The sequence below is a fragment of the Pseudoalteromonas sp. CO342X genome, from assembly GCF_004208915.1.
Classification (GTDB): Bacteria; Pseudomonadota; Gammaproteobacteria; order Enterobacterales; family Alteromonadaceae; genus Pseudoalteromonas; species Pseudoalteromonas maricaloris.
Map to the genome: position 1 here is coordinate 173015 of NZ_SGPH01000016.1, position 115343 is coordinate 288357.

General features: G+C 43.1%; 93 protein-coding genes (2 of these 93 running past the window's edge). 66 read left to right on the forward strand and 27 right to left on the reverse strand.

Features of this window, described 5'->3' with window-relative positions:
* The 9 genes from sdhC to EXT47_RS07860 form a co-directional block, all read left to right on the forward strand.
* On the forward strand, positions 1–351 hold the 3' portion of the coding sequence (gene sdhC / locus EXT47_RS07815) for a succinate dehydrogenase, cytochrome b556 subunit (protein WP_125252744.1). 27 nt of this gene lie to the left of the window's left edge; the window shows 351 of its 378 coding nt (coding positions 28–378); the start codon falls outside the window, past its left edge; the stop codon is at positions 349–351.
* The gene (gene sdhD, locus EXT47_RS07820) at positions 342–689 is read left to right on the forward strand and encodes a succinate dehydrogenase, hydrophobic membrane anchor protein (protein WP_010371467.1); all 348 of its coding nucleotides are present in this window, start codon (positions 342–344) and stop codon (positions 687–689) included. The genes sdhC and sdhD overlap by 10 nt, the downstream gene beginning before the upstream one ends.
* Positions 690–2462, forward strand: coding sequence for a succinate dehydrogenase flavoprotein subunit (sdhA, locus tag EXT47_RS07825; RefSeq protein ID WP_010371464.1), 1773 nt, complete (start codon positions 690–692; stop codon positions 2460–2462).
* A gap of 10 nt (positions 2463–2472) precedes the next feature.
* A complete protein-coding gene (locus EXT47_RS07830; protein WP_010371461.1) occupies positions 2473–3192 on the forward strand; it encodes a succinate dehydrogenase iron-sulfur subunit in 720 nt (239 codons plus the stop codon).
* 84 nt (positions 3193–3276) lie between these two features.
* On the forward strand, positions 3277–6090 hold the full coding sequence (gene sucA / locus EXT47_RS07835; RefSeq protein ID WP_010371459.1) for a 2-oxoglutarate dehydrogenase E1 component: 2814 nt from the start codon (positions 3277–3279) through the stop codon (positions 6088–6090).
* Between the two features lie 10 nt (positions 6091–6100).
* A complete protein-coding gene (gene odhB / locus EXT47_RS07840) occupies positions 6101–7594 on the forward strand; it encodes a 2-oxoglutarate dehydrogenase complex dihydrolipoyllysine-residue succinyltransferase (protein WP_045989062.1) in 1494 nt (497 codons plus the stop codon).
* 173 nt (positions 7595–7767) lie between these two features.
* Positions 7768–8934, forward strand: a complete 1167-nt coding sequence (sucC, locus tag EXT47_RS07845) for an ADP-forming succinate--CoA ligase subunit beta (RefSeq protein ID WP_010371452.1) — start codon at positions 7768–7770, stop codon at positions 8932–8934.
* Positions 8934–9806 (forward strand): succinate--CoA ligase subunit alpha, encoded by an 873-nt coding sequence (sucD, locus tag EXT47_RS07850; protein WP_010371451.1) that lies wholly within the window; start codon positions 8934–8936, stop codon positions 9804–9806. Before sucC ends, sucD begins: the two co-directional genes overlap by 1 nt.
* 522 nt (positions 9807–10328) lie before the next feature.
* Entirely contained in the window at positions 10329–10895 is a 567-nt protein-coding gene (locus tag EXT47_RS07860; protein ID WP_010604652.1) for a Crp/Fnr family transcriptional regulator, read from the forward strand.
* Positions 10896–10960: 65 nt separating this feature from the next.
* On the opposite strand, the gene EXT47_RS07865 is transcribed toward EXT47_RS07860, so the two are convergent.
* From EXT47_RS07865 to EXT47_RS07880, 4 genes are all read right to left on the reverse strand, one after another.
* Positions 10961–11272: a hypothetical protein gene (locus EXT47_RS07865; protein ID WP_039495749.1), complete on the reverse strand. Its 312-nt coding sequence runs from the start codon at positions 11270–11272 to the stop codon at positions 10961–10963.
* A gap of 223 nt (positions 11273–11495) precedes the next feature.
* Positions 11496–11807: an antibiotic biosynthesis monooxygenase gene (locus tag EXT47_RS07870; protein WP_010604654.1), complete on the reverse strand. Its 312-nt coding sequence runs from the start codon at positions 11805–11807 to the stop codon at positions 11496–11498.
* 119 nt (positions 11808–11926) lie between these two features.
* Entirely contained in the window at positions 11927–13138 is a 1212-nt protein-coding gene (locus EXT47_RS07875) for a Xaa-Pro peptidase family protein (protein ID WP_039495750.1), read from the reverse strand.
* A gap of 15 nt (positions 13139–13153) precedes the next feature.
* Complete coding sequence (locus EXT47_RS07880; RefSeq protein WP_039495752.1) at positions 13154–14389, reverse strand: FAD-binding oxidoreductase; 1236 nt, start codon at positions 14387–14389, stop codon at positions 13154–13156.
* A gap of 228 nt (positions 14390–14617) precedes the next feature.
* On the opposite strand from EXT47_RS07880, the gene EXT47_RS07885 reads away from it, so the two are divergent.
* The 12 genes from EXT47_RS07885 to EXT47_RS07940 all read left to right on the forward strand — a co-directional run bounded on the left by EXT47_RS07885 (position 14618) and on the right by EXT47_RS07940 (position 29597).
* Positions 14618–15532 carry a dihydrodipicolinate synthase family protein gene (locus tag EXT47_RS07885; protein ID WP_039495753.1) on the forward strand — a complete coding sequence of 305 codons (915 nt, stop codon included), beginning with the start codon at positions 14618–14620 and terminating at the stop codon, positions 15530–15532.
* Between the two features lie 4 nt (positions 15533–15536).
* Positions 15537–16538: a 4-hydroxyproline epimerase gene (locus EXT47_RS07890; RefSeq protein WP_130126239.1), complete on the forward strand. Its 1002-nt coding sequence runs from the start codon at positions 15537–15539 to the stop codon at positions 16536–16538.
* A gap of 32 nt (positions 16539–16570) precedes the next feature.
* Positions 16571–18067: an aldehyde dehydrogenase (NADP(+)) gene (locus EXT47_RS07895; RefSeq protein ID WP_130126240.1), complete on the forward strand. Its 1497-nt coding sequence runs from the start codon at positions 16571–16573 to the stop codon at positions 18065–18067.
* A 139-nt stretch (positions 18068–18206) separates the two neighbouring features.
* Positions 18207–18872: a GntR family transcriptional regulator gene (locus tag EXT47_RS07900; RefSeq protein ID WP_039495756.1), complete on the forward strand. Its 666-nt coding sequence runs from the start codon at positions 18207–18209 to the stop codon at positions 18870–18872.
* A 274-nt stretch (positions 18873–19146) separates the two neighbouring features.
* Positions 19147–21042, forward strand: a complete 1896-nt coding sequence (locus EXT47_RS07905; RefSeq protein WP_039495758.1) for a propionyl-CoA synthetase — start codon at positions 19147–19149, stop codon at positions 21040–21042.
* Positions 21043–21348: 306 nt separating this feature from the next.
* Entirely contained in the window at positions 21349–22617 is a 1269-nt protein-coding gene (locus EXT47_RS07910) for an efflux RND transporter periplasmic adaptor subunit (RefSeq protein WP_130126241.1), read from the forward strand.
* A 41-nt stretch (positions 22618–22658) separates the two neighbouring features.
* Positions 22659–23354, forward strand: coding sequence for an ABC transporter ATP-binding protein (locus tag EXT47_RS07915; RefSeq protein ID WP_010604884.1), 696 nt, complete (start codon positions 22659–22661; stop codon positions 23352–23354).
* A gap of 9 nt (positions 23355–23363) precedes the next feature.
* A complete protein-coding gene (locus EXT47_RS07920) occupies positions 23364–24725 on the forward strand; it encodes an ABC transporter permease (RefSeq protein ID WP_130126242.1) in 1362 nt (453 codons plus the stop codon).
* A 2-nt stretch (positions 24726–24727) separates the two neighbouring features.
* Positions 24728–25948, forward strand: coding sequence for an ABC transporter permease (locus tag EXT47_RS07925; RefSeq protein WP_130126243.1), 1221 nt, complete (start codon positions 24728–24730; stop codon positions 25946–25948).
* A gap of 60 nt (positions 25949–26008) precedes the next feature.
* The gene (locus tag EXT47_RS07930) at positions 26009–27328 is read left to right on the forward strand and encodes a sigma-54 dependent transcriptional regulator (RefSeq protein ID WP_130126244.1); all 1320 of its coding nucleotides are present in this window, start codon (positions 26009–26011) and stop codon (positions 27326–27328) included.
* Positions 27325–28662 carry a PAS domain-containing sensor histidine kinase gene (locus tag EXT47_RS07935; RefSeq protein ID WP_130126245.1) on the forward strand — a complete coding sequence of 446 codons (1338 nt, stop codon included), beginning with the start codon at positions 27325–27327 and terminating at the stop codon, positions 28660–28662. Before EXT47_RS07930 ends, EXT47_RS07935 begins: the two co-directional genes overlap by 4 nt.
* A gap of 488 nt (positions 28663–29150) precedes the next feature.
* Positions 29151–29597 (forward strand): hypothetical protein, encoded by a 447-nt coding sequence (locus EXT47_RS07940; RefSeq protein ID WP_039495765.1) that lies wholly within the window; start codon positions 29151–29153, stop codon positions 29595–29597.
* 58 nt (positions 29598–29655) lie between these two features.
* Here the strand turns inward: EXT47_RS07940 and EXT47_RS07945 are convergent, their stop codons facing one another.
* The 5 genes from EXT47_RS07945 to EXT47_RS07965 all read right to left on the reverse strand — a co-directional run bounded on the left by EXT47_RS07945 (position 29656) and on the right by EXT47_RS07965 (position 39761).
* Positions 29656–31098 (reverse strand): catalase, encoded by a 1443-nt coding sequence (locus tag EXT47_RS07945; protein ID WP_130126246.1) that lies wholly within the window; start codon positions 31096–31098, stop codon positions 29656–29658.
* Between the two features lie 219 nt (positions 31099–31317).
* Positions 31318–33249, reverse strand: a complete 1932-nt coding sequence (locus EXT47_RS07950; RefSeq protein ID WP_130126247.1) for a S41 family peptidase — start codon at positions 33247–33249, stop codon at positions 31318–31320.
* Between the two features lie 235 nt (positions 33250–33484).
* Positions 33485–35194, reverse strand: a complete 1710-nt coding sequence (locus EXT47_RS07955) for an AMP-binding protein (RefSeq protein ID WP_130126248.1) — start codon at positions 35192–35194, stop codon at positions 33485–33487.
* A 216-nt stretch (positions 35195–35410) separates the two neighbouring features.
* Positions 35411–38584 carry an efflux RND transporter permease subunit gene (locus EXT47_RS07960; protein ID WP_010604876.1) on the reverse strand — a complete coding sequence of 1058 codons (3174 nt, stop codon included), beginning with the start codon at positions 38582–38584 and terminating at the stop codon, positions 35411–35413.
* Positions 38585–38588: 4 nt separating this feature from the next.
* Positions 38589–39761 carry an efflux RND transporter periplasmic adaptor subunit gene (locus EXT47_RS07965; protein WP_039495769.1) on the reverse strand — a complete coding sequence of 391 codons (1173 nt, stop codon included), beginning with the start codon at positions 39759–39761 and terminating at the stop codon, positions 38589–38591.
* Positions 39762–40179: 418 nt separating this feature from the next.
* Between EXT47_RS07965 and EXT47_RS07970 the strand changes: the two genes are divergently transcribed.
* Complete coding sequence (locus EXT47_RS07970; protein WP_039495771.1) at positions 40180–40782, forward strand: TetR/AcrR family transcriptional regulator; 603 nt, start codon at positions 40180–40182, stop codon at positions 40780–40782.
* Here the strand turns inward: EXT47_RS07970 and EXT47_RS07975 are convergent.
* The 4 genes from EXT47_RS07975 to EXT47_RS07990 form a co-directional block, all read right to left on the reverse strand.
* Complete coding sequence (locus tag EXT47_RS07975) at positions 40766–42610, reverse strand: ABC transporter ATP-binding protein (RefSeq protein ID WP_039495772.1); 1845 nt, start codon at positions 42608–42610, stop codon at positions 40766–40768. The genes EXT47_RS07970 and EXT47_RS07975 overlap by 17 nt on opposite strands.
* An 89-nt stretch (positions 42611–42699) precedes the next feature.
* The gene (locus EXT47_RS07980) at positions 42700–43887 is read right to left on the reverse strand and encodes a hypothetical protein (protein WP_130126249.1); all 1188 of its coding nucleotides are present in this window, start codon (positions 43885–43887) and stop codon (positions 42700–42702) included.
* A gap of 178 nt (positions 43888–44065) precedes the next feature.
* Complete coding sequence (locus EXT47_RS07985; RefSeq protein WP_010604871.1) at positions 44066–44512, reverse strand: DUF3010 family protein; 447 nt, start codon at positions 44510–44512, stop codon at positions 44066–44068.
* Between the two features lie 34 nt (positions 44513–44546).
* Positions 44547–45539 (reverse strand): endonuclease/exonuclease/phosphatase family protein, encoded by a 993-nt coding sequence (locus tag EXT47_RS07990; protein WP_130126250.1) that lies wholly within the window; start codon positions 45537–45539, stop codon positions 44547–44549.
* Between the two features lie 229 nt (positions 45540–45768).
* Between EXT47_RS07990 and thrS the strand changes: the two genes are divergently transcribed.
* The 4 genes from thrS (at position 45769) to rplT (ending at position 49056) form a co-directional block, all read left to right on the forward strand.
* Positions 45769–47679 (forward strand): threonine--tRNA ligase, encoded by a 1911-nt coding sequence (gene thrS / locus EXT47_RS07995; RefSeq protein WP_017217299.1) that lies wholly within the window; start codon positions 45769–45771, stop codon positions 47677–47679.
* 56 nt (positions 47680–47735) lie between these two features.
* Positions 47736–48299: a translation initiation factor IF-3 gene (infC, locus tag EXT47_RS08000; RefSeq protein ID WP_017217300.1), complete on the forward strand. Its 564-nt coding sequence runs from the start codon at positions 47736–47738 to the stop codon at positions 48297–48299.
* Between the two features lie 181 nt (positions 48300–48480).
* The gene (rpmI, locus tag EXT47_RS08005; RefSeq protein ID WP_010604868.1) at positions 48481–48681 is read left to right on the forward strand and encodes a 50S ribosomal protein L35; all 201 of its coding nucleotides are present in this window, start codon (positions 48481–48483) and stop codon (positions 48679–48681) included.
* Positions 48682–48696: 15 nt separating this feature from the next.
* Positions 48697–49056: a 50S ribosomal protein L20 gene (rplT, locus tag EXT47_RS08010; RefSeq protein WP_010376973.1), complete on the forward strand. Its 360-nt coding sequence runs from the start codon at positions 48697–48699 to the stop codon at positions 49054–49056.
* Between the two features lie 95 nt (positions 49057–49151).
* Here the strand turns inward: rplT and EXT47_RS08015 are convergent, their stop codons facing one another.
* The gene (locus tag EXT47_RS08015) at positions 49152–49985 is read right to left on the reverse strand and encodes an SDR family oxidoreductase (protein ID WP_039495774.1); all 834 of its coding nucleotides are present in this window, start codon (positions 49983–49985) and stop codon (positions 49152–49154) included.
* 126 nt (positions 49986–50111) lie between these two features.
* Between EXT47_RS08015 and EXT47_RS08020 the strand changes: the two genes are divergently transcribed.
* The 6 genes from EXT47_RS08020 (at position 50112) to EXT47_RS08045 (ending at position 56942) form a co-directional block, all read left to right on the forward strand.
* The gene (locus tag EXT47_RS08020; RefSeq protein ID WP_205991258.1) at positions 50112–51899 is read left to right on the forward strand and encodes a M14 family metallopeptidase; all 1788 of its coding nucleotides are present in this window, start codon (positions 50112–50114) and stop codon (positions 51897–51899) included.
* 2 nt (positions 51900–51901) lie between these two features.
* Positions 51902–52543: an MBL fold metallo-hydrolase gene (locus EXT47_RS08025; RefSeq protein ID WP_130126252.1), complete on the forward strand. Its 642-nt coding sequence runs from the start codon at positions 51902–51904 to the stop codon at positions 52541–52543.
* A 111-nt stretch (positions 52544–52654) separates the two neighbouring features.
* On the forward strand, positions 52655–53113 hold the full coding sequence (locus tag EXT47_RS08030) for an Lrp/AsnC family transcriptional regulator (protein WP_010376979.1): 459 nt from the start codon (positions 52655–52657) through the stop codon (positions 53111–53113).
* A 204-nt stretch (positions 53114–53317) separates the two neighbouring features.
* Positions 53318–54874: a SulP family inorganic anion transporter gene (locus EXT47_RS08035; RefSeq protein ID WP_069019113.1), complete on the forward strand. Its 1557-nt coding sequence runs from the start codon at positions 53318–53320 to the stop codon at positions 54872–54874.
* A 173-nt stretch (positions 54875–55047) separates the two neighbouring features.
* Positions 55048–56118, forward strand: a complete 1071-nt coding sequence (locus EXT47_RS08040) for a sensor histidine kinase (RefSeq protein WP_017217305.1) — start codon at positions 55048–55050, stop codon at positions 56116–56118.
* On the forward strand, positions 56118–56942 hold the full coding sequence (locus EXT47_RS08045) for a LytTR family DNA-binding domain-containing protein (protein ID WP_010376983.1): 825 nt from the start codon (positions 56118–56120) through the stop codon (positions 56940–56942). Before EXT47_RS08040 ends, EXT47_RS08045 begins: the two co-directional genes overlap by 1 nt.
* Positions 56943–57073: 131 nt before the next feature.
* On the opposite strand, the gene pyk is transcribed toward EXT47_RS08045, so the two are convergent.
* On the reverse strand, positions 57074–58507 hold the full coding sequence (pyk, locus tag EXT47_RS08050; RefSeq protein ID WP_039495777.1) for a pyruvate kinase: 1434 nt from the start codon (positions 58505–58507) through the stop codon (positions 57074–57076).
* Between the two features lie 442 nt (positions 58508–58949).
* On the opposite strand from pyk, the gene gndA reads away from it, so the two are divergent.
* A complete protein-coding gene (gene gndA, locus EXT47_RS08055) occupies positions 58950–60323 on the forward strand; it encodes an NADP-dependent phosphogluconate dehydrogenase (protein ID WP_039495778.1) in 1374 nt (457 codons plus the stop codon).
* Between the two features lie 94 nt (positions 60324–60417).
* Here gndA and ansA read toward each other — a convergent pair whose 3' ends face one another.
* Positions 60418–61428 (reverse strand): asparaginase, encoded by a 1011-nt coding sequence (gene ansA / locus EXT47_RS08060; RefSeq protein WP_010376991.1) that lies wholly within the window; start codon positions 61426–61428, stop codon positions 60418–60420.
* A gap of 71 nt (positions 61429–61499) precedes the next feature.
* The gene (sppA, locus tag EXT47_RS08065; RefSeq protein ID WP_084204298.1) at positions 61500–63380 is read right to left on the reverse strand and encodes a signal peptide peptidase SppA; all 1881 of its coding nucleotides are present in this window, start codon (positions 63378–63380) and stop codon (positions 61500–61502) included.
* Positions 63381–63592: 212 nt separating this feature from the next.
* Here sppA and EXT47_RS08070 point away from each other — a divergent pair, with 212 nt between their 5' ends.
* The 5 genes from EXT47_RS08070 (at position 63593) to EXT47_RS08100 (ending at position 69573) form a co-directional block, all read left to right on the forward strand.
* Positions 63593–65554, forward strand: coding sequence for an FAD-dependent oxidoreductase (locus EXT47_RS08070; RefSeq protein WP_039495779.1), 1962 nt, complete (start codon positions 63593–63595; stop codon positions 65552–65554).
* Between the two features lie 378 nt (positions 65555–65932).
* Positions 65933–66640, forward strand: coding sequence for a DoxX family protein (locus EXT47_RS08085; RefSeq protein ID WP_130126253.1), 708 nt, complete (start codon positions 65933–65935; stop codon positions 66638–66640).
* A gap of 185 nt (positions 66641–66825) precedes the next feature.
* Positions 66826–67374, forward strand: coding sequence for an NAD(P)H nitroreductase (locus tag EXT47_RS08090; protein WP_039495781.1), 549 nt, complete (start codon positions 66826–66828; stop codon positions 67372–67374).
* A gap of 12 nt (positions 67375–67386) precedes the next feature.
* Positions 67387–68019 (forward strand): uracil phosphoribosyltransferase, encoded by a 633-nt coding sequence (upp, locus tag EXT47_RS08095; protein ID WP_039495782.1) that lies wholly within the window; start codon positions 67387–67389, stop codon positions 68017–68019.
* 126 nt (positions 68020–68145) lie between these two features.
* Positions 68146–69573: a M1 family aminopeptidase gene (locus EXT47_RS08100; RefSeq protein WP_130126254.1), complete on the forward strand. Its 1428-nt coding sequence runs from the start codon at positions 68146–68148 to the stop codon at positions 69571–69573.
* A 68-nt stretch (positions 69574–69641) separates the two neighbouring features.
* Here the strand turns inward: EXT47_RS08100 and EXT47_RS08105 are convergent, their stop codons facing one another.
* The gene (locus EXT47_RS08105; RefSeq protein WP_130126255.1) at positions 69642–72089 is read right to left on the reverse strand and encodes a TonB-dependent receptor; all 2448 of its coding nucleotides are present in this window, start codon (positions 72087–72089) and stop codon (positions 69642–69644) included.
* Positions 72090–72263: 174 nt separating this feature from the next.
* Here EXT47_RS08105 and EXT47_RS08110 point away from each other — a divergent pair, with 174 nt between their 5' ends.
* Positions 72264–72788 (forward strand): YaeQ family protein, encoded by a 525-nt coding sequence (locus EXT47_RS08110; RefSeq protein WP_039495785.1) that lies wholly within the window; start codon positions 72264–72266, stop codon positions 72786–72788.
* A gap of 58 nt (positions 72789–72846) precedes the next feature.
* Here EXT47_RS08110 and yfaE read toward each other — a convergent pair whose 3' ends face one another.
* From yfaE to ubiG, 5 genes are all read right to left on the reverse strand, one after another.
* Positions 72847–73119, reverse strand: a complete 273-nt coding sequence (gene yfaE, locus EXT47_RS08115) for a class I ribonucleotide reductase maintenance protein YfaE (protein ID WP_010604851.1) — start codon at positions 73117–73119, stop codon at positions 72847–72849.
* The gene (nrdB, locus tag EXT47_RS08120; RefSeq protein WP_039495786.1) at positions 73119–74249 is read right to left on the reverse strand and encodes a class Ia ribonucleoside-diphosphate reductase subunit beta; all 1131 of its coding nucleotides are present in this window, start codon (positions 74247–74249) and stop codon (positions 73119–73121) included. Before nrdB ends, yfaE begins: the two co-directional genes overlap by 1 nt.
* A gap of 53 nt (positions 74250–74302) precedes the next feature.
* A complete protein-coding gene (gene nrdA / locus EXT47_RS08125) occupies positions 74303–76588 on the reverse strand; it encodes a class 1a ribonucleoside-diphosphate reductase subunit alpha (RefSeq protein WP_039495787.1) in 2286 nt (761 codons plus the stop codon).
* 355 nt (positions 76589–76943) lie between these two features.
* On the reverse strand, positions 76944–77591 hold the full coding sequence (locus tag EXT47_RS08130) for an HAD family hydrolase (RefSeq protein WP_039495788.1): 648 nt from the start codon (positions 77589–77591) through the stop codon (positions 76944–76946).
* Entirely contained in the window at positions 77588–78298 is a 711-nt protein-coding gene (gene ubiG, locus EXT47_RS08135; RefSeq protein ID WP_039495790.1) for a bifunctional 2-polyprenyl-6-hydroxyphenol methylase/3-demethylubiquinol 3-O-methyltransferase UbiG, read from the reverse strand. The genes EXT47_RS08130 and ubiG overlap by 4 nt, the downstream gene beginning before the upstream one ends.
* A 265-nt stretch (positions 78299–78563) precedes the next feature.
* Between ubiG and gyrA the strand changes: the two genes are divergently transcribed.
* From gyrA to pyrF, 9 genes are all read left to right on the forward strand, one after another.
* Complete coding sequence (gene gyrA, locus EXT47_RS08140; RefSeq protein WP_045990771.1) at positions 78564–81236, forward strand: DNA gyrase subunit A; 2673 nt, start codon at positions 78564–78566, stop codon at positions 81234–81236.
* A gap of 211 nt (positions 81237–81447) precedes the next feature.
* A complete protein-coding gene (gene serC, locus EXT47_RS08145; RefSeq protein WP_130126256.1) occupies positions 81448–82530 on the forward strand; it encodes a 3-phosphoserine/phosphohydroxythreonine transaminase in 1083 nt (360 codons plus the stop codon).
* On the forward strand, positions 82530–83810 hold the full coding sequence (aroA, locus tag EXT47_RS08150; protein ID WP_130126257.1) for a 3-phosphoshikimate 1-carboxyvinyltransferase: 1281 nt from the start codon (positions 82530–82532) through the stop codon (positions 83808–83810). Before serC ends, aroA begins: the two co-directional genes overlap by 1 nt.
* Positions 83811–84063: 253 nt before the next feature.
* The gene (cmk, locus tag EXT47_RS08155; protein WP_017217320.1) at positions 84064–84780 is read left to right on the forward strand and encodes a (d)CMP kinase; all 717 of its coding nucleotides are present in this window, start codon (positions 84064–84066) and stop codon (positions 84778–84780) included.
* Positions 84781–84877: 97 nt separating this feature from the next.
* Positions 84878–86545: a 30S ribosomal protein S1 gene (gene rpsA / locus EXT47_RS08160; protein ID WP_017217321.1), complete on the forward strand. Its 1668-nt coding sequence runs from the start codon at positions 84878–84880 to the stop codon at positions 86543–86545.
* A gap of 61 nt (positions 86546–86606) precedes the next feature.
* On the forward strand, positions 86607–86897 hold the full coding sequence (ihfB, locus tag EXT47_RS08165; RefSeq protein ID WP_010377033.1) for an integration host factor subunit beta: 291 nt from the start codon (positions 86607–86609) through the stop codon (positions 86895–86897).
* 17 nt (positions 86898–86914) lie between these two features.
* Complete coding sequence (locus EXT47_RS08170) at positions 86915–87178, forward strand: lipopolysaccharide assembly protein LapA domain-containing protein (RefSeq protein ID WP_130126258.1); 264 nt, start codon at positions 86915–86917, stop codon at positions 87176–87178.
* 2 nt (positions 87179–87180) lie between these two features.
* Positions 87181–88317: a lipopolysaccharide assembly protein LapB gene (locus tag EXT47_RS08175; protein WP_130126259.1), complete on the forward strand. Its 1137-nt coding sequence runs from the start codon at positions 87181–87183 to the stop codon at positions 88315–88317.
* Positions 88318–88345: 28 nt separating this feature from the next.
* Positions 88346–89056 (forward strand): orotidine-5'-phosphate decarboxylase, encoded by a 711-nt coding sequence (gene pyrF / locus EXT47_RS08180; RefSeq protein WP_039495795.1) that lies wholly within the window; start codon positions 88346–88348, stop codon positions 89054–89056.
* A gap of 37 nt (positions 89057–89093) precedes the next feature.
* Here the strand turns inward: pyrF and EXT47_RS08185 are convergent, their stop codons facing one another.
* From EXT47_RS08185 to EXT47_RS08200, 4 genes are all read right to left on the reverse strand, one after another.
* Positions 89094–89792 carry a hypothetical protein gene (locus EXT47_RS08185; protein WP_130126260.1) on the reverse strand — a complete coding sequence of 233 codons (699 nt, stop codon included), beginning with the start codon at positions 89790–89792 and terminating at the stop codon, positions 89094–89096.
* Entirely contained in the window at positions 89789–91660 is a 1872-nt protein-coding gene (locus tag EXT47_RS08190) for a motility associated factor glycosyltransferase family protein (protein ID WP_039495797.1), read from the reverse strand. Before EXT47_RS08190 ends, EXT47_RS08185 begins: the two co-directional genes overlap by 4 nt.
* Before the next feature lie 217 nt (positions 91661–91877).
* Positions 91878–92198 (reverse strand): hypothetical protein, encoded by a 321-nt coding sequence (locus tag EXT47_RS08195; RefSeq protein ID WP_039495798.1) that lies wholly within the window; start codon positions 92196–92198, stop codon positions 91878–91880.
* A gap of 42 nt (positions 92199–92240) precedes the next feature.
* Complete coding sequence (locus EXT47_RS08200) at positions 92241–92528, reverse strand: hypothetical protein (RefSeq protein WP_039495799.1); 288 nt, start codon at positions 92526–92528, stop codon at positions 92241–92243.
* Between the two features lie 1243 nt (positions 92529–93771).
* Between EXT47_RS08200 and tssJ the strand changes: the two genes are divergently transcribed.
* From tssJ to EXT47_RS08295, 18 genes are all read left to right on the forward strand, one after another.
* The gene (tssJ, locus tag EXT47_RS08210; RefSeq protein WP_010377046.1) at positions 93772–94203 is read left to right on the forward strand and encodes a type VI secretion system lipoprotein TssJ; all 432 of its coding nucleotides are present in this window, start codon (positions 93772–93774) and stop codon (positions 94201–94203) included.
* The gene (gene tssK, locus EXT47_RS08215; RefSeq protein WP_130126261.1) at positions 94203–95543 is read left to right on the forward strand and encodes a type VI secretion system baseplate subunit TssK; all 1341 of its coding nucleotides are present in this window, start codon (positions 94203–94205) and stop codon (positions 95541–95543) included. Before tssJ ends, tssK begins: the two co-directional genes overlap by 1 nt.
* Positions 95544–95559: 16 nt before the next feature.
* Positions 95560–96282: a type IVB secretion system protein IcmH/DotU gene (gene icmH, locus EXT47_RS08220; protein ID WP_010377048.1), complete on the forward strand. Its 723-nt coding sequence runs from the start codon at positions 95560–95562 to the stop codon at positions 96280–96282.
* 4 nt (positions 96283–96286) lie between these two features.
* Positions 96287–99997, forward strand: coding sequence for a type VI secretion system membrane subunit TssM (gene tssM, locus EXT47_RS08225; protein ID WP_130126262.1), 3711 nt, complete (start codon positions 96287–96289; stop codon positions 99995–99997).
* A gap of 7 nt (positions 99998–100004) precedes the next feature.
* On the forward strand, positions 100005–100997 hold the full coding sequence (tagF, locus tag EXT47_RS08230) for a type VI secretion system-associated protein TagF (RefSeq protein WP_039495802.1): 993 nt from the start codon (positions 100005–100007) through the stop codon (positions 100995–100997).
* A complete protein-coding gene (locus tag EXT47_RS08235) occupies positions 100994–102577 on the forward strand; it encodes a TssA family type VI secretion system protein (protein WP_130126263.1) in 1584 nt (527 codons plus the stop codon). The genes tagF and EXT47_RS08235 overlap by 4 nt, the downstream gene beginning before the upstream one ends.
* A 58-nt stretch (positions 102578–102635) precedes the next feature.
* Positions 102636–103154 carry a type VI secretion system contractile sheath small subunit gene (gene tssB / locus EXT47_RS08240; RefSeq protein ID WP_039495804.1) on the forward strand — a complete coding sequence of 173 codons (519 nt, stop codon included), beginning with the start codon at positions 102636–102638 and terminating at the stop codon, positions 103152–103154.
* A gap of 12 nt (positions 103155–103166) precedes the next feature.
* Entirely contained in the window at positions 103167–104693 is a 1527-nt protein-coding gene (gene tssC / locus EXT47_RS08245; RefSeq protein WP_010377056.1) for a type VI secretion system contractile sheath large subunit, read from the forward strand.
* A 252-nt stretch (positions 104694–104945) separates the two neighbouring features.
* Complete coding sequence (locus EXT47_RS08250) at positions 104946–105341, forward strand: hypothetical protein (protein WP_130126264.1); 396 nt, start codon at positions 104946–104948, stop codon at positions 105339–105341.
* A 185-nt stretch (positions 105342–105526) separates the two neighbouring features.
* Entirely contained in the window at positions 105527–106033 is a 507-nt protein-coding gene (locus EXT47_RS08255; protein WP_226899082.1) for a hypothetical protein, read from the forward strand.
* Positions 106034–106198: 165 nt separating this feature from the next.
* The gene (locus tag EXT47_RS08260) at positions 106199–106684 is read left to right on the forward strand and encodes an Hcp family type VI secretion system effector (protein ID WP_010377064.1); all 486 of its coding nucleotides are present in this window, start codon (positions 106199–106201) and stop codon (positions 106682–106684) included.
* A 78-nt stretch (positions 106685–106762) separates the two neighbouring features.
* Positions 106763–107164, forward strand: coding sequence for a type VI secretion system baseplate subunit TssE (gene tssE, locus EXT47_RS08265; RefSeq protein ID WP_039495807.1), 402 nt, complete (start codon positions 106763–106765; stop codon positions 107162–107164).
* Complete coding sequence (tssF, locus tag EXT47_RS08270) at positions 107164–108888, forward strand: type VI secretion system baseplate subunit TssF (RefSeq protein WP_039495808.1); 1725 nt, start codon at positions 107164–107166, stop codon at positions 108886–108888. The genes tssE and tssF overlap by 1 nt, the downstream gene beginning before the upstream one ends.
* The gene (locus EXT47_RS08275; RefSeq protein ID WP_223193589.1) at positions 108889–109854 is read left to right on the forward strand and encodes a type VI secretion system baseplate subunit TssG; all 966 of its coding nucleotides are present in this window, start codon (positions 108889–108891) and stop codon (positions 109852–109854) included.
* 28 nt (positions 109855–109882) lie between these two features.
* Complete coding sequence (tssH, locus tag EXT47_RS08280) at positions 109883–112570, forward strand: type VI secretion system ATPase TssH (protein WP_039495810.1); 2688 nt, start codon at positions 109883–109885, stop codon at positions 112568–112570.
* A 26-nt stretch (positions 112571–112596) separates the two neighbouring features.
* Entirely contained in the window at positions 112597–114636 is a 2040-nt protein-coding gene (locus tag EXT47_RS08285; protein ID WP_130126265.1) for a type VI secretion system Vgr family protein, read from the forward strand.
* A 16-nt stretch (positions 114637–114652) separates the two neighbouring features.
* A complete protein-coding gene (locus EXT47_RS08290; RefSeq protein ID WP_130126266.1) occupies positions 114653–115075 on the forward strand; it encodes a hypothetical protein in 423 nt (140 codons plus the stop codon).
* 17 nt (positions 115076–115092) lie between these two features.
* Positions 115093–115343 carry the 5' end (the start) of a hypothetical protein gene (locus EXT47_RS08295; RefSeq protein WP_130126267.1) on the forward strand. Its footprint extends 901 nt past the window's final position, so the window shows 251 of its 1152 coding nt (coding positions 1–251); it begins with the start codon at positions 115093–115095; its stop codon lies beyond the right edge, outside the window.

The window sequence follows — 115343 nt, forward strand, 5'->3', positions numbered from 1 at the left end:
GATCTTACGACTATATCTATGCCGCCAACGGCTAAAGCGTCGATTCTTCACCGTGTCACCGGTGTCGCTTTCTTCTTCGCTTTGACCTTTGTGATTTGGGCTTGGTCTGAATCCCTTTCTTCTCCTGAAGGCTTCGAGTTTGTAAAAGAACTGATGTCTGGCTTTATCGCGAAATTCATCGCGTGGGGCACCCTAACTGTATTGTCTTACCACATCATCGGTGGTATCCGTCACATGATCCAGGATATGGGACATTGGGAAGAATTAGAATCAGGCAACAATAGCGCGAAGATTGCACTAGCACTTTGGGTTATCGTAGCAATTTTGGCTGGAGTATGGATATGGTCTTAAATCAAGCGACTCTAAAGCGTGATGGCGTACAAGACTACGTGTCACTACGTACAACTGCGTTAATTATCCTAGCTTACGCGGTATTTATCGTAGGCTATCTTCTAATTACTCCTGAACTGACTTATGAAGCTTGGTCAGGGTTGTTCTCAAACTTAGCTGTGAAAGCAGCAACGATGATCACACTAGTATGCATCATGGTACATACACGCATCGGTTTGTGGCAGGTTCTAACTGACTACGTTAAGAACTCAACAACTCGCACTATTCTTGGCTTTGTATTAAACCTTATGGCTTTAGCTTACGTAGCTATTGGTCTGTTTGTTCTGTGGGGTGTTTAAGTGAAATATAACGTACGTGAATTTGACGCAGTTGTAGTCGGTGCAGGCGGTGCGGGTATGCGCGCGGCACTTGCTATCTCGGAATCAGGCAAAACTTGTGCTCTTATTTCAAAAGTTTTCCCAACTCGTTCTCATACAGTATCAGCACAAGGCGGTATCACCGTTGCGCTAGGTAACTCTCACGAGGACAACTGGGAATGGCACATGTACGATACGGTTAAAGGTTCTGATTACATCGGTGACCAAGATGCTATCGAGTACATGTGTAAAACAGGTCCAGAAGCTATCACTGAACTTGAGAACATGGGTCTACCTTTCTCTCGTTTTGAGAACGGCCGCGTATATCAGCGTCCTTTCGGTGGTCAGTCGAAAAACTTTGGTGGCGAGCAAGCTGCACGTACAGCAGCCGCAGCGGACCGTACTGGCCACGCGTTGCTACACTGCCTATATCAGCAAAACGTTAAAAACAAAACAAACGTTTTCTCTGAGTGGTATGCACTAGACCTAGTAAAAAATGACAATGGCGATGTAGTGGGTGTCACCGCAATCGACATCGAGTCAGGTGAAATCACTTATTTCAAATCAAAAGCAGTTGTTCTTGCAACTGGTGGTGCGGGTCGTATTTTCGCATCAACAACGAACGCACACATCAACACGGGCGACGGCGTTGGTATGGCGGTTCGTGCTGGCATTTCAATGCAAGACATGGAAATGTGGCAGTTCCACCCGACAGGTATCGCCGGTGCGGGTGTACTAGTAACAGAAGGTTGTCGTGGTGAAGGTGGTTACCTTCTAAATAAAGATGGCGAGCGCTTCATGGAGCGTTATGCGCCAAACGCGAAAGACCTAGCGTCACGTGACGTTGTTGCACGTTCAATGATGACTGAGATCCGTGAAGGTCGTGGTTGTGATGGTCCTTGGGGTCCGCACATCAAGCTGAAGCTTGACCACTTAGGTGCTGAGACACTTAACTTACGTCTTCCAGGCGTTTGTGATCTAGCGAAGACATTCGCACACGTAGACCCAGCAGAAGAGCCAATTCCAGTAATCCCAACTTGTCACTACATGATGGGTGGTGTACCAACTAACGTTAACGGTCAAGTGCTAAACGTAGACGGTCAAGGTAATGAAAAGATCGTTGAAGGTCTATTCGCAGTAGGTGAGATTGCGTGTGTATCTGTACACGGTGCAAACCGTCTAGGTGGTAACTCACTGCTTGACCTTGTTGTATTTGGTCGTGCGGCGGGCAACTTCCTTGGTACTTACTTGAAAGATGCTGAAATCGCTAAAGAAGCAAGCAACGATAACGTAGACGCAGCACTTGCGCGTACTAACCGTTGGGAAACTTCTGCGAAAGGTCAGGGTGAAGATCCTGTACAAATCAAGAAAGATCTACAACGTTGTATGCAGCTTAACTTCTCGGTATTCCGTGAAGGTGACGCAATGGCTGAAGGTCTTAAAGAACTTAAAGAAATTCGTGAGCGTCTACAGTACGCACGTCTTGACGATAAGTCTGCTGAATTCAACACGCAACGTATTGAGTGTCTAGAGTTAGATAACTTGATGGAAACAGCGTACTCGACAGCGGTTGCTGCGAACTTCCGTACGGAAAGTCGTGGTGCACACTCTCGCTTCGATTACCCAGAGCGTGATGATGAAAACTGGTTGTGTCACTCGATTTACAACCCAGAGTCTGAGTCTATGAGTAAGCGTGAAGTTAACTACGCGCCTAAGACTCGTGAAGCATTCCCACCGAAAGCACGTACATACTAGGAGCTAAGCGATGGCAACTTTAGAATTATCTGTTTATCGTTATAATCCTGATGAAGATGCGGCACCACGCATGCAAGACTATTCTCTAGAAGTAGAGGAAGGTCGTGACATGATGGTGTTAGATGCTCTTATGCAGTTAAAAGAGCAAGATCCATCTTTATCTTTCCGTCGTTCATGCCGTGAAGGGGTATGTGGTTCTGACGGTATTAATATGAATGGTAAAAATGGTCTTGCATGTATTACTCCAATTTCTGCTTTGCAGAACGGTGGTAAAGGCAAGATCGTCATTCGTCCATTACCAGGTCTTCCGGTGATCCGTGACTTAGTAATCGACATGAGCCAGTTCTATACGCAATACGAGAAGGTTAAGCCATTCTTGATCAACGACAAGCCAACTGGTGGTGAAGAACGTCTTCAGTCAATTGAAGAACGTGAAAAGCTAGATGGCCTGTACGAATGTATTCTTTGTGCATGTTGTTCAACGTCTTGTCCTTCTTTCTGGTGGAACCCAGACAAGTTCATCGGTCCTGCGGGTCTTCTACATGCTTATCGTTTCTTGGCTGATAGCCGCGATACAGCGACAGAAGAACGTCTTGCTGGTCTTGATGATGCGTTCAGCGTATTCCGCTGTCACAGTATTATGAACTGTGTTAGCGTATGTCCAAAAGGCCTTAATCCAACTAAGGCAATTGGACAAATTAAATCAATGTTGTTAAACCGTTCGGTATAACACATACTACTAGCTAAGATGGCAAGCAAAAGCTTGCCATCTTGTTTTCGTTTGAGTTTCTGCGCTAGATAAAAGGGCTAATAGATGCACGAAGGTGTGATGAAGGCATGGCTAGAATCTTCGCATTTGTACGGCGGTAACGTTGCGTACGTAGAAGATCTATATGAGGCGTATCTAGATGATGCAGCTTCAGTGCCAGAAGAGTGGCGAGAGGTGTTTGATCAACTACCTAAAGTTGATGGAGTGGATGTTGACACTAAACATTCAGAAGTAAGAGCGCAATTTGCGGAGCTTGCTAAAAACAAACACAGAGAAGTCGTGGTTTCCGCAGAGGGTTCTGCTGATGCCAAGCAAGTTAAAGTTCTGCAGTTAATTAATGCATTCCGTTTCAGAGGTCATCAGAACGCAAACCTAGATCCTTTAGGGATTTGGGATAGAGAACGTGTTCGCGATCTTGACCCTGCTTTTCATGATTTAACCGATGCAGACTTAGATAAAGAATTTAACGTTGGCTCTTTTGCTTGTGGCAAAGAGACAATGAAACTCAAAGACTTGTACGCTGCGCTTAAAGCGACATACTGTGGCTCTATCGGTGCTGAGTACATGCACATCACGTCTACCGAAGAAAAACGTTGGTTACAACAGCGTTTGGAATCGTCCTTCTCGAAGCCACAATTCGACAAAGAAACCAAACTAAGAATCTACAAAGGTCTAACTGCTGCAGACGGCTTAGAAAAGTACTTGGGCGCAAAATTCCCAGGCGCTAAGCGTTTCTCTCTAGAAGGCGGTGACTCACTTGTGCCTATGCTGAAAGAGCTTATTCACCGTGCTGGTGAAAGCGGTCAGCAAGAAGCCGTAATTGGTATGGCCCACCGTGGTCGTCTAAATGTACTAGTGAATGTATTGGGTAAAAACCCACAAGAACTCTTTGACGAGTTTGCTGGTAAATACGGCGAGCACGCAGGTTCTGGTGACGTTAAATACCACATGGGTTTCTCTTCAGATTTCGGTACGAAGGGCGGCAATGTTCATATGGCATTGGCATTTAACCCATCTCACCTTGAAATCGTAAACCCGGTAGTAATGGGTTCGGTACGTGCTCGTCTTGACCGTTTGAATTGCCAAAGTGGTTCTAAAGCATTACCAATCACAATTCACGGTGACTCTGCAATCGCAGGTCAAGGTGTCGTTCAAGAAACGTTTAACTTATCGCAAACACGTGCATACGGCGTTGGCGGTTCGATCCGCATCGTAGTTAATAACCAAGTTGGTTTCACTACGTCAAAACGCGAAGATACTCGTTCGACTGAATACTGTACTGATATCGCTAAAATGGTTCAGGCACCTATCTTCCACGTGAATGCAGATGATCCTGAAGCCGTTGCTTTCGTTACACAAGTTGCACTTGATTTCCGTAACAAGTTTAAACGTGATGTGGTGATTGACTTAGTATGTTACCGTCGTCACGGCCACAACGAAGCGGATGAGCCAAATGCAACGCAACCGCTTATGTATCAGAAAATCAAAAAGCACCCAGTACCTCGCCAATTGTATGCTGATCAACTTGTGCGCGAAGGTGTGATTTCTGAAGACGATGCGAAACAAATTGCTGACGATTACCGAAATGGTCTTGATAAAGGCGTTTGTGTCGTAGAAGAAATTCAAAAAGAAACCAAACACTCATCAGATTGGTCTAAGTATGTTGGTCACGATTGGGACACGCCGTATGAGCCAAAGGTTGCGCTAGATAAACTCAAAGCGCTTGGCGAAAAGATTGCGAGCTACCCAGAGGCTCATAAAGCACAATCACGCGTTAAAAAGATTTACGATGATCGTAAACTTATGGCGCAAGGCGAGAAAATGCTTGATTGGGGTATGGCTGAGACATTGGCTTACGCGACCTTGGTTGATGAAGGCACTGATATTCGTCTTACCGGTCAGGATTCTGGTCGTGGTACATTCTTCCACCGTCATGCCGTAGTTCATAACCAAAAAGACGCGTCTACTTATCTTCCACTGCAAAACATTCGTGAAGGCCAAGGCCTGTTCGAAGTGTACGATTCAGTACTTTCGGAAGAAGCGGTACTTGCATTCGAATATGGTTACGCGACAGCAGAGCCAACGTCATTGGTACTGTGGGAAGCGCAATTTGGTGACTTCGCCAACGGTGCTCAAGTCGTATTCGACCAATTCCTAAGTTCAGGTGAGCAGAAGTGGGGTCGTTTATGTGGTCTAACACTACTTCTTCCTCATGGCTATGAAGGTCAAGGTCCAGAGCACAGTTCTTCGCGTTTAGAGCGTTATTTACAGCTTTGTGCTGACCACAATATGCAAGTATGTGTGCCGTCAACACCAGCGCAAGTATATGCAATGCTACGTCGTCAATCGGTTCGTCCACTACGTCGTCCTCTGATTGTAATGACACCTAAGTCGCTATTACGTCATCCATTAGCTGTTTCTAGCCTAGAAGAGCTATCCGAAGGCGTATTCAATAACATGATCGATGAGATTGATGATATCAATCCTGAAAACGTTGAGCGTGTTGTGTTCTGTAGCGGTAAGGTTTATTACGAACTACTGCAAGAACGTCGTAAGCAAGAGCTTAACAACGTGGCTATCGTTCGTGTTGAACAGCTATATCCATTCCCTCACAAAGAGATGGATGAGATCATGGCTCGCTACCAGCACGTAAAAGATTTTGTTTGGTGTCAAGAAGAGCCACAAAACCAAGGTGCTTGGTACTGTTCACAGCATCATTTCTGGGAAGCTATCCCAGCTGGCGCAAATCTGACTTATGCAGGCCGTAAGGCTTCAGCTGCACCAGCATGTGGATACATGTCTACACATACTAAAGAACAAAACGCGTTAATTGCTGACGCTTTAACAATTAAGAAATAAGGAATAAGAGATGACAACCGAAATTAAGGTTCCTGTTCTTCCTGAGTCTGTTGCCGATGCAACGGTTGCTACATGGCATGTAAGCGTTGGCGATAAAGTGACTCGTGATCAAAACTTAGTTGACATCGAAACGGATAAGGTCGTTTTAGAAGTTGTAGCGCCAGAAGATGGTGTTATCGTTGCAATTTCTGAAGAGGAAGGCGCAACCGTTCTTGGCGAACAAGTTATTGCACAACTAGGTGCTGCTGATGAAGCAGCGGCGCCTGCTCAATCAAATGAAAAACCAGCAGCGTCAGAATCGGCGCCAGCAGCAGAAGGTAAAGAAGTGGACATTAAAGTACCTGTACTTCCTGAGTCAGTAGCAGACGCTACTATCGCAACTTGGCACGTTCAACCAGGTGAAGCGGTTAGCCGCGACCAGAACCTAGTTGATATTGAAACAGATAAAGTGGTTCTTGAAGTTGTTGCACCTGAAGACGGTGTGATGGGTGAGCACATCCACGCTGAAGGTGAGACAGTACTAGGTGATCAAGTTATCGGTAAAATCGTTGCCGGTGGCGCACCAGCTGCATCATCAAGTGCGAAGAAAGAAGAAGCACCAGCTGCTGCTTCTGACGAAAACTCAGATGTACTAACACCATCTGTTCGTCGTCTTATCGCAGAGAAAGGCCTTGATGCTGCCAAGATCAAAGGTTCTGGTAAAGGCGGCCGCATTACTAAAGAAGACGTGGATGCTTTCCTTAAAGCACCAGCAAAATCAGAGTCTAAGCCTGCGGCTTCTGCACCAGCTGCCCCGGTAGGTGAGCGTACTCAAAAACGTGTACCTATGACTCGTCTACGTAAGACAATCGCTAACCGCTTATTAGAAGCGAAGAACTCAACAGCAATGCTGACGACGTTCAACGAAGTAAACATGAAGCCAATCATGGATCTTCGTAAGCAGTACCAAGAGGTATTTGAGAAGCGCCACGGTATTCGTTTAGGTTTCATGTCTTTCTACGTGAAAGCGGTAACTGAAGCACTTAAGCGTTTCCCTGAAGTTAACGCGTCAATCGACGGTGACGATATCGTTTACCACAACTACTTTGACATCAGCATCGCGGTATCAACACCTCGTGGTCTAGTGACTCCAGTACTACGTGATTGTGATAAGCTTTCTGTTGCTGAAATCGAGAAGAATATTCGTGAATTGGCTATTAAAGGTCGTGATGGCAAACTAACTGTTGACGATATGACTGGCGGTAACTTCACTATTACCAATGGTGGTGTATTCGGTTCACTGCTATCTACGCCTATCATCAACTTGCCACAGTCTTCAATCTTGGGCATGCACAAAATCCAAGAACGTCCTATGGCAGTAAACGGTAAAGTTGAAATTTTACCTATGATGTACCTAGCACTATCTTATGACCACCGTCAAATCGATGGTAAAGAGTCAGTTGGTTTCCTAGTAACAATTAAAGAGTTGCTTGAAGATCCAACACGTCTACTACTAGACGTATAATATTTGTTTAAAGAATAAGCTGTATGCTCGCATACAGCTTTTTTTTTGCGCCTTTGGTCTAAGTGGGGTTTTCATCAGAAGCCTTGGGATCTATACTATGTGCGCAATTTGGGATAGCTGACTATTTGCATAAATATTCAGCTTTTTTAGTATAAAAAATTGGATAAAGCATCATGAATTTGCATGAGTATCAGGCAAAACAACTTTTTGCCGAATATGGTTTACCTGTATCAGAAGGCTTTGCTTGTGATACACCTCAAGAAGCAGTTGAAGCTGCTGGTAAAATCGGTGGAGACAAGTGGGTTGTTAAGTGTCAAGTACACGCTGGCGGCCGTGGTAAAGCTGGCGGTGTTAAACTTGCAGACAGCAAAGACGAAATCCGCGCATTCGCTGAAAACTGGTTAGGTAAAAACCTAGTTACTTACCAAACAGACGAGAAAGGTCAGCCTGTTGCTAAAATCTTAGTAGAAAGCTGCACTGATATTGCAAATGAACTATACCTAGGTGCTGTTGTTGACCGTGGTTCACGTAAAATCGTGTTCATGGCATCAACTGAAGGTGGTGTAGAAATTGAACAAGTTGCAGAAGAAACGCCTGAGCTAATTCATAAAGCTGAGATCGACCCACTAGTAGGTCCTCAAGCTTACCAAGGTCGTGAGCTAGCGTTCAAACTAGGTTTGAACCCAACTCAAGTTAAGCAATTCACTAAGATCTTCATGGGTCTAGCGCAAATGTTTATCAACCACGACTTTGCTCTACTAGAAATCAACCCTCTAGTGATCACAGACGCTGGTAACCTACACTGCCTAGACGGCAAAATCGGTGTAGACGGCAACGCATTGTTCCGCCAGCCTAAGATCCGTGAATTCCACGACCCTTCACAAGAAGACGCTCGTGAAGCACACGCAGCAAGCTTTGAGCTTAACTACGTAGCACTAGACGGTAACGTTGGTTGTATGGTTAACGGTGCAGGCCTTGCGATGGGTACTATGGACATCGTAAACCTACACGGCGGCAAGCCAGCTAACTTCCTAGACGTTGGTGGCGGCGCGACTAAAGAGCGTGTATCTGAAGCATTCAAGATCATCCTTTCTGACGACAATGTTAAAGCAGTATTAGTTAACATCTTCGGTGGTATCGTACGTTGTGACATGATCGCTGAAGGTATTATCGGTGCGGTTAAAGAAGTTGGCGTAAACGTACCAGTAGTTGTACGTCTTGAAGGTACTAACGCTGAAGCTGGTCGTGAAGTACTAGCGAACTCTGGCCTTGACATCATTGCAGCTGAGTCACTAACTGACGCTGCTGAGAAAGTAGTTGCTGCTGCGGAGGGCAAATAATGTCTGTACTAATTAACAAAGATACTAAAGTAATCTGTCAAGGTTTCACTGGTGGTCAGGGTACTTTCCACTCTGAGCAAGCTATCCAGTACGGTACGCAAATGGTTGGTGGTGTTTCTCCTGGTAAAGGCGGCACAACTCACCTAGGTCTACCTGTATTTAACACAGTACGTGAAGCGGTAGAGTCAACTGGTGCAACTGCATCTGTTATCTACGTACCAGCGGCGTTCTGTAAAGACGCTATCCTTGAAGCGATCAGTGCAGGTATCGAACTAATCGTATGTATCACTGAAGGCATCCCTACACTAGATATGGTTGATGTTAAAGTGAAGCTAGAAGAAACTGGCGTTCGCATGATTGGTCCTAACTGCCCAGGTGTTATCACCCCAGGTGAAACTAAGATCGGTATCATGCCAGGTCACATCCACTTACCTGGTAAAGTAGGTATCGTGTCACGTTCTGGTACTTTGACTTATGAAGCAGTTAAGCAAACAACTGACGCTGGCTTCGGTCAATCTACTTGTGTTGGTATCGGTGGTGACCCAATCCCAGGCACTAACTTCATCGACGTACTAGAGATGTTCCAAAACGATCCGCAAACTGAAGCTATCGTAATGATCGGTGAGATCGGCGGTACAGCTGAAGAAGAAGCGGCTGAGTACATCAAGCACAACGTAACTAAGCCTGTTGTTTCTTACATCGCAGGTGTTACAGCTCCTCCAGGTAAGCGTATGGGTCACGCTGGTGCAATTATCGCAGGCGGTAAAGGTACAGCTGACGAAAAATTCGCAGCACTTGAAGCAGCGGGTGTTAAAACAGTTCGCTCTCTTGCAGAAATCGGTTCTGCACTAAAAGAGAAAGCGGGTTGGTAAGTTAATACCACACGTTAAAAAGGCTCCTTATGGAGCCTTTTTTGATCTACTTAACCTGAACTCGGGATAAGAAGTTAGTTAATCCACTAAAATATCCAAGTTCAAAAGTGTAATATCACTCTAGCCACAATTTATTTCTTAATACAAGGCAAATTTGTGCGTCAATAGCTGGCCTATTGCAAGCAAATTTAACGCAGTAGTAAGGGATAACAGCTGCTAGCGAACAAGTTGTTATCCTGAAGCTCTGGTTACTTAAGTAACCTGAGCTGCGGATAATTAATGCCTTTCTAGCAGCCAGTTTTAGCGCTAACTGCGTTGAATTCACTTCCAATAGCCAGCTATTGGTGCGTAAATTCGCCTTGTTTTCCCTAAAACTCTCTGGCTAGACAAGGAAAAAACTAAGTTATTCTTTAGAAACAATGAGTTGGAACATTCCTTATCCAAACCTCAGGTTAAGTAGATCAAAAAATTGGTATTATCACAGCGAGTGTAATTAAATTGACTTCAGTGAGAGGACTGTGTATGCCTTACCAAACTTTAGGTCAGCTCTGTGAAACAATGAAAGCTGAACTCTTAGCGTTCACTGATGAACATCCTGAATTTATTAGAACAAAACATGCTCGAGGCGAAATAGTGCTGTCACAAGGTGCTAAACAGGATATTGGCTATTTTATCGAAAAGGGGAAGCTAGTTTCCTCAGCTATCAGCGAGGGTGGAGAGATAAGGCATAAGGAGTTTTATTTTCCAGGTGAGCTATGTATTTTGTATGCCGAATGGATAAGGGACTTACCCAGCCACTTTCAACTAGCTGTAATTGAAGATGCGATATTAGTGCACGTTCCTTTGAGTCTGTTCAAGCAGCAGACAACAACAGAGCTTAAATTAAAGTTGTTTCAACAACAGTTACTCTTTAAAGAGGCAAAGGAAGCTTTTTTACTTTTAAACACGGTTGAAGAACGCTACCGATTTTTACTTGAGTATAGAACTGATTGGGTAATGAAGATTACTAATCAAGATTTGGCAAACTATCTAGGATGCACGGCACAAGGGTTATCAAGAATTAAAAATAGAATAAAGAAAATAAATTAATTAATTTTAATAATAAACCACTATTAGAAAAATAGGAATTATAGTGGTTTATTATAATTTAGGGGTTACTCGTTAACGGTTTTAGTATTTAATTTACTGCTTTGCAGTGGGGTATATACATCTCTATACATTACTGAAGAACCAAAAAAGCTCCTGTAAGTGCCAATTATCACCTTACCACCTTCACATGTGGCTTCTTCTTCAGTCAAATACCAAGGCGTATTTGAACGCTCCGAAGCTGAATAACTATAGAGTACGCCATTAACGCTTGTTATCCCATTAGCTGCATAATAGCACTCACTTGAATAATAAGTAACTTCTTGGGCAGATACTACCGATGCTCCTAATACCATAGATAACGCAATGAGTGATTTCATTCTATTTTCCTTTAAAATGTTAACTTATGTTGATTTGAGAATTTATCATAGAAGAGTTTTTAAAATATGCCACCAGTAATTTATGAAGTTTTTTATTTAAAAGTTGCAATTTTTATATTAGTTGCTATTTGAAGGACTTTTGTCGTAATTTGAAGTTGTCTTGCTAGAGATAAAAACAGCTAGAGCAAGACAATTTAGTCGGTGGTGGTAATCGTTAGTAGCCTTATAAGCTATATTCACGTTCTACCTTAGCAATACGAGTTGTATAGCTTTGATACCATTTTTTATTGCCGTTCTTTTGCGCCTCAATATGCTCAGCATTGGCTTTCCATGCTTTGATTGATTCTAGGTCGCGCCAATAGGAAACGGTGATCCCAACCTCTTCACGCGCTGATTCTAATCCTAAAAACCCGGGTTGAAGCTGTGCAAGCTCGACCATTCTCGACGCGGTTTGGGCGTAGCCCTCATCGTCTTCATTTTTAATATTGGTAAAAATTACGGCGTAATAGGGTGGTGGTGGAGTAGTTGCTATCATAAGTTGAAGCGCAGTAAATTGCAGGTATTAAGTTTATACCAATTAACCTGTGCTTAAATCAATCACGATAAATGATGAGTTGCTTATCAGAGCATCTCATCATGTAGGTATCGCTAAGGTTATTCAACCCCAAAAGGATTGTCTATGCTATGTGCAGGTTCAGTAAACCAACGTGGACCATCGTCGGTCATATAGAAATGATCTTCCAAGCGAATGCCAAATTCATCAGGAATAACCAGCATAGGTTCATTTGAAAAACACATTCCAGCTGCAAGCGGTTCAGGGTTGTCTTTGACTAAATAAGGCCATTCGTGGATATCTAAGCCGATACCGTGTCCAGTGCGATGTGGGCAACCAGGTAGTTGATAATCAGGACCGAGACCATTGCTAGCAATATACTCTCTCGCGGCCTTATCAACAGCGCCACAGGGCGCCCCAATTTTGGCTGCATTAAATGCTGCAATTTGCGCTTGCTTCTCGATTTGCCAAACGGACTTTTGCTTTTCACTGGGGTCGCCAAAAACATAAGTACGGGTGATATCACTAAGATAGCCGTGTAACTTACAACCTGTGTCGACGAGAACCACATCGCCTTTTTTCAGCGTTTGTGGATTTTTTACACCATGTGGGAATGACGACGCCACACCAAATAGCACAATACAAAAATAATTGCCCGGTGCCCCCACTTTTTTGTGCGCTTCATTAATAAAAGCTTCAACTTCGGTTGTGGTGATCCCTTCATACAGCATAGATGCCGTTGCTTTATGTACGGCAAGTGTCATGTCCATTGCACGTTGAATAAGGGCAATTTCATTGGCCGATTTATGCATTCTACAATGCGCGGTTAATGCCTTTGCATTGATAAGCGAAAGCTCAGGTGCCGCGAGTCTGATCCCATCAGCAACAAAAAACGCAGTGCTTTCGTCAATGGCGAGTGTGCCTGTGCTATCAATATTGAGAGTGTTAAGTACGTTTGCGACGAGCTGGTAAGGAGATTCTTCTTCTTGCCAAGCATGAATAGGGCCTTCAATCAGCCAATAATCCTTAATAGAGCCAATTTCAAAAAACGGGACGATAAACTGAACTTGTCCATTGGCGGGTAAAATAGCACCGACCAAACGCTCACTGGCGTACCATTGTAAACCAGTAAAGTATTTTAAATTTGTACCAGCATTTAAATAGAGTGCATCAATGTTGTTCTGCTGCATATATTGTTGAGCTTTCTCTATTCTTGCTAAATACTCGCTTTCGCCAATTGGCGCTATGCCTTTGGTCATATCTTCTAAGTTATCTAGCGCCTGTTGCGCGCTCTGGTATGCAATACCTTTCATTTTTGTGATCCTTAGCTAATTAAATCGAGCAATACTAAAGGGAGTAAGATCGATGTCGTTGGGCTTGTTGTCAATAAGATCTGCGATACATTCACTTGAAATTGCGGCTTGGGTCAGTCCTAAGTGCTGATGACCCAGTGCAAAATAAAGGTTGTGATGATTTGGCGCTTGTCCGATGACAGGTAAATAATCTGGGAGTGAGGGACGGCAGCCAACCCACAAGTTATCATTTTGCTGTGGCAGCGATGAGTTTAACAATATACTTGCATGATGCAATAATGCGCGAGCACGGCGGTAGTTGGGTTTACTCTCCAATGTGGCAAATTCTACCGTGCCGGCCAGTCGCAAACCTTGTGACATGGGCGTCATAATAAACCCTCGCTCACTTGATGCGACAGGTCGTGTAAGCGTATTATTCACTGCCAACATGTTGTGATAACCGCGCTCGGCAATCATGGGCAGTGAGTAACCTAAAGACGCACAGAGCGTTTTACTTGCAGCACCCGTTGCCACAACGACTTTGTTAAAGGCCATCTTGTGGTTATTCGAGTTGAGTGTGTAGCCATGCTCTGTGTGGGTAATATTGTCGATCGAGCCTTGTTGGAATGCTCCCCCTAGCTCCATAAACTGCTCATATAACGTCAAACAGAGAGCGTAGGGATCTGTGCTATGCGCGACTTTATCAAAATACAGTGCCGAGGTAATGGTACTTGATAGGCTCGGCTCCATTTCTCGGGCTTGATCACCTGTAAGTAAGCTCACTGAGATGTCTTGTTCGGCGTATTTTTTATAGCTTTGACGTGCAGAGCTTTCGTCACCTTCAAATACCAGTAAACTGCCGTTGCTAGATATAAGTGTATGATACTTATCACCAAGTAAACGCTGGTATGCGGGTAGTGCGCGTTCATTTAAACTTCTAAGTGCGATTGTACCTTTGTGGAAATAGCTACTTTTCATTTGCTTTAAGAAGCGGACAAACCACGGAATATTTTTGAGCAAAGAGGTGGTCTCAATTCGCAAAGGCCCCACCGGATTGACTAACATGCCAGGTACTTTTGTGAGTAAAGCTGCGTCTGCCATGGGGAATACCTGCTCTGTGGCAAAATGCCCCGCGTTACCCTTAGAGCACCCCTCTGCGGGCTGATTTTTATCGAACAAGGTAACAGCGTGGCCTCGTCGAGCTAATTGCAGTGCGGTGGTGATCCCAATGATCCCTGCGCCTATCACTGCAATTTTATTATTACTTTCCACAATTTACCTCACCATCCTAAATTGTATTTCCACATAGACATCAATCAGGCCTCGTTTAAATACCTACAAGAAAAAATTTACCACTTATAAATCATAAGATTACAGATATTTAGGCCAGTCATTTGAGTTGATGGCTAAAAAATCTCTCTTTTGAATATTGATTATTGTATACAATATACCTATGATGGCAAGCACAATAACTAAACAACCTAATGAAAGGCGAGAACCATGAACGTAAATTGGCAGGGTGTATATCCAGCAGTAACCACTCAATTCCATGATGATGAAAGCATCAACTTTGATACTACCAAAGAGATGATAGATAACCTGATTAACGAAGGGGTTCATGGCATCATAGTATTAGGCACCGTCGGTGAAAATTGCTCACTCACGGCTGACGAGAAACGCCAAGTTTTAAAAGCTGCAACAGAAGTGGTAGGTGATAGAGTGCCACTACTTAGTGGCGTGGCTGAAACCACAACTGCGCTTGCTGTCGAGTTTGCCAAGGATGCAGAAGCGCTCGGCATAGATGGACTGATGGTATTGCCGGGGATGGTTTACCGCTCAACCGAGCGCGAAGCGATCCATCATTACCAACAGGTTGCGCGAAGCACGGCATTACCGATTATGATTTACAACAATCCGGTGACCTACGGTGTCGATGTGTCTATTGAAGGCATGAAAACCTTAGCTGAGGAGTCCAATATTGTTTCTGTAAAAGAAGCAACGGAAGATACCCGTCGTATTAGCGAGCTGTTTAGCGCATTTGGCGATCGCTACGTGGTATTTGGTGGTGTTGATGATATCGCACTGGAAAGCCTGATGCTTGGTGCGACGGGTTGGATCTCGGGATTGACCAATGTATTCCCACGCGAGTCAGTGGCTATTTATAAACTTGCTGAACAAGGTCGCTATGAGGAAGCGCGCGCGCTGTGGCGTTGGTTTTTACCTTTGCTACGCTTAGATACTATTCCCACACTGGTACAGTGCATCAAATATGCAGAACATTTGGCTGGACGTGGTAGTGAAGTGACTCGTTCTCCAAGATTGCCACTCACCCAAGAGCAAAAGGCTTACGTGAGTCGTTTGTACGAGGAAGCGATGGCAAATCGAATTGACTTAAGCCAATATAACTTGGACTAAGCGTATGATTTTAGGCACCTACTATTGTATAGATGGCCACACCTGTGGCAATCCCGTGCGCTTGGTCACAAGCGGTCATCCAACGCTTTTGGGCGAGAGCATGAGTGAAAAGCGCCAGCATTTTTTACGTGACTACGATTGGATAAGGCGCGCACTGATGTTTGAGCCTAGAGGCCATGACATGATGTCGGGTGCCTTTTTATATCCACCGACCACTGCTGATGGGGATGTGGCAATCCTATTTATCGAAACCTCTGGGTGCTTGCCTATGTGTGGGCATGGCACTATCGGGACAGTCACTTTTGGTCTTGAAAGCAGCCTTATTACTCCAAAGGAACAGGGGGTACTCAAGCTTGACACCCCTGCGGGGCGCGTGAATGCTTATTATGAGATGAAAGCAGGTAAAGTGACTTGGGTAAGGCTCTACAATGTGCCGGCATTTTTGGCTTACCAAGCGGTGCCTGTCCATGTTGATGGGCTAGGGGAGCTCATCGTTGATATTGCCTATGGCGGTAACTTTTACATTATTGTTGAGCCTCAAAGTCTATTTGCTGGTGTGGATCAAAGTTGCGCCGCCGAATTACTGGCGTGGAGCCCCAAAGTGCGCGCGGCAGTTAATGCGCAAATAAATCCAATTCATCCTGAAGACTCTACCGTGTGTGGTGCCTCCCACGTGTTGTGGACAGGCGCGCCACAACATCCAGATAGTCATGCGGCCAACGCGGTATTTTATGGCGATAAAGCGATTGATAGGTCGCCTTGTGGTACCGGCACAAGTGCACGAATGGCACAGTTGTTTGCAAAAGGACTGCTAAAAGATGGCGATACCTTTGTTCACGAGAGCATCATAGGCAGCCAATTTATCGGTAAGGTCGAAGGCACAACTGAAGTCGCGGGAAAAGCCGCAATTCTGCCAAGTATTCAAGGTTGGGCACGTCAAACGGGGAGTAATTGTATCACTGTAGATGACGAAGACCCGTATGCATTTGGTTTTCAGGTGCTCTAGCCATTAAGACTGAAAGAAAACAGGAGCTAACAATGAATTTATCAGGAAAGAGCTACATCAACGGTGCGTGGCAAGCCGCACAAGCGGCAACAACGTTTTACGCGTTTTGCCCGGCAACCAATGAACCGTTAACGCAAGCATTTTTTAACGCCAGTGAAGCACAAGTAGAGGAAGCCGTTAATGCAGCGGAGCAAGCTTTTAAGGCTTATCGTAAAACGTCGATGACTGCTCGTGCAGAGTTTCTAGAAACCATAGCACAAGAAATTCTCGCCTTAGGTGATGAGCTGATCACCACCACAATGGCAGAAACTAACCTGCCAAGGCCTAGGCTTGAGGGCGAGCGTGGCCGCACGGTAAACCAATTAAACGCATTTGCCGCAGCGCTGAGAGATAACCTAGCAGAGCTCAGTCTAGATAAAGAAGAGCAAGCCGACCCAAATCGCACGCCGCTGCCTAAGCCAAAAACACAGCTTAAGCATATTCCTATTGGCGTTATTGCGGTGTTCGGCGCGTCAAACTTCCCGTATGCCTTCTCTACGCTCGGGGGCGATACTGCAGCTGCGTTAGCCGCTGGTTGCCCTGTGGTGTATAAAGGACATCCAGCGCATCCAGCAACGTGTGAGCTAATGACCAAAGCCATCGCCACAGCAATAAGCAAGTGCGATATGCCAAGCGGGGTGTTTTCAATGCTGCAAGCGAAAGCATACGATGTCGCGCATTGGCTGGTGAAAGCCGAGCCTATCAAAGCGGTTGGATTTACAGGCTCCTTTGGCGTTGCAAAGGCATTGCAAGATACCATCGCGAAGCGCCATGAACCTATCCCGCTTTACGGTGAGCTTGGCAGCGTAAATCCGCAAATTGTCTTACCTGAAAAGGTACAGTCGCAAGGCGCAGAGCTTGGTGCACAATTTGTCCAGTCTTTACTTATGGGTAATGGCCAATTTTGCACTAGCCCCGGTATTTGGTTGGTGCCAAGCAATCATTCACAAACATTTATCGAGACGGCTAAACAAAATATTAGCGCAGCGCCTTCAGATACCCTATTGACTTCGGGCATTTTAAAAGCTTATCAAAACAGCATCGCGGCGCTAAAAGCACACCCTCAGGTAACCTTATTAAGCGCTGGTGAGCAAGCACAGCCGTTTCACGCAAGCGCCCACTTGTTCCTAACGGATAGCGAAAGCTTTGCAACCGATACAAGGCTTAAAGAAGAAGTCTTTGGGCCAAGTGCTTTAGTGGTGAGCTATGACAACTTAGCGCAGCTTGATGACTTAATCGCAGACTTAGATGGACAGCTCACCGCCAGTATTCATGGCACTGAGTCTGACCTACATCAAGCCGAAGATATTATAGAGGCGTTACAATACCGCGTAGGTCGATTGATTTACGGGCAAATGCCAACGGGCGTTGAAGTGTGCGCCACCATGAACCATGGTGGGCCGTTTCCGTCATCAACTGATGTACGTTCAACATCGGTAGGGCTAGAAGCGCTAAAACGATTCGTAAGACCAATTTGTATACAAAGTTAAGCAAACCAAGCCCATAGTATTGCTATGGGCTTTTTTATTTAGACATAATTCGCACATCGAACTTATATACTCGACAAACATGCAATTTGAACTCAGATACGTTTATAATGAGTTCATAAAACAATAATTACTAAATACTATGGCGATTGTACATAAAACTCGAACTCAATTAGTTGCTGAAGCAATTCGTGAAAAAATCCTCACTGGCGAAATCAAAGCGGGCGAGCCGCTGAGGCAAGCCGCGCTGGCAGATGAGTTAAATGTAAGCCGTATTCCCGTTAGAGAAGCACTCCTGCAACTAGAAGCCGAAGGCTTAGTTAACTTTGAAGCGCACAAAGGTGCGACGGTCACTCGCTTAAGTGCCGAGCAAATCGATGAAATATTTGATCTACGGGCATTGTTGGAAGCTGAGCTGTTACGCCACTCAATCGACAAGTTAACCGCACGCGACCTGCTCGAAGCTGAAGCCATCTTAGCCGAGCTTGAAGAAGCCACTGCCGCTGGTGATACACAGCTGGCAACGGGCAAACTCAACGCCGAATTTCACAGCAAACTCTACAGCAAAGCACAGCGCCCACAAACTCGCGAGCTGGTGGATGTGTACAGTAAAAACTCCGAGCGCTACGTGCGCATGCACATCCTACTTGCGGGCGGCATTAAAACCGCACCAGAGGAACACCGCCAGCTATTAGAGCTATGCCGCGATAAAAATACCAAAGGGGCTTGTGACTTTTTGAAAAAACATATCACCGGCGCAAAAGATGATATCAAAGCATTGCTGCTAAAGCTTGAAAGCGAGCAGTAGGTAAATTTGGTTGTATAGGCCCTAGTGGATTTCTGAATAATAGTCATATCTATTCTCATGGCTATTGTTCAGGACGCTATGATTACATATATATCAAATTAGAAGAACAAGTGCTCATTAATACCCGTACTAGAGGCTGCTCCTTACCCAAACATAATCATATCTAACGACCCCAACTTTGATTTATATCATCCTCGCAAGACTAAAGTCTCATCAAAACTTGGCGGTTTTTTATCTATCTTTACTAAGTTCCAGCGAAACTGAGTAACTTAATATGACAACAACAACCTATCAACAGGCATATCAAACATTTTCCCAAGACCCAGAGGCATTTTGGCTTAAAGAAGCGGCCCGGCTTGATTGGCATACGCCACCAAAAATCGGACATAACCAAGACCATGAGGGGCTGAGTCATTGGTTTAGTGATGGTTTGATGAATACCAGTTATTTGGCACTCGACCACCACGTACACCAAGGCCGAGGCGAGCAAACTGCATTAATTTATGACTCGCCGGTGACGAATACCAAACGCAAAATTAGCTATCGCGAGTTGCTCTCTCAAGTGAGCCATTTTGCGGCTGGCTTAAATCAACTTGGTGTAAGCGTAGGGGATAGGGTCGTAATTTATATGCCCATGGTGCCAGAGGCGGCCGTTGCTATGCTTGCTTGTGCGCGCGTGGGTGCTATTCATTCCGTGGTGTTTGGCGGTTTTGCACCTCATGAGCTTGCGGTGAGAATAGATGATGCGAAACCAAAACTGGTGATCAGTGCGTCTTGCGGAATTGAAATAGGCCGCACCATTGAATACAAACCTATGCTGGACGAGGCGCTTTCGTTGGCAAAACATCAAGTTGAACATTGCATTGTGTTACAGCGTGAAGCATACCAAGCGCAGATGTCATCGCCAAGGGACCTAGATTGGGCTGTGGTGGCAAACACGCCTGAATCCTTTGATGCCGTGCCGTTACCAAGCACGCATCCGCTTTATATTTTGTATACCTCTGGCACCACAGGCACGCCCAAAGGAGTAGTGCGAGAGCAGGGCGGTCACGCTGTGGCATTAAACTACAGTATGAAAACCGTTTACGGCATGGAGCCCGGTGAAGTGTTCTGGGCAGCATCCGACATTGGCTGGGTTGTGGGGCATTCTTATATTGTCTATGGCCCGCTGATTTATGGTTGCACCAGCGTATTATACGAAGGAAAACCGATTAAAACTCCAGATGCAGGGGCATTTTGGCGAGTGGTTGAAGAATACCAAGTGGCAGCACTTTTTAGTGCACCGACGGCATTTCGTGCCATAAAAAAAGAAGATCCGAGCGCAGCGCTTTTGGCTAACTACAACACCAACAGTCTAAAAGCGCTATTTTTAGCAGGTGAACGACTTGACCCTGCTACCTACGACTGGCTACAGTCCACCACAAAGCTGCCGGTAATTGATCACTGGTGGCAAACGGAAACGGGTTGGGCAATTGCGTGTAACCCAGTTGGGATTGAATTGATGCCTACAAAGGCGGGCAGTGCCACAGTTCCTACACCGGGCTATCAAGTCGAGATCCTTGATGTGGACGGCAGTACATGTGAAGCCAATCAACAAGGTGTTGTTGCGGTGAAATTACCACTCCCTCCCGGTTGTTTAACCACTATTTGGAATAACACGGCGCGCTTTAAAGGCAGTTACTTATCACAATACCCCGGCTATTATCTATCTGGTGACGGCGGCTATTTTGATGAAGACGGCTACCTGTTTATTATGGGACGCACCGATGACGTAATAAACGTAGCCGGGCATAGACTGTCAACCGGTGAAATGGAAGAAATCGTTGCTGGTCACAATGCAATTGCAGAATGCGCCGTATTCGCCGGTAAAGACGAGTTAAAAGGTCAAGTACCCATTGCCATGGTGGTATTGAAAGATGGCGTAAACACCACTGAGTCGGCAATTGCCGAGGAGATAAGAAGCCTGATCCGCGAAAAAATCGGCGCGATTGCCTGCCTTAAAACCATTAAAGTGGTTGAGCGTTTACCCAAAACCCGTTCGGGTAAAATTCTCAGAAAGAACCTACGCCAGCTGGTAGACGGAGAAGACATTATCGTGCCATCTACCATTGACGACCCCGCCATTATTGAAGAGCTAAAGCAATTGTGGGATGTGAGCCAGCACCAATAGTTTTTGTGTGTTAGCAGGTTACCCCTAACGCTAAACGCGCATCAACATTAGTTAGGAGCGGGTTCATCCCGCGATCTTTTGAGTGCGGTTACCTCAAAAATCTGATATCGCGATAAATCACGACCTACCAGTTTTAGTCACGTTCTGCTATTGTCCGCAAACTGTCCGGTGTCCGTCCAATCCCCTTGAATAAAGCCGTTTAATCTCATAAATACCATATAAAACAATAATATAAATTATGGCATGCTACTTGTAATTAGTTATTCATGATAATCGCGGACACCCACTTGTCCGCAAGGAGGTAGCATGATTAAAGATACAAGTGCGCAAGACAAACAAATCGCAAAAAAGCGAACCATAAAAAAGCCTGTGATTGCGTTATTGGCCGTTGGCATCACCTTAGGTGGATTAACCAGTGCTTGGCCAAGCATTAACACGATTCTGTCAGCAGAGCAAACCGTATCGCGGGAGCAAGTACGTCTCGCCACGGTAGTGAGAGGTGATATTAGCGAAGATATTCGTGTTGAAGGGCGCACGCTCGCTGCGAATAATCCCGACTTATACGCCATCGCATCGGGCACAGTAACGCTAAACGTTAAACCCGGTGACGCCATCAAAGCAGGGCAAGCGTTGCTTAGTATCGATAGTCCCGAGCTAACCAACCGTTTACTACAAGAAGAGGCGACATTTGAACGTTTACAAACGGAAGTTGAGCGCCAAAGGATCTCGATTAAACAGCAGCTACTCGATACCGAACAACGCATGGAAATGGCGAAAGTAGACTTAGAAGCGGCAGAGCGGGAAATGGCGCGCTCAAAACAAAGCATCGAAAAGCAAATTATCTCAAAATTAGAGCTTGAACAGTCAATGGTAGAACTTAAGCGCGCGCAGCTACAAGAGCGGCACGCCATCGATTCGCTGAAGCTTGAGCAAGAGCGACTTGCGTTTGAGCTAAAAAGTAGCGAGCTGAGCCTAACCAGACAACAGCATATTTTAGAAGAAGTGCAGCGTCAGGTAGCGGCACTGAACATTATATCGCCGTTGTCGGGTATTGTTGGTACGGTGCATGTCCAGCAAAAGCAGTTTGTACAGCGAGATGCGGCGCTAATATCCTTGGTTGACCTTTCAGAGCTTGAGGTTGAAGCGCAAATACCAGAAATTTACGCCGACAATTTGGGGGTAGGCATGGCCGCTGAAGTATTTATCAATCAATACCAATATCATGCAAAACTGGTCGCTATCTCTCCTGAAATTGAAGCTGGCCGTGTCAGTGCGCGAGTACGTTTTGATGAACAACCAAGTGGTCTTCGCCAAAACCAAAAGGTATCTACAAGAATTATTCTGTCGCAAAAGCAAGACGTGCTCAAAGTAAGGCGTGGTGCATTTGTTGAAACTGGCGCAGGGCGTTTTACCTATGCGGTTGTCGGTGAGCAGGCTGATCAAACACCCATTCAGCTCGGTGTAAAAAGTATTTCTGAAGTTGAGATTATCGAGGGCCTGAGTGAAGGACAAGAAATCGTGATCTCAAGTTTAGATCCGTTCAATAACAAAGCGCGAGTATTACTCGGGAAGTAGCCCCATCTTGCGCATCGAATAAGAATGAGAAGGAATAGACAATGTTAAAGATGAATGAAGTAAGCAAAATTTACCGCACTGATCTTATAGAGACCCATGCGCTCAGTAATGTCAACTTAACCATTGAAGAGGGTGAGTTTATTGCGGTTACAGGGCCGTCAGGATCGGGTAAAACCACTTTTTTGAATATTGCGGGTTTATTAGAGCGTTTTGAGCGTGGTGACTATTTTTTAGATGGTGAAAACGTTGCCAATCTTAACGATAAAAAGCTGTCACAGCTACGAAACGAAAAAATTGGCTTTATCTTCCAAGGCTTTAATCTTATCAGCGACTTATCTTTATATGACAACGTTGAAGTCCCCCTTATTTTTAGGGGAATAAAAGCCAGTGAGCGTAAAAAGCGCATTGAAGAAGCGCTTGAACTCGTTGGGCTTGCAAGCCGAATGAAACATCATCCTGCACAACTAAGTGGTGGGCAACAGCAGCGTGTGGCTATTGCCAGGGCGCTTGCAGGGAAACCTAGATTCCTACTTGCGGATGAGCCTACGGGTAACTTAGACAGCTTAATGGCAAGACAAGTGATGGATTTATTACAAGAAGTGAATCAGGCGGGCACCACATTGATTATGGTAACCCATGACAATGAGCTGGCTCGAAGAGCGGGTCGTAATATCCAAATTCTTGATGGTGAGCTAACCGACATCACTAAATCTCAGCTAACCGAACTGGCAGTATAGGAGCAAGCGATGAAAGAGCTAATACTATTAGCTTGGCAGGGATTAAAGCAAAAACCCAAGCTAAGCGCACTGATGGTGATCAACCTTGCAGTTGGGATCACCTTGATGTTGACGATGTCAGCCATTGTAAAACAAAGCAGCAGTGAGGTGATTGGTCATAAGGGTGATTACTTGTACACCGCGGGTCTGAATTTTTTTGATAGCGACCAAGACGTTGTCGATTTTAACCAATTTCCTCGCTGGACATATCAAGATGCAGAGGCGCTTAAGCAAGCGGATTTACCATACGAGCATCTATCATTTAACTACACCACAGAGTTTATTGTGGGGCTGGCGGATAACTCAGTTAGGCCTATTAGTGTAGAAGCTTCTGGTACAGATAGAGATATGTTTAGTGTACTAGATGCGCCGTTTATCCACGGAGCTTCTTGGAGTGAACAAAGCCAACAAAGTGGTGAAGCGGTCGCTGTGATCAGTAAAAACGCTAACGACCATCTTTTTGGTGGGGCGAATTCTGTCGGGCAGTTTATTCAAGTTCAAGGCGAACAAATACAAGTCGTGGGCGTGGTTGATTTAAGTAATTATAAACGTCGTTTCCAAGATTTGAGCTTTAGTAATAATTACAATCACGATGCTTTTATCCCGCTAAATTATGCCTATGCGCAAAACTTTCCACGAACAGGGCAAGTATCGTGTAGAACCGACGATTTATACACCGCAACCAACCCACGCAGCGGCAATATCGACATGCTGAAAAGTGCTGAATGTGGTTATTTGACGGTTTGGTTCCAGTACCAAAATGATATGGGGGCGGCACATCTTGCAGAACTAAAAACTTGGTTGAATAACTATATTGCAAATCAGCAAGCGGTAGGCCGTTTTCAACATAATAATCTCACCGATTTTTATAGCATGGGCGAGCTCTATATTTTGATCCAGCGCTTTTTGGCATGGGAAGCCATTTACCTAACGTTTTCGTATTTTCTGTTTGGTATTTGTTTAGTGAATACGGTTGGCATTTTGCTCGCCAAATTCCAAGCCAATCGCAAGCTTATTTCCCTTTATCGAGCGCTCGGCGCAAACCGTGGGGTAATAATGAAAATTCACTTTTTAGAGATCTTGATGCTCACGGTTGCGTCCGTAGCACTTGGCTTTGTATTGGCATTCGCGGGACTTGAATTGATGTTCCACCTACGTATGTATCAGGCAGATTATATGGCATTTGCCGAGCAAGTTCGTCAAATCTATCAGTTTGATGGTGAGCTGGCACTTTTGACCACCATAGGCATTTTCTTGGCGGTTGGGATATCTGGATTATATCCGGTATACCGTAGTAGCCGTGTATCACCAGCTGCGGAATTAAGGGGGTAAGTATGGCGATTAAACATATTTTAAAACTGATCTTAAAGCAAAAAAGTATTGCACTGTTAATCATTCTACAAATCGCGATCACCGTGATGATTGTCAGCAATACCGTGTTTATCAGCTATGCAACGCTGCAAAACTGGCTAATTCCTTCAAAGTTGGAAGAGCAACAAATTCTCAATGTAACGACGCGTGTGTTTGATACCTCCGTAGACGTGCAGTCACTTATAGAAAAGGATATTCAAGCGATTGAAAATGTGCCGGGGGTCGTTGCTGCATCTTATGCTGGTAGAGAGCTGGTATTAAACAGCTTAGGCCCTGGATGGACTATTTTTAAAGATACTCAACCAGAAACGGATTACAGCGTGTTCGGCTACTTTGGCTTGGATGAAAAAGGGGTAGATGTACTTGGGCTTGAACTCGTTGAGGGGCGTAGATTTTATGCCAGCGAATTTATCAAAGGTGATGAGGCAACAAAAAATGCAGGCGTTATTATGATAAGTGACGACCTTGCCACGTCCTTATTTGGTGATGACTCAGCCCTTGGACAGACGGTGTATATTTCAAGGCAGCGTATTCCACATCAAGTAGTTGGTGTTTATAAAGGTAAAATGCTTGGAGAAGGCGCAACATACAATCAACAACCCTACAATTCAGGGGTTGTACCTGAAGTCATTTGGGGTAACCGTCAACGGGCAAATTATTTAGTCAGAGTTGAAAAAGGCGTGTCTGAGCGAGTGCTAGAAGAAGTTGAAACGGCACTTTATCACACCAACGGGCGAATGGTTGAGCGAGTAGAGTTTGTTGCCAGAGCAAAAAAACGTTTGTGGGATGGCCGTAGCACCTTTGCACTCACCATGGCAGGTATAAGCATCATAGCATGCGTGGTCACCGCGCTTGGTATTATCGCACTTGTCAGTTTTTCTGTTAGCCTAAGAAAGAAAGATCATGGTGTTCTTCGTGCGTTAGGTGCATCTAAAGGCAAAGTGATGTGGTCTTTAATTAAAGAAAATACAATTTTAGTCTTTATCGGTTTAGTGCTAGGCTTTGGTCTCTCGATTTTGCTTTACTATTTTTTGATGAATAATGTTCGCGTGCAAAGTGTGGTAGAGATCCCGTTATTGGTTGGGGTAGCTATTTTTACTTGGCTTGTGAGTACATTGGCAGTGTACCTGCCTGCCAAAGAAGCTGCGAAAGTGTCGCCGGCACAAGTAACTAAATCCAGTTAATAATAAAAACAACAAAGCCCCGAAAGGGGCTAAATCTACAAATTAGGATAAAAAGCGTTCATGAGTGTATTGGTAATTGACGATAATCCGGATGTAATTCAAGCCATTAAAGTCCTTTTGTTGCTCAATGATATTCCGTGTGAAGGTGTTACCTCTCCGCAGCTGGGCCTAGAGAAGGTTCGTAGCAAACAGTTCGACTTAGTTATTCAAGATATGAATTTTACCCGAGACACCACCAGCGGCGCGGAAGGTAAAGCCCTGTATAAAGCCATTCGAGATATAGAGCCAGACTTACCCATCATCTTACTGACCGCTTGGACGAATCTTGAAATGGCGGTGGAGCTTATTAAAGATGGTGCAGCAGACTACTTAGCTAAACCTTGGAAAGATCATAAACTCGTCACTTCAGTGAAAAACTTGCTCGAAATGCGAGAACTACAAGAGCAAGTAAGTAGCGCTGCTAATCAGCGCAATACCAGATTACAAAAGCTAAAAGCGCAATACGACCTGTGTGGTGTGGTGGTTGCCGATCCGGCCATGTTGAGCTTGCTTGAAATGGCGACGCAGGTTGCGCACTCCGATGCACCAATTCTGATCACAGGACCAAACGGCGCTGGAAAAGAGAAAATTGCAGAAATTGTGCAAGCCAATAGCAGCTATAAACATAAACCCTTTATTAAAGTGAATGCGGGGGCCATTCCGGCGGACCTCATTGAGGCCGAGTTATTTGGGGTTGAAAGTGGTGCTTATACAGGCGCACAAAAATCGAGGGCTGGGCGCTTTGAAGCAGCTGATGGAGGCACCTTGTTTTTGGATGAAATCGGCAACTTGTCTTTGACAGGTCAGCAAAAGTTACTAAGGGTTTTACAAAGTGGTGAGTTTGAACGCGTTGGCAGCACGGTTACGAAAAGGGTAAATGTTAGGGTGATCAGTGCCACCAACAGTAATTTACCAGAGGCCATTCGCGCGGGTAGTTTTAGAGAAGACTTGTATTATCGGATCAATATGATTGAGCTGAAACTGCCGCCACTATCTGAGCGAAAAGAAGATATTGCCGTGTTAGTGGATCACTTTTTGCCTAGCAATAAGAGTTTGAGTAACACGGCAATGAAACAGTTAAAGCATCATACTTGGCCTGGAAACGTCAGGGAGCTTGAAAACACCATAGGCCGTGCTGTGTTGCTGAGCCCCGGGCAAGAAATTGAGTGTGAGCATTTAGCAATTCAAATACCACAACATGAAGAGCCGCTTGAATATACACAAGCAGATATCGAAGCTGCATTAGACAGCGCTGATGGCGTAGTTAGTAAAGCTGCACGAAAGCTGGGATTAAGTCGGCAAGCACTATACCGGAGAATGGAGAAGTTTGGTTTAAAATGACGGTGTCTCTTCAAGCCGCGGTGTCTGCATGCCTATTTGTATCACTATTGGTGTTTGCGGCTATTTTATGGCTGGCAGCTTCATTTGCAATACCAATTACTCTGTCAATTCCGGTGGGGCTGCTTGTTGCGGCGGTAGTTGGCATTGTCGGTATCAGTTACTTTTTCTCTCGCCAACAGCGGATCATAGATTGCTTAACGGACGGGATCCGCAGTTTTAAAGATCAAGACTTCTCAGTTCAAATTACACATTTTGAAAGCATAGAAATGTCTGATTTAATTTTGGAATATAATCGTTTATCGACAACACTAAAAAAGCAGCGCCACGCCACCAGCCAAAGGGAGTTACTACTCGATACTATTTTGCAGGTGTCGCCGGTGTCGATTTTACTGTTAAATCAGTTTGATCAAGTGGTATACGCTAATGATAAAGCGGGAAAATTACTGAATAACAATAAGTCGTTAAGCGGCCTAGTGCTTCATCATGCCATTGCAAATGCAGACCCAAAGCTGCAAACTATTTTGCTACAAAAAGAATCTGGATTTGTGACTTTTCAAGCCAATGATGAAAAGCAAAGCTATTACTTTTCAAGGCAGAGCATAACACTCAACCACCAGCCGCACGTGTTGCTTATGTGTCAAAATCTATCAAGCGAAATGAGCCGTCAAGAAGTAGGGCTTTGGAAAAATGCCATCCGTCTTATCAGTCATGAACTCAATAATTCATTAGCGCCTATTTCTTCACTGACTAACTCCGCAAATACAATTGTTGAGCGCAGTGCTGAAGAGCAAAACCACGCTCTTATTCAACTGTTGCCTGAAATGCTGGCAACCATTAATCACCGCACCGAAAACTTGAGTGAGTTTGTCGCTAAATATAGCGAGTTTGCGAGGTTGCCCGCGCCTAATATTACAGAGCAACCCTTGCAGCCCTTACTTGATACCGTTGGTAAGCTTTATGACTTTACTTTGCTCGCATCACTCCCTGTAGAGTGCGCTTTTTTTGATCCCATACAGGTAGAGCAGGTATTGATTAATTTGGTTAAAAATGCCCATGAATCGGGATCTAAGATAGATGAAATAGGTGTTAAGTTGCTGGTTGATTATCAACGTCTGATAGTCGTGGTTGTTGACAGAGGTGTAGGAATGGAAGAAGAAAAGCTAGCAAATGCAGTACTACCATTCTTTTCTACTAAACCCAGTGGCACAGGCATAGGACTGAGTATTTGTAATGAAGTCGCCATTGCCCACGGTGGACAACTTAAGCTATTTAATCGCGAGAAAGGTGGTCTAATGGTGCAGTTTGATCTGCCCCTCGTTGCGCCTAGAGCATAGCGTTGTTATTGCACTGACCCATATCGGGTGGGAGCGGGTTCACCCAGCGATCTTTTTGGTTTTAATGCCGTATTTCAGGCGGCGGAAATCTTTTGTCGTGATAAATCACGACCTACAAATATCAAGCTTCACAGGTTTATTCTGTTGCACCATTTTCTGCTAAACCCATATCGGGTGGGAGCGGGTCCACTCAGCGATCTTTGGGTTTTAATGCAATACATTGTGCGGTGGAAATCCTGTGTCGTGATAAATCACGACTTACAAATATCAAGCTTCACAGGTTTATTCTGTTGCACCATTTTCTGCTAAACCCATATCGGGTGGGAGCGGGTTCACTCAGCGATCTTTGGGTTTTAATGCAATACATTGTGCGGTTGAAACCCTGGGTCGTGATAAATCACGACCCACAAACAATACTGGTTGAGCGCATATCTATCGACAGGCAAAGGCAGAACAGTGATACTTAAGCAAGTTGACAATATAGGGAAATGAACTTGAACACGAAAACTCAAACGACCAACCATTTTCTACTCTTCGCGGGTGTGTGTACAGCCATTGCGGCAGTGGCGCACATTGGCTGCATTATCTTTGGTGCACCTTGGTATCGATTTTTTGGTGCCGGCGAGGAAATGGCTACTATGGCCGAGCAAGGGCTTATTTATCCGCACATTGTCACTGCCGTTATCGCTACGATTTTACTGCTCTGGTCATGCTACGCGTTTTCAGGGGCGAAACGGATCCGACAATTACCTATGCTTAAAATCGCCCTGTGTGTAATAAGTGCAATCTTTTTAATAAGGGGAATTGGGTTTGTTTTTATCATGCCAACGATCCCAGATAACAGCATGACGTTTTGGCTGGTGAGTTCCTCTATTTGTTTGGTAATAGGAGGGGCTTACGCGCTTGGAACCAAAAAGGCATGGTCACAAATCTAGCAGCATTAAAAGCTAGCACTTCAGGTGCTAGCTTTTTGTTTAGACTAGGCAGTTAACCTTATTCATTCAGTGCCGTTCTAACACCGGCTTCGAGCTCTTCGTGAACAGATTTAAATAACCCAAGTTGGCGTTCAATGATATGTTCAGGTACACCCGCCATAGCGCGTGCTATGTTGCCGTACAAGCGCTGCTTTTGGGCATCATCAAATAGGCAATATAGAGCACGAGGCTGTGAAAAATCATCATTGTCTTTGCGGTGGTTGTATCTATCTGCCATACCCTCAAGTTCAAGAGCAGGGCGTTTATATTCTGGGCGCTCTTTTGGGCCACCCATCGAGTTAGGCTCGTAGTAGGCATCTTCGTTACCACCAGGTTCATTGTTAAAGAACCGCATTGCACCGTCTTTGTGGTAATGATGTACTGGGCATTTTGGGCGATTAACAGGTAATGCCTCATAATGCGTACCGAGTCGGTAGCGGTGAGCATCGGCATAGGAGAAAATGCGTGCTTGCAACATTTTATCGGGAGAAAATCCAATTCCAGGCACCACGTTAGACGGACTAAATGCAGCTTGTTCTATCTCTGCAAAATAATTGTCTGGTACGCGATTTAATTCGAGTGTGCCAACATCGATGAGTGGAAAGTCGCCATGCGGCCAGACTTTGGTTAAATCAAACGGATTGTGTTGGAACTGTTTTGCTTGCGCTTCAGTCATCACTTGAATCTTCATATCCCATTTCGGATAATTTCCGCGCTCTATGGCCTCAAGCAAGTCCTCTTGAAAGCTCTCCCTGCTTTCGCCAATTACTGATTTTGACTCTTCATCGGTATGATGCTGGTGGCCTTGTTGGGTTTTCATATGAAACTTCACCCAAACTCTTTGGTTTTCCTCGTTAATCAAACTAAAGGTATGAGAGCCATAGCCGTTCATGTGCCTTACATCCGTTGGCAAGCCACGGTCAGACATTAAAATCAATACTTGATGCAGGCTTTCTGGCGACAGTGACCAAAAATCCCATTGCGCGGTGTTGGAACGCAGGTTGGTTTTTGGGTGGCGCTTTTGGGTGTGAATAAAATCTGGGAATTTATACGGATCACGGACAAAAAATACGGGGGTATTATTGCCAACTAAATCCCAATTTCCTTCATCAGTGTAAAACTTTATCGAGAAACCTCTTATGTCACGCTCCGCATCCGCAGCCCCTTTTTCTCCGGCTACCGTTGAAAAGCGCATCAGAATGTCGGTTTGCTTACCAACCTCAGCAAATAGCTTTGCCTTGGTATATCGGCTTATGTCGTTTGTTACCGTAAATGTTCCAAACGCACCCCATCCTTTAGCATGCACGGTACGCTCTGGTATACGCTCTCTATTTTGATGCGCCAGTTTTTCGATTAACTGGTAATCTTCAACCAATAAGGGGCCTCTAGGACCTGCGGTAAGACTATTTTGATTATCGGCGATTGGATTACCTGCGGTGGTGGTTAATGGACACTTGGTCATTGCTCGTTTCCTTCATATAAAATTTAGAAATTAACAGCAATAAATGAACCAAAATAAAAGTGAAATAAAAACAATCTGTTATAAATGTTGTCGGCGGGGGATGTGAGTTTTACTGAGCAAAGTTTTCAGAGTGATGTAAGCGCTACGTGAATTATACAGACTGTTGAAATGCAGCGGTTTCATCCGCTGCAAATTTAGAAATTAATGGTAGCTAAAGTATTAGAAAAACCTCGTTGAATTCCATAAACGTGTTTTACCACTATCTAACCCAACAAACTGCACCGTACCAGTCGTTACGTTACTTGGTAATGTATAGCTAATCGTTTTAGCTTGAGTACCATACGCAAATGCAGAAATACGTTTTACTTTAGTGCCATCAATGTATACGTCTACGTATTCTGTGTTGGTTACATCAAAATTATACACTCCGTTAGTTTCAGCAACCGACGCAAATCTATCTGAATTAAATGCTACCGTTGCACGCGCTGTGGGTTTTGCGAGTAACTTACGAGCGATCGTATTGAAATCTTGAGTATCACCATCGAATATGTCTTCAACGTTATAACTGACAACTTCATTGGCAACACAGCCGTAATCCTCAATGAGCGCATTGATGTGATGACCTTGACGTACCGACTGACGCCACGACACCCGCATACTTTGATCATAAGGTAGCGCTTGATATGGTGCACCCACGTACTGTACAAATAAACCATGCTCAATTACGTTTGCGCCACCTGCACCAGTACGTTCGTGCTGTCCAAATACGGTTGCAATACCATTATCTTGCATACCACATGTGAACATATCACCTGCAGAGTAGGTGTTAGCGTTTGCCCAAACCCCCACGTTACCATAATATGCCTGACCAATCTGGTTTGCTGCATCTTTTGTCATGAATGAGGTTGCAGCAGAGTATTGTTCATTGGTGCCTTGTACGTCAGCCAATACTTGGTGCCAATTATCACTTAGGTAAGTGCCGAACAGGGAATTGTTTAGGATATGGTGGTTCTCAGGTGTGTTGATAAAACGTACATGAGACGGAGTAACACGTTTTGGTGTAAACAGTTGTAGTAAATAGTCGTTATATAGAATATTACCACCAGGGTTGCTTCTAACATCAATAATAAGTGCTTTCGTGTCACTTAGCTGGTTATCTAAGATATCTATGATGGCAACAAGGGCAGTGTTAGTTCCATTTTTAGGTGAAAAAGAGGCAATCTTAATGTAGCCGACTGACTCGCCGTCTACTTGTACTTTATTCCATGTCACCGTCGGCTCAGCAGTGGCATTGGCTGCTAGGGCAAAAGCACTATCTTGTGCTGCAGCTTCTAACTCTTTAAATGTAGCAAATTCATAGTTAATACTTTGCGTAAACTGCGCTGCATTGTCCTCTGTATTCGCTTGAGTACTCGGATTTCCGTTATAAACCAACCAAGGCAAGTTAACACTATATATTTCGCCCGTTTCGTAAGATTCCAAAGTAAGCGTTAGCGCATCATTTTGTGGCGGCATCTGTTTATTATGTGATTTGATAGTCAAGTTATTTAACGCACCAACAAACCCGCCATCTGGATTAGCCCCACCGCCTTGGAATAGTGTGTTGTTTACCACATCCGTTACTGCTTGGCCGTTGTATTCAATGACTTTATCGCCTAAAGAAACTGTTGATGTATCTGGTGCAAGGACGGTGTAGTTTTGCCAGATACGGTTTACGCGTACTTCCTTGCTGCCATCTGTATTGACGGTTTGTGCAAAATGAACTGGCACAAAAGAAACAAAGTTTTTCATTGGTGCCGGGTAGTTATAGTCCAAATGAAAATCTCGCTGAGATAAGAAGATCTTTTGCAGCTGCTGATGAAATTGAGAAGAACTTAGATTTCCCATGTTATTGATTAAGTCGTCTACTGCAACTACTGGGTCTAAGTGTCCGGACGGAGAAAGTCCGTAGTACAGGTTTTTGGCATATTTATTGACGTATAAACCGTCAAGTAATAGTTTTGCTTGCTCAGCTACAAGCGCTTTTTGTTCATAACTATAATCTTGAATACTAATTTGGTCGCGTGTGTCTTCAAGATAGGATATTTGTGCCATTGCACCCGTTGTAAAGCTTAATGCCAGAAGGCTGGCAACTGTTGATAATTTAAACATATTGTTATTGTCCTGTATATGGAAACAAAACTGTTTTATATCTTTTGGGTACAAAAGTCGATAGGTGTTAAACAAAATGATAATAATTTATTGCTTTTATGTGTGTTGATTAAACCGAACTTCCTACTCTTTGTAGGCTAACTAAGGAGAGTATTGGGGAGAATTGAGTTTTAGAGGATTATTTGATTTGCCACGCAACACCCATTTGCGTGGCATCAAGGATGTCGAACGCAAATTAGGCTGTTTGATGTAACTCTTGCTCCATTTGATCTCTCATTTTAAACTTTTGGAGCTTACCCGTTACCGTCATCGGATAGGCATCAACCAATTTGATGTATTTTGGCACTTTGAAATAGGCGAGTTTATCTTTTAAAAATACACGAATATCTTCTTCCGAAATATAGTGTCCCGGCTTAAGTTGAACCCAAACACATACTTCCTCACCATATTTTTCGTCTTTGATCCCAAATACAGCGGCGTCTTGAATATCATGATGATGATAAAGCACTTCCTCAATTTCTCTGGGGTAAATATTCTCGCCACCGCGAATAATCATGTCTTTTATGCGGCCGACGATGCTAACGAACCCTTCGTCGTCCATTACCCCTAAATCGCCAGAGTGTAGCCAGCCGTCGTCATCTATGGTCGCCGCCGTTTTTTCTGGGTCTTGCCAATAGCCTTTCATTACACAATATCCTCGGGCACATACTTCACCAGGCGTACCAATTGGGGCAATATGTCCTAGCTCGTCAATAATTTTGACCTCGGTATGTGGCATAGCACGACCAACAGTCTGCACGCGTTTTTCTACAGGCGAATCGATCTCGGTAATATTATTGATTGGGCTGCACTCGGTTTGCCCGTAACCAATGAGTACATCGGTCATATGCATTTGGGTTTGTACTTGGCGCATGACCTTCTCTGGGCAGGTGGAACCTGCCATCACCCCAGTGCGCAGCGAAGATAAATCAAATTGCATAAAGTCTGAGTGTTCTAATTGTGCGATAAACATTGTCGGTACACCGTGAAGCCCGGTGCATTTTTCTCGTTCGACAACTTCTAAGGTGACAAGCGGATCAAAGCTATCGTTAGGGAATACAGCGCACGCACCTTTACTAATACAAACGAGATTACCGAGTACCATACCAAAACAATGATAAAGCGGCACGGGAATACAAAGCTTGTCTTGCTCTGTGAGCTTCATGGCATTGGCGACGAGTAATCCGTTATTGAGGATATTACTGTGGGTGAGGGTGGCGCCTTTCGGGTTGCCTGTAGTACCTGAAGTGAATTGAATATTGATAGCGTCACAGGCATTTAGGTTGGCTGCAATTGCATTTGCCTCAAGATAATGGGCATCATTTGCTTTGGATAACAAAGTGCTGAAATTCATTAGACCCGGTTCAATATCCTCGTCAATCAGCACAATCTGTTTGAGTGAGGGAAGGCGCTGTGAAGATAATTCGCCAAACATGCAGTCGTAGGATTCTGGTGCCAGCTCTCTTATCATGTCGACGTAATGGCTATGTTTAAAAGACTTCGCCATAACTAACATCTTACACTCAACGTTGTTTAGCACGTATTCAAGTTCGCTTGGGCGATAGGCGGGGTTAATACACACCATAATTACACCAATTTTAGCAGTTGCGAATTGCACTAGACTCCATTCAAGGTTGTTCGGAGACCAAATCCCAACTCTATCCCCCGGTTTGATCCCCACAGCTAAAAGGCTTGCGGCAAGTTGATTTATTTTTGCCAGATACTCACGATAATTTAAGCGAACTGATTGATGAGAGACAACAATGGCTTCTCTTTCTGGATAATTGTCGACAATATTTTCTAGATATTGCCCTATGGTGAGTTGAGTGAGCGGTGCTACTTGGGGGCCTTTGAAGTAACTCTTTGTAAGTGAACCTGCTTTTATTAATTGGCTCTCGGTCGTCATATCTTGTCCTTGCTGTTGATCTCTAGTTTTTATCATTATGCTTTATCAGTGATAACCTAATTGTCGACAAAATCAAGTGCGATTGGACGAAAAGCATGAAATTACGACTAATGGCTAGTGATAAAGTGTGTAATGGCAAGGTAGTAGTAGCTTTATCAGACATATAAAAAACGCCTGAAAATTCAGGCGTTTTGTGGTTTAACTTAAGGGATGTTATTAAGCTAATCCTTCATCTGTATCGACATGCTCATCTTTATGATGCTTCGCGATTTCATCTGAAAGTTCTTGCTTAGAACGCTTCTCTGACATCCGTCTTGCCATTAGCCAGTAAAAGAACAGGGGCAAGAAGAATACTGCAAGGAAGGTAGCCGAGAGCATACCACCCATTACGCCAGTACCCACACTGTGTCTTGCTCCTGCGCCAGCTCCAGAACTCATAACCAGCGGAACTACGCCAAGTATGAAAGCAAGTGAAGTCATGATAATAGGTCTAAAACGCAGTCTTGCCGCTTCAAGGGCTGCGGTTGCTGGACTCCATCCTTCTTGATATTTCATTAGCGCGTACTCGACAATAAGAATGGCATTTTTACTTGCAAGGCCAAGTAGGGTAACCAAACCGATTTGGAAGTAAACGTCGTTGGTTAGCCCAGCAATCCAGATTGAGACCAGTGCACCGAAAGTACCAAATGGTAGCGCTAACATAACCGAGAATGGCAATGACCAGCGCTCATAAAGTGCTGCGAGGATCAAAAATACCATGATCACGGCCATACCGAGTGCAATACCAGTTGTGCCAGAGTTTTGCTTTTCTTGGAACGCGGAACCCGTCCACTCGTAAGTCATATCTGGTGGTAGTACTTTGTTGGCGATACGCTCAAACTCCGCGATAGCTTGACCTGAGCTGTAACCAGGTGCTGCTTCGCCCATTAACTTAACTGCAGATAAGTTATTGTAACGATTCATGGTTTCCGGACCGCGGCTATACTCAACATCCGTAAATGCAGAAATTGGTACCATTTCGCCACGATTGTTTTTCACATAAATGCGGCCTACATCTTCCGGTGTCATTCTAAACTCGGCTTCAGCGGACATAATCACCTGCCATGCACGACCAAACTTATTGAAGTCGTTGACGTAGTAATTACCTAAATTGGCTGCAAGTGCGTTAAACGCAGAATTGATATTAACCCCCATGGCACGCGCTTGTTCACGATCCATATGCACCTTTAGCTGCGGTGCATCAGGACGCCATAGCGTTTGAATGCCTGTAAGGATAGGGCTCTTCTGCGCCTCGGCCATGATCATCTGCATGCCTTGCTTCAATTTAGCGGGATCAGAGCCGCCTTTATTTTGCAAGAAGACTTCAAATCCGCCTGTTGTACCCAAGCCGAAAATTGGCGGTGGGTTAAACGCTAGCACTAATGCTTCGTTAATATGCGCGGTTTTCATAAATAGCTCACCAACAAGTTCCTTCGCTGACACATCGCGTTCATCCCAATGTGTTTGTGTCACGAACATAGTCGCCGCGCTGTTTTTGAAGCCACCACCGATGAAGTCCATCCCCGTAAACGCCACGACGTTTTCGTTAGCTGGGTTAGACTTTGCAGCAGCTATCACTTCATCGGCCACTTTAGCGGTGCGCTCTAATGAAGAGCCGTCAGGCAAAAACACCGCTATCATGTAGTAACCTTGGTCTTCGTCTGGTACCAAAGAGCTTGGTGTTTTTTGCCACAGGAATACCGTTGCACCAATCATCGCTACCATCAATGTTAGGCCTACAAAACCACGGCGAACCATAAAGCTAACCGCGCCAACATAGCGTCCGGTTACACGATGGAACCAGTCATTGAACCACAAGAAAAACTTGGCATCTTGTTTGTGCTCGTGCTTAAGCAGCAATACACAAAGTGCAGGCGTCATTGTCAGTGCAACCACACCGGATAAACTTACAGAGATGGAGATTGTGATCGCAAATTGGCGGAATAGTTCGCCTGTTAACCCACCCAGGAAAGCGATAGGTACAAACACCGAACACAATACCAATACAATCGCGACTACGGGGCCGCTTACTTCTTGCATCGCTTTAACCGCTGCTTCTCTAGCCTGCAAGCCTTGCTCATGCATAATCCGCTCGACATTCTCAAGTACTACGATGGCGTCATCTACCACGATACCAATCGATAACACCATGCCGAACAGCGTAAGCGTGTTAATCGAGTAACCGAGCATATAGAGACCTGCAAATGTACCAAGTAACGAGACCGGAACTGCAAGCGTTGGAATTAGCGTTGCACGCCAGTTTTGCAAGAACAGGTAAACCACTAAGAATACCAAGATCATTGCTTCACCAAGCGTTTTTAACACTTCTCGAATTGAGACTTCTACAAAGCGTGTGGTGTCGTAAGAGTTAACGTGAGCGAGACCTGTAGGGAACTGAGGTTTGATCTGTTCAATTTCAGCCTCTACTGCTTTAGCCACGTCAAGCGCATTCGCGCCCGGTTGTAAGAATACACCGAGTAATACCGCTTCTTTACCGTTAATAGTACCTTGGAAGTTATAGTCTTTAGAACCAAGCTCTACGCGAGCAACATCCTTAAGGCGCAGTGTTGAGCCATCAGGGTTTGCACGAACGATGATATTTTCGAACTCTTCAGCCGTCGATAAACGTCCTTTCGCGGTGACACTATAAACGAGTGATTGCGCGTCTTGAGATGTCGGTGTTGCACCAATACTACCCGCTGCATACTGAGAGTTTTGCTCTCTAATTGCACCCGCAATATCGTCAGCTGTGACTTGCAGTTGACTCATAATATCCGGGCGCAACCAAATACGCATGGCATAGTCTTTAGCACCGAAAATCTGCACGTTAGTCGTACCAGGAATGCGTTTGACGCGGTCAAGGATATTCATGGTGACGTAGTTAGATGTCCAGAGACTTTCTCGAGTACCATCTGGCGAATAGAATGCGTGTACTTGTAAGAAGTTAGAAGATGTCTTTTGAACCACCACGCCTTGGCGTCTAGTTTCTTCAGGGAGACGAGCTTCTACTTGCTTCACCCGGTTATTTACATCTACGGCAGCTTGATCAACATCCGTTCCAATCTCAAAAGTAACTGCGATCGTCGTTACGCCAGAGTTCGTACTGGTTGATGTCATGTACATCATGCCTTCAACACCGGTAATCGCGTTTTCGATAGGGGTTGCAACAGTTTGTTCTAATACATCTGCTGATGCACCAGGGTATACCGCACGTACCTCAACTTGAGGTGGTGCAATTTCGGGATACTGTGCAACAGGCAAACTGCGCATTGCAGCAAGCCCGGCAAGCACTATCACGATAGAGATAACAAAGGCAAAAATAGGCCTGTTTATGAAATATTTGGAGAACATCAGATTATTCCCCTTGCTCGCTCACAGACACTGGCATACCAGGGAAGAAGATCCTCGCCATACCTTCAACGATGACAGGTTGACCTTCTTTTAAGCCTTCGCGAATAACCCACATATTCTCATTATTGAGCTTGACCCATTCACCAACTTTGACCGGCGCAGGTAGGGCTACGGTTGCACCTTGTTCATTTTTGGTAGCAATGTAGACAAATTTCCCCGTACCATTGTCTAGTACCGCTCTTTGTGGAAGTACAACGGCATTATTGCGTACCGCACCAGAGAGCTTAACTCGCACAAACTGCCCCGGTCTTAACTCGCCATTTTCATTAGGAATACGAGCTTGTAACTCACTGGTACCCGTAAAGCGGTTTACCCGGACGTCGCTAAAGTTTACTTTACCGGCTTGTCCGTACAGTGAACCATCTTGCAGAATAATCGTAGTATCAAATTCATTGTTTTCCGGTAATGACAATGAGCCATTTTCTACATCTTGGCGCATTGTAAGCTGCTCACGCTCTGAAAAGCCAAAGCGAGCACGAATGGTGCTGATGTCGGTAAGTTCAGTTAATAGTACACTCGGACCGGAAACATAGCTGCCTTCTGACATCAGCTCACGACCCACAATACCAGAAACTGGTGCTTCAACTTTGGCATATTCAAGGTCCAGCTTAGCTTCACTCAACGCGACTTTTGCAGATTCTAAATTCGCAACTGCAATATCGTAAGCAGATACTGAGTTATCAAAGTCGCGCTTTGATACTGAACGCTCGTTCTTCAAACGCTCAAGCCTTTCGCTCTCGCGCTTAGTTTGATCAACGTTTGCTTTAGCTGCCTGAAGTGCTGCCTGCGCTTTTTCTACCGCTAATTCAAAAGGTTTAAGCTCGATGGTGAATAATGAATGACCAGCTTTTACAAACTGACCTTCCTCAAAGTTGCGAGATTCGATGATCCCAGACACTCGAGAACGAATTTCGACTTCTTTATCACCCGCGAGAGTGGCCGGAAGTTCGATATCGAAAGGCACTGATTGAGTAGTAACTTGTTGTACACTCACTTGCGCAGGTGGCATTGCATGGCCCCCTTGCTGTGGTGCTTCTGAACACGCTGACAAAGTGCCTAACGTGAGCATTAAAAAAGATAGGTGTTTAACACGACTGCGTATTGATGCTGGATACATGAACACTCCAATTCCTATATTATCATTTTATGCTGCCCCGGCTTCGACGGGGAACTACCTTGCAATTTGCCTTTAATAACGCACACTCAACTGGATGCAATCAGTCAAGTGACTTCATTTCATACCTTAACCACACCAAAGTAAAGGCTATTTGTTCGACAATTAAACAAGTAAACGGTAGTGTATACTTAAAGAAATAAAAGGTAAACGGTTGCGTGTACTTTTCTTCAATTTAGGTATACGATCATGTGTACTTTTTATTAACGACTTTATTGATTAAAATAAAGGGAATGTTGATTTATTACGAAGAAGGCTTACCTCTGTATAGAGAGGTGATTCTTGGTATACAACTGACCATGTGAGTAGCAGCTATCAATGGCTCGCTTTTCCCACTATTAATTAAAGACAGAATAAGTAAATGACGCAACTTTCACCAAAACAGCAGTCAATTTTATGTGCAGCGATAGAAGAGTTCGCTCAAAAAGGCTTGCAGGCGACGACGATGGAGTCGATCAGTCAATCAGCGGAAGTATCAAAGCGCACGTTATACAAGCATTACTCGACCAAAGACGAGCTCTTTGATGCCGTTGTTGAGTTGTTAATTGAGCGAATTAAGCCGATAACTGCGATACAATTTATCCCAAACTATGACTTTTCAGTGCAACTGCAACATCTTGCGAAAAGCGCAATGACTTTGTTGAATGACGAGGATTATATGCGTTTGTCGCGTATTGTGATGATTGAATCGATGCGTAGCTTTGAGCAAGCACAGAATTTAAATGAAAAGTTTAGTCATTGTGAAGCCGCGATGATCCAATGGTTCGAAGATGCTGCGAATTCAGGGTGTCTTGGTAGTTTTGATGCGGACTTTGCCGCAGCGTACTTTTGGGGCGCACTGAAAAAGCTAGGCTATTGGGAACGCGCAATAAAATGGCAAGCTCCGCTTCCAGAAGCAGAGCTTGATATATTAGTTGAAAAGGCGGTCTCGCTATTTTGTAATGGCGTTACTCAACCCCAATAAATCCACCGGTTTGATGCGACCACAGTTTGGCGTAAATACCACCTAAAGCTAGCAAGGATTGATGGCTTCCTTCTTCTACTATCCGACCTTCATCCATAACGATTAATCTGTCCATTTGTGCAATCGTGGATAACCTATGGGCAATTGCTATAACGGTTTTACCTTCCATCAATGCATCTAAGCTCTCTTGGATAGCTTGCTCAACCTCTGAATCTAAGGCTGAAGTAGCTTCGTCTAAAATTAAAATCGGCGCATTTTTTAGTAATACACGGGCAATGGCGATACGTTGGCGTTGGCCACCTGATAGTTTCACACCGCGTTCACCTACTTGTGCGTAAAAGCCAGTATTACCGTGACTGTCTTCTAAGTCTTGGATAAAATCGTAAGCCTGCGCTTCTTTTGTTGCGGCTATTAATTCTTCTTCTGATGCATCAGGGCGACCATAAAGAATATTGTCACGCACGCTGCGATGGAGCAAAGAAGTATCTTGCGTCACCATAGCGATATGACGTCGTAAGCTTTCCTGCTTTACTTTAGCAATATTTTGGCCATCAATTTCGATGCTGCCGCCGTCGGTATCGTAGAATCTCAGTAATAAGTTCACTAAAGTCGATTTACCTGCACCTGAGCGGCCAACCACACCAATTTTTTCGCCGGGTTTGATATGTAGGTTCAAGTTGTCGATGACATTATGTTGTCTCGCTGCATCTTTACGCTTATAAGCGAAGGTAGTGTTACAAAAGTCGATTTTTCCAGCTTTAAAATCTAACTGTGGCGCTGTTTGTTGGTCAACAATATCAAGCGGTCTTGAGAGTGTGTTCATGCCGTCTGCAACGGTACCAATATTTTCGAATAGGCCGCTAATTTCCCACATTATCCACTGTGCCATGCCATTTAGACGTAAGGCTAAACCTACTGTAATCGCAATTGCACCAGCGGTTATTGCATTAAATGACCATAAGTAGATTGAAAGCGCGGCAACGGAAAATACCAAAAGATAATTTAAGGCTTGAATACTAACGTTTAAGCTAGTTGCTAAGCGCATTTGCTTATATACAGGTTGAATAAACACATCCATGCTGTCTTTGGCATATTCTTCTTCTCGTTTGGTATAAGAGAAAAGCTTTACAGTGGAAATATTGGTGTAGCTATCAACTATCCTTCCCGTCATTTCTGAGCGCGCGTCAGCTTGCTCACTAGAAACGCGTTTTAGTTTAGGAACAAAATAGAATTGGAAACAGATATAGCAGCCAAGCCAAATAACCAGCGGGATCATCAAACGTATATCACTGCTTGCAACAAGCGCGAGCATTGCGGTGAAGTACACTAAAATATAAACCAGCACATCGAGTAGCTTCATGACCGATTCGCGCACGGCTAGGGCAGTTTGCATCACTTTAGTTGCAATACGTCCTGCAAACTCGTCTTGATAGAATGTCATAGACTGCTTTAGCAAGTAGCGGTGTGCCTGCCAGCGAATAGCCATTGGGTAATTACCCAATAAACTCTGATGCAAAATGGCGCTGTGAAAAAAGACTAACAGTGGCAGCGCCACTAACGTGATCACAGACATTCGGATTAACTCGGCTTGTTTGGCTTCAAATAGAGTTTGTGGTGTATAAGTGGAGAGCCAGTCAACCAAATCACCCATAAAGCCAAATAATGTTACTTCCAAAATTGCGAGGATCGCAGCACTTAGCGACATAAATAATAAGGGTAATTCCATTCCTTTAGTGTAGAAGCGACAGAAAGCCAACAAACCTTGTGGTGGCTGACCAACTTCTTGCTCGGGAAAGGGTTTGGTAAAGCGTTCAAATACTCGATACATGGATGATCCCTAAATTTGTTCAGAAGCTAGTCTACCTTGATAGTATGAAATGCGCGAGTCACAGATTGGTGCTCAATTTGCACTAATGATTATAGTTGTTTTTGGTTGAGTAGTTTTTGTGTAATGAGCTCACCAGTGACAGCATCATAGCTACTCAAAGTCAGTGGCGTAGAATAGTGTTTTAAATACACCTGATCATGTGGTTTTTCTACTGTAATTTTGTCGATTGGGACGAGTTTATTACCTTCATCGACAAAAAATGACAGCTCTAAATAGCATGGAAACACTTTTTTACATACACCGAGAGACTGTTTTTGTAGATCAAACGTTGAAGAGAGCCAGCTTGGCCTATTATTGATTTTCGTGGTTTTGGGCCAAGTTACAGAAAGATCAAATCGTTGCGGATCTGAAGAATAGTGCTGAGATTGGCTTGCTACTCGTGCGAGCAGCAAAGGAGTATTGCCACTCACTGATTGAACCTCAGATAAGCGAACCTGATCAACGGTGAGTGGATTAATTGTCAATGTTTGTTTGAGTTCACTCGCCAGTTGGTTTTGCTCATCTAGTTGAGAAAATCCGAGGTGAACGAGTAATTTTGCATCACGATTGTTATCAAATACCTTTTCTTTTATGTGTTCAGCCGCGGCTTTGGCTCTACCTTGTTGTGAGTCGTGATCGTAACTAATAATCTCGTAGCCAAGTGATTTGGCTTCAAATATCAAGCTAGCGTAAGTCGCTTCCATGGTGTAGATCCCATGTTCGTATGTTGTAAAGCCATGTTTATTTATTTGCTGCTCAACGCTTACCTGCGGGGTGAGTGCTTCTAATGCAAGATAGCGATAGCCTTGTTCATATAAAGGCTTCAATAGGGCAATCGTTAGGGCTCGGTGTTTAGCATTATGATACGCTTCGTTTACCATAGTAATATGCGTTTCAGTTGCCTTTTGCTCTATGATTTCTAGCGCAGGAACTAGCCGATAATCGTTTAGCAACATATCTGGATTGATCACCCCAGAGGTGAGTTTTTCTGCTTCAAAATAATTGCCGACGATAGAATGATAGGTTGCTGCATATTGAATGTTTGCTGAGCTGCTATCTAAATGCCCTTTGACTGGAATTTGGCTTTCGAGTGACCGTGTGTTTTCAAACACACGTTTATCTGAGTTAACACCAAAGATTAAAGAAGCAGGGTTAGCGCTTGAATTTGCTAATGCTGTTACGGATATCAGCGAACATGCGCTAAAAATAACGGCTTTTCCATATTGTTGAGGTAACACCTAAATCCACTCCTTGCGGTTTATTTCGGTTATATTAATAGCATAAAAGCGCGGAGGGCTGAATCAAATAAAAGCAAATTTTTTACAAGTATTTTATATTTGAATTATTTACAGGGGGGATAAATGTGGAAGCAAATAAAAAGGCCAGTAGCTAAGTAACTGCTGGCCCTTGATATGATTATTCTTCTTTGCCGTATGTTTTACGAAGAATATAAACATAGGCATTGATGAAAGCTTGCTCTTGAAACTTTTTCAACCCAGTGTCTTCATAGTCAACAGGAATTGGGTTTCTTTTTAATTGCTCTTTAACTTCAGTGCCAGAAAGTAACTGCACGTCCACGCCTGAAATTAACTGGATTGCAGCTTCCATTTTAAAACCAGCCGCACTACCTGCGAATTTACCTTTGTGTGGGCGCTGACGAATGGCGATAGAATCTACGCCGTAATCTTCTACTAGTTTTGCAAAGTCGAATTGGAACTTGCGCATTTCATCAAGTTCTGTCCCTTGGTTACTTAACGTAAAGCGGCGCTGACGAATGTCTCTAATATCAAAAACATCATCTTCTTTCGTTAGCATACAAAGCAGAGCTTCGCTGCCTGAAATTTCAACCCCAAGTGTTCTCATTTTCGTGTCCAGATTATGCAAAAATTGAATTATCTCACAGTGTTATTTCTATTGCTATCGCTGCATGGTCAGAATAGCAAATATCTTCGTCCATACGCTTTGGATCAAGGTGAGCATCGTAACTGTAGTAATGTAACGACTTCACCCTGGGCGTTTCTCGGTTGGGATTGAACTCTTTTGAACAAAGAATGTAATCAAGTACATTGCCCTCACCTTGATAGTAATGACTGGCTGGTTTTTCTTTGTGGTTGTTGTCGGCGTAAAGAAAACTGTCGAACAACCCGACACTATCAAAGCCATTACTAGCAAGGACGGGTGGAAAGGCTTGCGTCATAAAAGATAATGCCGGGCTGTCTAATGCATCATTGAAGTCGCCCATCACCAATGTTGCAGCTTGTTTCTCCCTTTGTGTTTTTAATGCATCGTAATAAATGATGGAAGCTTCGAGTGAACGTGAGATCTGCGACTGCATCGTACCTACGGTTTCGTGAAGCAATGTAAGTAGCGGGTCATCTTGATTGGAATCTCCCAGCATGTGGGCCATTGAATGTACGCGTTGAGACTTAAAGTGCACGGCATAACACGCGAGTAACCCAAAGCCTGGAATGTCGAACTTACATTTTATCGGGGTGCGATTGAATTTAAACTGATGTTGATTATTAAGGTATTCGAGTAATTCGGGGCAGGGCTCTAACGGCGCAAAAGATTTAAATGGTAGTTTTGATGCGATAGCGACTACCGGTTTAAACAGTACCGATGGGTATACGTGATGAGGACTTGGCGCATCGACTGTGGCAAAGTGAACAAGACCTAAGTCTTCGCACAGCATCTGTAAGCTATCAGGTGAGAAGACTTCTTGAAACACAATGACATCGGGGTTTATATGCTGAATGAGTCCCGTGATAAACTGAGTTTTGGTTTGCCACTGTGTTTCATTATAGTGCTCATGAAGTTGATAAAAAGAATAAGGCGGCGCTGCAAAATTTAGTAGATTAAAGGTTGCAAACCGATAACGCTTTTTGGCCACGAATAATCCCAAAATAGTATTTGTAAATTAATAGATTAATTTTAGCTCTAGGCTTGCACTTAGCCAAGTAACACGCGAGAATAGTGATTCTTATTCGAAAGTCCTCGGATGAGCCGCGATAATTCGCGCAAGACAATGCTTATTCGTAAAAGCGTTGATAGGCACACTTTAAAATTAATTAAATACATGTGATGCATTGTAGGTGTCACCACTGTAAATAGGATTTATCATGCCAGTTATTACTCTCCCTGACGGCAGTCAGCGTATTTTTGAAAACCCTGTCACTACTCTAGAAGTCGCTCAAGACATCGGTCCTGGCCTTGCGAAAGCAACGATTGCTGGCCGTGTAAATGGCGTTCGTGTTGATGCTTGTGACCTCATCGAAAATGACTCAGCGCTTGAAATCATCACCGCAAAAGACGACGACGGTCTTGAGATTATTCGTCACTCGTGTGCGCACTTGATTGGTCACGCTGTAAAACAATTGTTCCCAGAAGCTAAGATGGCGATTGGTCCTACCATCGACAACGGTTTCTATTACGATGTTGACTTAGAGCATTCGCTTACTCAAGAAGACCTTGAAGCGATTGAAAAACGCATGTTGGAGTTGGCAAAAACCGACTACGACGTAGTAAAGAAAAAGGTGAGCTGGCAAGAAGCGCGCGATGCATTTGCGGCACGCGGTGAAACCTATAAGATGGAAATCCTAGACGAGAATATCGCGAAAGATGACCGCCCAGGTTTATATCACCACGAAGAATATGTTGATATGTGTCGTGGTCCGCACGTACCAAATATGAAGTTTTGTCACCACTTCAAGATTATGAAAGTGGCGGGCGCATACTGGCGCGGCAACTCAGAAAACAAGATGTTACAGCGTATCTACGGTACAGCTTGGGCTGACAAAAAGCAGCTAAAGGCGTATCTTAAGCGTTTAGAAGAAGCTGAAAAGCGTGATCACCGTAAAATTGGTAAAGCACTCGACTTGTGGCATTGGCAGGAAGAAGCGCCAGGCATGGTATTCTGGCATAATGATGGCTGGAGCATTTATCGTGAGCTTGAAGATTTTGTTCGTGAAAAACTACGCGAATATCAGTACGAAGAAGTAAAAGGTCCGTTGATGATGGACCGTGGCTTGTGGGAAAAATCAGGTCACTGGGACAAATACTCAGATGCGATGTTCACGACTGAGTCAGAGAAACGTGAGTATGCTATTAAGCCGATGAACTGCCCAGGTCACGTGCAGATCTTTAACCAAGGTCTAAAGTCATACCGTGATTTACCATTACGTATGGCTGAGTTTGGCTGTTGTCACCGTAATGAACCATCAGGCGCACTACATGGCTTGATGCGCGTTCGTGGCTTTACTCAAGATGATGCGCATATCTTCTGTACAGAAGAGCAAATCATGGATGAAGTATCTGCCTGTATCAAAATGGTATATGACACTTACTCGACATTTGGCTTTGAAAAGATTGTTGTAAAACTTTCGACTCGTCCAGAAAAGCGCATTGGTGAAGACGAAATGTGGGACAAAGCGGAAGCTGCATTGGCTGAAGCGTTAAAAGTTAACAACATCGAGTTTGAATATCTGCCGGGTGAAGGGGCGTTTTATGGTCCTAAGATCGAATTCACGCTGTATGATTGTTTAGAGCGTGCGTGGCAATGTGGTACAGTGCAATTAGACTTCGCACTACCAGGTCGTCTAGGTGCAACTTATGTTGCGGAAAGTAACGAGCGTAAAACACCAGTTATGATCCACCGCGCAATTCTGGGTTCACTAGAGCGCTTTATTGGAATTCTAACGGAAGAATATGCTGGTCAGTTCCCAACTTGGCTTGCGCCGAAACAAGTTGTGATCATGAATATCACGGATAAACAAGCGGATTATGTCCACGAAGTTGTACAAAAGTTGAATAAACTTGGAATAAGAGCTTGTGCCGACTTGAGAAATGAGAAGATTGGTTTTAAAATCCGCGAGCATACTTTAAAACGTATACCTTATTTACTAGTGGTGGGTGACAAAGAAGTCGAGCAACAAGAAGTTGCAGTAAGAACCCGTACTGGTGAAGATTTAGGTAAATTGTCGATTGATGATTTCATCGTTAAAGTTAGCGAAGAGATTAAAAATCGACTATAAATATAAACTTGCGTGTACTTTACTTTTTCTGGTGCACGCATTTACTTTTGAATTTTTTGGAGGAACGTACCATTAGAGGCGGCAAAAAAGGGCAAAATAACGCTCAGAAAAATCGTATTAACGAAGAGATTACAGCGAAAGAGGTTCGCTTAATTGACGCTGAAGGCGAGCAAGCTGGCATTGTCTCAACAAGAGACGCACAAAACATGGCGGACGAAGCAGGTCTAGATCTGGTTGAGATCAGTCCAAATGCTGAGCCACCGGTTTGTAAAGTGATGGACTACGGTAAGTTCCTTTTTGAAAAAGCAAAAATCCAAAAAGAACAAAAGAAAAAGCAAAAGCAAATTCAGGTTAAGGAAGTTAAATTCCGTCCTGGTACAGATGTTGGTGATTACCAAGTCAAGCTACGTAGCCTTCGCAAGTTTCTTGAGGGTGGCGACAAAGCTAAAGTCACAATTCGCTTCCGTGGTCGTGAAATGGCGCACCAAGAGATTGGTATTGATCTACTAGAACGTATCAAGACTGAATTGGAAGATATCGCATCAGTTGAGTCTTTCCCGAAAAAAGTAGAAGGTCGTCAGATGATAATGATGATGGCGCCTATTGCTAAAAAGTCTTAATCTCGGCATAATACGCATCGAATTTAACGCAGGTCTCAAGTGCTAACGCCACCTGCGTTATCCGGTTTTAAAGTAAGGTATTGATCCTTCACCGGTTTTAGGTAGTAAGCTAGGCCTACAAGTGAGTTTATCTCCGCCTACTTACATTGTGTTAAAGCAATATCATTCGGAGTTATTGCAAATGGCTTATAAGCTAAAATCACACAGAGGTGCTGCTAAGCGCTTCAAAAAGACTGCTTCTGGCGGTTACAAGCGTAAACAGTCGCATCTTCGTCACATTCTGACTAAGAAATCTTCAAAGCGTAAATTACACCTTCGTGCTAAGTCTATGGTTCATAAGAATGACCTAGGCCTAATCGATCGTATGTTACCATTCGCTTAATAGAGGATATCAGAAATGGCAAGAGTTAAACGCGGCGTAGTTGCACGTGCACGTCACAAAAAAGTATTAAAGCAAGCTAAAGGTTACTATGGAGCGCGTTCACGCGTTTACCGCGTAGCTTTCCAAGCGGTAACTAAAGCTGGTCAATATGCTTACCGTGACCGTCGTGCTAAGAAACGTACTTTCCGTCAACTATGGATTGCTCGTATCAACGCAGCTGCACGTCAAAATGGTCTTTCTTACAGCCGTTTCATCAATGGCCTTAAAAAGTCATCGATTGAAATCGATCGTAAGATCCTAGCTGATATCGCAGTATACGACCAAGTAGCTTTCGCAGCACTAGTTGCTAAAGCAAAAGATGGTCTAGCTGCTTAATAAGCGGAACTAGAATTAGTCTTAGGACTAAACCTAGTATTGAAAAGGAGCCTTAGGCTCCTTTTTTAGTTTTATACTCGTTATCAACGCAAGCGTTAGCGGTTTTTTATTAAGATTTTATCCAGCATCTTACTGCTCAATATTCGTTTTAAGTATCCCATCAAATAGGTCGGAAACGTAACGTAATATCTCGGCTTTGCAGTCTTCGCACTCAGTGCGTGTTGCAGCGCTTTATAAACAGCTTCTGGTCCTAAGGTAAATTTTTGTGGTGCTTCTTCTGAGCCTAATCGGTTAAGCTGCGCCTGATATGCATTGTGATGTACACTATTTTCGTGATCGATATTCGCTAAAAAGGCGTGTTTCGCGTTCTCTCTAAATTTAGACACGATTGGACCTGGCTCTATTAGGCTAACTTGAATATCGCTACCTGAAAGCTCCATACGTAGGGTGTCGGTAAGTCCTTCAAGTGCAAATTTACTCGCGTTATAAGCGCCACGATATGGCAGAGCGACTAATCCAAGTACGGATGAGTTATGAATAATGCGGCCTGCGCCTTGCTTACGCATTTGCTCAACTGCGAGACAGGTGAGCGTATGCCAGCCAAAAAAGTTAACTTCAAATTGTTGCCGTAACACCTCTGTAGGCAAGTCTTCTACCGCACCAGGTTGGCCGTAGGCACCGTTATTGAATAACGCGTCTAACTGACCATCTGCGATTGTCAAAGCTTGGTTAAAGCCATCATTTATACTTTGCTCGCACGCTAAGTCGAGCAAAATACATTGAATGTCTGTGCCTTCAAATTTATTCAAGTCTTTTGCATTTCTAACCGAAGCAATAACTTGATATCCTGCTTTTGACAATTGCACAGCGCAGTAATAACCAATCCCGCTAGAACAACCTGTGATTAAAATTGATTTTTGTACGCTCATTTGATCCCTAAAGTTATGGTTATCTGCGATTAACTGCAAATTTTTGTTGAATCACCGCACATTGTAAGCCGATATCTAAAATATTGATATAATTGGCAGATAAAAGCAGAGGAATAGAGAAATATGATGAGTTCCAGCATTATTATGCTTACTGCAATGCTAGGTATGAACGGTCATTTACCACCTTTGATAGAGTGGCAGGGCAAAAGTGAACAACTATTACAACAACAGGGCCCATTAACGACTGATTTTGAACTAAGCGGTGCGATAGACTCTCCTGATTATGCTGACACGATGGCATTCGTTGACCGCCTAGTGGCTGCCAATCCGACCCAGTTTAAGCTAGAGACGATTGGGTTTAGCAATAGTAATCGTGCGATTAAGATGATTGTTGCAACGGAGCAGGGCGGTGACAAGTCAAATGTTATTAATAATGGTAAGCCAACCATTTTAGTACAAGCTGGTATTCATGCAGGAGAAATTGACGGCAAAGATGCGATGTTTATGTTGCTTCGCGATGTTGCAACCGGTAAGCGCCGTGATATCTTGACGAAAGTGAATTTACTCTTTATCCCTATTCTCAACGTCGATGGGCATGAAAGGCGCAGCGAGTTTAACCGTATAAATCAACGCGGCCCGACTGTTATGGGCTTTAGAACCAATGCCAATAACTTAAATCTGAATCGTGATTACACTAAATTGGATACGCCAGGAGTTAAGGCGGTCATGCAGGTGATTAACGAATATAATCCGGATCTGTACATCGATGTTCATGTAACGGATGGCGCAGACTACCAATACGATGTCACTTATGGTTTTAACCCAACTTTTGCAAGTGAGTCACCTGCAATAGCTGAGGTGTTAGAAAATCAGATTTCGCCACAAATTAATGCAGCGCTTGCCGCTCAAGGGCATATTCCAGGTCCACTTGTATTTGTGATGGATAAGCGAGACTTTAAAAAAGGGTTGGCTGGTTGGGTGGCAACACCACGATTTTCAAATGGTTGGGGAGATTTAAAAGGACTGCCGACCATACTGGTAGAGAATCACTCATTGAAGCCCTATAAGCAGCGCGTGTTAGGCACTTATGTGTTTATGGATGGCGTTATCAGTGGCCTTTCAAGCAATATTCAGGCATTACGAGAAGCGGTTAAAAAAGAGGCTGAATTCACACCGAAACAATTGGTTGTCGAACGCAGCTATGCGAAAGAGCCGGACTACATTCAATTTAAAGGCATCAAATACAAGCAGTTTGAAAGTGCATTGTCTGGTCATTTGGAAGCTAAGTATTTAGGCGAGCCGCAAGACTATGAGAAGCTGCCAATTTATTGGCAGAAGGAAGTAAAAACAACGGTGAATGTACCTGAGCAGTTTTACATTCCACCAGCATACCCTGAAGTGATCGAAAAATTAAAGTTGCATGGAATAACCGTTTCTACACTACCAGATGGAACGGTAGTGGAAAAAGTAAGCCAAGCTACAGTAAAAGACTACAAGTTCGATACTGCTCCTTTTGAAGGGCGCTTTAGAGTGAATGCGACTTTCGACATTGAGGAACTCTCAGACAAGGTCGATCTCAGTGGGTGGTATAAAGTGTCAACGGCACAAAAATCTGGAGAGTTGGTGACTCACTTACTACATCCAGAGGCGCCTGACTCATTTTTTGCTTGGGGGGAGTTCAATACTATTTTCCAACGTACAGAATATGTTGAAAATTATGCACTTGAACCTTTTGCGCGAAAAATGCTAAAACAAAATCCAGCAATGGCGCTAGCCTTCGATAAAAAAATACGTGAAGACAAGCAATTTGCAAACGATCCAAAAGCGAGGATGGAGTGGCTTTATGCAAGAACTCCGTTTTATGATAATGCGTATCTTAAATATCCTGTTTTGATGTCGTTTGGAGCAAACTAACCATGCAAGTGTTCACAATTCCAGTTACCCCGTTTATACAAAATTGTCGTGTTATCGTGTGTCCAGAAACACAAGCCACTGCAATTGTAGACCCAGGTGGTGAAGCGGAAAAAGTTATCGCGCAGTTGGACACTCTGGGGTTAGTGCCAAGCATGATCTTGCTTACCCATGCGCACCTTGATCATGTGGGGGCAAGTACAGAATTAAGTGAACATTTTAATATCGAGATTATTGGGCCTCATCAGGGTGACCAATTTTGGTTGGAAGCCTTGCCAATGCAATCACAAATGTTTGGTTTTCCTAATCATGCTGCTTTTTTACCATCAAAGTGGTTAAATGATGGTGATAAGGTTAAGGTGGGAAACTTAGCTCTCGAAGTCAGACATTGTCCAGGGCATACTCCAGGGCACGTGGTATTTTATGAACCAAACTCAAAACAGGTTTTAGTAGGAGATGTGTTGTTTAAAGGGTCTGTTGGTCGTACTGACTTTCCAAAAGGCGATGCAGCCCAGCTAAAACAGTCTATACAAGATAAGCTGTTTACTTTGCCTGATGAGGTCGTGGTGCATTCGGGTCATGGTGAAAATACCTCAATTGGCTTCGAAAAGGCGACAAATCCTTTTATGAGTGGCCGATTTGGTTAAATATAGTGGAAGTGGCATAGTAGTGGTATGCATTTTTTAATTTGCTATGCTTCAGGGAATAACAATCAGCATCGGTTAATAGACTGATGTGCTAACTAAACTAGAATAGATATGTCATTGAACCAAGTAGATCGCCAGATACTGGCATTGTTACAGCAAGACGCAAGTCTTTCTACCGCTGAAATCGCTGATAAAGTGGGACTATCTCAGTCACCTTGTTGGCGTCGCATCGCTAAATTAGAGCAAGACGGTTACATCAAAGGCAAAGTTGCATTGCTGGATGAGAAGAAACTCGGATTTGATATGTTAGTTTATGCGCATGTTAGGCTTTCAAACCATGGCCGCAATAACCTTGCCGAGTTTGAAAAATTGATCTTAAGTTATGACGAAGTGACAGAGTGCTATTCTATGGCAGGCACCATGGACTTTATGCTGCGTATCATTTCGAAAGGCATTGAAGGCTATGAGCAATTTGTTCGTGATAACTTACTTAATTTAGAATTCGTCCAAGAAGTACATTCAAACGTTACAATGACTTGCGTTAAGCGCAGCACTTCCTTACCACTTTAATACAATTTGTTGCCCTGCTTCGTTGGGTAGGGCTTCCCGTCATCTTTTCACCATTGTTCTATACTACAATGTAGGCCGCTTTATTGAGCTATGTATTACAAACGAGTTTGCGATACAAGCTTGTATCTTATTTGTTAAAGGCGCTGCTTTTTGCTAAAATCCGCCGCCTTTGTGTTCATAGTCAATTCACACCAGAGGATATTGATGTTTAATCTTATCAGCAAAGCGCCTAGCTCTGCTAAAAACGATGTACTGTCTGGGCTTACGGTCGCTTTGGCACTTGTGCCTGAGGCTGTGGCTTTCGCTTTTGTTGCACAAGTAGACCCATTAGTCGGTTTATATGCAGCATTTATTGTCGGTCTTGTGACTTCAATCTTTGGTGGTAGGCCGGGTATGATCTCGGGTGCAACAGGGGCTCTTGCCGTGGTAATGGTGAGCCTTGTTGTTGAGCATGGCGTAGAATATCTCTTTGCAACCGTATTACTCATGGGTTTCTTACAAATACTCGCGGGTATATTTAAGCTCGGCAAGTTTATACGTATGGTACCGCATCCTGTAATGCTAGGCTTTGTAAATGGCTTAGCTATCGTTATCTTCCTCGCTCAGCTTGGACAATTCAAAGTACTTGACGAACAGGGTGATCTTACGTGGATGCAAGGTGAGGCGCTATATATTATGGTTGGCTTGGTTGCATTGACTATGGCCATTATTCACTTTTTACCAAAGCTAACAACCGCTGTGCCTTCGAGTCTAGCGGCGATTTTAGTGGTAACCGGTATTGTTATTGGTTTAGATTTAGATGCTCGTAATGTGCTTGATTATCTGAAAGATATGTCAGGTAACGTAGATGCAACGATAGCCGGCGGTTTTCCTGCTTTCCATATCCCTGAAGTACCATGGACATTTGAAACATTTAAAATCATCTTCCCATACGCACTTATCCTAGCAGCGATTGGTTTGATTGAATCTCTACTAACGCTCACGTTAATCGACGAAATCACCGAAACACGTGGTCACAGCAACCGCGAATGTATCGGTCAAGGTGCGGCTAACGTTACTTGTGGTGTGTTTGGTGCGATGGGTGGCTGTGCGATGATTGGACAATCAATGATCAATATTAATTCTGGTGGACGTAGCCGTTTGTCAGGTATCACAGCTGCATTATTACTACTTGTATTTATTCTGTTTGCGGCAAGCCTTATCGAAATGATCCCGCTTGCGGCGCTAGTTGGTGTAATGTTTATGGTGGTATTAGGGACTTTTGAATGGTCAAGTTTTAGATTAATAAGAAAGATCCCTAAATCAGATGCATTTGTAATCGTCTTGGTGTCGGGGGTTACAGTGATTACAGATTTGGCCATCGCAGTTTGCGTTGGTGTCATTGTTTCGGCACTCGTATTCGCGTGGGAGCATGCAAAACATATTTACACCAATAATTATATTGATGAGCAAGGCTCGAAAGTATATGAATTACACGGACCTCTGTTTTTTGGGTCGGTGAAAAACTTTGCTGAGCTGTTTGATGTTAACAATGATCCTGATGATATCATTGTTGAATTTAAACATAGCCGTGTTGCTGACCACAGTGCAATTGAAGCGATAGATGCGTTAGCTGAACGTTATAAAAAGGCTGGTAAAACGCTTCATCTTCGCCATTTAAGCCAAGACTGTAAAGTATTGCTAAGTAAAGCTAAAGATCTCGTTGAGCTAGACGGCCAAGCAGATCCTACTTATAAAGTGGCATCTGACAAGCTTGCTTAATAGCGACAGTTTGAATAGATGAATATAAATTAACTGGTTAATTTATTTCAAAAAAAGGCACTAAGGTGCCTTTTTTATTTGCGGCAAGGTGTGTAAAAACTGAGACCACCAGCAGTGAATAGAGACGACATGCTGAGATATAATCCAGTTAAGATAGAAGAGGTATAATCATTTTGAAGTGGCAATCACTGGTTGATAACAGGCAGAGATTTTTCTGGGTATTACAAATAGCCGGTTGGCTGGGCTACGCGCTAGTTAACTATATTGGCTCAAAAGTCTTTGAAATGCGTGATATTTATGTGTTTGTCATCGCATTAAATGCCTATGCAGGTTGCTTGATGACCGTACCGCTACGATACCTCTATCGTAAAATTTGGAATGCAACACCGTTGGTGCTGATATTCGTTGTGTTTACGGCGTCATATGTAACTGGAACACTATGGGCGGTCGTTCAGAAGTTTAATCATTGGGAAATATATCGCCATGGATATCGACCGGATGAGTGGTTTTATTACTTACAGCAGGGACTAGACTCTGTCTATATCATACTCTGTTGGAGTGGGCTGTACTTTGGTATTAAGTATTACCAGTTGCTACAGAGTGAGCGCCAAAAAGCTTTGAAAGCCAATACTATGGCCCATGAAGCGCAATTGAAAATGCTGAGATATCAATTGAATCCGCATTTTCTATTCAATACGCTTAATGCAATTTCAACGCTTATATTGGTTGAAGAAAACAAAGATGCGAATCAAATGGTCTCAAGGCTCAGTGATTTCTTGCGCCATACATTGAACACAGATCCAATAAAAAAGGTACCGCTTGAGCAAGAATTACATGCGTTAAAGCTGTACTTAGAAATTGAGAAGGTGCGCTTTGATGAGCGCTTATCTATTGAGCTTGATGTGACAGAAGAAGCGGAACAGGCACTAGTACCAAGCTTGATCCTACAACCACTCATTGAAAATAGCATTAAATACGCAATTGCCCATATGGAGCATGGCGGCAAAATTGAAATAAAAGCGCAGGTGTTTGCTAATGAACTACTCTTGGAAGTAGGAGACAATGGTCCTGGCGCGGAACTGGAAGATGGGCAACTGAAAAGTGCACAGGGAGTGGGTTTAGCGAATACCAAAGACCGTTTAAAAACCTTGTACGAAAACAACTATTCATTTGTGCTCTCGGATAATGAGCCAACTGGTTTGAAGGTAAATATTCGCGTTCCATATGAAAGGGCGAAGAAGTAATGAGCAAAATTAGAACACTAATCGTAGATGACGAGCCGCTAGCGAGAAAAGGGTTAGCGGTAAGGTTAAGAGATTTTTCTGAAATCGAAGTTGTAGAATTGTGTGGCAGTGGTCAACAAGCAATCGATCTATGCAAATCAGAGGACATAGATCTGGTCTTTCTCGATATTCAAATGCCGAACATGAACGGTTTTGAAGTAGCGAGAGCGTTAAGTGAAAGTGTTAAACCATTGCCTGCTATCGTATTTGTAACCGCGTTCGATCAATATGCTGTAAAGGCATTTGAGATCCATGCGCTGGATTACATCTTAAAACCCGTTGATGACAACAGATTAAAACAGGCGGTGGAGAAAGTGCAAAGCTATTTAAAAACACAACAAGACAATGCGCATAAGAAAAAGCTAGCCAGCTTTGTTGCAGGGATCACTGGTAATAACTGTGAAGAAATCCTTAAAAAACTTGCAACAGGAGATACAATTGAAGATAAAAAATTCCCGGAGTCGCTCGCGGTAAAAGAGCAGGGTGAAATCATTCGAGTATCTACATCGTCAATTCAGTGGATTGATGCAGCCGGTGACTACATGTGCTTACACTGTAGCGATGGTCAGACTCATATCTTACGTAAAACAATGAAAGATCTAGAACAAGAGTTAGATCCAACGTTATTTGTGCGCGTACATCGCTCTGCAATTGTTAATACTAAGCAGATCAGTAAACTGGTCACGCAAAGCAGTGGCGAATATTTATTGGTACTTGAGAATGGTCAAGAGCTTAAAGTCAGCCGTAGTTACCGTGATAAAGTAAAGGCCGCACTCGCAAGCTGATACGATAGCGAGCTAAAGTGATTTGCACCGTGTTTAGCCTACGGTGACGTAGTGTATTTTATGTGCTTGTACACTTTAGAGTATTCTAAGGAAAGATGAACTAGGCAGCAAGGCTACCTAGTTCAACGCTTTTACACTGTGACGATTTTCAGCGTGTTACTGGCGCCGATAGTTTCCATCTTATCACCGTGTGTGATGATCACTGTGTCGCCTTTTTCCAATGAGCCTGCAGCAACTAGCGTGTCAAGCGCTTCGCGAACGGTTGAATCATCAGAGCATTGTGTCGAGTCAAATCTTACCGGATATACACCACGATAGAGTGATGCCTGCCCAAGCGTTGATTGATGGCGAGACAGTGCGTAAATAGGCAATCCAGAACTGATACGAGACATCAATTTTGCGGTATTACCCGATTCAGTTAGTGCGACAATTGCCTTTACTGAGTCTAAATGGTTTGCTGCGTACATTGCCGACAGCGCGATAGTTTCACAGGTATCAGCAAAGCGGCTGTCTAAACGATGTTTAGATATATGGATCTGTGGTTGAGATTCAGCACCTAAACACACACGTGCCATTGCCGCGACCGTTTGTTCTGGGTAATCACCAGCTGCGGTTTCCGCTGAAAGCATTACCGCATCTGTGCCATCAAGCACTGCGTTTGCGACATCCATAACTTCAGCACGAGTTGGCATTGGGTTGTCAATCATTGACTCCATCATTTGGGTGGCAGTGATCACCGTACGGTTTAGTGAGCGAGCACGGCTGATAATTTGCTTCTGTTTACCAACAAGAGCGGCATCGCCAATTTCTACACCTAAATCACCACGGGCAACCATCACTGCATCAGAAGCCAGTACGATGTCGTCAATCGCTTCTACGGTTTCAACCGCTTCTGCACGTTCGATTTTTGCAAGTAACTGCGCATTAGACCCCGCTTTTTCTGCCAGTCCTCTAACGTAACGCATGTCGTCACCACTGCGAGGAAACGAAACCGCGATATAGTCCACACCAATTTCAGTTGCAGTGATCAAGTCTTCTTTGTCTTTGTCAGTAAATGCAGGTGCGGTTAAGCCGCCGCCTAAACGGTTGATCCCTTTATTGTTCGACAATACGCCGCCAACTTTAACACTGGTATGAACCAAGTGACCTTGTACTTCTTCAACAACAAGTTGAATAAGTCCATCGTTTAATAACAGCAAATCGCCTTGCTTCACGTCATTCGGTAATTCTTTATAGTCGATACCCACAGCTTCAACGTGACCTTGGCCAGGCTCCATTTTTGCATCGAGAGTGAATTTTGCACCCACTTCTAAGAACACTTTGCCTTCTTTAAATGTTGAAACGCGGATTTTAGGACCTTGTAAATCTGCAAGGATCGCTACATTTACGCCTAAGCGTTTAGCAATTTCGCGAACGGCTTCGGCTCTATTTTTGTGATCTTGAGCGACACCGTGTGAAAAGTTTAGTCTGACTACGTTGGTGCCGGCACGAATGATTTTTTCTAAGTTGTTATCTCTATCCGTCGCTGGCCCCAGTGTTGCGACGATTTTTGTGCGTCTAAGCATCAGATTCTCCTGTTAGCTTATCAAGGTAAGCAAAAACTTATGAATGTGTTAAAAGTAAATCAAAATTGCTGTTTTTTTACACATGCCACATTGTAAAATCACGATTTAACTAATTAGAGCATAAAGAATTATGCAAAACCCTTTTTAACACTCGAATTAAGTTATATGATCTATATGTCATCATTATGACACCGGTGTCAGTGGCCGTCAATCTCGAATATTTTACCTTACAGCTTAGGGGACTATTTGAGATTTATCACAAAATTGGTGAATTCGTGCTGCTGTCACTATATTGCTATACAGTGAATTGTGTTAGCTGTCATATTTTGGGGACCGATATGATATCAGTGAATTGTGTGTCTCGCTGGTCAATCATGGTCGCTCAGGTATAATGCACATACACGAACGCATAAAGTTTTGATGTTACCGAGGAGGAAACTAAATGCAGGTTGCATTAGTTGGTTTGGGTGTGATGGGTAAAAACCTCGCGCTAAATCTAATTGAGAAGGGGATGACCTTAGTCGCTTACGACAAGAACCCCGAAGTAGGTGCGGAATTATTGAGTTGCGCACAGTCGTTAGGTATGGCGGAGCGCTTACACATAGTGTCTGATCTCGGTGATATGATCAGAAGATTAGAGACTCCTCGCTCGATTTTATTACTCGTTCCTGCAGGTGAACTAGTAGATAAAGTTTGTAGCGATTTGGTTGAAGCTGGAGTTGAAAAAGACGATATTATCGTTGACTGTGGTAACAGTAATTACAAAGATGGTATCGCACGTAAATTGAAATATCAGAATAAATTTGAGTTTGCCACTATGGGGATTTCTGGCGGTGCCGAAGGTGCACGTCATGGTCCTGCAATGATGGCAAGTGGTTCAGAAGGTGGCTGGGAGCGTATCGAGCCTTGGTTCGAAAAGGTTGCTGCGAGCTACAACAATGAATCATGTTTCGCGCGTGTTGGGCAATCTGCCAGCGGTCACTTTGTTAAAATGGTGCACAACGGTATTGAGTATGCGTTGATGCAGCTCATTGCGGAGCTTTATCAATTGCTTCGTCTGGGTACCGGTCGCTCTCCTAAAGAAGTTGCTGAGATTTTTGAATCTTGGTCTGAAGGTAAATTAAATAGTTATCTACTTGCAATTTCTAGCCACATTTTAAGTCTGGAAACAGAGCAGGGCGAGTCTTTAGTCGACCTTATCGACAATAAGGTAGGAGCTAAGGGCACTGGCCTTTGGACGGCGCAAAACGCACTGGAGCTTGGTATTGCCGTACCTTCGCTTGTGGCTGCGGTACAAGCTCGCCATCTCACCAACACTATTGATACTCCAGCTGCGAAAGAAATGACGTATGCGAATAAATCAACGCAAACAATTGAGGTTGATTTAGACGAGTTAAAAGACGCATTCTATTTTGCCAGTTTACTATGTTACCGCCAAGGTCTTGCACTGATTAAGGGCGCATCTCGTGCACACCAATGGAAAGTGGATCTCAATAAAACGCTACAAACCTGGCGTGCGGGCTGTATTATCCGAGCTGATTACTTAGACGATATCGCTGAAGGTGTTGAATTTATCGATTCACTTGAGAAGCCTGCACTTGCACTACGTAGCATTACAGGTAAAGCTGTGGCGACTGGTTTGTCTTTCCCAGTGCTTGCTGCGACGCAAACTTATATTGCAACACTGAGCACGCCAAGCAACGGGCACTTGGTGCAAGCACAGCGTGATTACTTTGGTGAGCACGGCATAAAGACACACAGTGGTGAAACTTGTCACCTTACTGATCTTGTCGATATCGAAGCAAAAGTTAGATAATAATCGACGTTCGGAGTAGAATATTTCGAGTTGATTTAAAAGCCGTGGTAACGATACCACGGCTTTTTTGTTGTGTTACTTTTTCGCTTTACTGCTATCGAGTTAGCTCACCACGCAGATTGTCTTGCATCAAATGGCGGATCGTTTCAAGCTCTAGCTGCTGGCTAAATAAATAGTGTAGCTTTGTTAAGCACGCTTCTAGTGTCATATCGTAGCCGCTGATCACACCACAGTTTAATAACGCATTTCCTGTCGCGTAGCCGCCCATATTCACTTTTCCTTGAATACATTGGGTGAGGTTGATGATCACCACTCCGCGGTCGCTGATTGCTTTAAGCTCAGTTAAAAAATGCTCGTCTTGTGGCGCGTTACCAACACCGAAGCTTAATAAGATCAGCGCTTTCATCTCGCCACGCATTAGGTTCTTAAGGATTTCAGTTGAGATCCCTGGATACAAATGCATTACCGCGATAGGTTGAGGTGAAATCTTGGTGACTTGCAAGCTTTGCTCAACGTAAGGGCTTAGCTTCCCTTCGATCAGCTGAATATTGATCCCAGCTTGTGCCAGCGGTGAAAGGTTTGGAGAAGCGAATGCATCGAAGCCATCAGCATGAGCTTTGATTGCTCTGTTACCGCGGTAAAGTTTATTGTTGAAAAACAAACTCACTTCGGCGATAGGGTAGTTAGCAGCCAAATACATCGCGTTTAACAGATTTACTTGACCATCAGAGCGCAGTTGTGACAACGGAATTTGAGAGCCGGTCACTATCACAGGTTTAGTTAAGTTCTCAAACATGAAGGATAGTGCAGAAGCAGTATAGGCCATTGTATCTGTGCCATGGAGCACCACAAAACCATCGTAGTCGTGATATTTTGATTGAATGTCATCCGCGATAAGCTGCCAGTGATGCGGTGACATATCTGACGAGTCAATTAACGGGCAATATTCATGAATATCAAAAAGCGGCATTTCATCGCGAGTAAACTCGGCGTTATTTTTTACCGTATCTGTTAGGTATCCTGCAACCGGAACGTAACCGCGACTGGATTGCTTCATACCAATGGTACCACCGGTATAGGCGATATATATTTTTTTTCTTTTCATAAAAAAGCCCAGAATAAAATCTGGGCTCAGTATAACAATTACAGCACCACAATTGCAGTGCTTAATCGATTTTACTCAGGTGAAACGTTACACACTAAGCAAAGCGTATAGACATGGTTAGGATCGTTAAGCTGGCCTAACATCTGAGTTTGTAGTGCTATTGTATTGCTAACACTGTCTAGGGCATTTAATGCAGTTTTTGCGAATATCGATTGCTCAGGTACAAGGGCACTAATGGCGCTTTGCACCATAGACGCACCAAATAATTGTTGCATCAGCTTTTCTTGCTCGGTGAGTGTTTGTTCAATAGTGATAACATCATACATCTCTAAATTAGCAAGACTTGCTGCCGCTTCAATGGCATCGTTCTTGTTACCTAACTTATCAACTAGGCCAAAATCAAGCGCCTGAGTTGCTAGCCATACACGTCCTTGCGCAACATCGTTAACTGCTGACTTATCAAGATTTCGCTCGGTTGCAACCATAGAGATAAACTTATCATAGGCATCTTCAACCCCCATCTGGATAAGGTTTTTATAGCCACCATCTATCCCTCTGAATGGAGATTGGCCTTTTAATTCGGTTGTCGCAACACCATCAGAATAAATTCCTAATGAGTTTGCTGCATTTTCAAAGGTCATGATCATGCCAAATACACCAATAGAACCCGTGATCGTGCTTGGCGATGCCCAAATTTCATTAGCTGATGCCGCAATCCAATAACCACCAGAAGCTGCAACTGAACCCATTGATGCTATCACAGGTTTTCCAGCGGCTTTTAGTGCAAGAACTTCATTACGAATGGTTTCAGAAGCAAACATGCTACCACCGCCAGAGTCAATTCTTAGTACAACGGCTTTCACTTTGTCGTTAAGGCGAGCCTTTTTAAGTAGTGCAGCTGTTGAATCGCCACCAATAGCTCCCGCTTTACGCTTGCCATCAGAGATTTGACCTTTAGCAACAACCACTGCGACTTTTTCGGTAAATGGATTTTCTGCAAACTCTTTCGGTGGCAACGTCGTTAGATATTGATTGAACGAGACCTGTTTAAAAGATTTTCCCTTTGCATCGAGACCAACTTCATCGATCAGTTTCTGTGCAAATGCTTGATTGGTCGTTAACGCATCGACCCATTGGTTGTCGATAGCGTATTTGGCGGAATCGCCTTGTGCCGCTTCCATTTTGTCTGTTAATGCAGCGAAGGTTTCATCAAAGTTAGCCACATCGAAACCGCGGTTTTCGGCCACTTCTGTTTTGTATTGTGTCCAAAGCGGGGTGATCCATCCAAGATTTGACTCTTTTGCTTCAGGTGACATATCGCTGCGAATATAAGGCTCAACGGCCGACTTGTATGTACCAACGCGGAAAATATGTTGCGTAACTTTTAGCTTATCAAGAGCTTCTTTGAAATACAGAGGATACATGCCAAATCCGGTGATATTAACTCCACCGTATGGGTGTAGAGAAATTTCATCGGCTACCGAGGCGAGATAATATTGAGCTTGAGTGTAATAAGCACCATGCGCATAGATTTTTTTGCCTGCTGCTTTGAATTGCGCGAGCGCGTCTTTGATATCTCGTAATTTATCGAGATGGGCGCTATGAAGACGTTGTAAATCAAGATACATCACTGTAATGCGGTCATCTTGAGCCGCTTTATTGATAACATCGATGACATCATCTAATAAAATTTCGCTTGGCTCTTCTGAGTCACCAAAAGCATCACTCATTGCTGCCTCAACAGGGTCAACATAGGTCAATTGCTCAACTATGATACCGTTCAGGTTTAAACGTAGTACGCTTTTATTTTCGACCTTAACCTGATCCTCACCCGATACAATGCTTATCACGATGGCGATAAGAATGAATAAAAACAGCAGATTTAAAATTAATCGCCTGGAAAAGTTCAGTGTGGCCCAAATGCCTTTAAAAATATTCGCTATCAGTTTCAAAATGATCCCTTATGCTTAACTTCAATACAACTCTATACATTTATCATATATCAGAGCGCGTTTCATGAATAATAGAAAAACGTAACGAAGTATTTTCATGATTGAAATATCGCCAATGCTGCCAAATTCGTTAATTTCTTTCTCCTTAAGACTTGCCAAATAATAAAAAAACGTTAATGTTCACAGGTAAGACCAGTTTTGTGGGGCGGCAAATGTTAGAACAAGAACTACAACTTAAACATACCAGTTTGCGAAATCGCTTGGTAATGGGATCAATGCATACCGGGCTTGAAGAAGGGTGGCACAACCGAAAGCGACTGGCTGCGTTTTATGAGGAACGAGCAAAAGGTGGAGTGGGTCTGATCGTAACCGGTGGCTACAGTCCAAACCTACGCGGTAAGTTGACACCCATTTCTTCTTCTTTTAACTCGTTATACGATGTAATTAAACACAAAGCATACACTGATGTAGTACATAAGCATGGTGGCAAAATTTGTATACAGTTACTACATGCTGGGCGCTATGCTTATCATCCATTCAACACTGCACCTAGTGCTATCAAAGCACCGATTAATCCATATAAACCAAAAGCAATGAGCTTAAGTGCCATCAAAGGTACGATTAAAGACTTTGCTCACTCAGCTAAGTTGGCCGAAAAAGCAGGCTACGATGGTGTGGAAATCATGGGCTCAGAGGGATATTTAATCAATGAGTTTATGGCGGGTCATACTAATAAGCGCACTGATGAATATGGTGGTAGCTTAGAAAACAGAATGCGATTGGCAACAGATATTGTAAAAGCGGTTAGAGCAAAAGTGAGCGATAAGTTCATAATCGTTTTTCGTCTGTCGGTCATGGACTTAATCCCAAATGGCTCAACACCAGAAGAAGTTGTGCTTCAAGCCAAAGCTTTGGTCGCGGCCGGTGTGGATATTCTCAACACTGGCATTGGTTGGCACGAAGCGCGTGTTCCAACAATTGCGTCGATGGTGCCTCCAGGTGCTTATCGTGAAGCGTCACATAGATTAAAACAAGCCGTTGATATACCCGTTGTAGCAGTAAATAGGATTAACACCCCAGATCTTGCTAATGACATCTTAGCCAAAGGGGATGCCGATCTTATTTCTATGGCGCGTCCGTTACTCGCTGATCCTGAATTCTTTAATAAATATCAAGAGCAGCGATCGGAGCAAATTAATATTTGCATCGGCTGTAATCAGGGGTGTTTAGACCATGTATTTAAGGGCAAACGAGCAACATGTTTGGTGAATCCACAAGCGGGATTTGAATTGGATTATCCACTTCAGAGCGCTCAAAGGAAAAAACAAGTACTCGTTGTTGGCGCAGGACCTGCTGGGTTGTCTGTAAGTTACTATCTCGCCAAAAAAGGCCACCAAGTCAAGTTGATTGATAAAGGTAGCGAATTAGGTGGTCAGTTTAATTTAGCGATGCGAATACCAGGTAAAGAAGACTTCCAACATACGCTTAAATACTATGTCAGCGAAATAAATCGCTTAGGTGTTGAGCTTTGCCTAAATACACCATACGAAGAAACAATGGCAAATGCGTTTGATGATGTGGTATTTGCAACGGGTGTAAGCCCACGTATGTCGAAAATAGAATGCGCAGATGGGAAACGTGTGTTTGCCTATGACGAAGTGATTAAAGGTGAAGTAGAATTAGGTAATAAAATTGCTATTTTAGGTGCCGGTGGTATTGGCTTTGACATGGTAGCGTTTTTAACTGAACAGCGAGAACAAACGATCCCTGATTTTAAATCGCAGTGGGGAATAGAATGTGAAGCGCAACCATCACAAGAGCAAAGGCCGATTTATATGTTAAAACGCTCAGGAGGACGTTTTGGTAAAGACTTAGGTAAGACCACAGGTTGGATCCACAGAGCCGTTGCAAAACATCACAATGTTCAGCAAATTGCAGAATGCGAATATATCAGCTTTGATAATCAAGGTTTGACTGTAAGAGTTGCGGGTGAAGAGCAACTGTTAGATGTCGATACGGTCATTGCTTGTATTGGGCAAGTTTCTAACGATAGCTTGTTCGATAAAGAGGCACTACCAGAAAATCAGCACGTTATTGGAGGGGCCAAACTGGCGGCAGCGATTGATGCTAAGCGAGCGATTGCAGAGGCCCTTCAGGTAGCAAGAAAGATCTAGGGTCTGTTGATCTTTGCTGTTTGATTTTTGTTCTCCTGAGTGTGTTTTGGTCGCGACGCTCGACTTGCCGCCTAGTAATCTAAGCAAGAGTTGAGCAACAATGAACAAAGCGCACTCAGGTGAACCCAAAGGGCAGCGCTTGATTGGCATTTCTTCTGTGTTGCCCCACAAGGATGTGGGGTAAGGTGACTTTGCAGGAGCTCAAAGTCTTTATCGCCTGACTCACATAGAACAACTATGCTACGCAGGCTCTGCCTTGTATAAATACCAATCAAACTGCTGCAAAAACAAACTTGAAAGATTAACAGGCCCTAACGAAATAACCCAGCCCAATCTGCGGTCTATACTGATAATTCAAACATCAACTATGGATCGCATATGCTTGCCAACCTACTAAAGCCGTATCGGCAACTACAACATTTATCTCAACATTTTTCTGGTATCGCGCCATTACTCATGCGCCTTATTCTCGCGCCAGTTATGATCATTGCAGGTTACAATAAATTAAATTTGTCTAATCCGGACGCGACATTTTTACAACGCCTCCTCGCTGATCCCAATATTGTCGCATGGTTTGGTAATAGTGAATGGGGGTTAGGTTTACCTTTTCCTGACTTACTTGCCTTTCTTGCCGCTTGGGCGGAGTTTTTAGGCGGTTGGTTAATTTTGCTTGGCTTGCTTACGCGTTTAGTGTCTATTCCGCTCATGGTGACTATGGTAGTTGCTGCAACGACGGTGCATTTGGAGCATGGCTGGTTTTCGGTAACGCCAACAAATCCAGATACCAGCGCCGCAAAAGTATTAGACTGGCTAGGCTTTGAAGAAGCTAAAGTGAGCTTAGAAAATAGCGTAGCAGCAAAGCAACGTTTGGATTCAATTAAAGAGATAGTCGAAGAAAATGGCAGACCAAATTATCTCTATGAAAGAGGCAATATTGTTATTTTAAACAATGGAATTGAATTTGCGGCAACTTACTTTGTATTACTATTGTCACTATTTTTTACCGGTGGTGGACGTTATGTCAGTGTTGACTATTGGTTGAGGCTACTTATTGATAGGAAACAACGCAATTCACTTCCCGAGTAAAATGAATTACTGCCAGGATGCTATCCAGAAATCCGTGATGTCGCGTGGTCGAATTTAAGGGAAAATGATAGACTACAAGCCACGTAATACCAATTTGCTTAAGTATTTGGTCTATTTCGAGACACGTAATAAGTCAAATTGGTATAATTCACGGCCATTTTGAAGGCACAACACGGGATGAGTTAATGGACGCCATAGAATTACTCTTAACACGCCAGTCAGATAGCAACCTGTCTTTTCCTGGACCTAATCCAGCTCAGTTAGAAATCATTAAAAAAGCAGCACTAAAAGTGCCAGATCATGGTGGCTTAACACCGTTTCGATTTATTACAGTAGAAGAAAAAGGCCGTGAAAAGCTGGGTGAAATCTACTATCAAGCAGCGGTGAAAGAGCAGCAAGCGCAACGGATAATAGATAGAGCGAGACAGCTACCAGAGCGCGCGCCAATGTTGATCATCGCAGTATCTCCTTATCAAGAACATCCAAAAGTACCTCGTATTGAGCAAATTCAAAGTGCAGGCTGTAGTGTACTTGCTATGCAGCAAGCGGCTTTTGCACAGGGGTTGTCTGGTGTGTGGCGAACGGGCTACTTTGCCCAGAGTCCAGAAGTGAAAAAGCAACTTGGTCTCGATGAAAAAGATGAAATCGTTGGCTATCTTTATTTAGGCACGCCTACGGTGCAATGTACTAAGCCTATAAGACACAAACCAGAAGATTTCTTTAGCAGTTTATAAGGATACGCAGCCATGGCATTACATGTAATTGATCACCCATTAGTTCAGCATAAACTTGGACTCTTGCGAGAGCTGGGTATATCAACCAAAAATTTTCGCGAAATTGTCTCGGAAGTGGGTAACTTACTCACTTACGAAGCAACAAAAGATCTGACTTTGAGCGATCAGGTCATTTCTGCTTGGGACGGCAACGAGTTAACAGTTAAAAGGCTGACAGGCAAAAAGATCACCTTGGTGCCAATTTTAAGAGCCGGTTTGGGAATGCTAGATGGCATACTGCAGTTGATCCCAGCAGCCAAAGTAAGTGTTGTGGGTTTACAGCGCAACGAAGAAACACTTGAACCTGTGCCTTATTTTGAGAAGTTGGTGGGCAATATCGATGCTAGACTTGCATTAGTTATTGATCCAATGCTTGCGACTGGTGGCTCGCTGATTGCTACTATCGACATGCTAAAAAAAGCCGGTTCAAAAGAGATCAGAGCGATTGTGCTGGTGGCAGCGCCAGAAGGAGTAAAGCTTGTAGAAGAAGCACACCCTGATGTTGAAATTTACACAGCAGCATTAGATAGCCATTTAAATGAGAAAGGATATATAGTCCCTGGGCTTGGTGATGCCGGTGACAAAATCTTTGGTACGAGAGCCTAAACAGTTATAGTGATTAACAGGTTTTGGTTTTTTGATCTAAAACAATGATACAAAAAAATATGCTAGTAAAAACATGCCTTCCGCTTTATTTTTGTTAAAACAACAAAATAATATTAAGGATAGACCATGTATTTGCTACGTATTTTTTTGTGGCTAAGCTGCGTTTCTGCTTCAGCAAGCGAGCTCCCCAGCATTGAAAAAATAGAAACATTTGCAACCAACTATCATCTCAATCTCAACATACATACACAAACAAGCAGTCTATCTGGCAGCGCAACGATAACGGTTAAAAATCAAGGAACAACACCAACTAGAGTAATCCCATTAAGACTTTATCGCTTGCTTAGTGTTGTCGATATCACTTCGGAAGCGGGTAAGTCCCTCAACTATACACAAGGAATAGTAAGTAATATTGATGACTCACTATTTCAGTCTAATTATATTAAATTATCGTTATCTGAGGCGCTCCAACCCGATCAACAAACAACTTTTACTGTTAATTATTCTGGCCATATAAAGGGGTATGTAGAAACTGGGATGGCTTATATTAAAGATGACATCACCCCTTTGTTTTCTATTATTCGTATGGATGCATATGCTTATCCGCTCATCACAGTGCCTGATGATAGGGTCAATCGCGCGTCACGCTTTTGGCAGAAGCTGTATAACTACACCGCTAACATCGAAGTCGATAGTGGCTTAGTAGTAGCAAATGGTGGAATTTTACTAGGCGTAACAGAAACCGATCAAGGACGAAAGGTTTATTCATACAAAAACCAGAAACCCTCATGGAGAATGGACTTCATGGTCGCACCATATACCGTGACAAAAGGGCATGGCTTTAAGCTATTTACGTTACCGGGAAATAAATATGCAACTGACTATATGGAAAAGGCAAAACAAACCATAACATTGTATGAAAGTTGGTTTGGTCAACGTCAAAGCACTGGTGAGTTTAGCTTTATAGAGATCCCAAAGGGGTTTGGTGCTCAAGCTGATGTTACCGCAATTATTCAAGACAGCGAGGGGTTTGTGGAGGTAACTCGTTTGTATCACGAACTGAGTCATCTATGGGACCCACGTTCGAATGAAAGCTACTCACCACGCTGGAATGAAGGTAAGGCTACCTTTTTAGAATATTTAACGGATTCACGGCTGAATAAAAGGGTGTCTTTAAGCTCGCATATGACAAACGTACTAAAACGAGCAAAAAACCAGTTCGTTAAACAGCCTAAATATTTAACGACTGCGTTTGAAGAGTATGGAAAAGCAGGGCTTAATGCCTATTCGGTAGGGGCGCTATTTTTTGCGCTTTTGCACCATGAGCTAGGCGAGGAAAGGTTTAATCATTTACTACGTACTTTTTATGCAGCACATGTTAAAAGCGGAGCATCAACAGGCGACTTTATCCTTGCACTGCGTGATTTGAAAGATCCTAACATTGATTGGATATTATCTCGTTGGGTGAATAGCCATAGGTTCACGCTTGATATCTTAGACGCTACCAACTTTGAGAACTTCATCACGTTGAGTATAAGAAGTAGTAAAATATAAATAATCCAAATAAAAAAGCTACCCACAAGAGGTAGCTTTTTGGTTTCTATAAAAGAAAGGAATCGGTATTAAAAGTAGCTTCTAATGCCAAGCTTGATGTTACGACCTGGAAGAGGGGCTTGCTCTTTGATAAACGAGCTATGCACAAAGCCTAGCTCATCTGTTAGGTTATCAAGGTTAACATAACCAACCATGTCACTGCCCATAAACTCAAAGTCATAGTTAAACGACATATCCACTAACGTATAGCCCTTAGTTTCACTTTCATAGCTCGCGATGTTGTCTTGCTTGAAATAATGCGTCACCGTGAAGTTAGCAGTTAGGTTCTCGTAACTGTGTTCGTAATCAAGACCTAGCTTGTTGCTTGGGATACGTGGCAAATATTCGTCGTTATCTAACTTCGCTGTCAGCGAATCACCAAACACTTTGACGCGTGCAAAGTTGCTTAGTTTGTAATGGGCATCAAACTCGAGACCGTATAGTTTGGCATCACTGCTTTCAAACTTAAACACTGGAACCGCGCCTTCATGTGCATGATCCGCCACTTCTAAACCGTGCTCTGGACTATAGATATAGTCTGTTAATGCCTGATAGTAGAAGTTTTCGATGTCGTTATAGAAGAAATTAACGGTATAGCCAAAGTCACCTGAGAACTTTCTAAAACTGATGTCTAAGTTATTTGATGTCTCTTGTTCAACATCTTGTGGCTCAAAGTGTAAATGATCACCCTCTAGCTCATAACCAAGCCCTAGTTCATAGGTGCTGGTTGCGATATGAATGCCATTTGAAAGCAATTCGGCAGTTAATGGTGCGCGCTCTGAACGAGACAGCGAAACGGCAACGTTTTGACCTTCAGCAAAGTCGTACACACCACCAATAGACAAGCTTAGATTGGTCATTTCTAGGTCATAAGAAATAAACCCATTATCTAAGTTACCACTATGGTCGTGATCATGATCGTGTTCACCTTCATGGTCATGATCTTCTTCGTACGCTTCGAGTTGATTGCCTTTGCTTGATAACTGGTAGTCTTCAATACGAGCACCTAACTCAAGTGTGAAGTCTCCAAAACGACGTTCTTCAAGGATATAAAGAGCATGCGTTTTGGTATTGGTCGATGGCGTGAAAGCTTCTGCACCATTTGCGGCGTAATCGCTGTCGGAGAAATGATAACCAACAGTGCCGTGCCATTCACCTAAGCGGTGCTCTGCGGTTAAGCGTAATTCGGTTGTATCATTTTCAAATACAGTACCTATGTTTCCATCTTCAATTTCAGCATGTTCGTAATCAGTGTAGCCGACACGTAGACCAACAGATTCAAGCCAGTCACTGTGTACTGCATAATTTACAAGACCCTGCCAACGGTCTTGTTTTACTCGAGCAAATACGGATTCTTCTTCGTGGTCATGCCCTTCCTCTTCATGCTCGTGATCATGGTCATGACCAATATGAGAGTGAGCAGGAATGCCATAGTCCGTATCAACACGGCCATAAGAGAAACCAACGGTCAGATGATCGCCAACGTAACTTGTACCTAAGTTAAATTGCTCAGAATCGATAAAGGTATTGTCGACGCGATTGGCGTACTCTGTTTCATATTCTTCTGCTTCGTGGGCATGATCTTCTCCTTCATGTTCATGCTCGTGTTCTTCATGTTCGTCGTGCGGTAGCGCGAAATTAGGGGTTTCATAGTCACCACCTTTACGCTTAACGCCATCGAAATGGAAGTTAAAGCCGTCAAAGCCTGATTCTAATAACACCGCAAAGGTATTGGTATTTGAGTTGGTGTCATGGCTATAGTCGGCTGCGCCCTGAAGGCTTTCGATCACATCAGTCGGAATACGATTATCAACGACATTAACCACACCACCTATTGCACCTGAGCCGTATAGTAGGGTAGCTGGGCCTCTTAGCACTTCAATCTGTTGCGCTGCAAGCGAGTCGTTGGTGTTGGCATGATCAGGACCAACGCGCGAGGCATCGCTACTGTCTAACCCATTTTGCGTGATTTTGACTCGCGGTCCATCTAAGCCACGGATAATAGGGCTTGAACTTACCGGACCAAAATAACTGGCATTGATCCCAGGTTGGCCTTTTAGTGTTTCACCCAGTGTGGGTTTTGCACGGTTTTTTAGTTCATCACCGCTTAATACACTCACTGGAGAGGTCATTTCCATACTATTTTTGTGCAGGGCAGAAGAATAAACAACTATGCTCTCAACGGACGTTGGTGTTAGCTCAACACGTACGAAACCTTGTTCTTCGGTAACATTAATACGATGGTCTAAGTAGTTTGGCTTTGAGATATGAAGCTGCGAGTCAGCATCGAGCTCAATCGTAAATTGGCCAAATTTATCTGACTTTACCGATTTGCTTTTGCCATGAAGGTGGATAGTGGCGTTACTGAGCGGTTGGTTGTTTGCATCAACAACTTTACCTGTTAGTTGTGCAGCATAAGCTGGCGCTGCACCTATCATTGAAATTAATGCGCTGGCGATAAGAGACTGCTTAAACATATTTTTATTACCACGAGTTAGGTTATGTATTGAACGAGTGAGCTGTTCGACTAATAGAGTGATAATATAACACTACAAATTTTGCGGATCAATAACGTTATACTATAACTTAGTTATTGTTGAAATTAGAATTACAGCTATAGTTAAGAAACAAGCTAAAGTGAGCACAACATAATGAACAAGCCATTTGTTTTCAAGGCAAGGATTAAGGTTGCTGACTTATTTCACCATAGCCACCATGAAGAAGCGTTTACTACCGCCATGTTGTCAAAAGAAAGTAGCGAGCATTTTGCGATGAAACTGCTTGGGATCTGCGCACTGTCTTTTGATAAGCCGGCAAAGTGGAGCAAGGCGGAGAAAAAACATTGGCCGGACGTATGGCTAGAAGACGACAACGACCAGGTTGAAGTCGCTTTGTTTATTGGTACCTTAGAGGTCGATGAGATACTCAAGTATGAAAAGCTTTATGCTAAGGTTGTGGTGTTGTGTGCTGACGGTGAGCAATGGTTTGAAGAGCGTCGAGCGCAATTACAGTTTATTGGATCTTTCTCTGTGTTTAGTATTCCCACGGACTTTGTAGCTGAATTGTGTGAAATGCTGACGCGAAGTTTACATTGGGACGTGATTTTTGAAAATGGGGCGATGAGTGTTACTGATAGTGAACACTACATTCGTACTCAAATTACCAAGTTGATTTAACGTATTAGTTAGGGATAACGGCTATTAGGCAAGTTGTTATCTCTTGGGTTTTGGTTATTTACGGCAACTCTATTTTAATATGGCTTGTGGGTCTGCTACAGCACAATAAAATTTCCCCATCTCTCACAAAAGCAAGCGGCTCGTTCGCGTACTGTGTTTGTCCTTCAATGAGCTTGGCGCGGCAGGCGCCGCAAAAACCCTCGCGGCATTGATAGGGGACTTCAATATTTGCGGCTTCAAGGGTTTCGAGTATCGAAGACGAAGAAGCCACATATTCCAGTGGCTCCTCAATATTCTCAACCTGAATTAGGAAGGATGGCTTTTCAACCATTACAGGTCGAAATCGCCAAAGTCAGAGGCATCAACTTCAGAGTCGATTTGTCCAACAAGGTATGAGCTGATCTCAGCTTCCTGTGGTGCAACTTGAACATTGTCAGAAACAAGCCAAGCATTGATCCACGGAATAGGGTTCGATTTGGTCTCAAATTGCGTTGGTAAACCAACCGCTGACATACGAATATTTGTGATGTACTCAACGTATTGACACAAAATATCTTTGTTTAGTCCAATCATTGAACCGTCTTTAAACAGATACTCAGCCCATTCTTTTTCTTGCTCAGCTGCTTCAACAAACATCTTAATCGCTTCGTCACGGCATTGTGCTGCCACGATAGACATTTCAGGGTCATCTTTGCCTTCTTGCATGATATTCAGCATGTGCTGTGTGCCAGACAAATGAAGCGCTTCATCACGAGCAATTAGCTTGATGATCTTTGCATTACCTTCCATAAGCTCTCGCTCAGCAAAAGCAAACGAGCAGGCAAAACTCACGTAGAAGCGAATAGCTTCTAAGATGTTTACCGACATGATGCAAAGGTACAGGAGCTTTTTCAGTTCAAACAAGTTAATGACGACCGTTGTGCCATTAATTTCATGCTTGCCCTCACCGTATTGATTATAAAGGCTTACCTTTTCTATCAGTTCGTCATAATACTTGGTCACTGCATCCGCACGTTCAACAATTTTGTCATTGCCCACGATGTCGTCAAAGATCACTTCCGGGTTTTGCGTCACATTACGAATAATGTGAGTGTAAGAGCGGCTGTGGATCGTTTCACTAAACGCCCAAGTTTCGATCCAAGTTTCAAGTTCAGGGATGGAGACGATCGGCAAAAGTGCAACGTTAGGAGAGCGACCTTGAACACTGTCTAGCAATGTTTGATATTTTAGGTTGCTCAAAAAGATATGTCTTTCGTGCTCAGGAAGTGCCTGAAAGTCCAATCTATCCTTACTTACATCTACTTCTTCTGGACGCCAGAAAAACGATAATTGCTTTTCAATTAGTTTTTCGAAAATAGGGAACTTCTGTTGGTCGTAGCGAGATACATTAACTGTTTGCCCGAAAAACATCGGTTCTTTTAATTGGTCGTTATGATTTCTGCTAAACGTAGAATATGCCATAAATGTGTTACTCAATACCTAAAAAAGCGGGTGAAGACCACCCGCATAAAAAGTTATATCTTACAAGCGCCGCCTTCACAGCCATCGTCTTCTGCTTCTGGTTTCAACTCATCTTGAGCATCCGAAGCACCGTCGCGGGTATTATGGTAGTAAAGTGTCTTAACACCAAGTTTGTACGCGGTGAGTAAGTCTTTTAGCAATAGTTTCATAGGAACTTTACCCGCTTCAAACTTACTTGGATCATAATTGGTATTTGCAGAGATAGTTTGATCGATGAACTTCTGCATAATACCAACTAGCGCAAGGTAACCATCGTTAGATGGAATATCCCAAAGTAGCTCATAGTTGTCTTTGAGGCGGTCGTACTCAGGTACAACTTGCTTCAAGATACCATCTTTACTTGCTTTAACACTGATATGACCACGAGGTGGTTCAATACCGTTTGTTGCATTTGAGATTTGCGATGATGTTTCCGATGGCATCAAGGCTGACAACGTTGAGTTACGCATACCATGTTCTTGGATACTTGCTCTTAATGCATCCCAGTCAAGGCGTAATGGCTCTTCACAGACTTTATCAAGGTCACGCTTATAGGTATCTATTGGCATGATACCTTGTGAGTAGGTCGTCTCGTTAAACTTAGGACAAGCGCCACGTTCTTTTGCCAGTTCATTCGATGCTTTCATCAGATAGTATTGGATCGCTTCAAATGTTCTGTGTGTTAGGCCGTTAGCACTACCGTCTGAGTACTTAACGCCATTCTTTGCAAGATAATAAGCAAAGTTAATCACACCGATACCCAGTGTACGGCGTCCCATCGTTGCATTGTACGCAGCAGGAACAGGGTAGTCTTGATAGTCTAATAGGTTATCAAGTGCGCGAACCGCAAGCTCTGCTAACTCTTCTAGCTCATCTAGAGACTTGATGGCACCTAAGTTAAATGCTGAAAGCGTACAAAGTGCAATTTCACCTTCAGGGTCATTTACATGGCTTAACGGCTTCGTTGGTAGTGCAATTTCAAGGCATAGGTTTGACTGGCGGATCGGTGCAACCTTAGAGTCAAACGGACTGTGTGTATTACAGTGGTCAACGTTTTGTAGATAAATACGACCGGTGCTCGCACGTTCTTGCGCAAACATTGAGAATAATTCAATCGCTTTAATGCGTTTCTTACGAATAGCCTCATCTTGCTCGTACTTAACATACAGTTCTTCGAATTTATCTTGATCTTCAAAGAATGCGTCGTAAAGACCTGGCACATCTGATGGACTAAATAGCGTGATATAGTCGTCTTTAATTAGGCGGCTATACATGGTTTTGTTGAACTGCACGCCATAATCTAAATGACGCACGCGGTTCTCTTCAACACCTCGGTTATTCTTTAGTACTAATAGGTTTTCAACTTCAAGATGCCAAAGCGGGTAGAATAGGGTCGCTGCGCCACCACGCACACCGCCTTGAGAACAGCTTTTAACAGCCGTTTGGAAGTGCTTATAAAATGGAATACATCCTGTGTGGTACGCTTCACCATTTCTGATTGGGCTACCTAGTGCACGAATACGACCAGCGTTAATACCGATACCAGCGCGCTGACTGACGTATTTTACAATCGCAGAAGAAGTTGCGTTGATAGAATCTAGGCTATCAGCACATTCAATCAGTACGCAAGAGCTAAACTGACGTGTCGGCGTACGAACACCAGCCATAATTGGCGTTGGTAATGAAATTTTGAATGTTGAAACCGCATCGTAGAATCGCTTTATGTAATCTAGACGCGTTTCTTTCGGGTAGTTTGCAAACAGGCTTGCAGCAACAAGAACATATAAGAACTGCGCACTTTCATAGATCTCACCTGTTACGCGGTTTTGTACAAGGTACTTACCTTCCAACTGCTTAACGGCTGCATAGCTGAAGTTCATATCTCGGCTATGGTCGATGTAGCTGTTTAGCTCATCAAACTCTGCTTTTGTGTAGTCAGTAAGAAGGTGCTGATCATAGCGCTTGTCTTCAACCAGTTTTACCACATGGTCGTGTAAGTGCGGCGGCTCAAAACAGCCATAGGCTTTCTTACGCAAGTGGAAAATAGCCAAACGAGCGGCTAGATACTGATAATCTGGAGACTCTTTTGAGATCAGATCGGCTGCAGCTTTAATAATCGTTTCGTGGATATCACCAGTACGAATACCGTCATAAAACTGGATGTGTGACTTTAATTCAACCTGAGAAACTGAGACGTTATCTAGGCCTTCTGCCGCCCATGTAATGACACGATGGATCTTATCTAGATCTAACGGTTCTTTGCGACCGTTTCTTTTGCATACAGATAGCTGTTGGTTCATGTTATGTGCCTGTATTCCTTAGGAACGCGCTTTAGATGTCGCACGAATATAAAATTGTTTAGCAAACCACCACTATATATGGTGCCCTAGTGGCTAGGGATCACAAGATAGTGGGGTTGACGTGAATTTGCAAGAGAACAACTCGGGCAGAATTGTGGATAAGTTTGGGATAATTTATTTATGTAAGTATCCACTAACCTATGACAATCCACTTATCTGCCCACAAAGAAAAATCAACAAAAAGATGACGCTTTTCAGCAAAAATAAAAAAAAATTCTAACTGATTTTTTTCTACACAAATTCGTATCTATTATAGCAAAAACACAATATATGGTGTTTTATTTTTTTATCAACACTAAATATGCGATAACGTGTCTAATGGGTTAGTAAGATAGAGATCCGCCTGCCAAGACTTAGCTTCAGCTTCAGATGGAATGAATCCCCACATTGCCGCTGCACTAATCATTTTTGCGGATTTTGCAGCAATAATATCTCGCTCAGCATCGCCAACATAAATACATTGCGCTGGTGAAACCCCCAATTTTGACGCCACTAACAGTAAAGGCTCGGGATTAGGTTTGGCCACCGCCAGTGTATCTCCGCATACTACTGTCTCGATCTTTGCAAGTTCAGGGATCTGTTTTAGTAGCGGAAGTGTTAAAAACTCAGGTTTGTTGGTCATGATCCCAATCTGAATCTCTTTTTCTAGAAGTGCCGCTAATAACTCACCAATTTGCGCAAAGCATTGGGAATGTACAGATAAATTCGCCAGGTAGTAGTCGAGTACACCTTGACGTAAAACCTGAGTGTCGTAGTGCTTTAATGACTCACCAAATCCTACCTGCAACATCGCTGCTACGCCGTTTGAAATCGCACTGCTATATACCTGTTTGCCGACAGTAGGCATTTTATTAGCAGTTAAAACGTGGTTTAGTGCAGCGCCCAAATCATCACTGGTATCCAGCAAGGTGCCGTCTAAATCAAATAGTACCGCTTGGATCATGCCAGCTTCTCAAAGTGTAGAATGTAGTTAACTGAAACGTCTTTCGTTAAGGTAAATGTTTTGCCGATAGGGTTGTAGTTAATCCCTGTCGCAGCTCTAACTTTGAGGTCGTACTTTTCAGCCCAGTCAATTAAGGTCGAAGGGCGAATAAACTTATCATGCTCATGCGTGCCTTCAGGAACCATTTTAAGCAGCTTTTCAGCAGCGACGATAGCTAGTAAATACGCTTTTGTAGTTTTGTTTAAGGTAGAAAAAAATACATGACCGCCGGGCTTAACTAGCTGTGCGACTGAACGAATAATGGATTCTGGGTCTGGTACGTGTTCTAGCATTTCCATGCAAGTTACTACATCGAATTCACTTTGGTGCATGGCTGCGAATTCTTCCGCTGGCACTTTTTGATAGTCTACGTTAACGCCGACCTCTAATGCGTGGAGCTTTGCGACGTTAAGCGGCTCTTGCCCCATATCGATACCGGTTGCATTTGCACCCAGCTTAGCCATGCTTTCTGTTAAAATCCCGCCACCACAACCGATATCCAATACTGTTTTTGCAAATAGGCCTTCACACTTATCGTTAATAAAGTCCAATCTCAATGGGTTAATGTCGTGTAATGGTTTAAACTCTCCCTCTCGGTCCCACCAGCGCTCTGCTATTTCTTCAAATTTAGCGATTTCATTAGGGTCTACATTTTGATGTTCGGTCATAAAAAACTTCCTCGTCGAATTGAGCGCATTATAAAGGGGATTAGATAAAAATAGCACCTGTAAAACGGTAAAAAGTGTGTTAGCATGCTTGACGAATTTTATAATAAACAAAGCCCCCGCTGATACTCTGAGGCAATTCGGCTATTTTTTGAAGCGCGTTTAATTGGCGCTTCAGCAGAAAGAGCAATTTGATATTCAGATAGCATCTCAACACAAGTTGTAGTGTGACACAAAAGGGGTGGACACTGAAGGAAAGTGGAGTCAAATGTCTGATCTCGCCAATGAAATCCTGCCAGTCAATATCGAAGATGAATTAAAAAATTCATACCTAGATTATGCAATGAGTGTAATCGTAGGTCGTGCATTACCTGACGTACGTGACGGCCTAAAGCCTGTTCACCGTCGTGTATTGTTCGCGATGAATGAACTTAAAAATGACTGGAACAAACCTTATAAAAAGTCAGCTCGTGTAGTTGGTGACGTAATCGGTAAATATCACCCGCATGGTGATAGCGCGGTTTACGATACTATTGTACGTATGGCTCAGCCTTTCTCTCTACGCTATATGCTCGTAGATGGACAAGGTAACTTTGGTTCTGTCGATGGTGACTCTGCAGCTGCGATGCGTTATACCGAAGTACGTATGGCGAAAGTCGCTCACGAGTTACTTGCTGACCTTGAAAAAGAAACCGTTGATTATGTACCAAACTACGATGGTACAGAGCAAATTCCAGATGTGTTACCAACTAAAGTGCCTAACTTATTGGTGAATGGTTCATCTGGTATCGCGGTTGGTATGGCGACCAATATTCCACCTCACAACTTAACTGAGGTGATCAATGGTTGTTTGGCTGTGATCCAGAATCCAGACATCACCATTGAAGAGTTAATTGACTATATTCCGGGTCCTGATTTCCCGACTGCTGCCATCATTAGCGGTAAAAACGGCATCGAACAAGCCTATAAAACAGGTCGTGGTAAGATCTATATTCGCGCGAAAGCTGAAATCGAAGTCGATGAGAAAACAAACAAAGAAACCATCATCGTTCATGAAATTCCTTACCAAGTTAACAAAGCAAGACTAATCGAAAAGATTGCAGAGCTTGTTAAAGATAAAAAGGTTGAAGGGATCAGTGCACTACGCGACGAGTCTGATAAAGACGGTATGCGTATTGTTATTGAAATCAAACGCGGTGAAGTCGGTGAGGTTGTACTAAACAACCTATACGCTCAAACACAACTACAAACTGTGTTTGGCATCAATATGGTTGCACTAGATAACAACCAGCCCAAGTGTTTCAACCTGAAAGAAATGCTTGATGCGTTTATTATTCACCGTCGTGAAGTCGTAACGCGTCGTACTGTATTTGACCTGCGTAAGGCAAGAGACCGAGCGCATACGCTTGAAGGCCTCGCAATTGCGCTAGCCAACATTGACCCAATCATTGAGCTTATTCGTAAGTCACCAACACCAGCAGAAGCGAAAGCGGCGCTAACTGCGCGAGCTTGGGATCTTGGTAACGTTAAATCAATGCTTGAGCGTACTGGCGAAGAAAATGTTGCGCGTCCAGATTGGTTAGCGGAAGAATTAGGGATCCGTGATGGTCAGTACTATTTGTCTGAGCAACAAGCCCAAGCAATCCTAGACTTAAGACTTCACAAATTAACGGGTCTTGAGCACGAGAAAATTCTAGCAGAATACAAAGAACTACTCGATCTTATTGCTGAGCTACTGTACATCCTTTCTACTCCAGAGCGTTTAATGGAAGTGATCCGCGATGAGTTAGTTGAAATAAAAGAAACGTATGGTGATGAGCGTCGCACAGAGATCACTGCTGCTGCGCACGATATCAGTTTAGAAGATTTGATCAACGAAGAAGACGTTGTAGTGACGCTTTCTCATGAAGGCTACGTGAAATATCAACCTCTTAGTGATTACGAAGCTCAGCGTCGTGGTGGTAAAGGGCGATCTGCAACTAAGATGAAAGATGAAGACTTTATCGAGCGTCTACTCGTTGCAAATACTCACGATACAATTCTTTGTTTCTCCACTTCTGGCCGCTTGTATTGGTTGAAAGTTTACCAGCTGCCGCTTGCATCACGTGCTGCGCGTGGAAAGCCAATTGTTAATTTGTTACCACTCGAAGCTGATGAGCGTATTACGACAATTTTACCAGTTCGTGAATACGAAGAAGATAAGTTTATCGTCATGGCGACGGCAAGTGGTATCGTTAAGAAAACACCTCTGACTGCATACAGCCGTCAGCGCGCAAGTGGCATTATTGCTATCAACTTGAACGAAGGCGATAGCCTGATCGGTGCTAACATCACCACAGGTGAAAATGACATCATGCTATTTACTGAGCATGGTAAAGTTGTACGCTTTAACGAGAAGCAGCGAGATTCAGAAACAGGTGAAGTGAAGCGTGATCCTGAAACTGGCGAAGAAATGTTGGCTTTACGTCCGATGGGCCGTACAGCAACCGGTGTTCGTGGTATCAAGATGCCTGATGACGTGAAAGTGGTATCACTAATCGTACCACAAGGCGATGGTGCAATCTTGACCGTAACTGAAAATGGTTATGGTAAGCGTACACCGCTTGAAGAGTACCCAGCGAAGAGCCGTGCAACACAAGGTGTAGTGTCAATCAAAGTAACTGAAAGAAATGGTTCTGTGGTTGGCGCGGTTCAAGTTGATGACAACGATGAAATCATGTTGATCTCAAACCGTGGTACGTTAGTTAGAACGCGTGTAAACGAAGTTTCTACGGTAGGTCGTAACACCCAAGGTGTTATTCTGATCCGTACGATGGAAGAAGAAAAGGTAGTAGGCCTTCAACGCATCGAAGAAATTGAAGTGCAAGAGTTGCCTGAAGGTGACGTTGCAGAGCTAGAAGGTGAAGCAACACCTGCTGCGGGATCTGACGCAGAGGAATAAAAAAATCCTACCCAAAAAAAGCGACTTCGGTCGCTTTTTTTCTTTCTGTCAATTTTTTCAATCTGTTCCTCTATGACAAGAGCCTGAAGCCTGATAAATTAAGGCTACCAACAATCCGATGTTTTAGTCGGGCAGCCCACTGTTCATCCAAAAAGTCATGAGAATAACGCTATTCTTTGGATGATCTAGATTATTTGGAATGAGGAAAAATATGACGGTTTATAATTTTTGCGCGGGTCCTGCGATGTTACCTGTTGAAGTTATGAAAAAAGCGCAAAAAGAATTTCTAGATTGGCAAAATCTGGGTGTTTCGGTGATGGAAGTGAGCCATCGTTCGGCACCGTATCTTGAAATGGCAAAGCAATGCGAAGCAAGCTTGCGTCGTTTGATGAACATCTCTGGTGAATTTGAAGTCCTGTTTATGCATGGTGGTGGCCGAGGTCACTTTGCTGCTGTACCGTTAAATCTACATGTAGATGGTGTACCTGGCGTATATATCGAGAACGGGATCTGGTCTACCGGTGCGACGAAAGAAGGTGAAAAATTCACGCAAACGCACGCGATTAATATTCGTACTGACGAAAATGGTCAATTCGATATTTTACCTGTCTCCGAATGGAAGTTACCAGAAAACGCTTCATACATTCACTATTGTCCAAACGAAACCATCGACGGTATCGAAATATTTGACGTTCCAAAGCATGCAACCGCACCAATTGTAGCGGATATGTCTTCCAATATTTTATCTCGCGAAATTAACGTCGATGACTTTGATTTGATCTATGCTGGTGCACAAAAAAATATCGGTCCTTCGGGTCTCAGTATCGCCATTGTACGTAAGACGTTATTGAAGCGTGAAGGGTTGCCAAGACCTGCTATCCTTGATTACGCCATTGAGGCTGATCAGCAAAGCATGTACAACACACCACCGACATTTGCATGGTATCTTGCGTTTGAGGTATTCAAGTATCTTGAAAGCATTGGTGGTGTTAAAGCCATGGAAGCGCACAATCAAGAAAAAGCAGCCATTTTATACGATTATATTGATGGCTCTGATTTCTATTCAAACAAAGTTGCAAAACATTGTCGCTCATTGATGAACGTACCATTTTGGTTAAATGATGACAGCCTAAATGTTAAATTCTTGGCAGAGGCAGAACAAAACGGTTTAATTGCACTTGAAGGCCACCGTTTTGTTGGCGGTATGCGAGCTAGTATATACAACGCCATGCCAATTGAAGGGATCAAAGCGTTAGTTGCATTTATGGATAAATTCGCACGGGAGAATAGTTGATGGAACAATTGACTCTCAAGCCTATTACTAAAGTCAGTGGCAGTGTGACGTTACCAGGCTCTAAAAGCTTGTCAAATCGTATTTTGTTGCTTGCAGCGTTGTGCGAAGGCACGACAAAAGTGACGAACTTATTGGATAGCGATGACATCCGCCATATGTTAAGCGCATTGTCTCAGTTAGGCGTTGAAGTAACCTTAGAAGACGATAATACGGTGGCACTGGTCAAAGGAAATGGTGGTAACTTTAACACCCCCGTTGAGCCGCTATTTTTAGGCAATGCCGGTACAGCATATCGCCCATTAACTGCAGTGCTTGCAGCTATACCCGGTGATTATGAACTGATTGGTGAGCCACGAATGGAAGAGCGTCCAATTGGCCATCTTGTTGATGCCATGCAAACGCTTGGTGCTGATATTCAATATCTCAAAAACAAAGACTACCCGCCGTTAAAAATTACAGGTAAGCAACTTGCTGGTGGTGAAGTTGAGATTGACGGCAGTATCTCAAGCCAATTCTTAACCGCATTATTGATGGCGGCACCGCTTTTTAGTGGCGATACGAATATTGCGATTAAAGGTGAGCTGGTTTCAAAGCCTTATATTGATATTACCATTGGCGTGATGGCGCACTTTGGGGTTCATGTCGAAAACCACGATTATCAACATTTTGTGGTAAAAGCAGGCCAGCAGTATCAATCTCCTGGAACACTTATGGTTGAAGGGGACGCCTCGTCAGCCTCTTATTTCATCGCAGCTGCTGCAATTGCAGGTGGTGAAATTGAGATAAAGGGAGTGGGTAAACAAAGTGTGCAAGGTGATATCGGCTTTGCCAAAGTGATGGAACAAGTCGGTGCAAACATTGATTGGCACGATGAGCGTATCGTTGTCCGAAAAGGTGAGCTAAATGGTGTGGACATTGACGCCAACGCTATCCCCGATGCGGCGATGACGCTTGCAACCGTAGCGCTATTCGCAAAAGGTAAAACAGCAATTCGTAATATCTACAATTGGCGTGTGAAAGAAACCGATAGGCTAGCTGCTATGGCGACTGAACTTAAAAAAGTAGGCGCAGAAGTGGTAGAAGGCCAAGACTTTATCGAAGTTACACCACCGGCTAATTTTAATTTTACGGATGTAGACACATACAATGACCATCGCATTGCGATGTGTTTTTCTATGGTCGCAGTGGGTGGTCAAGCTATCACGATTAACGACCCAAAATGTACGGCAAAAACTTTCCCAACCTATTTTTCAGTGTTAGAAAGCATTAGTCAGTATTAATTTCATCCAAGGTGTTGAAGATGTTCAGCACCTTACAATCTTCTCTAAAATAGTCATCATAACAAAGTCAAATACACGCATATTTGACTGAATTTCATTCAGTCAAAGCCAGTCAGCACCTGACTTTTAGTGCCTTTCACTGTACTAATAATTTGAGATATAACAAAAAATGACAGGTAAATAAGGATATATTCAGCAAATTGACGTATACTATGCGCCGTCAAATTCAGGTGAGCATTTTTAGGAGGTCTAAATGCAGGCAGCTATGCCAGTTATCACCGTAGACGGCCCAAGTGGTTCAGGCAAAGGAACTGTTTGTCGCTTGTTAGCTGAAACATTAAATTGGGAAGTGTTGGATAGCGGTGCGATTTATCGCGTGCTTTCGTTAGCAGCATTACACCACCAAATTGCAACTGATAACGAAGAGGGGTTGGTCCCACTTGCTGCCAATTTGGATGTACAATTTTCTATCGATAAAGAAACTAAAAAAAGCAAAATTGTACTTGAAGGTGAAGATGTTACTAACACCATTCGCAATGAAGAAGTCGGCGCAGCAGCGTCAAAAATTGCGGCGCTACCTCGTGTGAGAGAAGCATTATTACGACGTCAGCGCGCTTTTAGAACTGAAGTTGGCTTAATTGCAGATGGACGTGATATGGGAACGGTAGTGTTCCCTGATGCTGAACTTAAAATTTATTTGACTGCAAGTGCAGAAGAACGTGCTCGCAGGCGATTTGTTGAGTTGAATGAGAAAGGCCATGATGTTACACTAAGTGGTCTGTTAGAAGACATTAAAGCTCGCGATGATCGCGATATGAATCGCAAGGTTGCCCCATTAGTTCCTGCAAGCGATGCGATAGTTGTTGATACAACTGAGCATAATGCTGAGCAAGTGTTCAAACAGGTTATGTCTTTTATTCAAGACGCCATTGTGGCCGGTAAACTTCCAAAAAGTTGTTTACCTAAGTAATTTTTTAATGACACAGGCAGGAAGCTAGTGTTTATTTAACAACCCCATGCAGCATGGTTGCTAATTGGTAATTTAACTTTATAGAGACGTATTTAGTATGTCAGAAAATTTTGCGCAGTTATTTGAAGAAAGCCTACAGGGTTTTGAAGTTGAGCAAGGCTCAATCGTTAAAGGTACAGTAATCGCTATCGAGAACAACGTTGTTCTTGTTGACGCTGGCCTTAAGTCTGAAAGTGCAATCCCTGCAGAGCAATTCAAAAATGCTGCTGGTGAACTAGAAGTTGCTGTTGGCGACGAAGTAGATGTAGCACTTGACGCTATCGAAGACGGTTTCGGTGAGACTATCCTTTCTCGTGAGAAAGCGAAGCGTCACGAAGCTTGGATCCGTCTAGAGAAAGCATGTGAAGAGCACGAAACTGTTGTTGGTATGATCAACGGTAAAGTTAAAGGCGGTTTCACAGTTGAAGTTGATTCAATCCGTGCATTCCTACCTGGTTCACTTGTTGATGTACGTCCAGTTCGCGACACTGCTCACCTTGAAGGTAAAGAGCTAGAGTTCAAAGTTATCAAGCTAGACCAGAAGCGCAACAACGTTGTTGTTTCACGTCGTGCTGTTATCGAATCTGAGAACTCACAAGAGCGTGAAGAGCTTCTTCAAAACCTTGTTGAAGGTCAAGAAGTTAAGGGTATCGTTAAGAACCTTACAGACTACGGTGCATTCGTAGACTTAGGTGGTGTTGACGGTCTTCTACACATCACTGACATGGCTTGGAAGCGCGTTAAGCACCCTTCAGAGATCGTGAACGTAGGTGACGAAATCAACGTTAAAGTACTTAAGTTCGACAAAGAGAAGACTCGTGTTTCTCTAGGTCTTAAGCAACTTGGCGAAGATCCATGGGCTGCTATCGCTGGTCGTTACCCAGAAGGTGCTAAGCTTACTGGTCGTGTAACTAACCTAACTGACTACGGCTGTTTCGTTGAAATCGAAGAAGGCGTTGAAGGTCTAGTACACGTTTCAGAAATGGATTGGACTAACAAGAACATCCACCCTTCAAAAGTAGTTTCACTAGGTGATACTGTTGAAGTTATGGTTCTTGAAATCGACGAAGAGCGTCGTCGTATTTCTCTAGGTCTTAAGCAGTGTAAAGCTAACCCTTGGCAAGAATTTGCTCGTCTTAACAACAAAGGCGACCAAGTTTCTGGTAAGATCAAGTCTATCACTGACTTCGGTATCTTCATCGGTCTTGACGGTGGTATCGACGGTCTTGTACACCTATCTGATATCTCTTGGAACACTCCAGGCGAAGAAGCTGTACGTGAGTACAAGAAAGGTGACGAAATCACAGCTATCGTTCTACAGGTTGACCCAGAGCGTGAGCGTATCTCTCTAGGCGTTAAGCAAATCGACGCTGATCCATTCACTAACTACCTAGACGCCAACAAAAAAGGTGCTATTGTTAAAGGTAAAGTGACTGAAGTTGATGCTAAAGGCGCAACTGTTGAGCTAATCGAAGGCGTTGAAGGTTACATCCGTGTAGCTGACATTGCGCAAGAGCGTGTTGAAGACGCGACTGCTGCTGTTTCTGAAGGCGACGAAATCGAAGCTAAATTTGTAGGTGTTGATCGTAAGAACCGTACTATCAGCCTATCAGTTAAAGCTATCTACGAAGCTGAAGAAAAAGAAGTACTAGAGAAGCTTAAGAAAGATGAGCCTGCGTTCGAAAACGCAATGGCTGCAGCTTTCAAAAATGCTCAAAAAGACTAATTAATCAGTCTTTAAACTAGGAAGGGCGCTTAGCCCTTCCTTTTACACTAAAGGAAACATTATGACAAAGTCTGAATTGATAGAACAACTTGCACTGCAGCACGCTCACGTTCCTGTTAAAGATGTAGAGAATGCGGTAAAAGAAATCCTTGAACAAATGGCTGGCTCATTATCAGACTCGGAGCGTATCGAAATCCGTGGTTTTGGTAGTTTCTCGCTTCACTTCCGTTCTCCTCGCACTGGTCGTAATCCTAAAACGGGCGAAACAGTAGAATTGGATGGTAAATACGTACCACACTTTAAGCCAGGCAAAGAGCTGCGCGATAGAGTAAACGAAAGCTTAAATAATTAAGTCTAACGGAGCTAAACTTGGTTGCAGTATTGAAAAAAGGATTAGCTGTTGTTGCCATACTGATTGCATTTTTAGTTGGAACACAAAATCCACAAGTTATTAATGTCAATTTTGTAATTGCAAGTGCAGAGTTACCACTCGCAACCTTAATGAGTATTTGCTTAGCTCTTGGGATAATTATTGGTTTACTTGTAACAGCGTCGGTTTTATCTAAGCTTAAATGGCAAAATCATCGCCTAAAAAAAAGTAATAGTAAGCTTAGTCAAGCAGCCGAACGCTAGTTATGATCGAGCTGCTGTTTTTATTACTACCTGTAGCCGCCGCTTACGGTTATGTTATGGGTAAAAATAGTGCTAAGAATCAAGCCCTAGAGCAAAGTAGACAAATTACTTCTGAATACAGTAAAGGCCTAAAATTCCTATTAGATAGGGAAGAAGATCAGGGTCTTGAACACCTCACCAAATTACTTGAAGTCTCAGCAGACTCCGTCGACCATTATTTAACACTCGCATCGCTTTTTAGAAAGCGGGGAGAGTTAGATAGAGCGATAAAAATTCATGAGCTCCTACTTAAACAACCTAATCTAGATGAAGAAGTCGTGAAGTCCTGTCGCCTAGAGCTTGCTCAAGATTACATCTTAGCTGGCCTATTGGATAGCGCTGAAGAACATTTAGTCATTCTTGTAAAACTTGGGTTTAAAGATGCACTCGACCCGATTTTAAACCTATACTCTCAAACTAGAGATTGGCGAAAAGGCGTTCATATGTATGAAGCGCATCCTGAGCTTTTCAAAAAGTCGTCTCATTGCGCCACTATTGCAAACTTCTACTGTGAAGCTGCAAATCAAGAAAAGAATCCAAGCCTATTCGAAAAAGCAACAGCGCTCGCGCATGAAACAGTAAGACCCTTGTACGAAATGGGCAAAGATGCATACAAAAATGATGATTACGTGAAGTGTATATATTATTGGCGAAAGCTCGTGAGCCAATTTGTATTTATGGCACCACTAGTAATAGAAGACCTCGAATCCTGTTATGTTCAATTAAATATTCACGATCAATTCTTTGAGTTAGTCTCAGAATTATTAGAAAAAGGAGGCGTGCTGATCAGAATTAAGTTTTGCCAAGGGTTGGTCCAAAAAGGTCATATTTCTGAGGCAATAGAGTTTCTAACTGATAGTTTAAAGCGTGAACCATCAATTAGGGGCTTTAGTTATTTGCTGCAACTCATTAGCGGCAAAGATGCTAAAATAGATCACGTACTACAAGAAATAGATAAATTGGTGAAGTCTTATATTGCAACTAAGCCAAACTATCAATGTGGTCATTGTGGGTTTACAAGTCATACGATGTATTGGTTATGTCCCTCCTGCAAACATTGGGAGTCACTTGCTCCAAGCCGTGGGTTAGACGGTTTTTAAGTTTTTAATTTGGCCAAATAGGGTAACTATGTCGACACAAGATTTAAAAAAGGTTTTGATTGCGCTTGATTATGATAATGAAGAAGCAGCATTATCATTTGTTTCTCAGCTTTCACCTGACGAATGCCGATTGAAAGTAGGTAAAGAGATGTTTACCTATTTTGGCCCTCAGTTTGTAAAAAAACTGGTAGATATGAATTTTGATGTATTCTTAGACCTGAAATTTCATGATATTCCAAATACAGTCGCAAAAGCAGTAACTGCTGCAGCTGAGCTTGGTGTGTGGATGGTAAATGTTCACGCTAGCGGCGGTCACGAGATGATGTCAAAAGCAAAAGAAGCGTTGATAGCTTACGGCGATAAAGCGCCGTTACTTATTGCAGTGACCGTACTAACGAGTATGGATCAAGGACAATTATTAAAGCTTGGAATTGAAAAAACGCCTCAAGAGCAAGTGCTATATCTAGCAAAATTAGCGAAAGAGTCAGGCCTAGACGGCGTAGTTTGTTCTGCACAAGAAGCCGAACTTTTAAAAGCTCAACTCGGTGAAGAGTTTAAGCTTGTAACACCGGGTATCCGACCAGCAGGAGCTGATGCTGGCGATCAAAAACGTATTATGACGCCTGAAAAAGCAGTGAAAGCGGGAAGTGATTATCTAGTGATAGGGCGTCCGATCACTAAAGCTGAAGATCCTGCAGCTACGTTGAAGGCGATTAACACTAGCATAGCCGAAATTTAAATTGCAAAGCCAACGTAATATTCACGTTGGCTTTATTTTACTGTCCAAGTCGTGTGTCGCAACTATAGGCGAAGTAAAACTCCTCTGGAAGATATTGAGCATAGACCTTAGTCTTGTTGTGCTTATTGATATACCACTCACCCATGAACGTGTAATTTGGATCATCGCTAGTAATGAAATTAAACTTCTCTAGCTTTGTTTTATCAGTCGCTCCAATTTTTAGCGTCAGCGAGTTGTCGTTAAGTTTGTAGTTTCCCCTAGCCAGAAAGTCATATCCTCTATTACTTTCAGTTTGCTCAGTTGCTCTAGCTATCACTAAGTTCTTGTTTGACCTTATACAAATTTCATAAAGAAGGGATTTATAACCATATTGTTCATACACAATGGATAAAATACCTTTTGTTAACTCACTAGTAGAATACGGGAATGCTGTACTAGACGAATCGCTAGTACCCAAAGAATCGCTAGTACCAAATGAGTCACTAGTACCAAATGAGTCACTAGTACCAAATGAGTCACTAGTACCAAATGAGTCACTAGTACCAAAAGAATCGCTAGTACCAAAAGAATCGCTAGTATCAAGCGATTCATTCGCGGTATTATTGGTTTGGGTTACACTTCCGTATAACTCCTGATTAATTCCATCACTAATTATTTCAGCAGCAGATGCAATTGATTGTACAGTACTTGCTAAAACCACTGTAGTAGGTAAAACAGCAAATAAATTAAATTTCACGATCTATCCTTACAATAACTTAAAATTTCTGTTTTTATCTTTGTTACTATTGCACATAGTATAGGTTTTATATTTAAGAAATAATCCTCCTTTTTATCCTTAGGTATATGGTTTGTATGGTTGAATACTCCAAAAATGATATACTTAAAGCTACCCGATAAGACGAGCATAACCTCTCTTTCATTTGAATTTGATTCTAAACCATTGATGAAATTAGAAAGCGTCGATTTTAATTCATTTAATGTTCTGGTTTTTTCTAAATCTTTGATGTGCGAATTTAATATTTCACAACATCTATATAAATTGTTTTTAAATGTAAAGTTTATATGGTTGAGGTTGTTTATTTTTTTCAAACTTTTTTCAAATAGTGAAAAGGAAAAAGGAATTGAGTTTTGTTTCAACTCCTTTGTTGGTATTGCACCATTTATCAATGCGCCATTACTTATATTCTCAACACTCAGATCAGGATTAATCTGGATTAACGATTCAACCGCTTTTCTTGATTCGTTGAATATTCGAGTTGTTAACACTCTTTCAGTCTGATTACCTAGCACATAGTGCTGACCAGTAAAGCGACATCGACTCAAAGCATCTCTTTCGTTATAGTATTGAGAGTGCTTACAATGATGCATTTCCTCATCAACAAAACCATAATCACATCCAGATAATACAAACTTTTTTACGCCCAGACTTACAAGTGCAGATATCGCTGTATTTGTAACAGTTGGGTTGCTGTAGTAAAGCGGAGTGATTGCATGCTCTTTTTTAATAATTTCTGTTGTAATGTCATTTGCTTTAAAAAAAACTAATCTATTCTCGAATGCTAGCAGAGTTTTATGGTAGACGGTGTTTAATGTTATCAATAGTGTATTTTTCAATAAAGGACTTTTTAGGTAATCTTCTTTAATATAATAACCATCCTTACTTCTCTCCATTTCTACATGTATATGTGGAACAATGTTTTTTCTAAGTAGACTCGGTAATGATGTCCCACATGATACAACAATACCATTAAATTTATTTATATCATCAATTATAAGATCTAGCGAAGGACCATTTCCTACAATCAAAGCTTTATGGCTTTCTAGAAAAGAAAAATCTGATGTTTTAAAATTTTTTAGACTTTTTATGTTTTGAGAGGAATGTTTTAAACTCATCATCTCATCTTCCATAAAGCCCCATAGACTTACGAAGGAGTTTCTCCATTCCTTAAATGATTCATATATTTTGTCAAATAACTGACAGTTATAGTGTCTAAATAAACTAATATCACTAAATATTCCACAACTTCGATTAGACGAGTAGGATGCTAAACTATCTAAAAAGTCACTATAGCTCTTACAGTTAATGAGCTTTAGATTACCACCGCGTGCTTTACACTCATTTTCTATCGTTTCAAGATCGATGTTAAACCGGCCTAGGGCTTCAAGCTTTTGATCCTGCTCAATAATTATCACATCTATATAATTTAGCTTGTTAAGTAATGCGGGAACGTGATAGCCAGCACCTAAGCCAAGAATGATGAGTGTACTGGATGTAGGTGTCGCGTTTGGCTTAAATCCCAATGCTAATGCAATGTCATGTGATTCATTTATAAATTGTTGATGGCAATACTGTGTTTCAGCTATGGATAAATTTAGAGAAAGGTGAGTTGGTCTATTAAAGAAAAGTTCCACTTGCTTAATGCACTGAACTTTAGGGTCAATGCCATAGAATTCTAATTCGATAGACTTAGCATGTAATTTATCTCGAATCTGAGGGAAGTGTGATTCGTTCTGTGAAATTTGAATACTTGCTTTCATATATTGTTCTAGTCCTTGATATCTAATTACTCGATAAGCATTAGAATTGAGTACCCATATTAGCATCAAACCTGAAAATTTTCTTTCAATTTAATAGAGAAGGCACCTTGCGAGGAGCAACCATAGATGATGGATTGAAGTCTACTCTAAAAGTAATGTGTAGGGTAACCTTGTATTTTATTCGCTATTTAGTGATAAGTTAGTTGGGTATTAAGCAATATTTGATGGAAGCTTGATTAGCCATACCGTTAGTATGGCCTATCGATAACAGGATAGTTGTCTCTTATTCTTCGTTATCAGCAGTTTCAAAATTTAAACTAAACTGACCACTGCGCTGTACTGAGAAAATGGCCTTTTGCCAGTTCTCTTCTTGATTTGATGTCGCATTTTCGAACAAGCTTAAAAAAAGAACGGAAATTTCATCACTTACTGGTATAACGTGTGCTTGTTTTGGTGTGCTAGTGTCATAGTAAAAAGCGGAACACCTAGGCATATTGTCGTCATGGTAGTCCAATACGAGCCGCGCTTCACTCCACGGCTCTTTAATTTGTTGGTATAGATACTGGCCCAATTGTTGTGGGACTTGTCGGTTTTCTTCTCGCATTCCAACTCCTTGTTATGTTCAGCGATAAATGTTGCTCTGATTTTACTGGCGACTTTTGGCTTTAGTATGTGCTATAAATTTGTAGATCCCAAAACCGACCAGTATAAATATGATCGACTGACCCGCGGCTTTACTTATGATAACCGCATCGGAAAATAGCCCTGAAAGTATAGACATACAGATAAAAAACGAAAGCACTGATGTTAGTAACACAATGGCTTTTATCCAAGGTTGAACTAGCTTATGTCTCTGTTTGCTAATCAATACGGCAACGATAAAACTGATCAAAGAAACCAAAAAACCAATAAAATACTGTTCCGTTGTGATCATGGTATTTCCTTATTAATAGGTGAGTAAATTATTTTATTCATTTTCTGTCGCTTTAAAGAAACATTTCATAAAGTGTCCGGCTCAATTACCCTCCGGAATCACTATTGACTCAATAAAATCATGGCATTCAAACTAATAAATTAACCCGTACTTTGCCAAGAGTCGGGTAAACAAAAGTGCCGTCGTTCCTGGTGCTTGCTTCCTGGCGCTTGTAAGCACCGCGGTCGTGTGGGTAAATCTTTAGTACCTCGCCATTTTATACGGTCTTGTGAATAGCTAACTTTTAAAATAAGGGAGCTGATCAAAGATTGTACATTGGTTTTTACAAAAACTTGGCTTTTCTCTGTTTGTTTACGTAGTTCAGTCCTTGGCTTTGAGGTGAATTGATAAGAATAAGTGTGCTCAGAGGTCATCCTCGTACGAATTTCAAAAAGGGGATCCTTGAAAAAAGTGCTTATTTGAACTGGGTTGATTGTTTCAAAAGTCACATTATTCCCAGCCAAAAGTTTGTAAGAAAAATAGGAGCCTGATCCTAAAGTGCTATGGTAAACAAAAGCTTCATTTATACAAGTGCTTAGTTCAAAACTAACGACCTTAGTACTTTGGCTTATGCCGTAAATGGTCATCCTTGTGTGCATGATATTTAACCTTAGTTGATTTAAAAACTCACACAACAATCCATAAAGCTTGGTTAATGTAGTGTAAACATGATTTTTTGATGTAATTATCTGTTATTAAATAAATTCATATAATAATAGAGGTTATTACATGGATTGAGTCGAATGCAAGTGTGTTTTTTATAGCTTGATAATATTAATTTGATATTAAGGTTGATCTAGAAAATTCGTTTGTGTATCGTATGCGCCGTTCGAGAATGTACATCAAAAGTCCAGATGTTTAGTGTGGTTTTTGTTTTCAGGGAAGTGTCTATCTCAACAAGTTGTAAGAAAGCTTAATGCAAACTGAATTGCTCACTAAGCTTCATGACTTCCTCTCTGAATGCCCAATAAAAAGTAAAACCTACAAAAAACAATGGCTTAAATATTTTTTAAGAAGATTTTTGAATGTTAACTTAGTATTCAGTTACAAACTGCATACTTGTGTTCTGTAATTTCTTGTTAAATAGTTAAATCAAATGTATTTTTACTATTGTACTGGAAATTAAAAAGATTAATTGTTTCCAATAATCTAATTTGGATGTCTTATAATTGAGGCGGATATGGCTAGGAATGCTTTATTTATAATGGTTTTGTTTTTGACTGGTTGTATGTCTACTTACGTTAAGTTAGACGTAACTGCTACTGATAACATAAATTTAAACCAGTTTAACGAGCCACTACCTGTGGTATTAAAAGTATATCAACTTACTGATATTCAAGCGTTTAAAAATTCTACATTTGAACAGCTTTGGAAGTCAGATAAATCAATTCTGGCTAACACCTTAGTTACGGTGGAAGAACGCACCGTAAACCCCTCAGATCGTATAAAAATCGAGTTTGAACAAGCTGAATCTGCAAAGTACGTGGCTTTTGTTGCGCTATTTAGAGATAGAACGGGTGGTAACTGGCGCGCATTTTATGACTTAAATGATTGGCCTGTGCCGTTATCTACTTCTCTAGATATTGAAATTACAAGTAACTCGCTTCGCTTACCTGAAGTAGAGGAGGACAAGTAATGCAGCACAACAACGTATACAAACCTGTTTGGGCTGAAGGTTTAATGCTCAGTCAGCAGCACTTACAACTGTTCGATCAATACCAGCAATCTCAACTAGCTGGTGTACAGCAAAGTCTTAGAGACAATGCATATGGTTTAGACCGCATTGTATTCGACGAATCGGCATTAGCCAAAGGTGTAGTCAAACTGCAAAGTATTGCGGCAATCTTCAAAAGTGGTCGTCATATACATCATGTTTTTGCTGACAACGAAGCACCTATGTTTGAGCTTGAAGATAACAAAAGCGAATACATCATTAGTGTGGCGCTCGCGAACAATCATTCAGTAAGTAATATCCAAGGTTACCCGCAAACTGGGCAGCTTAGTGCTTATGACTGTGATTTTGTTGAGCTTCAAGATGCACATGATCCAAACCGAAAAGCAGAAGTGATGGTTGCTAAGCCTAAACTTATGCTGGTTGAGTTCAGCGCAAGTAACAGTTTTATCGAGCAATTGCCTTGCATAAAAGTTATACGTGGTGAACATGGGCAGTTCGAAATTGACTCAAGCTATATTCCTCCATTGCTAAACATCAAAGCCCATGGCTATTTAGCCGAGCGTGTAAATAAACTCGTCAATATGGTTGAAGCTAAGTACACCGCGATGTTTACCAATCGTGCGAGTATGGGGATCGTGGAAGATTTTGGTCCAACAGAACTCAAACACTTTTTGTTATTACAAACATTTAGCTCTGTTTTTCCTGAGATTAAACAGTTAAGTACCACAGCCAAAACTAGTCCTGATGCACTGTTTATGGCACTAAATAAACTGATCTGCCAACTGATAAATTTCGAACCAGAAGCGAGTAAATTTGAGTTACCAGTTTATGACCATCAAGACTTAACGCGCAGCTTTGGTTTAATCGAATCTCATATTCAAACCCTTATTGGTTCGATAAGTGCAGCACGCTCGTCTGATCTAGTACTCAGTGCAATCTCTCAGTCTATCTTTGAGGTTAAAGACATAGAAAGCAGTACCTTGACACGGGGTGAGCTATACATTGCGGCTTTCTATGAAAACGAATCTACGCAATGGATCGAGTTGTTTGCAGAGCAGGTTAAGCTGGCAGCGCCAAGTCAGCTAGAAATATTAATCGCTTCAGCGCTTGGTGGTGTGAAGTTAACACATTGCCAGCGTCCACCAAATAGAGTGTCTGTTAAAGGTGGATATGAGTATTTTAAAGTTGAACCACATGGTGCTGCTTGGGAACAAGTTGTACAGGAATTAGCGTTAAGAATCTTTGTGCCATTTAGCCTTCAAGGCGTGAAACTTGAAGTGGTTTCAGTGGCGAGTAAATAGTTAGTAGGTAAAGGTCATGGAAGCGTCGAAAAATAAATCTGAACTAGTCGCCTGCATTTCTCCGGTACTTGAAGTGCTTACTTCAATTCGCCAGGGCGGGGCAGATCATCAAGGAGTTGATGGTCTACGCAGTAAAGTCATGGATGCTTTTGATGAATATGAAAAGAGCTGTTATGACGCACGGATCAGTGCGTCGGAAATGCAGGAAGCCAAATTTGCATTAACCGCTTTGGTCGACGAGCAAATCATGACGGCACAGAAGCCGTACAGTATGGAGTGGATGGCGCGACCTTTACAATTAGAATTATTTGGCAACATGCGTGCGGGAGAAGCTTTTTTTGAAAAGCTTGAGAATATCCGCCGTGCAGCAGCGCAGCAACGCACGGTTTTGGAAGTCTATTTTGTATGTTTACAACTGGGTTTCGAGGGGATCTATAAGATCAAAGGGGTAGAGCAACTCAAAGCGTTGATGTTGGATGTTAGAGCGCAATTAGAAGAGCTTGCTGGACCTGCAAAATTACAGCTTTCTGATAATGCAAAACCGCAAGAAAGTATGGTCACTAAAGTAGGAAGAAACCTACCTTATTGGGTTATTTTATCAGTAACGCTTGCTTTACTCGCCAGTATGTATGTTGGTTCAACGTATTTTATTGAGAATCGTGCGAACCAGCAAGTCGTGCAAATTGATAAGCATATTGAAGTACTAACGCAGTTAGAGAAAACAGGGAAAGCGAGGTAACATCATGTCAGGAGTAAATCGTAGTGGACTAGTGCATCTAGTCTTAGGATTTTTGTCATCTCGTGCGACGGCTCATTGGGTCGGCATATTCGCAATTTTGACGCTAATTTGGTTTGCTGGTCGGTTTATTGGCCTTGAAGATCAAAATCATCGTTTAATGGTGATGGGTGCGGTATTTGGTCTGTTTTGTCTTACTTTATTAGTTCGATGGTTGTGGGTGAAGCGCTCTGGTGACAAGTTAGCGAAAGAAATTGCCAATAATCATGCGGGGACAGAAGCCGAAGTCGAAGAAATTAAAGCCAAAATGGAAGAAGCGCTGTCTGCATTAAAAGCTTCTCATTTAGGCGCTGGCTATCGTGGTAATGCTGCGTTGTATGCATTGCCTTGGTATATGATCATTGGTCCGTCGGCTGCGGGTAAGAGTACGTTATTTGCGAATTCTGGGCTGCATTTCCCTTATTCAAAATCTAATCAACTGCATATTCAAGGTTTTGGTGGCACACGTAATTGTGACTGGTGGTTTTCAGATCAAGCTGTTTTGATTGATACTGCAGGTCGTTATACCACTGAAGAGTCAGATAATGATCAATGGTTGTCATTCTTAAAGCTGTTACGTAAATACCGCTCTAAACAGCCAATCAATGGGGTGATGGTGGCGATTAGTGTTGCCGACATCTTGACCTCAGACAGCGAACAGATCCGCGACCACGTTAAACAGATCCGCGCTCGTATTGATGAGTTAATTAACCAACTTGGACTTATCTTTCCAGTATACGTGGTGTTTACCAAATGTGATTTGATCAGCGGCTTTGAGCCTTTCTTTAATGAATTAAGTGAAGATGAGCGTAAACAACCTTGGGGCGCGTATTTACTTGAGGAAGATGGCACCAATACCGGTGAAGTGGCGAGCGAGAACTTTTCAAAACATCTAACTGGCCTATATGAGCGATTGTGTGATCAGCGTCTAGTTAAAATGACGCGTGAACGTAACGCCCAACGTAAACAACTGATTTATGATTTTCCTAATCAGTTCAAAGCGGCGTCTGCCAAAGTTGAAGAATTTATTGACACATTATTTAAAGAAAACCCGTACCAGGAAGTACCGTGGTTTGCTGGTGTGTATTTTACCTCTGGTACGCAAGAAGGTACGCCTATCGAGCGTAGCGCAACGAGCAAACTATCTACGTTTAGATCTGTATTGTTTGAGTATCGCCAAGAAAGCATTACCTCCGCGTTTTTTATCAACCAAGTATTCAAAGATGTGTTGTTTAAATTGCAAGATCTCACTCGGGGTAACCGGAAAAAGCGCCGCGTACAAAAATGGCTCAAAGGCTTTGCATTATGCTTGTGTGTGACGTCGGTATTTGCTCTTGCGGGCTTGTTGGTTAACTCTTATACCCACAATCAACAGCTTTTAACAACCAGTGATAAATTAACGACTGCTGTTGTTAATACACGAGTTGAAAACCAGCCGTTGGCAGAGCAATTTAACTCAACTTTGTCTCTTTTTGCACACTATCAAGAGCTAATCGGTTATGAGAAAAAGCTGCCTTGGTATTTCTTACTCGGGGTTTACAGTGCAGATAACACTATTAAGCCAATAGAACAGGTATTACGTCAACGTGTACAAGCGCTCATTGGCGAACCAAGTTCGGAGCTTGTGCAACAAGCACTTTTTGAAAGCCACCAAAACTGGATTGCACTGCTAAGTACAGAAGAACAGGTAGCTAAACGTATCGAGCCAAAGCTACGTGATAAGTACTATCAAGCACTTAAGCTGCAACTCATGATGAGTAACGAGTTTGAGCGTTTAAATAAAGACTATGCGAAGTCTGAGCTACTGGACTACACGGCGGATCGCTTAGAGCTAACGCTAAACGAAGACACGCAAGCATTAACAGAGCAACTGTCAGGATTGATTGATTTTTACTTAGCTCAATTAGCAGTTGAGCCTACACCGCAGCAGCTTGCGATTTGGCAGAATAATGATTTCTTGGTGAGTCAGGCGCGTTCAGACTTAATGAGTGCACCAGAACCAACCGCGTTATATGAGCAGATCAAAGCAAAAGTAACGGTATCAAAAGCCGCACTAACGCTTGATCAAATGATGCAGCAAAACAACAAAACCTTTTTGCAGTCTAAGATCAGCATTCCATACGTTTACACCAAAGAAGCATGGGAAAACGAAGTGTACGACGCCATCAAGGTCATTGCGAGCAAAGCATTCTCTGGCGACTGGGTGATGGGCACAGACAACGCAGAAAGCCAAGGCTCTGTTGATGAAGCAAAAGCAAGCGCTTTGGTCAAATCAATCCGCGCGCTGTATTTCAGAGACTATGCCAATGTGTGGTTTGAGTTCTTAAACTCGGTAGAAATAAGCCCGTTTAATACGAGTAATGCAGCAAGTTTAACGCTAGCTCAGCTGTCGTCACCAGAAGGTCCGTTGGTCGATTTAATGGCGTCAATCGATGACAACGTGAATCTAATTGATTCACCAAACAAAACGGTAGAAACAGAAAAGTTGACCGAGCAAGCTAATGCGTTACTTGCAAAGTCTAAAAACAGCAAGGTTAAAGGTGCAAAGATAGAAGCCGCTGCGAGAAAGCGTGTACCTGAACTGTCGAGTCGCTTTGCAGATCTTCGTCGCTATACGGCAAAAGGAGAAGAGAACGCTCGCTCTGATTACCTAGAGCAATATCTCGGTGCTTTGAGTGCATTTCATTCAGACATCAAAACGATTGCGGCGAGTAACAATGATGACTATATGGCGATGTCATTTACTCAAACGCTGTTAAATGGTGATAGCAAAAACCATGCGCTGCAAAGTGCATGGGTGGTGGTCGAAAGCCAAGTCAGAGCGCTTGACCCAGATACTAAGCAAGCACTTGAAAAACTACTAAAAGCACCCCTTTTAGCGAGTGTGCAGACTGTTATGAACGAAGCAAAAGTACAGCTTAATGAGCGTTGGTCTAATCAGGTATTCTTAACATACAAAGAAAATATCCGTGGTAAATATCCGTTCAATATCGACGGGCCAGATGCAGCAGTTGAAGATATTAGTGAACTGCTGAACCAAGAGTCAGGTGTGTTCTGGCAATTTATGGCTGAGAATCTATCTCCCTACCTTCGTTTAAAACGTGGTGAGTGGGTAGAGAAAACCTGGAACGGTATCGGCATTGGCTTTAAGCCAGGAGTACTAGACAAGCTAACTAAGGCGAGAAAGGTAACGCGTTCGCTATTTCCTCGAGACGGTTCTGAGGTAGGGATTAGCTTCCAAATGATGCCTGTGGCACAAAAGGGATTAAAAGAAACTTATATCGGCTTTAGTGACCAAAATTACCGTTATAGAAACGAACCTGAAGAGTGGCGTCGTTTTAACTGGCCTGCTCGTGCGGGCACTGAAAAAGCAGTGGTATATGGTTTAGACAGTGAAGGCCGTAGAATTGAAATCGAAAAGTCAGGGCCTTGGGCATTCCTAAAAGTATTGAATGAAGCGAATGTGCAGTGGGTTCGTGGTACTGAATTTATGGCAACGTGGCAATTACAAAGAGAAGCGGAAGAAAGTATTGAGCCAATCCAAGTTCAAGTTGCACTTAAGTCGAGCAGAAACAGCGGCATATTCAGCAAATATTTTATGACGTCATTTGCGCTGCCTGAGTCTTTGTTTGATACCAAAGTGAGTGTGGCTTCCAATGAAAACTTGGCGTTGAGGTAACACAGGCATGTTCGGTTTTTTTAATAATAAGAAAGTCGCCAAGGTACCAACGACTCAGCCATTTGGATTTATGGGTAAGAACCCAATTCAAGCGGACTTTATTAAGTTTAACGTTGACTCAAGAGAAGCAATAGCACTTGAACGCTGGCTTCAAGAAGGTTACGCAGACATGAGCCGACAGGCGTTGATAAAAGATGCCGCTTCTCAAAAAGAGCAGTCAACGCTATTTTTTATCGCCTCAGGTCAAGACGAAAACTGTTTACTAGGCACACTACAGCCAAGCGAAGATAAAAGTGGAAGACAATACCCATTTTGCTCGTTTGTATTATCGAGTAATGCGGACTACAAACAAAACCCTGCATTTCTATTTAGCGAATGTGGCAGTGCGTTTAAATCATTAAGTTTAAACCATGAGCTGATCAGAAACTGCAGTAGTGTTGAGCAAATGCGCCATAGCGCACAGGAGCTTAAGCAGGCAAGTGAGCTGGTTTCGCAACCGATTGATTTTGATAAGGCAATGTCTTCACTACGAGCTTCACCGATACAGCGTATATGGGATGCGCTTGAATTAGAAGATCTTGACCAGCGAGCACAATTAATCAGCCAAGTGATGTCTGCGCTTAAAATGATCAAAACCCAAGGCTGTTTGCGTTGTCAGTTTGGATTGAAGTTACCGATGCCACAAGTGGGTGAAGATACCCAGTTGTTAGGTGCATTTTGGCTGCATCTTATTACCAATATGGTGGCCGATCATCACTGGCAGCCTTGGTGTTTTTATAACTATGGTCAATTGAGCCAGAAAGCTTCGCTAGTGGTGTATTGCAGACCTATGCCGGCCTCGTATTTTGCGTCAGTTTGGCTTGAACACAATAGCTTATCGACGACCATTAATCTAACAGGGACTTTGCCACAACATCCGGTGACACCGCATATGTATGAATTGGCAAAAGCATCAAATATGAGTGTTTTCGATGCGCTAAGAAGTTGGAGTAAGTTATGAGTCAACCACATAAGTATCAGAGCTGGCAGCAGTGGTGTGAAAAGTTATTAGCGCCTCTAGGCGGCATGCCATGCGGTGACGATTTGAAATACGAAGAGTCATTTAAATTACTAAAAGCCTCCTCGTCAGGTGTTGCTGAGCCAGACTTCAAAGCTAACTTTATTTTGGCATCAGAGCTTTTAGAAAAGCAGAGTAAGGATATTCGCATCGCGTCGTATCTAGCGTTGGCCGCTACGAATGAGTTTGGGCTCGAAGGTTTGATCCACTCGTTAGATTTGTTTAATCAGCTTTTGCAACAGTATCAGGCGCAGATCCACCCAGTGAAAGAACGTGCGAGAGCATCGGTTCATACTTGGTTCTTACAACAACAACAGCGCTTACTTGGTGTTGCTACAGCGCATAGTGCGACAATGCCGGAGCAATGGCCAGAGTTAAAGCGCGTACTTGAACAGTATGCAACAGAATCCGTGGCAATACTTGATGCAGACTCAGGTCCGCTTGCTGATTTAAAACACTGGTGTGAGCAAGGTTTGATTTCGCAACCAGTTCCTGTACAACCTGTTGCGACGGTACAAGAGCCTGTCGAAAAGCATGAGGTGGTCACAGCAGAGCAGCCTCAAGTACAGCAACCTGTAGCGGCGACTTCACAGCCTACAGCTGTTGCTTCAAAGCCAGTTTCTACACTTGCTATTGCCGTGGAAGCACCGCAGTCAGACTCGGCTTATACAGAGCAAGTTCGCAAACTATTGGCGTATGACAAAGAAAGCCAAAATTGGATGCGAGCGATTCGCTTGGCACGTGCAGTGAGGTGGGGGGCGCTTGCATTACCACCGCACGATAATGAGTTGAAAACGCGCTTACCAGCCCCAAGGCAAGCGGCATTTGTGCCTATTGAAAACGCATTAGCCGCACAAAATTTTGCTCAGGCGTTAGAAAAGGCAGAAGCCTTATTCATGGAAGGGGCGATGCATTTTAACCTTAATTTACAAAGGCTAGCCATCGCTGCACTTGAAGGGCTCAAGTTATTTAAAGAAGCACAGTGGATAGATTTAGAACTTGCCGCAATCGCTGATCAATACCCAACACTGCTCAGCCTTAAATATGAAGACGGAAGTGAGTTTTGCTCAGCAGCAAATCGCGAGCGAATTGGCGAACATAAATTACTAAGCCAAGGTGCCGGTGCAAACACAGACGATAATCAGAAGATTTGGTTAGATAAATTTAAAGAAGCGCAGGCGCTTGTTGATCAAAGTAAACTTTCGCAAGCACTGCAGCTAATGGAAGGGTTTGCGCAAGACAAGTTCGATTTTGCGAAGCAAAAATTATATCAAGCACGTTTATTGATGCGCAGTGAACGCGCTGATCTTGCCTATCCAATGTTTGAGCAGCTGCTTAAAGACATTGAACAGTACCGACTGGACCTATGGCATGAGTCGTTTGCTCTAGAGGTTTGGCGTTATGCCAAGCAATGCAATGAAGCAGTATCCTTGGAGCAAGGAGATGAATTTGACCTACGAGCAACTGCGATAAAGCAGCAGATGCTCGTAACCAAAGTAAGCTCAGCGATTGACTGGGTTTGATTGTTAACCGCTGGGCTTGTAACGGCAGGCGCAACGACTGATTAAATAAGGAAAGACTATGTCTGATACGTTTCAAAAAGAGATCCCAAGAGCGCGGATTAATATAGCGCTTGAGCTGGAAACCGAAGGTGCAACGCAAAAGAGTGAACTACCGATGAAAGTTTTGGTGGTTGGTGATTATTCCAACGGTCAAAACGACAGTGACCTCGCTGAGCGAGAGCGCATTGCTATTAATAAAAATAATTTAGAGCAAGTGCTAAAAGACATGTCACCAAAGGCAAAGTTTCAAGTATCGAACAAAATCGCAGGTGATGGTGAAATCGGTATTAACCTAACGTTTGATGATTTTAAGTCATTCGATCCAGAGCAGGTTGCAGCGCAAGTACCAGAGCTTAACAAGATGATGTCAATGCGTAACTTATTACGTGATCTGAAATCTAACTTGCTTGATAACTCAACGCTGAGAAAAGAGCTTGAGCGCATTTTGCAGAACAAACCAGAACTTGATGAGTTAAAAGCACGCTTAAACGAGTTAGCGCCGCTTTTGTCTGAGCAAGAAAAACAACCGCAAGAGTAAGGACACGAACCGATGAATATGCAAGAAACGTTAAACGTTGAAGCACGCAAAGAAGAGACTTTGACAGCTTCAGCTTACGAAACAATCTGTAATCTTGTGTCTATTGAGCCGGTTTCAAGTGAAATCAGCATTGATAACTTCCGTGATGCTAATAATCTTGCGGAAACAGACACCAATGAGCGCTTAACTGCTGCTATCAATGTCTTTTTAGACATGGCCACTAATGACAGCAAAGAAGTGTCGCGTATCGACAAGTTATTACTTGATGACTACATCGCTAAAGTCGACAAAATTATTTCTGAACAGCTGGACGAAATTTTACATCATCCACAGTTTCAAAAAGTAGAGTCAGCATGGCGTTCACTGCGTTATTTGGTGAATCGTTGTCCAAATAACTCAAACGTAAAGCTTGAACTACTTGATGTTGATAAAGAAACACTACGTGACGACTTCGAAGAAGCACCAGATACCACGCAATCTGCGCTCTATAAGCAAGTATATACGGCTGAGTATGACACACCAGGTGGCGAGCCAATTTCGACTATGGTGTCAAACTTTGAATTTGATTGTTCAGCGCCGGATGTGTCGTTATTGCAAGAAATTTCAAGGGTCTCTGCAGCAGCCCACTGTCCTTTCTTAGGCAGTGTTGGTGCTAAGTTCTTCTTAAAAGATTCGCTTGAAGAAGTGTCTAAAATTCAGGATTTGGGCTCTTACATGGAGCGTGCTGAGTTTTTACGTTGGAAGAACTTCCGTGAATCAGAAGATGCACGTTACATTGGCTTAGCGTTCCCACGCTTCTTACTGCGCTTACCATATGGCGACTTAAACCCAATTCGTCACTTTAACTATCAAGAAGACGTTAGCAGTGAGCATCATGAACGTTATCTATGGGGTAACGCGACATTTGCGTTCGCGGCAAATATCGTCCGTAGCTTCCACCAAAATGGTTGGGCGGTAAATATTCGTGGTCCACAATCTGGTGGTCGCGTTGAAAATCTACCTCTGCATTCTTTTGAGGCAGGTCGTGGTCAAGAAACTAAGATCCCAACGGAAGTACTTATTTCTGAAACCAAAGAGCTTGAGTTTGCAAACCAAGGGTTTATCCCTCTGAGCTATTACAAAAACAGTGACTTTGCATGTTTCTTCTCTGCAAACAGTGCGCAAAAGCCACAAATTTTTGAGACGCCGGAAGCCACCTCTAACTCGCGGATCAATGCAAGATTACCATACATCTACTTGGTATCGCGTATTGCGCACTATATGAAGGTGATCCAACGTGAAAATATCGGTTCAAGCAAACCTCGTCACGAACTTGAGCAGCAACTTAATGATTGGTTAGGTGCATTAGTTACTAAGATGAATAATCCAGACGAGTCTCTAATTGCGACGCACCCGTTAAAAGATGCCAACGTGACTGTGTCGGAGATCCCGGGTAATCCTGGTTATTACCGTGTGAATACGTATGTGGTTCCACATTTCCAAGTGGAAGGTATCGACGTACGCCTCGCACTCGTTGGTCAAATGCCTGGCGAAAAGTGAAGGCCTCCTGAAGAACCAATGAAGCGCATTTAGGGCAGTGAATGCTGCCCATTATTAAGCATGATATTGAACCTTAATTGTAGAGGTTCAGAAGTATCGGCAAGCGCTATGAGATATTAGTTGAGTTTGCGTCTAAAAGTGCAAAAAGAAAAAGTTGTTAAACCAGGTTAGGTTGATAAGCGCAATAATGGAAAATAGTTACTAATAAAAAGATCAGGTTTAATATGGTTGCTGGTATTAAATGGTATATTTATGAATGTAGAAGCAGACCATATTATTTGGAAAGTTATATTTTTAGTGCAGTGTTCTTTAACTTTATTTTTAATATACGACAATCAGCTTTTCACCTCGTCTGAGATTAGCGTTGCGTTTGTAGACATTGTTGTTTTTATCTTAGATAGCTTGGTTTTGGCAGCAAACTTGTTGCTCATATTACAAGTTCGTGTGTTAAGTCGAAGAACATGGGGGTTGGTAGTTTGGGTGTGGTGGTTTGTAAATATATACTCGTTGTTAAACGAAATTTATTTGGGCGGTTATACCTCGTCTGAAATGTTGTTTTTTGGGAATATAATCTGGATTTTAGTTTTATTTTCCTTGCCTGTAGTTAAGTACAGAAGCTTTATAGGAAAACCTATTAAAGCTGAGTAAAGTTAAAACGATTTATACTTCCATGATGCACTTTAGTGCATGCGTTAAACGGTGGAAGTGACGTGCGCCTTGAGCTCGTTAGTCAACAACCTAGCGATAGATAAAGGCCGCCGATATAAGTGAATAAACCTATCTAAGGCTGAGAAGGTAGCTTTAGACAAGAAGCGATGAGGCAAAGGATTGTCATGTTTAAACGAAAAGTATGTAACTGGTTGATGCTGCTGAGCATAGTCTTGGTGACTAACTTGTCATATAGCCAGGAGATGACACCAGAGCTCTTTTTTGCAAAAAAGAAATTACAAGAAATAACTATCTCTTACACCAAGGCAATGGAAACGTGTTTTGAGCATACTCCACGCGTTCGCCCAAGCGAGCTAGAGACAGACAAACTAGAGATAGAATTGGTTGTAGAGGCAGTAAATTACCTGCATTACGTGGCGCTTAATGATTGTATGCAAGACCATGATGTAAATTTTTTAAAAGCAGTTGAGCACTACAATCAGACGGCGCCAAAGGATGAAGTGATCACGGTAGACAGTTTTGTGACGCTTAGATGGAATGAAGAGCTTAGAGCTGAATTCGAATTTAAACAGTTACCCGAAGCAGTTCAGCAGCACTTTTTGCAGCTGGATATACTAAAAACGCCATTTGATGCGGCGACGTTAGTGATGGAATTACGTGGTGACTTATAACATGTAGTGAAAGATTGCCCCAAGTTGGCTGCCACCAACTTGGGACATGTTCCCAAATTGGCATAAAGCGTGGCGCTTTGTTTGGGGATCAAACGTGAAAAACACGCGTTTGATCAATGCCTTTAATAATTAGGAAACATCTTATCTTAAAAGGAGAAATTAAAAATGGCAATTCCAGCGTATATGTGGTTAAAGGACGACCAAGGTAACGACGTTAAAGGTTCAGTAACTGTAGCTGAGCGTGAAGGTTCAATTGAGATTTTGCATTTCGATCACGAATTGCGTATCCCAACTGATAACGACACGGGCGAGCTAACAGGTACTCGTAAGCACGAGCCTTTTGTTATCACAAAAGCTGTGGATGCTGCTACTCCGTACATGTACAAAGCGTGTTCAAACGGTCAAACATTAAAGCAACTTGAGCTTAAATGGTACCGTATTGATGACACTGGTACTGAGCGTGAGTACTTCCGCCATACGCTTGAAGACGTGAAAATCACTTCAATCACGCCAACAATGCACAACGTTAAAGATTTGGATAAAGAGCGTTATCCTCACCTTGAAACAGTGCACATGCGTTACAAGCGCATCACTTGGACGTACCTAGACGGTAACATTGAGTTCTCTGACTCATGGACTGAAGGTCGTTAATTTCGAGTGTTGGAGGCCTCCTGGCCTCCTTTTCAAGCTTAAACTAGTTCGCGCAATGAATAGAGAGCGTATTTTTCTATGGCCTTATTTGATTTGCTAGCTCAACCATCACGTCAAGCCTATAGCGATAACAATTTATCGCATCTAAGCGACAGCGTATGTAAACACCTAACGCAACTATTGAATGCGCGTAGGGGAGTGCTTGAGCACTTAGGTGATTATGGTTTACCGGATGTGGAAGATCTATATGAAGGGCTACCTTATTCGCAGCAAACACTTGCCAATGAAGTAAAAAGAACCATAGAAAAGTACGAACCAAGAATCACTAACCTCATCGTTCGACCCATCGACATAAAAGAGGAAAACTGTGTGATTCGATTTGAGATAAGAGCGCAATTAAAAACCGGCGAGATAATCAGATTGAATACTAAGTTTGCGTCAGGTGGTAAAGCAAACGTCAATGCAGGAGGAGCAGACTAATGGATATGCAGCAATATTTTGATGCGCAAATGAGGCTGTTAACACAAGCAGGTAAACAATTTGCTCAGCAGTATCCTGAACATGCCGGCTTTTTAAATATTGACGCGTTAAAGGATAGAGATCCTCATGTTGAGCGCTTGCTCGAAGGAGTCGCTTACTTAACGGCATTTACGCAAAAGCGATTGGACGAGACGCTACCTGAAGTGTCTGAGCAGGTACTCAGACAGATTTGCCCAATATTATTAAATTATTATCCGTCTACGACGGTGCTAGAGTTTGCGCCAAAACTCACCATGCAAGGACTGGTGAGTGTGCCAAAAGGCGCGAAAATCTCTTCCCATAAAAGTGATAACGCCCCTGTGGCTTGTCACTTTACTACCACCGCAGAAACGAAAGTGTTGCCGTTTGAGATCTACTCTGTGGACTATCATGAGATCCACACTGGTGCGACGTTAAACTTACACCTTAAGCGGTTAGGCCAAGGCAGTTTAGACGATTACGATCTCTCTAAATTGCGGGTGTATTTGCGTGGAGACACGCCGCTTTGCGCCAGTCTTTATCAAATGATGAAGAATCCAAACGCAGCGATAGAGGTTGAGACTGGAAAGCTTGGCAGTACGACGCAATATACCTTGAACAAGTCAAAAATTGATGCGGCTTTTCATAAAGACAGCACCGGAATGTTGCCGAATAGCGAACAGAGTCATCCCGCTTATGCGTTGTTGCTTGATTACTTTAACTCTCGTGAAAAGTTCTATTTTGTTGAACTAACGGGACTGGATACACTAAATATTGATCCAGACACTAATACCATCAGCATCAAAATAGCCAGTGATATTAAATTACCGCCCGGTAACAAAGTAAATGCGGATAATATCCTGCTTAATTGTGTACCTGCGGTAAATATCTACCCAGTAGATGCCGAGCCTATCCGAGTGAGCGAAAACCAAACCGAATACCAACTACATCCAGTGCAAAATAAACTTGGAGAGAGTTTTTGTTATAGCGTTAAGTCGGTACAAGGCGCAAGTAGTAGCACGGGAGAAGCCATCGACTTTGTTTCTCGGTATAGCACGGTATATGAAGATAACGCCCATTTGTATTCACTGATAAGCCGTGACATTGGCGGGGTATCGCCACAGACGTACATTCAGCTTTCAATGCAAGAAGTGGGTGATATTACTACTTTATCGACCGATCTGTTGGCGCATAACGCGGCGTGGCCAAGGCAAACACTGCAAGAAGGCGATATCAATGCACAAAGCGCTGATGTACCGTCGGTACTTAGCGTTAAAAATGTCGTAAGACCGAGCAAGTTGCTTAATTCTCCTGATCAGGCTTTACATTGGCAGCTCATTAGCTTATTGAATATGCGTTTCTCTCAACTAGCAGAACCAACCCAACTGAAGAAGCTATTGGCGCTGTTTGATTGGTCGGAGCGCTCTGAAAATCGAAACCGTATTGAGAGTATTCAAGGCGCTGAATCTAAACCTATCTCATTGCTACAAAAGGGCGTGTTCGTTAAAGGGATAGAGATCCACTTAACCCTAAACGAAAAGAGCTTTGTTTGCACAGCCGATGCGTATCATTTTTGTGATGTGTTGCATCAGTTCTTTAAATTATATGCGCCAATTAACGAATGTTTAAAAACCAGAGTGACGCTGCTGCCAAGTTACCATGAGTGGGAATGGGACGTGACGGCAGGCGACAGTTATCAGGTGTAAATGATGGAGCAGCAAAACCAACCCATTTGGGCAAAACTGCCAGAACCGATAGCTAATTTGATGGCCACACCTTGGCGCTTTAGTTTGTACAAGGCGCTAACGCTTATTGAACAGCATTGGGCCAGCAATAACGAGTTACAAAGTGGCCACAGTCATCGCGTTGAAATTGCACCGTATAAAGAACTTGGGTTTCCAGCGTCAGACGTTAGACGCTGTGAATTGCAAGTAAGGCAACGAGGTAAGCTGAGGCTTGAAACGTCATTTCTCGGTTTATATGGCGTTGATGCTGCGATGCCGCACTACTTGTTAGAGCAAGCCGCAGGAGACGAAGAGGTAGGTGCAAGAACACGCGCATTTTTAGATCTTTTTAATCATGTACTGTATTGTCAGCTATTTCAAAGTTGGAAGAAGTCTCAGATTAATCTTGCTGGCATTGGTGCGCAGCAATTTGATCAAATAGTTGCTGCGGTATTTGAAAATAACCAATCGGATAAGAGCAAACTAAACCTCATTAGTGCCAAACAAACCAGTGCAGCTGGGCTTGAGCAAGTATTAAAGCAAGCGCTACAAGACGAAAGCTTAGCGATTAAAGATAATATCGTTGAATGGGAAGGTATTACTGAAGCGGGCAAGTTAGGCTCAAAACAAAGCGGTTTCTCATTGGGTGGTAATGGCGTATTGGGTAAACGCGTTTTGGTCACCGGCAATCGTATTTGCATTGAGCTTGGTCCAATGGACGAGGCTGAGGCACAGCTATATGAGCAAGGTGGTGTAAAGGCGAAACGTTTATCACAATTATTAAATTGGCACACCTCAACCAAAATGAATTGGCAACTGTTAGTGCAGATCAATCGCCAAGCGCGCGAGGGCACTCGGTTAGGGGCTGGCAAGCTTGGGGTAAGTTGTGCGATAGGTAAAGTTAACGCACGCATAGAGAAGAAAATATATTCACAATCACAGTTTTAATGCGAACGGGAATAGCAAGGATTAAAAGATGGACGCAACAGGCATAAAGAATCTCATAGACAAACTCAATCATCACAGCGCGACAGCGTTAGAAGCCGCGGCTGGATTCGCAGCGAGTCGAAAGCATTTTGAAGTGCTACCAGAGCATTACCTATTAAAGTTAATGGAAGAGCACAATGACGGCGATGTTGCGAAGATTTTACCTTTCTTCGAAGTTGATCAAGACGCATTGTGGAATAGTGCGCTCGAATTTATCAATCAACAAGATGCTGGTAACCCGAGCAAGCCGGTTTTCTCCCGTCGCCTCTATGAGTGGTTAGAAAAAGCATGGCTCAGTGCAAACATGCGCCATCAAAATGATTGGATCACAGGCGCTGCGCTGATTGACTCGTTCAAAGACATGGCGATATACAGCCCTGCATTTGGACTGGCGCGCGAGTTCGACAAGATTGATACGCACTTCTTAAAGCAGAACTTAAATAAGATCTGTAAAGGCTCGACTGAGCGTCAAGTATTCAGTAAGCCAAATGCTGACAACACGGTGTCGAATAGCCGTTCACAAGGTGAAAGCGCGCTAGAAGCATTTTGTGAAGACCTCACTGAAAAAGCACGTTCTGGTGCAATTGACCCAGTCCTTGGGCGTAACGAAGAGATCCGTCTCGCAATCGATGTGTTGTGTCGTCGCCGTAAAAATAATCCAATCTTTGTTGGTGAACCCGGTGTTGGTAAAACTGCAGTGGTAGAAGGACTTGCTCAGCGCGTTGTTGAAGGGCAAGTTCCGCCAGAACTTAAAGAAGTTAAGATCTGCGTATTGGATATGGGTCTGCTACAAGCCGGAGCAGGTGTAAAAGGTGAATTTGAGCGTCGTCTTAAACAAGTCATTGATGAAGTAAAGAGTTCAGCGACCCCCGTTATCTTATTTATTGACGAAGCGCATACCTTGATTGGTGCTGGTGGCGACGCTGGCATGGGGGATGCCGCAAACCTACTAAAGCCGGCACTTGCACGTGGAGAAGTAAGAACACTTGCTGCGACGACATGGAGCGAATATAAAAAATATTTTGAGCGCGATGCTGCGCTTGAACGCCGCTTTCAATTAATTAAAGTCGATGAGCCAACCGAGCAAGCTGCAAAGCTCATGCTCACGGGGCTGAAAGATAAATACGAAAAGCACCACCAGATTCAAATCACAGACAGTGCAATTGAAGCCGCGGTTACGTTGTCAGCTCGATATATCACAGGTAGACAATTGCCTGACAAAGCCATTGATGTACTAGATACCGCAGCTGCTATGGTCAGAATGGGACCGGCAACGTCGCCTGTGGTGATTGATAAAGCCAAAGAGCAGATCCGTTACTATCAAAGCAGAATTGAGCGCTTGGCAATCGAGTCAAAGCTTGGGATTGCAGATCAAACCTGTATTCAAAGTCTCACCGATGCGCTTACACAAGCCCAAGAGCAGCTTGCTGAGCTTGAGCAAAGCCGTGAGCTGCAAATTGATACTTATAATGCCCTACACGGTGCGAGTGACGAAGAGAAACCTGCGATTAGACAAGCGCTTGCTGCGTTAAATCAAGATGACAATGCGATTTTCTCCGAAGTGACCAGTGATACGGTAGCGCAAGTGATCGCAAGTTGGACTGGGATCCCTGTGGGTAACATGGTGAAAGACGAGCTGGAGAACTTACTTAAGCTTGAGCAATCACTGGCACAAAGCGTTGTGGGGCAAAATGCTGGATTGACTGCGATTGCACAAACCTTACGGGTAGCAAAAGCGGGTGTATCGGCGTCGTCTGGGCCACTGGGCGTATTCTTATTAGCAGGTCCTTCTGGGGTTGGTAAAACCGAAACTGCAAAACACATAGCCGAACTACTATTTGGTGGCGAGAAGTTCTTAACCACGATAAACATGAGTGAATATCAAGAAGCACACACAGTATCACAACTCAAAGGCTCACCACCGGGTTATGTGGGTTATGGTGAAGGTGGGGTGTTAACCGAAGCTGTGCGCCAACGTCCATATTCTGTGGTGTTACTTGACGAAGTGGAAAAAGCCCACGCAGATGTCATGAATATGTTCTACCAAGTGTTTGAAATGGGCGTAATGCGTGATGGTGAAGGGCGTGAAATCGATTTTAGAAACACGGTTATCATCATGACTTCTAATTTAGGGGCTGAGCAAATCATCAATGCTTGTACACCAGAAACCGAGCAGCAGGCCATGCAACAAATGGTGGATGGGATCATTCAGCAAGGTGTGCCTGAAGGCGAAGAAGCACAAGACAATAACGAAGAAGAAACACCGTTTGAGAGACCGAGCTTTCAGCAGCTAGTCAACTTAATTAAGCCAAACTTGCTCGCGCATTTTGCACCAGCGCTTTTAGCACGGATGCAGGTCGTGCCTTTCTTCCCGCTTGATACTGATGTGTTAAAACATATCGTGGCACTAAAGTTAGAGAAGGTCGCAGCGCGACTTCGTGACAATCACGCTATACAACTGCGCGTAGATCAAACAGCGCTAGATTATCTAGCCGATAAATGCGCTATGTCTGATAGCGGCGCACGATTGGTTAACGCAACAATTGAACAACAAATTTTACCTGGGATCGCTCGCTCCATTTTGGGCTTTATGAGCGAAGAAGATATGCCAGATCTGCTGACGCTGACACTGGATGAAAATGGTGAAATTGAAGCCGTATTCGCCGACTTAAGTTAACGGTAGATACGAGTAAGGAGACAAAAATGGAAATGTTCGCATCACTTGCCGATAAACTGCCTAAGGCAAACGAGAGTCACTTTGCAATTGAAATTGCGGGGTTGTCTGGGAGTTTATTTAAAGTATTGAGTTTTGAATCACAGAATGACAGCTTATGTAGTGACTATCGCTTCGATATTGAGGTGTTAAGTGAGGAACTAATTGAGCCTGATCTGGTGATTGGTAAAGATGTTACATTTTCCATTACGTGGGCCATGTCTGACAGAACGGTTTCGGGAATCATTACCGAATATGTTTGCCATGGTCGCAGTCATCAAGGCTACGTGTATACCTTATCTTTTCAATCACTTTTGGTGTTGCTCAAGCATCAACGATCTAATCGCGTTTTTACCGACATGTCGGCGGATGCCATCGTTAAAAGCGTGTTAGATAAGGCTGGGTTCCCGTCAGGAAAATTGCAACTGAAGGGATCATCGCCAACCCTTGCTATGACAGTACAGTATGATGAAAGTGATTTTGACTTTGTAACGCGTCTAATGCGCCGCTACGGTTTTGTTTACGGCAGCACAGAATCAACCGGTAGCCAAGCCAACCTGTCGGTATTTGCCAGCAGCAGTGATTTTTCTTCAGAGATGGAAGAGATCACTTTGCCTTATGCGTCACCCACCGGACAGGTAAGACCGAGCGAGTCTGTCTTTGCCTTTTCTAAAAAAGCGAGTTTACTAAATAGCGGATTTAGGCTGTATGACGAAGACTATGAAAAAGGCTGCGCACTGTCTGTAAATAGCAATAATCAATCAGAGGTTGGCGGCTTTGGTGAAGACAGTATATTCGCTGAAAACTTCATGACTGAAGGAGATGGCGATGCACTTACCAAAGTGCACCAGCAAAGCATTGATTGTCAGAGAAACCTTTTTGTTATCGATACCGACTGTCGGGCGCTTCGTCCGGGTGTCGCTTTAACCATAACCGATCACCTTAATTACAGCGGTCGTTACTTAGTGGTGTCTGTTGCTCATAAAGGCTGCCAAGGCGGTAGTGTTGAATACGGTTCCAAGGTAAAAGGCTTAACCTATAAAAACCAAGCGACGATTATCCCAATTGATGTGCAGTTTAAAGCGCCTGTTATTAAGCGCAAAAAGGTTTTTGCATCGTTTAACGCCACGATTGAGCAAGAAGTGGATGACAAAGGGCGCTATAAAGTCAAGCTGCCATTTAACCAAGATGGTGAAGGAGAAGAGAGTAAACCGACTCGACTTATGCAGCACTATGGTGGGCCTGGTGGGCACGGCATGCACTTTCCTTTAAACAAAGGAACCGAGGTTATGGTGGCGGGCGAAAATGGTGACTTAGACAGGCCTATTATTCTCGGTGCGCTATTTAACGATGAAGCACTAAGCCCGGTGACTGCAGAGAATGCTACTGAAAATAAATTGGTGACGAAGGCAGAAAACACTTTGTTGATGGATGACAAGCAAGGCGAAGAGAAAATCCAACTGTTCACCAAAGCGCAAGAAAATATGCTCGAATTTAATGCCACAGAAGGCAGCGAATTTATCAAGCTTGAAACCAAAAAAGGTTACATCGATATTAAATCGAAAGAAGCGATGACGCTGCAATCACAAACGAATATTGTGGCACAAGCCGACAAAGAAATAAGCATTCGCGCAGAAGATGCGGTGTATATCCAAAGTATTGAGTCCAATATTGAGATCAATGCCAAAGAGGCGATTCAACTCACTGCAGACACCGACATTAAAATTCAGTCTGCTGACAGCAATATTCAATTTGAAGCGCAGCAATCCATTAATCTTGAGGCCGCGCAAGACATCAGTTACTTCAGTGTTGACGGTAATGTTGAGCTTGCGGCGCAAAATGGTAACTTCACCATCAATGCCGATAGAAACATTTCAATCGTTGGCCAAGGTAGCGGCTCAATTCAGCTTTCTCAAGGCGGCGGCAAAATAGAAATTGATGCGGCAGGTAATATTACCATTGATGCGAACAACTTGAACTTAAGCGCCAGCAACATTTCAGTGTCTGGCTCAGCAATTAGCCATAACTAAGCAGGGAGCAAAGTCTATGAAAACCAATGTCATACAATTTCCACCATCGTTGAGTAACATCGTATGGCGAGTATCTGCCATTGATAAATTAGGCAAAGTGTTACGAGTAAAGTGTGACGAATCTAATGTAGAAATGAAGGTTAAAGGTCAATTAGACAGTGTGACACGCGTAAGTATTGACGATGAAGTGTTGTTACATAGCGTGGCAATACCTGTCGTTATTGGTCGCTTAGCTGCACCGCAAGACTTTCCGGCAGCGTCGGTGACAAATAACAACGGCACTGTGGTGTTAAATGGCGAGCAAAAAGTCTGTGTCAAAACCAAAAATGGCAGCATTGCCATTAACGGCAATGGTGAGATACAGCTTGAAGGTAAACTGTTAAACGCCGATATTGAGCAAGATCTCAGCCTCCAAGGCTGGCCAATTCGATTAAATTAAGCTGATATGGTGTGACTATGTTTTTAGCTGCAACCAAATTGGCCGTTCACCGTCAACAACTTAAGTCGCTTTGGCGTCATTATCAAAAGTTTAATGCGCGCCAAGTAGTTGAGACTGGGCGTTTACATGCCCTTGAAAAACAACTATTAAATCATGTGTATACCTTAGCTGAGACGGACGAAGAACACTGGATAAATCGCTCTCAACTAGATTGTATCGCGCACGGGTCGATTGACGATGTATTTACGTTAACCCAAGAGATTGACTC

Coding starts and splice junctions, on each gene's coding strand:
- EXT47_RS08250 (WP_130126264.1), top strand. CDS start 104,946: ATGAATGTAGAAGCAGACCATATTATTTGGAAAGTTATATTTTTAGTG.
- EXT47_RS08255 (WP_226899082.1), top strand. CDS start 105,527: ATGTTTAAACGAAAAGTATGTAACTGGTTGATGCTGCTGAGCATAGTC.
- yfaE (WP_010604851.1), bottom strand. CDS start 73,119: ATGGTTGAAAAGCCATCCTTCCTAATTCAGGTTGAGAATATTGAGGAG.
- tssM (WP_130126262.1), top strand. CDS start 96,287: ATGTCAGGAGTAAATCGTAGTGGACTAGTGCATCTAGTCTTAGGATTT.
- thrS (WP_017217299.1), top strand. CDS start 45,769: ATGCCAGTTATTACTCTCCCTGACGGCAGTCAGCGTATTTTTGAAAAC.
- sucA (WP_010371459.1), top strand. CDS start 3,277: ATGCACGAAGGTGTGATGAAGGCATGGCTAGAATCTTCGCATTTGTAC.
- tssF (WP_039495808.1), top strand. CDS start 107,164: ATGGATATGCAGCAATATTTTGATGCGCAAATGAGGCTGTTAACACAA.
- aroA (WP_130126257.1), top strand. CDS start 82,530: ATGGAACAATTGACTCTCAAGCCTATTACTAAAGTCAGTGGCAGTGTG.
- EXT47_RS08085 (WP_130126253.1), top strand. CDS start 65,933: ATGCTTGCCAACCTACTAAAGCCGTATCGGCAACTACAACATTTATCT.
- EXT47_RS07890 (WP_130126239.1), top strand. CDS start 15,537: ATGATTTTAGGCACCTACTATTGTATAGATGGCCACACCTGTGGCAAT.
- EXT47_RS07970 (WP_039495771.1), top strand. CDS start 40,180: ATGACGCAACTTTCACCAAAACAGCAGTCAATTTTATGTGCAGCGATA.
- EXT47_RS08070 (WP_039495779.1), top strand. CDS start 63,593: ATGTTAGAACAAGAACTACAACTTAAACATACCAGTTTGCGAAATCGC.
- EXT47_RS08195 (WP_039495798.1), bottom strand. CDS start 92,198: ATGCGAGAAGAAAACCGACAAGTCCCACAACAATTGGGCCAGTATCTA.
- EXT47_RS08025 (WP_130126252.1), top strand. CDS start 51,902: ATGCAAGTGTTCACAATTCCAGTTACCCCGTTTATACAAAATTGTCGT.
- EXT47_RS07830 (WP_010371461.1), top strand. CDS start 2,473: ATGGCAACTTTAGAATTATCTGTTTATCGTTATAATCCTGATGAAGAT.
- tssK (WP_130126261.1), top strand. CDS start 94,203: ATGCAGCACAACAACGTATACAAACCTGTTTGGGCTGAAGGTTTAATG.
- EXT47_RS08090 (WP_039495781.1), top strand. CDS start 66,826: ATGGACGCCATAGAATTACTCTTAACACGCCAGTCAGATAGCAACCTG.
- EXT47_RS08285 (WP_130126265.1), top strand. CDS start 112,597: ATGGAAATGTTCGCATCACTTGCCGATAAACTGCCTAAGGCAAACGAG.
- EXT47_RS08190 (WP_039495797.1), bottom strand. CDS start 91,660: ATGCTAATATGGGTACTCAATTCTAATGCTTATCGAGTAATTAGATAT.
- EXT47_RS07870 (WP_010604654.1), bottom strand. CDS start 11,807: ATGATAGCAACTACTCCACCACCACCCTATTACGCCGTAATTTTTACC.
- EXT47_RS08200 (WP_039495799.1), bottom strand. CDS start 92,528: ATGATCACAACGGAACAGTATTTTATTGGTTTTTTGGTTTCTTTGATC.
- tssE (WP_039495807.1), top strand. CDS start 106,763: ATGGCCTTATTTGATTTGCTAGCTCAACCATCACGTCAAGCCTATAGC.
- tssB (WP_039495804.1), top strand. CDS start 102,636: ATGTCTGATACGTTTCAAAAAGAGATCCCAAGAGCGCGGATTAATATA.
- EXT47_RS07940 (WP_039495765.1), top strand. CDS start 29,151: ATGAACTTGAACACGAAAACTCAAACGACCAACCATTTTCTACTCTTC.
- rpmI (WP_010604868.1), top strand. CDS start 48,481: ATGGCTTATAAGCTAAAATCACACAGAGGTGCTGCTAAGCGCTTCAAA.
- EXT47_RS08045 (WP_010376983.1), top strand. CDS start 56,118: ATGAGCAAAATTAGAACACTAATCGTAGATGACGAGCCGCTAGCGAGA.
- EXT47_RS08035 (WP_069019113.1), top strand. CDS start 53,318: ATGTTTAATCTTATCAGCAAAGCGCCTAGCTCTGCTAAAAACGATGTA.
- pyk (WP_039495777.1), bottom strand. CDS start 58,507: ATGCTTAGACGCACAAAAATCGTCGCAACACTGGGGCCAGCGACGGAT.
- tssC (WP_010377056.1), top strand. CDS start 103,167: ATGAATATGCAAGAAACGTTAAACGTTGAAGCACGCAAAGAAGAGACT.
- sucD (WP_010371451.1), top strand. CDS start 8,934: ATGTCTGTACTAATTAACAAAGATACTAAAGTAATCTGTCAAGGTTTC.
- EXT47_RS07915 (WP_010604884.1), top strand. CDS start 22,659: ATGTTAAAGATGAATGAAGTAAGCAAAATTTACCGCACTGATCTTATA.
- EXT47_RS07960 (WP_010604876.1), bottom strand. CDS start 38,584: ATGTTCTCCAAATATTTCATAAACAGGCCTATTTTTGCCTTTGTTATC.
- cmk (WP_017217320.1), top strand. CDS start 84,064: ATGCAGGCAGCTATGCCAGTTATCACCGTAGACGGCCCAAGTGGTTCA.
- EXT47_RS08290 (WP_130126266.1), top strand. CDS start 114,653: ATGAAAACCAATGTCATACAATTTCCACCATCGTTGAGTAACATCGTA.
- EXT47_RS07900 (WP_039495756.1), top strand. CDS start 18,207: ATGGCGATTGTACATAAAACTCGAACTCAATTAGTTGCTGAAGCAATT.
- EXT47_RS07925 (WP_130126243.1), top strand. CDS start 24,728: ATGGCGATTAAACATATTTTAAAACTGATCTTAAAGCAAAAAAGTATT.
- EXT47_RS07920 (WP_130126242.1), top strand. CDS start 23,364: ATGAAAGAGCTAATACTATTAGCTTGGCAGGGATTAAAGCAAAAACCC.
- EXT47_RS07905 (WP_039495758.1), top strand. CDS start 19,147: ATGACAACAACAACCTATCAACAGGCATATCAAACATTTTCCCAAGAC.
- EXT47_RS08130 (WP_039495788.1), bottom strand. CDS start 77,591: ATGATCCAAGCGGTACTATTTGATTTAGACGGCACCTTGCTGGATACC.
- rpsA (WP_017217321.1), top strand. CDS start 84,878: ATGTCAGAAAATTTTGCGCAGTTATTTGAAGAAAGCCTACAGGGTTTT.
- pyrF (WP_039495795.1), top strand. CDS start 88,346: ATGTCGACACAAGATTTAAAAAAGGTTTTGATTGCGCTTGATTATGAT.
- EXT47_RS07950 (WP_130126247.1), bottom strand. CDS start 33,249: ATGTTTAAATTATCAACAGTTGCCAGCCTTCTGGCATTAAGCTTTACA.
- tssH (WP_039495810.1), top strand. CDS start 109,883: ATGGACGCAACAGGCATAAAGAATCTCATAGACAAACTCAATCATCAC.
- upp (WP_039495782.1), top strand. CDS start 67,387: ATGGCATTACATGTAATTGATCACCCATTAGTTCAGCATAAACTTGGA.
- EXT47_RS08175 (WP_130126259.1), top strand. CDS start 87,181: ATGATCGAGCTGCTGTTTTTATTACTACCTGTAGCCGCCGCTTACGGT.
- EXT47_RS08100 (WP_130126254.1), top strand. CDS start 68,146: ATGTATTTGCTACGTATTTTTTTGTGGCTAAGCTGCGTTTCTGCTTCA.
- ubiG (WP_039495790.1), bottom strand. CDS start 78,298: ATGACCGAACATCAAAATGTAGACCCTAATGAAATCGCTAAATTTGAA.
- EXT47_RS08105 (WP_130126255.1), bottom strand. CDS start 72,089: ATGTTTAAGCAGTCTCTTATCGCCAGCGCATTAATTTCAATGATAGGT.
- EXT47_RS07875 (WP_039495750.1), bottom strand. CDS start 13,138: ATGAAAGGTATTGCATACCAGAGCGCGCAACAGGCGCTAGATAACTTA.
- nrdA (WP_039495787.1), bottom strand. CDS start 76,588: ATGAACCAACAGCTATCTGTATGCAAAAGAAACGGTCGCAAAGAACCG.
- EXT47_RS07955 (WP_130126248.1), bottom strand. CDS start 35,194: ATGACGACCGAGAGCCAATTAATAAAAGCAGGTTCACTTACAAAGAGT.
- EXT47_RS07975 (WP_039495772.1), bottom strand. CDS start 42,610: ATGTATCGAGTATTTGAACGCTTTACCAAACCCTTTCCCGAGCAAGAA.
- gyrA (WP_045990771.1), top strand. CDS start 78,564: ATGTCTGATCTCGCCAATGAAATCCTGCCAGTCAATATCGAAGATGAA.
- sucC (WP_010371452.1), top strand. CDS start 7,768: ATGAATTTGCATGAGTATCAGGCAAAACAACTTTTTGCCGAATATGGT.
- EXT47_RS07930 (WP_130126244.1), top strand. CDS start 26,009: ATGAGTGTATTGGTAATTGACGATAATCCGGATGTAATTCAAGCCATT.
- EXT47_RS08275 (WP_223193589.1), top strand. CDS start 108,889: ATGATGGAGCAGCAAAACCAACCCATTTGGGCAAAACTGCCAGAACCG.
- EXT47_RS07935 (WP_130126245.1), top strand. CDS start 27,325: ATGACGGTGTCTCTTCAAGCCGCGGTGTCTGCATGCCTATTTGTATCA.
- EXT47_RS07985 (WP_010604871.1), bottom strand. CDS start 44,512: ATGAGAACACTTGGGGTTGAAATTTCAGGCAGCGAAGCTCTGCTTTGT.
- ihfB (WP_010377033.1), top strand. CDS start 86,607: ATGACAAAGTCTGAATTGATAGAACAACTTGCACTGCAGCACGCTCAC.
- tssJ (WP_010377046.1), top strand. CDS start 93,772: ATGGTTTTGTTTTTGACTGGTTGTATGTCTACTTACGTTAAGTTAGAC.
- EXT47_RS07910 (WP_130126241.1), top strand. CDS start 21,349: ATGATTAAAGATACAAGTGCGCAAGACAAACAAATCGCAAAAAAGCGA.
- EXT47_RS08110 (WP_039495785.1), top strand. CDS start 72,264: ATGAACAAGCCATTTGTTTTCAAGGCAAGGATTAAGGTTGCTGACTTA.
- tagF (WP_039495802.1), top strand. CDS start 100,005: ATGTTCGGTTTTTTTAATAATAAGAAAGTCGCCAAGGTACCAACGACT.
- EXT47_RS07965 (WP_039495769.1), bottom strand. CDS start 39,761: ATGTATCCAGCATCAATACGCAGTCGTGTTAAACACCTATCTTTTTTA.
- EXT47_RS07945 (WP_130126246.1), bottom strand. CDS start 31,098: ATGACCAAGTGTCCATTAACCACCACCGCAGGTAATCCAATCGCCGAT.
- EXT47_RS08260 (WP_010377064.1), top strand. CDS start 106,199: ATGGCAATTCCAGCGTATATGTGGTTAAAGGACGACCAAGGTAACGAC.
- odhB (WP_045989062.1), top strand. CDS start 6,101: ATGACAACCGAAATTAAGGTTCCTGTTCTTCCTGAGTCTGTTGCCGAT.
- rplT (WP_010376973.1), top strand. CDS start 48,697: ATGGCAAGAGTTAAACGCGGCGTAGTTGCACGTGCACGTCACAAAAAA.
- EXT47_RS08020 (WP_205991258.1), top strand. CDS start 50,112: ATGAGTTCCAGCATTATTATGCTTACTGCAATGCTAGGTATGAACGGT.
- EXT47_RS08015 (WP_039495774.1), bottom strand. CDS start 49,985: ATGAGCGTACAAAAATCAATTTTAATCACAGGTTGTTCTAGCGGGATT.
- EXT47_RS07860 (WP_010604652.1), top strand. CDS start 10,329: ATGCCTTACCAAACTTTAGGTCAGCTCTGTGAAACAATGAAAGCTGAA.
- EXT47_RS08030 (WP_010376979.1), top strand. CDS start 52,655: ATGTCATTGAACCAAGTAGATCGCCAGATACTGGCATTGTTACAGCAA.
- serC (WP_130126256.1), top strand. CDS start 81,448: ATGACGGTTTATAATTTTTGCGCGGGTCCTGCGATGTTACCTGTTGAA.
- nrdB (WP_039495786.1), bottom strand. CDS start 74,249: ATGGCATATTCTACGTTTAGCAGAAATCATAACGACCAATTAAAAGAA.
- EXT47_RS07895 (WP_130126240.1), top strand. CDS start 16,571: ATGAATTTATCAGGAAAGAGCTACATCAACGGTGCGTGGCAAGCCGCA.
- ansA (WP_010376991.1), bottom strand. CDS start 61,428: ATGAAAAGAAAAAAAATATATATCGCCTATACCGGTGGTACCATTGGT.
- EXT47_RS07865 (WP_039495749.1), bottom strand. CDS start 11,272: ATGAAATCACTCATTGCGTTATCTATGGTATTAGGAGCATCGGTAGTA.
- gndA (WP_039495778.1), top strand. CDS start 58,950: ATGCAGGTTGCATTAGTTGGTTTGGGTGTGATGGGTAAAAACCTCGCG.
- EXT47_RS08235 (WP_130126263.1), top strand. CDS start 100,994: ATGAGTCAACCACATAAGTATCAGAGCTGGCAGCAGTGGTGTGAAAAG.
- icmH (WP_010377048.1), top strand. CDS start 95,560: ATGGAAGCGTCGAAAAATAAATCTGAACTAGTCGCCTGCATTTCTCCG.
- EXT47_RS07885 (WP_039495753.1), top strand. CDS start 14,618: ATGAACGTAAATTGGCAGGGTGTATATCCAGCAGTAACCACTCAATTC.
- sdhD (WP_010371467.1), top strand. CDS start 342: ATGGTCTTAAATCAAGCGACTCTAAAGCGTGATGGCGTACAAGACTAC.